We start from the raw sequence: 115343 nt of genomic DNA on the forward strand, positions 1-115343 counted from the left end.
GCTTTCGCGAGCGTCCGAGATTCGGCTTGGCTCAAGATTACCGTATCTGCTTTCACAAACTTAGGCTCCCTTGAATTTGACTGCATTCATCGGGGAAGTTTCCCTCCGCGATGCCCGAGCGTTCAGGAGGCGCTTGCTCTATCCAACTGAGCCACAGCCCCTTGGTCGGCAATTGACCTCTGATATTTTATCAATAAAATCGAGAAATCGAGTTTCTGGTTTCGAGAGGATCGTTCCCAATCCCACGAATGATATCTTGAAGATCTAGCACCTTCACGTCCTTATAAAGAGCCATGATGAAATTTGGCAGTCCCTCCTCCGATACAGGAGATGACATTTGGAAAGCTCGCCTCGATCGCTTTGTCCTGGAAAATGCTAAAGAACTTGCAGTGTTAGCTTGGGGCTTTCACCTCGAGCGCGGTGACAGCGACGAAATATTGGGGATCGATCTCAAACCTACCCCGCACTTTATCTCGTTTTCTCGCTCGGCAATCGAACGTCTCAATCGGAACGTTAGCAATCAATTGCAGGAAATCCTAGGGATTCTGGACGGACACAATCCCGAAAAAGAAGTTCTTTATATCGCGATCGGCAACGGACAACTGAAACTGCTGAATTTTGCTCCCGAACCGCCGCCCCCAGCTTGCTTTGAGGAAAGCGATCGCGACTTAACGGAGTTAGCTGACGATCTCGAAGCGCGCTTGAGCGAAATTTTTTCCGAGTCAAAATCCCAAGCTTAGCCGCGTCCTTTCAAGGGCTAGCAGAGAACTCAAGCAAACTCCAAACTCGAAACTCTTAAAAGCAGAAATTGACTTCACTCACCGTAAGTTGTCCGTCAAAAGCATAAATACTAATGCGGGCGATATTGTTTCGCGAACTGGTTGCGTACAGTGGGGCGTTCGGAGGAAGGCTCGAGTTGGATTCAGCTAAATTAGCTTGAGGAAGTTCGTCTCGGGCGATGAGGTTGCCTTGGCGATCGTAAGCCGAGAGGATAATCGGCTGAGAACTGGTGACGTGACAGCTAAAGTAGTGAAGCGGACGCTTAAAGACGAGTTCCATCCAGCCGTCGCGGGGCGCGCCCATCAGTAGAGTCGAGCCGGAGTGAGGGGGATAAGCGGCGTTGGAGGGTTGAAGCGCGATCGCGTTTCTCAGGGTAATCCCCCATTCTTTAAACTGTTCTTCAACGACTTCAAAAGATTCCAAGCGCTCCAAATTCAGTCTCGAGCAAACTGGGTTGCTTTTCGAGCGATCTTTGTCTGCAATCGCTACATTTCTCAACGATCTAGCTCCGAGGCGCTTTTCTAACACAGTTTGGCAATGCACCATATGTCAATCCTTTGTGAGTGAGAGCGATTTCCCTGGAATCCTTTCATTCTTACTCAAAAATTTTAGAGGACAAGAATTTATCGGGACACTGGAGAAATTGTCTGAAAGGGGAGAGTCTGTAGATGACTACAACAAGCGCTGGTTGGATTTCTGAATCGATTTTTTTCTGACGCTTGGCAAACCAGAATTGGCTTGTCAATGGGGAGTTCGCTTAAATCGAAGATGCGATACTTCCTAATCCTTGCGCTTATCACCCTGACTTGGCACAGAAGGCACTGCCTCCATTGCTCATCGCTCGACCATCATTTAGCGAGCGATGTCGCTACAACTCAACTTAAGTATCGATAAGATTAACCTTAAATTGTGAAAAAGTTAGGAAGGCAGGGAGAATGATACTTTTCTTAAATATACGCATAAACCTTGTCCTGCAAAGCTTTTAGCGATTCCGGCGGCTTCGCACCTGCAAGATTTTACGGAATCTTTAGCCCTCGCCATCAAACCAACTTTCAATGCCAAAACCGACAGCGCGGTGAGGGTTGCCGAGTTCGGCGGCGAGGTGTAAAGCCGCTTGTCTGCCGATCGCGGTTTCAAAGACAGAAGAAAAAACAGCATCGAGGGGATGGTGCTGACAAAATTGGCGCAGGCGTTGAGGAGAACCGGCGATCGCAGCTTTGATAACGAAGATACCGCGCCAGCCGCGATTGTGACAATCTTGAAGTTGGACTAAACTCGCCACGGATTCATCCAAAGCCAAAGGAATAGCGCTGCTATCGCTCAAGCGCAACATCGTCTCGAACTCGTCCGGCGATAGGGGTTGCTCGATAAACTCAACGCATCCCGCTCGCTCTGAGGAACTCAGCCATTGTTTAGCAGTGGCTAAGGTTAAGCCGCCATTCGCATCCAAGCGAAGTTTAACCCCTGGGGGCAATTCTTCAACCAAGCGATCGAATAATTGAAGTTCTACTGCGATTGGCTCAACGCCAATTTTCCATTTAAACGTGCGCCCTCCTGCCTCCCACAGCGGTTGCCAAGCTTGTAACGCTCTCGCTCCGGCGGGCAGTAAATAACTGTAGTGTTGCGGTGGAAGCTCGCGAGCCGAATGCGGATGCAAGCATTGCTCCAAAGCCGATTCTAAGGCAAATTGACAGGCGGGAAGATGGGCGGGAATGGCGGCAATCTCAGCGCTTGTTACTACCGAGCCATAGTTTTTGCACCACGCGATCGCGTCTTCGAGGGTTTCCGAGCCAAACCACGGTAACGGCGCAATTTCGCCCCAACCTTCGCGTCCCTTATCGTCGCTCAAACGCACGAGCGCTCCTTCGCGTACCGTCCATACCCCATGATAAGTCTTTAAAGGTTGGCGAAAGCGGTATTGGTAGGGGCGAAGTTCGAGGCGATAGGTTAGGGACGTTTCGACTTGTGAGACTTCCATTGCGATAAGTTAACGATCTTTTTTTGACCGTTACGGTGGGTTTGCCATTCTTCGACGGTGGGAACGGGATCGTAGCCGCCGGGATGGAAGGGATGGCAGCGAGCAATGCGCTGGGCGGCTAATTTCGTACCGAGAAGGGGCCCAAAACGCGCGATCGCATCCATCGCATATTCCGAACAAGTCGGGGTAAAGCGACAAGCAGGCGGGAGCAGCGGCGAAATAAATCGTTTGTAGCCTTTTAACAACAAAAGGAGTAAGCTTTTCATATCTTTCAGATTGATGTTGAAGGATGAGTTATCATTGCCTACCCGTTATGAGTTTCTCATTATCAAGTATTAATTACCAATTATTAACGATTAACGAGCTATTTCCGATTGGCTTAACAACGATATATCTCATTCTTGTTATTGTTATCGCTGAGGCGTTAAATCGTTTAACTCATTTTGGAGCAGAATTCACGCGCAAAATCGTGCATATTGGAGCGGGGCAGGTGATGCTTTTCGCTTGGATTTTTAACATCCCGGCTTGGGTGGGCATAGGGGCGGCAGCGATCGCGGCGCTTGTTGCTATTGTCTCTTATTTTTTGCCGATTCTGCCTAGTATTAACAGCGTCGGGCGCAAGAGTTTGGGAACTTTTTTTTATGCCCTCAGTATTGGCTTATTGGTGGCTTGGTTTTGGCCCTTGCAATTGCCGCAGTACGCCGCGATCGGCATTTTGGTGATGGCGTGGGGCGATGGACTTGCTGCGGTTGTCGGGCAACGTTTTGGCAGACATCCCTATACACTCTGGGGCAGTCGCAAAAGTTGGGAAGGAACGCTAGTGATGGCGGGAGTTAGCAGTTTGGTGACGTTTTTGATTTTAGGTGCGGTGCAGGGCGCAAGTTGGCAAACGGCTGGTATTTCGGCGGCGGTGGGCAGTTTTGCGGCGTTACTAGAAGCGTTTTCTCGCGTTGGGATCGATAATTTAACCGTACCGCTCGGAAGCGCTGCTTTGAGCTTTTTCTTGAACTCGAGATAGTGATGATTTCCGGCGGTGGCAGCGCCCACTTTCATTAAGTCAGTGCCATTCGACTGTACACTAGAGAACTGTTTGCTTATAACTGAATAACGGATTAATTATTCACTGCTCACTAATAACTGATTATGGATTCGGTATTTGCGATCGCGATCGAGCAAGACCAATACAAAAGCTACATCCTGACCGACCAAGAACACCAAAGCCGCTTGGAAATCGTACCGGAACGCGGCGGTATTGCTACAAAATGGCGCATCCAAGGTCAAGACATTCTTTATTTGGATGAAGAACGGTTTGCAGATCCGCGCGCAAGCGTTCGCGGCGGGATTCCGATTTTATTTCCCATCTGCGGCAATTTGCCCGGAGATACTTACACGCGCAACGGCAAGTCCTATCAACTCAAACAGCACGGTTTTGCGCGCGATTTACCTTGGGAAGTGCGATCGCGCCTAACGGATGATTGCGCGGGAATTATCCTCGCGCTTGATAGCAATGCTCGGACTCGCGCCCTCTATCCGTTTGATTTTCAACTGGAATTTACCTATCGCCTCAAAGGAATGACGCTGGCGATCGAGCAACGCTATACCAATCGTTCCAAGGATATCATGCCTTTCTCGACGGGTTTGCACCCCTATTTTTGGTGCGCGGATAAAACTCAGCTTGAATTTGAGATTCCCGCTACCCACGTCGAGGGTAAAGGAGTCCCCGAAGGGAAGAGCTTTAATGGAACTTTTGATTTTGATGTCGATGAGATCGATGTTGCCTTGCGTCCGGTGACGGGAAGTACCGCGATCGTGCGCGATCGCCGTCGCAAGCTCCAAATCGACATCTCCTACTCCAAAATCTACTCCACCCTCGTTTTTTGGACGCTGAAGGGCAAAAATTACGTTTGTTTGGAGCCGTGGAGCGCGCCGCGCAATGCCCTCAATACCGGCGAAAATTTGACGTACCTGGAACCGGGGCAGACTTGCGAAGCTCGTGTCGAGTTGCGCGTCAGTTATTTGTAAGCAGCGCTGAAAAAAAAATCGAGATTTTCCTTGACAATTTCCGAACGACTTGTGCTATAGTTGTAAACCGTGCGAGCTAATAAAAAGCACGCAATGGGTCGCTAGCTCAATGGTAGAGTACTCGGCTTTTAACCGATTGGTTCTGGGTTCGAGCCCCAGGCGACCCATTTTGATAGAAATCAATTTTTAGGCTGCTAGGTTTCGGGTTCCAGACGGCTAAACCTCCCGTCTCCCGCCCGCTCCTACGCCCGATATTCTCGAACATTACAATGGTGGCAATGGGTTTGGTATTAATAGCACCGATAGCCAAACGCGGCACTCAATTTTCTCTGTAGGGGCAGAGCATTGCTCTGCCCTAACTCTGGGAAATAGTGCAAAACCTATGGGAGTTAGTATGAGTCAATCTTGCCTGCGTGGGGATTATCAAAATCTCCATTTTGAATTTCGATGGAGAAGCTTTGAGCCTGATTGACTAGAGATTAGGTTACTAGCTATTAACCCCTTACTCGCCCTCAACTAGCGCGCGATATTCGTTCGCAGTCAGAACATCCTCGAGATCGCTATCGGGATTATCGAGGCGAACTTTCAACAACCACCCCTCCCCGTAGGGATCCACCACAATGTCTTCCGGGGCGGAGATCGCGCCTTCGTTGCGTTCGATTACCGTTCCCGTAACCGGCGCTTTCAACTCTTCAACCGCTTTCACCGACTCCACCGTTCCAAAAGTTTCGCCCGCTTCGATATTATCCCCTTCCGCAGGCAATTCGATAAAGACGATATCGCCAAGCTGGTCGATTGCATAGGCGCTAATCCCAATGGTGGCAATCTCGCCATCCAAACGCACGTATTCGTGAGTATCTAGATACTTTAAATCGTCCGGATATTCAAGTTCCATCTTTTCGTTTTCCTAATCCTCTATATGCTGTATCGATGATTTTGACTGGCTCCCCAATCGGCGCGGCGACGGACACCTTACTGAGGATTATTATTGTTGCGCTCCCCAATTTACCAGAAATTGCCCCGATCGCGGTACACTGGTAAGGTTTACGAATTTTTAAATTCGAGATAGCGTACACGAGAGAGAAGACTAGCTCTATGAAAGTTGGCGATCGCGTTCGAGTGATTCAATCGGTTGTTGTCTACCATCATCCCGAGCATAAGAAGGGAGCATTCGATCTTAAAGGGATGGAAGGAGAAATTAAGGAGATCGTAACCGAATGGCAAGGCAGACCTGTTAGTGCAAATCTTCCTGTTTTCGTACAATTTATGCCTAAATTTAAAGCACATTTCCGAGAAGACGAGTTAGAAATTATTTGACTCAAGGGGAAAAACGCGGTAATTGCCTCCGGCAACCGAAACCTTAATTCTCGCGCCGACGGGCAGCACTTTTAGGGCATCCATACGGGCAATTAATTCTCGTCCCGATGGCGTTTCCAAGCGATAGCGATGCTCGCGACCGAGAAATTGGCGATCGCGCACGACCGCTTCCCCCGCTTCATCCTCTTGCAATATTAAGTCTTCCTGCCGAACCATCAATTCGCCGCGCTCGATATTATCGTTGTTATCGTTCTTATTATCCTGAAAATAACCAATTTCCGTAACCCAACCCTTCCCCTCTCGTCGAGCCGGGATTGAGTTCGATTGAGCGACAAATTCCGCCACAAAGTGTGTTGCTGGTTCCTGATAAATCGTCTCCGGGCTACCAAATTGCTCTAATTGTCCCTGCCGCATCACGGCTATCCAGTCGGAAATTGAGAGTGCTTCTTCTTGGTCGTGGGTCACAAAAATCGCTGAAGTTCCCGCCGCTTTGAGAATTTCTCGCAACTCCTGCCGCAGGCGCAAGCGCACTTGTGCGTCTAAATTGCTTAACGGTTCGTCGAGCAGCACCAGTTGCGGGCGCGGTGCGAGGGCGCGGGCGAGGGCGACACGCTGCTGCTGTCCGCCTGAGAGTTGGTGCGGGTAGCGCTTTTCCAGTCCTTGCAGCCCGACCAAGGCTAAGACTTCGCCCGCACGTTGTTGGGCGGCTGCCGAGAGTTTTCCGCTCGAATTCGATAACCCAAAAGTAACATTTTGGCTGACGTTAAGATGGGGAAACAGGGCGTAGTCCTGAAACACCATCCCCACGCCGCGCTTTTCTGGAGGCAACCAATGTCCCAACCCAGCAACTTTACGACTGGCAATTTCAATTGTGCCTCCATCCGGTCGCTCAAAACCAGCAATCAGTCGCAGTAAGGTTGTTTTGCCACAACCGGAGGGACCTAGGAAGCTGAGGATGTCGCCGGAATGGAGGGTTAGGGTAACGGCATTGACTGCGGGCGGTGCTTGAGAAGAATACTGTCGGGTTGCTTCTTGGAGGTGGAGAATAACGGCAGGGTAGGAGTCAGTCATTAGTTATCAATAGATTGCTTAACAGTGGATCGTTAATAATGAAGCTTAGAACTTCTAGCTTAGAATTCTTCGTTGTCAATTCTTGCGGGCTAATTGTCAATTACCCTGTAGCAATCATTTACGTTTTTGAGATTAATTTGCATTAAAGTGGATTTTAGTATTTTAGGAGGTCGCGCGCAGGTGTCAATGCTTTCCTGGCAACAGTCAAAATTCTTGCGTTCTGAGTTTAACGGTTGGACGGTTGCAGTCGGTGCGATCGCGCTTCTGATTGCCGCGCCCGTTCTCTGCGTCCTCAGTAGTGTTTTCACCGATGCGACAGAGATTTGGCGGCACTTAGCGACTACGGTACTTTGGGATTATATCGCTAATTCTCTGTGGCTCGCGATCGGGGTTGGATTGGGCGTATTAGTCATCGGTACGGGAACGGCTTGGTTAGCAACGATGTGCCGCTTTCCGGGGCGTGGGGTTTGGGAGTGGGCGCTGTTGATGCCCTTAGCGGCTCCTGCTTACATTCTCGCCTACGTTTACACCGATCTCCTCGATTATTATGGGCCGGTACAAGCCGCTCTGAGGAATATCTTTGGGTGGGAAAGCGTTCGCGACTATTGGTTTCCTAACATTCGTTCCCTCAGTGGCGCGATCGCAATGTTCGTTCTGGTTCTGTACCCTTATGTTTATCTTCTCGCTCGCGTCGCGTTTCTCGAACAGTCGCGCTGTACCTTAGAAGCGAGTCGCTGTTTGGGCTGCAATCCCTGGCGTAGTTTTTTTCGCGTCGCGCTGCCCCTCGCCCGTCCTTCGATTGTGGCCGGTTTAGCCCTCGTCCTCATGGAAGTTCTCAACGACTTCGGAACCGTACAATTTTTCGGCGTATCCACCTTTACCACGGGAATTTATCGCACTTGGTTGGGGATGGGACAGCGCGTTGCTGCGGCACAACTCGCTGCTTTTTTACTGCTGTTCGTCCTACTCCTTATTGTTTTAGAACGCTACGGTCGCCGCCAAGCGAAATACTACCAATTTGGTAATGCTACGCCGCTCGTCCAACAGTTCGAGCTAGGCGGATGGCGGGCTATTTTAGCGAGTTTGGCTTGTTTTCTGCCCGTGTTTCTCGGTTTTCTGCTGCCGGTGGGATTTTTACTGCAAATGACGCTGACAAACCTTCAGAAAACGCTAAAGCCTCAATTTTGGGAGTTTGCCAGTCATAGCTTGATTTTGTCGTCGCTGACCGCAGTTTTAGCGGTTGCGATCGCGTTAATTTTAGCCTACGGACAGCGCTTGCAACCCTCCTTTTTCAATCGCCTCGCCGCGCGTATCGCTTCGATGGGTTACGCCATCCCCGGTTCTGTGATTGCTGTCGGCGTACTGATTCCCGTCGGCAATATCGATAACGCGATCGATCGTTTTGCTCGTGCTACCTTTAATGTTTCCACCGGACTTCTCTTCAGCGGTACGATTACCGTTCTCATCTTTGCCTATCTCGTGCGTTTTCTCGCCGTTTCCTTTAACACCGTCGAATCCAGCCTCGCTAAAATTAAACCCAGTTTGGACGATGCCGCTCGCAGTTTAGGACGCGCGCCCGCTGAAGCTTTAGTAGAAATTCATACCCCCCTGATGGCGGGCGGATTGTTGACGGCGGCTATGTTAGTTTTTGTCGATGCGATGAAAGAATTACCGGCAACATTAGTCATTCGTCCCTTTAATTTCGATACACTAGCGGTACAGGTCTATAATTATGCTTCCGACGAACGTTTAGTTGAAGCTTCTGCTCCTTCGTTAGCTATCATTTTGGCAGGTTTAATCCCGACAATCTTCCTAAGTTGGCAAATCGCGAGGTCGAAAATCAAAAATAAAGTTCAGTCTTAAAAATGGCTTGGGAGCAGGTCAAACTTGCGCCGCGATCTCCCTCATCCCCCGGCCCCTTCTCCCAACCTTGGGCGAAGGGGAGTAGCCTCAAAGTCCCTCTCCCAACTTTGGGAGAGGGATTTAGGGAGAGGGCGACAAAAGTAACTTGCTCCCAATGGCTTTGCTGAGTCGTTTCTCTTTAATCGCTGAAGAATTAAATTCCTGTTTTCCCTTTACAAATAACCGTTAATATGCAACAAGTTTCTTTAAATCTGATTGCGATCGCCATTTTTTTGATGACGGTTTCCGTCCTCCTCGGGCCGCTCGTTCATCTCTCGCCTGCGATTCCTGCCGCCGCTACCCTAGCTGTTTTGGGATTAGCAACTATTGATACTTTAGGATTGGGCGGGCGCGGCGTAACCCTACTGCTCGATAGCGTAGCGAGACTTTCAGGGAAATATCGCGATCGCGTTCTCCATCACGAAGCCGGACATTTTCTGACCGCTTATTTTCTCGGAATTCCGATTAAAAGTTATACTTTAAATGCCTGGGAAAGTTTCAGAGCCGGGAATCCGGGAGTCGGGGGCGTTGTTGTCGATACCGAGCAACTGAGAAAGAGCGTTCCGCCTCAAGAAATTCGCCTTTTTGTCGATCGCTTTTCTACCGTTTGGATGGCGGGAATTGCCGCAGAAGAACTGTTGTATGAAACAGTAGAAGGTGGCGAAGATGACCGCAAGAAAGTCACCGATACGCTGCTATTTTTCGGGCAGGAGCGATCGCAATCTCAACTCAAACAACAGTGGGGAAAACTTCAGGCTAAAGCCTTAATTGAAAAGCATCGCGAAGCCTACGACGCTTTAGTTGAAGCGATGCGAAAACGAGCCGATATTGCCGACTGCTATCAAGCGATTCAAGAACGCGCTGCGGAGAATTGATTGAAGTTTTTTAAGATTGGTGAAATTTTGCTGATGACTGAGTTAATGAATAGAGTAACGACTTTAACGAACCCCAGTTCCGCTTTAGCAGCGATTGAAGCTGCTTTACCCATTGACCCTCAACCCTATACTATAGGCGATCGCCCCACCGGATTAGTTATCGTTGATGTGGTCAATGGCTTCTGCACGGTCGGCTATAGCCCTTTAGCGCCAACAGAACCCGACCGACAAATTGCTACAATGGTATCGGAGAGCGATCGCTTAGCCAAAGCTTTTGCAGCCAAAAATTTACCGATTTTAGCTTTTCTAGATGCCCACGAACCGGGCAAACCCGAACCTCCCTATCCGATTCATTGCGAAAAAGGATCTGGAGAAGAAGAATTAGTGCCGGAACTCAAGTGGTTAGAAACTTATCCCCTCACTACCCTTATTGAAAAAGACTGCATCAACGGCTTCATTGGTTCTATTGACATTAATACGGGAAATAATGCCTTAATTGATTGGGTTAATCAACACCGTTTGGAAGCTTTAGCAGTCGTTGGTATCTGCACGGATATCTGTGTGATGGATTTCGTTATCACCCTGCTTTCGGCTCGCAATCATGACATGACGCAGACTTTAAAAGATATTATTGTTTATACCGAAGGTTGCTCTACCTACGACCTTTCCGCTGAGGTAGCAGCCCAGCAAGGACTGCCTAAAACAGCCATTCATCCCCAAAGCATTGCACACCATATCGGACTCTATACGATGGCAGAACGAGGAGCTTTTATTGCCTCGCAAGTTTTCGTATAAAGTTGTTCGATTCTGGCATGGAGTTAATCTTTGTAAAAGCTAATTTAACCTTCAAGATTACTATAATGACATTCATAAAATTCAAGAGAAATGGGAGCGTCAGACGGGAGTATCCCTAGGGTATATCTTTAGTGAATAATTGACAATGGATGAATGGCACTGACTTAAGGCTGGTGGGCGTTGCCCACTCTACGAAATATCTGAAATAAGAGTTGAAAAGAGGTACAAAAATTGAAATTAGATGGGTAGGGGCGAATGGCATTCGCCCGCGCGGTGTACCTCACTCTAAACAGAGTTAATGCTGTCGTCATAAGCTGAAAATACGTTCCCGTTTTGCTGGAGTTAAGAGGCAAGACGACTTGACAACTCTATCGCAAAGAATGGAGTTGTCCTTTAGAGTGATACGTTTGTGCTATCCTCAATAAGATTGACTCCAAAATGCGATTATGTCCTCGACAATTCTATTCTGGCATCGCAACGACCTGCGTTTATCCGATAACATCGGACTTGCCGCCGCCCGCCAAATAACGCCCAAAGTTATCGGTGTTTTCTGTCTCGATCCCAACATCTTACAACGGGATGACATTGCGCCCGCTCGCGTTGCCTACATGATAGGTTGTCTGGAGGAGTTGCAAGAATCTTATCAAAAAGCGGGCAGCGAATTGCTTATTCTCCACGATACTCCCGAGGTTGCCCTACCCAAGCTCGCGATCGCGTTGCAAGCTAAAAGCGTATTCTGGAACTTAGATGTCGAACCCTATGCCCGCACTCGCGACGAAACCGTGCAGCAAAACCTCGAAGCGGAAGGGATTACCGTAGAAACCGGCTGGGATAAACTGCTGCATTCTCCCGGCGAAGTCCTCGCCAAGGCTACCGGAAACCCTTACACGGTTTATACGCCCTTCTGGAAGAATTGGAGTAAGCAGTCCAAAGCAGCGCCCGCAGCAACGCTAGCAGGGGCGGAAGGATTAACCGAAAGCGAACGAAAAAGCGCGATAGAAGCGGGGGCGCAAAGCTTACCTTCGGCTAAAGATTTGGGTTACAACTGGGAAAATGGCTTTGTTTTAACGCCGGGAGAAACCGCCGCGCGGGAGCAATTGGAGGCCTTTTGCGATCGCGCCCTGCTCGATTACCGAGAGCAACGCAACTTTCCCAGTATTGATAGTACCTCGAAACTGAGCGCCGCACTCAAATTCGGCGCGATCGGCATTCGTACCGTCTGGAACGCAACGACAGAAGCGTATCAAAATGCTCGCAGCGAAGAAACCCAAGCCAACATCGAAACCTGGCAAAAAGAACTGGCATGGCGAGAATTTTATCAACACGCGATGTACTTTTTTCCCGAACTCGAAAACGGCCCCTATCGCCCCTTATTTAAAGATTTTCCTTGGAATAATAACGAGAAACATTTCAAAGCATGGTGCCAGGGAAAAACCGGCTATCCTATCGTTGATGCTGCGATGCGCCAACTTAATGAAATCGGCTGGATGCACAATCGCTGCCGCATGATTGTTGCCAGTTTTTTAACTAAAGATTTGATTATTAATTGGCAGTGGGGAGAAAAATATTTTATGCAAAACTTGTACGACGGCGATCTTGCGGCTAATAACGGCGGTTGGCAATGGAGCGCTTCTAGCGGTATGGATCCGCAGCCGTTGAGAATTTTCAATCCTAGCAGTCAAGCCCAAAAATTCGACCCTGAAGGCGAGTATATTCGTCAGTGGATTCCCGAATTAAGTTCCCTCGATTCCGAATATTTAGTAACGGGAAAAATACCGACATCGGAACGAAGATCTTGCGGCTATCCCCAACCGATTGTAGACCACAACAAACAGCAACGCGAATTCAAACGGCGCTACAGCGAGCAACAAGCGGAAACTTCTTTAAAGAATTGAAAAAGACGGAGCCGAAAGCTGGAAAAATTTAAAAAGGTATGGCATTCTAAAGGTAAGTTCATCTACCCGAAGGCTCTAGCACGGCAATTAAAGCAAAAAGCTGTTGTTTCTTCTCAAAGCTAGAGGAAGACTGGGGGCAGGAGATACTCTGCAAGCTCGGTAGGCACTGCACCCGGTTATGAATTGGGGTTCCTCGTGCTTCGATGACTAACAAAGTCTAGAGCAGACGTTAGTACAGAGCAACTTTTAGCTCGCACACCTTCAAAATTAGCAAAATGCTCCCAGGGTGGGTATTTTAATACTAAAATTCCGCCTCGGACGGTGGGAACGAGTTGCATCTAGTTCTGTTGCTCTGATATTTATAGAGCTAGTGGGTTACAAACAAGAGGTTGCAATCTGCCATTTTTTATCGACCACCCGCAGGCATTCCGAAGTGTTGGCTTGACTTGTATCAAACCTTAAACTGTCCGCTTTTTCGCCCGAGCTTGGCGATTGTAACTTTAGATAAAGTTAGTCCCTCAAAAATTGTTCGTCTAGCGTTAACCCTGAAGACGCTACCCGTAATTTTAATCTGATTCTTTTTCAATCGCGACTTACTTAAATGCCTAAAATGTTTAGTCAAGCTTTATCCCGTTCGACCATCCTCCCTCCCACTCAAGTCCTCAGTCAGTTGCACAGCGGGCAACTGTTGCGAGTCGATGCGACGCGAGGCAATGCGATTATTGTCTGCCATCGCCACCACGCCGAAATTGCAGGGCCCGGTTCGGCAGTGGGGGGGTTACTCGATATTGATTGTCGCCGCGCGATTCCCATCGGGCAAATTGCTTTAACGCACCCAGAGTCTCATGAAGAACGCCGCAAAGCTTTTCAAATGCGGCAGCGCTGGATTAAAAGCACCCAAAAGGTGGCAGAGAATCCGGTGCCGTTGCAGCGAGGGGAGTTAATTTTAAGAATGTTGGAACGGTATTGTGGGGTGGAAGCGATCGCGCAGTTACCCGATGATGTTATCGCACAATTGGTCGGCGTGCTACCAGAAACCATCGTCATGGCGAGGAAAGTTTTAGTTTCGCCTCCAGAAATGTCCGTCCAACCTCCTCAAATCGTTACCGCCGGTTAGAGTGAAGTCAAGTACAAATGACCTGAATTTTTAAGGGTACGGCAAACGCGGGCGCACCCCGTAGTGACGATAGTACCAATAATCCTTCAGAATTTGAGCGTGGTCGAAACAGAGATTCGACGGTTGATTCCAACTCTCAAAGATGCCAATATTTTTCGCATCGTCCGCCGCTGCTGGTTCCCCCGTTGCTGCCGCTAAAAAGACAACGCTGAGTGTATGCTGGCGAGGGTCGCGCTTCGGGTCGGAATAGACGTAAAATTGTTCGAGCAGTTCGACTTTTAAACACACTTCTTCCTCGGCTTCCCGCTGCGCTGCAACTTCGACGGGTTCGCCATAATCGACAAATCCTCCCGGAATTGCCCAACCGTAGGGCGGATTTTTGCGTTCGATTAAGACAATGGGACGGTGAGGGCGATCGATAAGTTCGATGATAATATCAACAGTCGGGGTGGGATTGCGATAAGTCATCCTGAAACAGGAAATGATATGAATGATGAGTTGGATCGTAGCACTTTGAAGCCTCAACCGCAGATCGTCGCGATTTTGGGGTCGGGGGTTTGGGGAACGGCGTTAGGGACACTAGCGGCGCGCAATCGGCATGAAGTTCGCTTTCACTCTCGCCGCAGCGAAGGCTCTTGGGAAGATGCGCTCGCCTCTGCTAATCTAGCAGTATCGGCAGTTTCCATGTCCGGCGTTCGCCCCACCATCGAACAGCTACAGCGCCTCGTCCTGCCGCCGGATTTGATTATTGTCAGCGCCACGAAAGGATTAGATGCCCTGTCGCTGCAAACGCCCTCTCGAATTTGGCAGGCAGCTTTTCCCCAACATCCCATTGTCGTGCTTTCGGGGCCGAATTTATCGAAAGAAATCGATCGCGGTTTGCCCGCAGCAACGGCAGTCGCAAGCGAGGATTTAGAAGCTGCAAAAAGGGTTCAAACCATTTTCGCATCGGAAAGTTTTCGCGTCTATGTGAATGCTGACCCTATCGGCACGGAATTGGGAGGAACCCTGAAAAATATTATGGCGATCGCGGCCGGGGTGTGCGATGGTTTAAACTTAGGAACCAATGCCAAAGCCGCGCTTCTCACCCGCGCCCTACCCGAAATCATCCGCGTCAGCGCTCATTTTGGCGCAACGCCTAGTACCTTTTACGGATTATCCGGCATCGGCGACCTGCTCGCAACCTGTAACAGTCCCCTCTCGCGCAACTATCAAGTTGGCTATCAACTCGCGCAGGGTAAAACATTAGCAGAAATCCTAGAGTGCCTGGAAGGAACCGCAGAAGGGATTAATACCACCGAAGTGTTAGTGCGATTGGCAAAAGCAGAAAAGATTGAAGTACCCATTGCAGAACAAGTTCGCCGCTTGTTAGAAGGCGAAATTACGCCCCAACAAGCCGTTCACTCATTAATGGAACGAGAATTAAAGGCAGAGTAGGGAGAAAATTTTATAGCGTTTTTCGTTTACGTGAGGTACAGTTCCAAAAATCAAATCGGTAGGCTGGTGGGCGCTGCCCACCCTACCCAATATGCTAACTTAACTCAATTCTCCGTATTGTTCGGCAAGCTCAAAGTAGTGCCGTGACACACCTTAAATGAGGCTTTAGAAAAACTCTTGAAACCCGATCGAGTAAGCAATAGAACGAGAAACCTATCGCACAGTTTTAGCTGTGTCACGGCACTACTTTTTCCTTGCTATTTGGGGGAATAATGTAGCGCTATCTCTTGTTAAAATTTCTCTCACTCCCTCTCCCCGTCCCCCCATCTCCCCGTCCCCCCATCTCCCCGTCCCCCCGTCTCCCCGTCCCCCAGTCCCCCCGTCAGCCTTAACTTAGGTCATTCAACCGGATTTTATATGATGGGCTTGTCTGCGTTTTTCGATCTCAAACCTGAATCCGAAAATAAAGCTTTAATAGAAATTGATAAGCTAGACAAAGAGTTAAACCAGCACTTTCAAGATCGTTTTTTTATTCACCCCTCTTTGACTCGGCTTTTAGTTAGCTTTCAGGCGAATAAAAGTAGACCTCTTTATAGATGGTATAAATATAAAGAAGCTTTTTCAGCCGCTCTTGTCGAGTTTCTGTTTAACGACTATCAGTTAAAGCGGGGCAAAATTTTAGACCCTTTTGCAGGAAGTGGTACTGCTTTATTTGCTGCTAGCAATCTTGGCATTAATGCTGATGGGATTGAACTTTTACCGATCGGTCAAGAAATTATTAAAACCAGAAAGCTTTTAGAACTTGAATTCAACCAAAATGACTTCGAGCGGCTGACGAAATGGATTGAGTTAAAGCCTTGGAAAATAGCAGAAAAAAAGATAGATTTGCCAGAATTTAAAATTACCAAAGGCGCGTATTCTCCAGCAACCCAATACGCAATTGAGCGATATCTCAGCGTTTGCGAAGGGGAAAAAGAAAGCGTTAGCTCGGTTTTACGTTTTGCCTTACTTTGTATCTTAGAATCCATTAGCTACACTCGCAAAGACGGACAATATCTTCGTTGGGATTATCGGGCTAGTCGCAAAAAGACTTCTTTTAATAAAGGCGAGATTGCTGATTTCGACCGCGCGATCGCGAATAAGCTTGGTGAAATTATCCAAGATTTAAACGCTTCTACCAATAGCCTCGAAATTCCAGTCAATCTTAACAAACGAGGAGGGATTGAACTATATCAAGATTCTTGTCTTCAAGTTATGTCCTCTTTCCCCGACGCAATTTACGAGGGAATTATGACTTCTCCTCCTTACTGCAATCGCTACGATTATACTCGCACTTATGCTTTAGAACTCGCTTTATTAGGTGTTTCTGAAAAGTCTTTAGCGAGCTTACGTCAGGAGATGTTAAGCTGTACGGTAGAAAATCGCTCAAAAGATTTATTAGCAATTAATTCTAGTTGGAAATTAGCGATAGATGCGGCGGACTCTCAACCCTTACTGCAATCAATTTTGTGTTTCTTAGAAAATCAAAAGTTAGAGGGCGCATTAAATAATAATGGTATTCCCCGGATGATACGAGGCTATTTTTATGAAATGGCTTGCGTTATACAAGAATGCCACCGAGTTCTTAAACCTGGAGCTTTTTTGTTTATGGTGAATGATAATGTCCGCTACGCAGGAGTTAGTATTTCTGTCGATACCATCCTATCATCGATCGCAGAAAAATTAGGGTTTATCGTGGATAAGATTTTAGTGCTTCCAGGCAATAAGGGGAACAGCAGCCAACAAATGGGCAATCATGGCAGAGTTCCCTTGAGAAAATGCGTTTATGTTTGGAAGAAAGAATAAATCGATCGGTTTATTCTTCATCTAAAATTGCACTGCGATCCAACAATAGCAAGTTTCTCAACTGTTCTGTATCTAATTTTGTTAGCCATTGTTCCCCCGCATCAACCGTTTGCTCTGCCAATTGTTTTTTACTATTAATAATCTCTTCAATGCGTTCTTCCAAAGTTCCCGTACAGACGAATTTATGCACCTGGACATTGCGCTGCTGTCCGATGCGGAAGGCGCGATCGGTGGCTTGATTTTCGACAGCGGGATTCCACCAGCGATCGACATGAAAAACATGGTTGGCACGGGTTAAATTTAACCCGGTTCCGCCCGCTTTTAAAGATAGAATTAAGATGCGAGGGCCTTCGGGATCGTGTTGGAAGCGATCGACCATTTCTTGACGGCGATCGCGCGACGTGGAACCATACAAAAATAAGACCTCCGTTTTTAATTGCCGTTCTAAGTAAGGTTGCAGCAGCTTGCCCCATTCAGCAAATTGAGTGAAAATGAGGGCGCGATCTTGTAAAGAACCGCGCAGTCCTTCGCCTTCCGCTAGCACCTCTTCCAACATTTCCTGCAAGCGCAACAATTTACCCGATCGCGCCCCCCGTTCCAAGCGCGGTTCTTTGAGATAATGAGCGGGATGATTGCACAATTGTTTGAGTTTCAACAACAACGTTAAAATTAAACCGTGACGCTCGATTCCCTCCGCTGCATCGATTTTTTGTAGCGATTCTTCGGTTAATTGTTGATAAAGCGTTGCCTGTTCTACCGATAAACCGCAATAAACGCTCATTTCTTGCTTTTCCGGCAAATCGCGCACGATCTCTTTATCGGTTTTTAAGCGCCGGAGAATGAAAGGGCGAACGAGCGATCGCAACTGATACAATGAATCGCGATCGCCGTATTTTTCGATCGGAATTGCAAAGCGACGTTGAAAAAACTGCTGTCCGCCCAAAAATCCCGGATTTAAAAACTCTAAAATCGACCACAATTCAGAAAGGCGATTTTCAACTGGCGTTCCCGTTAAAGCAATCCGAAAACCTGCTTTTAAACTGCGTGCCGCTTGAGCTTGTTTTGCTTGAGGATTTTTGATATTTTGCGCCTCATCTAATACCACGCCTTCCCAATCAATCGTCTCCAAGCTTTTAATATCTCGATACAGCAACGAATAACTGGTAATCACTAAATCTTTATTGCGGATATTTTTAGCGAATGTCGTTCCTTTATCGCGCTTATCGCCGTGATGAACGGAAGCGGTTAGCGTCGGCGAGAACTTTTTAATTTCTCGTTCCCAGTTGCCAATCACAGAAGTCGGACATACCACTAAGCAAGGTTTTTGTAAAGTATTTTTTTCTTTTAAATGTAATAAAAATGCTAAGAATTGTGGCGTTTTTCCGAGTCCCATATCGTCCGCCAAACAAGCACCAAAACTCCATTGTTCCAAAAATGCCAACCAACTGACACCGAACGATTGATAAGGACGCAATTCGCCGCGAAAATCCTCCGGCGTTTCAACAATTTGAATCGGTTTATTATCAATTAAATTATCGATCAGTTCTTTTAAAACGCCCGTTGCCGTGAAGCCCGTAACGGGTAATTTTGCCAGCGTTTTTGTCTCGCCGGTACTCAACCGCAGCGCATCTTCAACGAGTAGCGGTAGGGGTTCGGTATTTGGGGCGAGAACGGCTTGGGCGGCGCGCACGTCGGCGGGCTGCAAGGCTAACCATTCGCCGTCAACTTCAACCAAGGGCGATTGTTGGGCGAGGAGGCGATCGAAATCTTCCCGAGAAATAGAAGTATCGCCCACCGCGAGTTCGAGTTGATAGTTTAAAGGCGTTTTTAAGCCGAGACGCTCGCCTTTTTTTCGGGAAACTTTAGCTTTAATTTTGAGTCCTAAGCGCTTTTCGCCTCGCCCCGAAGCCAATCCCGGCGGCAGAATGATTCCGAAGCCATTATCTTGTAATTGCCAAGCACTAGAGCGGACAAACTCGTAAACTTCGATGGGATTTAATAAGCATTGCGTCGGCTGTCGCTGCTCCAAACTCGCTAAAATGGGAGCGTACAATCGACCGGCTAAGCCCAATCCTTGGAGCAAAGATTCTTGGGGGTTGGCGATGACGCGATCGCAGTAACGCAATTCATCTACCGGATACTGCCAAATTGTTGCCGCATCGAGGGAAATATCCGGATCGCTCGCCGATTGCAAGCAATAATTTAACTTCCAATCCAACTTGCCCCATCGAACCTCGCCTTCGCTGGGCGGTTGGAGTACAAAACAGGCTTGGAAGCGATCGCCGCCCAACTTTTTCGCCTCGGGCGTAACCACAAAATCTTCAATCGGGCGCGTCCAAGTTTCAATCGCCGCAAGGGCGCGGTGTAACTGTTCCGGTTCGGCAGCTAACTGTCCGGAAGACTTCGCCAGCGATTGCAACCATTGCTGCACGAAAGAGGGTTTCGTGACCTTCAAACTGCCCTCTAACCACGTTCGCACCTGCACGTTAACCATCGCCCCCAAAAAGCTCAATAGCAGCCCTTGCGGTTCGATTTCTCCATCGGCATGGGCGCGACAAACCGCAGGCATCAAACGGGACATTTGCGCCAACCGCGCGCGATCGATCGCGCTATCGAGCAGCGGATACCACGCACTGCGCGCCCTTCCCTCTTCCTCTTGCGCCAATCCCGGTAAAAACTTGCACCTCGCCACCAAATCCAAACTCCAGCGATAAACCTGCGCCCAAAAGCGCAAAGAACCGCCCGGATAAGCGCGCTCGCCTTCCAACGAGCCTAACGGCACAGCCTGCAAAAATTGTGCGGCTTCCTGCGGCTCCAGCGCAATTCCCTCGACTTGCCACCTCTGCAATGGTAACTGACCCAATTCTGCAACGCGATCGCGACTTTCCGACAGCAGCGGCAAAAACGGCGCGTCCTCCTCTTCCCGATAGCTCGGTAAATATAGCGATCGCGTTTGCAAGCGTTCTTCGAGGTTAATCGGCAGTACCAACGGGCGTTCCGCGCAAAACGCCAGCAACTCCGATAACTTCATCGCAAAAGGATGCACCGGAATTTCTCCCGCCGTCGGTTGGACATCCCGAGCGGCGCGTCCGCGCCAAGTCTCGCACCAAATCCAGAAAGAACTGTGGGTTTCGTTGGATAGCCAACTACCGTGTAGAATTGCCATGACGCTATGGAACAACGATCGGTAAACAGTAATCAGTCAACAGCGATCGGCGAACAGCAAACGGTTTGTTAAACATCTGCTGCCGGGATGCGTGCATTGTTTGAGGGATGCCCCTACCCTACCCGTAGGTTGGCTTCATTACCTCCCGCTTCCAGCATACCGAAAGGAAGGACGGTACGGACAAACATTCCGCAGTCTGCATTTTACCAAGAGGGAGAGGGAGGCAGATGGATCTCGCGATCGCCACAATTGCAGCCTCCTAATTTTTAATTTTTAATTTTTAATTTTTAATTTCCAAGCCAACACCCGATCCTCGCAGCGCCAGTCTAGAAGTGCTACGATTTTCCAAGAGAAGAAGATAGATTGAAAATAGAAAGGAAAAGCACGCAGATGCTAGAGATTGCTAAGTCGATATCCTTTGTAGAAGGACGGGATATTCGACTCGAAACAGGTTTACTCGCGCCCCAGGCGGGCGGTTCGGTTTTAATCCAATCCGGAGATACGGCAGTTTTGGTAACGGCGACTCGCTCTCCCGGTCGCGAAGGCATGGATTTTTTGCCGCTGTTGGTAGATTACGAAGAAAGACTCTACGCAGCCGGTCGCATTCCGGGAGGATTTTTACGACGCGAAGGTCGTCCGCCCGAAAAAGTGACGCTCACCAGCCGTTTAATCGACCGCCCGCTGCGTCCTTTGTTCCCGCAGTGGCTTAGAGACGACATTCAAGTCATCGCGACAACCCTGTCGATGGACGAGCAAGTGCCTCCAGATGTCTTAGCCGTAACGGGAGCTTCCGTGGCCGTGTTGCTGGCGCAAATTCCCTTCCAGGGGCCGATGGCAGCCGTGCGGGTGGGTTTAGTCGGAGATGACTTTATCATTAACCCCACCTACAAGGAAATCGAAGAAGGCGATTTGGATTTAGTCGTGGCGGGCAGTCCCGATGGCGTGGTGATGGTAGAAGCAGGAGCCAACCAACTGCCAGAACAGGATGTTATCGAAGCGATTGAGTTTGGCTACGAAGCCGTACAAACGCTGATTGCCGCCCAACAGGAGTTGATGGAAGAGTTGGGGATTACTTTGGTGGTGGAAGAACCGCCCGTCGTCGATAATACCCTCGAGAATTTTATCGGCGATCGCGCCGTCGATAAAATTAAAGCCGTTCTTTCGCAATTTACCCTTGACAAAAAGGGCCGCGATACCCTTCTCGATGAGATTCGCGATACCGAAATTATCGCGGCCATCGCCGAACTGCCCGAAGACGACCCCTTGCGCGTCGCCGCTGAAGGTCAAGCGGTTCCCAATACTTTCAAAAAACTGACCAAAAAGTTAATGCGCCGCCAGATTATTGAAGACGGCGTGCGCGTGGACGGGCGCAAACTCGATGAAGTGCGTCCGGTTTCCGCCCAAGTCGGAATTCTGCCGCCGCGCGTTCACGGTTGCGGGTTGTTCCAGCGCGGACTGACGCAAGTTCTATCGATTGCGACCCTCGGGACTCCTGGCGACGCACAAGAGTTGGACGATTTGCATCCCGAAGGCGAGAAGCGCTATCTGCATCATTATAATTTTCCGCCCTTCTCCGTCGGCGAAACCAAACCGATGCGTTCCCCCGGTCGTCGGGAAATCGGTCATGGCGCGCTAGCAGAACGCGCGTTGGTTCCCGTCCTTCCGCCGAAAGAAGAGTTTCCCTACGTCCTGCGCGTCGTCTCTGAAGTGCTGTCTTCCAACGGTTCCACCTCGATGGGTTCGGTGTGCGGTTCCACTTTGGCGCTGATGGATGCGGGCGTGCCGATTATTAAACCCGTCAGCGGTGCGGCGATGGGATTGATTAAGGATGGCGATGAAGTTCGCGTTCTGACTGATATTCAAGGGATTGAAGATTTTCTCGGGGATATGGACTTTAAGGTTGCAGGGACGGATACCGGGATTACCGCCTTGCAAATGGATATGAAGATTACGGGATTGTCGATGGAGGTTATAGAACGCGCCATTCAACAAGCACGACCCGCTCGCCTTCATATTTTAGAGAAAATGTTGAGCGCGATCGACAAACCGCGCGCTAATCTCTCGGCTTACGCGCCGCGCCTATTAACGATTAAGATCGATCCGGACTTAATTGGATTGGTTATTGGCCCTGGCGGGAAGACGATTAAGGGAATTACCGAACAAACCGGCGCGAAAGTCGATATCGAAGACGACGGTACGGTGATTATTTCTTCGACGGACGGCGAGAAAGCCACGCAAGCGAAGAAGATTATCGAAGGAATGACGCGCAAGGTTTCCGAAGGCGATGTTTTCGTCGGTCAAGTCGTGCGTATCATTACGATTGGCGCGTTTGTAGAAATTCTGCCTGGAAAGGAAGGAATGATTCACATTTCGCAACTGGCTGAAGGGCGCGTCGGTAAGGTGGAAGATGAAGTCGCTGTCGGCGATGAAGTCGTGGTGAAAGTGCGCGAAATTGACTCGCGCGGACGGATTAATTTGACGCGCTTGGGGATTCATCCGGAACAAGCGGCGGCGGCTCGGGCTGCGGCGGCGCAGGGATAATAGAGAGTGAGTAGCGAACGATTAAAAGTTCGCTATTCGCTGAATTATGTCTAAAGTCAAAAAACGCGATCGCGTCATACTTTTAAGCACGTCGTAACGCACCATTTAATACCAATATCTCATGGATTTTGAGCGATTCCCGAAGAGTGCATAACAATGTGGCTGCCCCTACGACGAAAAATTTAGTGCATTGTAACTGAGAATTGGTATAACGCAAAATTGAAGGGAGTTAATCGGAAGATTCAGGCTTCGCGAAAAAGAAGATTAAAACTTTATTCGCTCAACAATGCAGCCACAAATTCATAACTCGAAAATGGGCGCAAATCTTCAATTCCTTCCCCCGCACCGATAAAACGAATCGGTAAGTTTAACTCCCGCGCGACGGCCAGAGCAACGCCACCTTTAGCACTTCCGTCCAATTTTGTCAAGACTGCACCGCTTAATTTTGCGGCTTCCGAGAAGACTTCGGCTTGTCGCAGGCCATTTTGTCCGAGGGTAGCATCGAGGACGAGTAGGGATTCAACGTTAGCATCGGGCGCTTTTTTCTCAATGATGCGGCGAATTTTTGCCAACTCTTCCATCAAGTTTTTCTTGTTTTGCAAGCGTCCGGCGGTATCGATAAGCAGGAGTTCGGTATTGCGGGATTGAGCGGCCGCGATCGCATCGTACACCACGGCAGCCGGATCGGTATTCTTTCCCGGATTGGCAATGACAGGCGTATTCGAGCGATCGCCCCATACCTTCACCTGTTCGACGGCGGCCGCGCGGAAAGTATCGGCTGCTGCAATCAAACAGCGATAGCCGGATTTTTGGGCGAGGTGGGCGAGTTTGCCGAGGGTGGTGGTTTTTCCCGCGCCGTTAACGCCCGTCAGCAACCAAATATTGAGCTTATCTTTCTCGGGAACGAGGATATAATTTTCCTGGTCTTGCAGGGGTGCATCGAGCAAGTTGGAAAGAATATCTTTGAGAAACGCGATCGCTTGTTCTGGGGGTAACGCTTCTTGCCGCAGCCTGCCTTGCAAGGTTTCGATAATGTAATCCGTCGCCTCAACGCCCACATCCGCCTGCAACAGCAGCGTTTCAATCTCCGTTACTGCATCGGCATTGAGTGGCCCTTGCCCCACCACGGCTTTAAGCTGGTTAATCAAACCGCGCCGCGTTTTGCCCAACCCCTGGCGCAAGCGCTTCAGCCAGCTAATCTCTTCGATATCGATGTCTTCCGGTTTGCGTCCTTGCGCTGCCAAAACTTGCGCCGACCAGATAAACTCTTCATCGAAGTCCATGCCCGGAATTGCGGGTCTTTCGGCTGGTTTTGTGGTTTTCGGGGCTGCTTTTTGAGGAACTTCGGGTTCGGGCAGGTCTATGGCGGTTTCTTTCAACCGTTCGAGCGCGTCCGATTTTCGCATCCAAGCGGGCATTGGGGCGCTTTCCGTCTCCGAGGTCGCTGCGGTTGTCGTTTCGGCAACTTCTTCAGTCAGTTCGCTTTCAGGGGTTTGGGGTTCCTCTTCAACTTCGGTTGTCGTTTCGGCAACTGCTTCTATAAGTTCGCTTTCAGGGGTTTGGGGTTCTTCTTCAACTTCGGTTGCAGTTTCGGCAACTGCTTCTATAAGTTCGCTTTCAGGGGTTTGGGGTTCTTCTTCAACTTCGGTTGTCGTTTCGGCAACTGCTTCTATAAGTTCGCTTTCGGAGGTTTCCGGAGTGGGTTCGGTTGCTGCAATCGCTTCTACAGCTTCGGTTGCAGCTTCAGCAACTTCAGTAGCGAGTTCGCTATCGGTGGCTTGGGGTGCTTCTTCAACTTCGGTTGTAGTTACGGCAACTGCTTCAACGAGTTCGCTTTCAGGGGTTTCGGTTTCCTCTGCCGGGACTTCTTCACTTTCTGCGGCTGCTGACGATTCCTCCTGCAATTGTCCCTGACGCTGCTGAATGCTTTGATAAGCGGCTTTTGCCCACTTCAGGTAATCTTCTTGCGGCGTTGACTCGGCAGCGGCTTCGGCAACTTCGGGTTCCGATTCCGCCTCGGTCACAGCGGGCGCTTCTGGTAGATTTTGGTCTTGTTCTTGTTTGTCGCGATCGTTGAACTGACGGCGGAACCAATTAAACACGAGTAACCCCTATCCCAAACTCAGTATTAGTTATTGCTATATGGGTTAACTATAGCGGTTTTCTGGTTCGCGAGGTAGACCGATTCGTAATTCGTAATTCGTAATTCGTAATTCGTAGTTCGTAATTCGTAGTTCGTAGTTCGTGATTTCAGGTCACAAATTTCTAACTTCAATGAATGGATTAACGCTTAAAGAGTAGGATTAGTGGGGATTGTGCGATAAGCTGGCTTCAGAATAGCTAAAATTGAATGTAAGCGGAAAAGTAGATATGATGAGTCCATGAATTACTCAATGAATTGTCGTGTTGTTTAAGTTTAGTATTCGATTGAAACAGTTGTTTCAGAATCGCACTCTGCGATCGCGCCGTCGGTGGAGGGTCTCGAAAACCCGCTGGGTGTTAGTAGTAGGATGCAGCCTCCTTCTCTTCGTTTCTCCCGTCGTCCAAGCCCAACCCAGCGCGACTCCCTCCAGTAACGAGTCTGATGCGTCCTCTGTTAGCAGCGACGGGCTTTATTTTGCCGACATACTGGTGCGGGGCAGACCCGTGTTTCAGGTGGGCAGTTTAGCTGATGTGAATGCGAGCGATCGCGCTAAGATTATCAATCGTCGTATTGCCAGTCTCCTTAGTCGGGGTAACAAAATCGAACCCGTCACGGTCAATATCGACGCAACCCGAAATATTGCCACCCTCAAAGCCAACAATCGCGTCTTAATGACCATCAACGAACAAGACGCACAGGATTTTGGTGTGGAAGTGAAAGCCCTAGGAGACCTGTGGGCGGATAAACTCAATCGCGCTTTCAACCGACCGCCCCTCGCGATCGATGTCGGACAGCGATTGTATGGTACTACCCGCGATTTATTAAGCGATGCGATCGGCAATCTTCCCGCCCTCCTCGGCGCAATTGTGGTTGTGTTGCTAACCTTCATCGTTGCGAAAATCGTGCGCTACCTTGCTTACAAGTGGGCTAAGCAAACCGAAGGCGACCCCAGTACGGAAATTTTAATCGGGCGTTTGAGCTATGGTGGAGTTTGGGTTGGCGGTAGTGTCATCGCATTAGGCGTTTTAGGACTCGATTTTGGTGCTTTACTCGGCGCGTTAGGCTTGACCAGTGTTGCTATCGGTTTCAGTCTCAAAGATGTTCTCAGCAACTATATTTCCGGCGTAATCCTTTTGGCGGCGCGTCCTTTTCGCATTAACGACCAAGTGATTATCGGTGACTACGAAGGCACTATTGCTCAAATTCAACTGCGTGCCACAACCCTAAAAACTTACGACGGTCGTTTGGTTTATATTCCCAACCAAAAAGTTTTTGCCGCCAGCATTATTAACAATACGGCTTCTCCGCGCCGTCGCAGTTCGGTAACGGTAGGAATTGATTACGGCGAAGATATTGCCCTGGCAAAACAAACGATTTATGCTGCAATTAAGACAATCTCAGCAGTGGAGCAAGAGCCGCATCCCAGTATTATTGTGACAGAACTCGCCGCAAGTACGGTCAATCTTGACGTTCGCTTTTGGGTCGATTCGCGACGTTCCGGGTTTTTAAGTACCACCTCAGAAGTGATTCAGGCAATTAAGGAAGGGTTAGACGCTGCGAACATTGAAATGCCCACCGATATTTATACCCTCGTTTTCCGAAATTTATCCGAACAAATTCAAGACTCCGGCGACGGTTTGCAACGTCGGGGCGTTCTCCCCAAAAACCGTCTAGCTGGCAAAACCGCTGACTCGGACTCCATCGAACCGCCGCCCGATGTTGATGATTTCAACGAGTCCGGTCAAGTTTGATTGTTTTACTCTCTTTACCTCTCGACCCCAAAAACTCGAAAATTTTTACTATTTTAGTACAGAGGTTCTAAAAGTACGGTAAAGTTGGATCGAAGCTAACATCTTTCCGAGCTTTTTCTGAGAAAGATGCAGCCGACTGTAACTAGACCCATGATGGATGTCTATGGAAACTTTAACCGCACCGCAACAGGAACTTTACGATTGGTTGGTGGAATATATTCACAGCCAACAACATCCGCCCTCGATTCGTCAGATGATGAAGGCGATGAATCTGAAATCTCCCGCCCCGATTCAAAGTCGTTTGGAACGATTGAGAAATAAAGGGTACATCGACTGGACAGCGGGAAAAGCGCGCACGATCCGGATTTTACATCCCCAACAAGGGTTGCGCGTCTTGGGTTCAATAGCAGCGGGGGGCTTAGTCGAACCGTTCACCGATACCCAAGAACAACTCGATTTAACCGATATCTTCCGGCAACCCAACTGCTTTGCCTTGCGGGTGACGGGGGATAGCATGATCGAGGATTTTATTACGGATGGGGATATGGCGATCGTGCGATCGCTGCCCGAACGCGAACAGCCGAAAAATGGCACGATTGTTGCCGCCCGCGTCGAAGGACATGGAACCACCCTCAAACGCTTTTATTGCGACGCAGGAACCGTTACCCTCCAACCCTCCAACCCCCAGTATTCTCCCATTGAAGTTGCCGCCGACTTGGTGCAAATTCAAGGGGTGCTGGTGGGCGTGTGGCGCGGCTATCAGCCCGCAGCGCATTAGCTGAGGGAATCATCGAACGGAAAAATAGAAACCGGGTTTCTGTCGCGAAGCCCGGTTTTTCCTAAAAAAATTGTAAAAAATACAGAGTTTTTAAGATTTGCGCTCCCCGATTCGAGCAATTATAGGAATAATTAAGTGTTGGATTTCCCCGATTGGCACCTTCTCCCTCCAAACATTCAAACGCCAAAGACTCCAAGTAGAAGCCAGAAAACACACAATTATTCAGAATTTCTCATGTCGCAACTGATTGAAGCCGTTATCCACTCCGAACAAAAAATTGCCCTGCAAGAGTTTATCAACGCCTTACGCGCTTTGGATAAACAATATCTCCTGCGGAACGACATTGAAACCGTATTCGAGCAATTTTGCCAACAGCAACAGTCAGGAGAAGCCGTTGACCGGACTTCTGCCCTCGGAAAACTGATCGAACGCACTCAAGAGATTATTCTTGAATTGGAAAGTGCGTGCTGGGTTCTACGCCCCGGGATTGCCAAAGAAGAAGTTTATCGCGTGTATTTGGCGGATTTAAGCGTCGAATCGATGAGCGTTCCTCAAGTTCTCGATTTACGCGATCGCCTCGTCAACCGTTATAATCCCGACGAAGGCGATATCTTTGAAATCGACCTGCAACCCTTCTACGACTACTCTCCCACCCTACGCGACCCCAAAAACATCGGTAAGGGCGTACAATTTCTTAACCGCTACCTTTCCAGCAAACTCTTTCAAGATTCCAAAGAATGGTTGTCGGCGCTCTACACTTTTCTCAGCTTACACAGCTATAAAGGCATTCCCCTACTGATTAACGGGCGCATCAAAAACCAAGCACAACTCTCTGCCCAACTGAAGCAAGCGATCGATTTAGTGTCGGGATTGCCGCGCGATCGCGCCTACGCCGATTTTCGCTTCGATCTCCAAAATCTCGGCTTTGAACCGGGATGGGGGAACACCGCCGCCAGAGTCCGCGAAACCCTAGAACTCCTCGACGATCTGATCGATTCTCCCGACGATAGCAACCTCGAAACCTTCCTCTCCCGCCTGCCTATCATTTTTAACATTGTCCTCGTCTCCGTCCACGGATGGTTCGGACAAGAAGGCGTACTCGGTCGCCCCGATACCGGCGGACAAGTCGTTTACGTTCTCGACCAAGCCCGCAGTCTCGAACTGCAACTCGAAGAACAGGTCGAACTCGCCGGTTTGAGTGTTTTAAACGTTGAAACCAAAGTTATTATCCTCTCTCGCCTGATCCCCAACAGCGACGGGACTCGCTGTAACGAACGCCTCGAAAAAGTCCACGGGACGAAGAATGCTTGGATTTTGCGGGTTCCCTTCCGGGAATTCAACCCCGACTATACCCAAAACTGGGTTTCTCGCTTCGAGATTTGGCCTTATCTTGAAACTTACGCGATCGATGCCGAAAAAGAACTCTATCGCGAATTCCAGGGCAAACCCGACCTCATTATCGGGAACTACTCCGACGGCAACCTCGTTGCATTCTTACTCGCCCGTCGCTTAGGCGTGACCCAATTCATCATCGCCCACGCCCTCGAAAAATCGAAATATCTCTTCAGTAACCTCTACTGGCAGGAAATGGAGGATAACTATCACTTCTCCCTGCAATTCACCGCCGATTTAATCGCGATGAATTCTGCCAATTGCGTCATCAGCAGCACCTACCAAGAAATTATCGGTCGTCCCGATAGCGTCGGACAGTACGAATCCTATCAAAGCTTCACCATGCCCGATTTGTACCACGTCGTCCACGGGATCGAACTCTTCTCGCCGAAATTCAACGTCGTACCGCCGGGAGTCAATGAAACCGTCTTTTTCCCCTACGATCGCCCCGAAGAACGCCTGCACAGCTTGCACGAATCCCTCCAAGACTTACTCTTTACCCTCGACGACCCCGCCCAAACCTTCGGAAAACTTGCCGACCCCAGCAAGCGTCCGATCTTTTCAATGGCACGCCTCGATCGCATCAAAAACTTAACCGGACTTGCCGAATGTTTCGGACGTTCCCCAGAACTGCAAGAACATTGCAACCTAATTTTAGTCGCCGGAAAATTGCGTGCTGACGAATCCGGCGATGCTGAAGAACGCGACGAAATCGAACGCCTTTATCGCGTTATCGAGCAATATAACTTATACGATAAAATCCGCTGGTTGGGCGTGCGCTTGCCAAAAGCCGATTCGGGGGAAATCTATCGCGTTATCGCCGATCGCCAAGGCATCTTCGTACAGCCCGCCCTCTTTGAAGCCTTCGGTTTAACCATTCTCGAATCGATGATTACCGGATTGCCCACTTTTGGAACCCAATTTGGCGGCCCCTTGGAAATCATTGAAGACGGGAAAAACGGATTTTACATCAATCCAACTAACCTAGAAGAAATGGCTCAAAAAATTCTTGACTTTGTGAAAGAATGCGAAACCAATCCAAATCGCTGGGCTGAAATTTCTCAAGGCGGAATCGATCGCGTCTACAGTACCTACACCTGGAAAATCCATACCACCAAATTACTCTCTTTAGCGCGAGTTTACGGCTTCTGGAACTTCACCGCAAAAGAAAACCGGGAAGACTTACTGCGCTACCTCGAATCGCTGTTCCACTTAATCTATAAACCCCGCGCCAAAGCCTTGCTCGACAAACACCTTAATAATGGATAATTGACAATGGATAATGGATAATTAATGAAGTAGGGTGGGCAAAACTTGCGGAAGATTTATAGCGCAACTTGAAACGCGAACATCCGTTTCTCAATGCACAAAAGTCTTTGCTGGTGGGCGCTGCCTGCCCTAAGCTGTGCTGTATTTAAATTGTGATTTGAGTCTGAGGGGGTGACGGGGAGATCGAGGATATCCAATTTAGAACCGTCGCAATTTAATAATTACGAACTACGAATTATCAATTACGAATTATGTTGACCTTTTTTCCTCAACTCATTGTCGGCTTAGGCAATCCCGAACCGAGATACGATAAAACACGGCATAATATTGGTTTTGAAGCTGTTGATGCCTTAGCTAAACGCTGGCAACTATCCTGGCAAGAAAATCGCCGTTTTAAAGGAAAAATTGCGGAAGGACGCGCGCCAAAAGGCGATAAAATTTACCTCCTCAAACCGCTAACTTATATGAATCGTTCCGGCGAATCAATTCGCGCCGTTCTCGATTGGTACAAACTGCAACCCGAATCCTTATTAGTGATTTACGACGATATGGATTTACCCATCGGACGCATTCGGATGCGCTTATCCGGTTCGGCGGGCGGACATAACGGTATGAAATCAATTATTGCCCATGTCGGAGGGCAAGACTTCCCGCGCTTGCGAATTGGGATTGGTAAATCGAGCGCAGACAAAGAAACAATTTCTCACGTTTTAGGACGTTTTTCTCCGCAAGAACAACCCGTAATTACGGAAGTTTTGTACCTGGCTAGCGATGCGGTGGAAATGAGTTTAAGGGAAGGGGTCGAAAAAGCGATGAGTCTTTATAATGCGAAAAGTATTTAGGAGGATACGTGGGAGAATTGTTCGTTTCATTTGGTCAAAAAAATAAGATTTAAGCCGCTCCACAATATGAGTTATTTCCTAACTTTAATCCCCTCAGTATTCGCTTTATTGACTCAAACCGTTGTCGCCTTGGATGCTCCCACTTTTCCCGATCGCAATGGCATTTACCGCTTTACCGCGCGATCGGGAGAAACTCTGGCGTTAGAACGAGAAATCAGTCCCGGAAACCCCAAGCTTTGCTACCCCGAATTGATTTCGGGCGGACAGGTAAAACCTTTTACAAATTCAGTGAAGCAAACGCCTTATCACGAAAGTTTGCTGGTGAAGATTGAAGAATCGGGAACTTATGAATATCAGATTTTTTCGGTTCCGTCAATCGATCTTTCTGCCCCCGAAAGAGAGATAGCACAGCGTTATATTCCGCCCGACGGTCATTGGTGTAAGGTGACGGTAAGGCTGGCTGAAGAATACGAAAAAGTATGGGCTGAGGCAGATCTGGCTTACAAGGAAGGCGACTTAGAGCGATCTCTATTTCTCTATCGCCGCGCGATCGCTCTGGAACCGAATTATCCCGAACCTTATAAACGAGCGGCTAGTATTAGCTTAGCAATTTATCGGAAAAATTCTAACCTTAAGAGTACCGCAAACTTGGACGATATCGGACAGTTTTATTTGTCGATGCCAGAGTCTCTCAAACAGCCAGTTCTGGATTATATCGAGCAGCTAGCGCGCATTTATGAAGCCTCTCCGAATTGGCAGATAGAGGCGATCGATCGCCCGGATTTTCTGCGCGATTGGGCAAGCTATATCCGCACTGGAATTCCCTCCGAGCGGGTTAAGGAAATTCTCGCACCCTAAAAATTCGTCACCCCGTCCCCCAGTCACCCCGTCTCCCCGTCACCGCATCCAAAGAGCTAAATCCTCCAGCGTTATCTCGAGCAAATCGCACAATGCTTTCATCTGTAATGGGTAAAGCTTGGGAAGGTGTCTGTCGGTTTCCCAGTTGATGACGGTGGACTCAACCACGTCGCACGCCCTCGCCACTTGTATTCGCGTTAAACTCAATTTATCTCGTTGCGCCCTCAATTTTTGCCCAAAGGTCATTAATTGCACCCCGTCATTGCGTATAAACCATTAAATCTCCCGGCTGACAATTCAATGCTTCGCAAAGGAGATTCAGCGTGTGTTCGTCTATTCGGGTGAGACGGCGACGGGTTTTTAGTTTGGAAATCGAAGTTGGGTGCATTCCCGTTCTTTTGGCTAATTCTTTATTGCTGATATTGCGTTCTGCCATCACTACAGCCAATCTCCAATCAATCACTGCTAACGCCCGACTCCTCGCCCGTTCCTGCAAGGAAATGCTAGCACTCTGGGACTTTAACTCGAAGCAAAAATTGCCGCTACGACAAAATAAATTGTCGTATCGCTTGATTCTGAGGGAGGAATCTCTTATACTCTGCTCGTACAAACTCAAACGCGATCGCTCCTACGTCAGTCAAACTTGAGAGCGATCGCGCCGAATCTCTATTGCGATTGAAACTGAGGTTGGGGAGTGGAGTCCGCCGTTACCGTCGCCCGTGCAAGGAGAAGTGATGCGGATTTTGACGCGCTACTGCATCGCGGAAGGGTAGGATAAAGAGCGATCGCGATCTTTAGAGTAGACGCGATCGCTTTTAGTATTGACTTAAAACGACTCCATTCTCCCTTCAATGTCCCCCAACCCCTCCTCTCCCCTCTCCCAACACACCGCAGACGTTCTCGTTGTCGGCGGCAGTACGGGAGGCACTGCTGCTGCCATCCAAGCTGCCCGTCGCGGCGCGCAAACCATCCTCGTTAGCGAGTTCCCCTGGTTGGGCGGAATGCTAACCTGTGCGGGCGTTTCTGCCCCCGACGGGAACGAACTCGCAGCCCTGCAAACCGGACTTTGGGGCGCATACCTCCGAGAACTCCAGCAACGACAACCGGGAGGACTCGATCGCAGTTGGGTGAGTTTGTTTACTTACAATCCCCGCATCGGTGCAGAAATTTTTGCCGAATGGGTGGAAAGTCTCCCCAATCTTCAATGGATTCGCGGCGAAAGCCCCCGCGCCGTTCTCAAAGACGGCAAGCGCATCACCGGCGTTCGCTTTGACACCTGCGAAGTTCGCGCCAAGATTACCCTCGACGGAACCGAACTCGGCGATTTGCTGAGTTTAGCGGAAGTGCCGCATCGCTGGGGCTGGGAGTTGCAGGAAGAATTCGACGAACCCAGCGCCCCGCCTGCATTTAACGAATTAACTGCCCGCTATCCCGTACAAGCGCCAACATGGGTAGTTTTCTTGCAAGATTGCGGTAAAAGAGAGCGCGCGCCAGAAATTCCCGCCCCGCCGGGGTACAATCCCAAGTTATTTTCCGAGGCTTGGGAAGGGTACGGGAAAGAGAAATTTTTGAACTACGGGCGCATCAGCGGCGGCTTGTTGATGATGAATTGGCCAAAATTCGGCAACGATTACGGGGAAAAGTTAAACCGTTTAGTGGAGTCGGAAGCAGCGCGGCGAGAATTCCATCAGGAGGCGTTTTGGCATTCCCAAGGGTTTGTGCGCTTCGTGCAGCAGCACTGCGGGCGACAGTACGGTTTGGCGACGGGGGTATTCCCAGAGAGTCCGCGCTTGCTGGTGGCGGCGGAGGAAGCGTTACAGACGGCTTTTGCGCTGCATCCTTACTACCGAGAAAGTCGCCGCTTGCGAGGAAAAGTTACCGTAACCGAGGGCGATATTTTACCGATTCCGGGCGGTTGCGTTGCGCCGCTGCCGCGTAATGGGGCGGGGGAAGTTCGCAGCATTGCAGTAGGAAATTATGCTAACGATCATCATTATCCGGGGGTAAAGTTCCCGTTGCAGCCGAAATCGATGCGTTGGGGCGGACGCTGGACGGGAACTCCGTTTAGCTTGCCCTACGATGCGCTGGTTCCGGCGGAAGTGGAAGGGTTGTTGGTTTGCGAGAAAAATATTTCGGTGTCGCATATTGCGAACGGCGCGACGCGCTTGCAACCGACGGTGATGAATATCGGGCAGGCGGCGGGGATGGCGGCGGCGCTGTGCGTAGAGTTGGGCTGTTCGCCGCAGGGTTTGCCGGTGCGAGAGTTGCAGGCGGCGCTGCTCGAGGATGCGCTTGCTCCGGCGGCGGTGGTTCCGTTACTCAATTTACCACCCAACCATCCGGATTGGTGGAAGTGGCAGCGTTATTATTTGGACGAACCGGAGGCGTATCCGGCGGCGGGTTGCTGTGCGGTGGGGGATGAGTTTTCGAGTGAGGTGGAAGCGGGGGATTTTTATCGGGGGAGTTTTCGACAGTTGGAGGGTTCTGGTTATCGGATTCGGTTGTTGAATTCGAGGCAGGAGAAGAAGATTTGGTCGTTGATTTCGGTGCGTCCGGAGGTGAATGAGAAGTTAGCGAGGTGTCGGAATAATTCTGAAATTTCGGTTTGGGGGCGTTGCAATGAGTCGGGGGGGTGGTTGTTGGTGGAGAAGTTGAGTGAGTAGGGACTGGGGGACTGGGAGAGGGGGAGAGGGGGAGAGGGGGAGACTGGGGAGCGGGATTTTGTTTGTGCTGCGATCGCGAGAAGATAGACTGTAGGGGTGGTATTGAGCTAATCGAGCCGATTGGATTTTTGGGTCGGATTGCCGGGAGAGTGGGGGTGTACAAATTGGCTCCCTATTTTTAGAGGCTAGAATCGAGGTGCTGTAAGCGTTTGAGGCACTTTTTACTTTTTTGAGTCTCCCGCGATCGCTAGGATGCTTATTCTGTAAGGGTTTTGGGCTTTATTGCTCCCCCCGCAATTGACAAGCTGGAGTCTGAAATGGTACTTTGGGTAAAGTCTCCCGGAATCGAACCTCGAAAACTAAATACAGTAAGGGTTTCAGATGCAGCGGTTGCAACTTCAATTAATCCCTATCAGGGATTGAAACGGGAGATGCGGGTACAGGGCCGCATCTTCACTTTGAGGTTGCAACTTCAATTAATCCCTATCAGGGATTGAAACCTCTCCAATGATGCGATCGCATCTGCTGGCAGCGTTGCAACTTCAATTAATCCCTATCAGGGATTGAAACGACAAGGATGAGGAAGTAATTTTTACTGATGCAGTTGCAACTTCAATTAATCCCTATCAGGGATTGAAACATCAACTGAAAAATCATTTACCTCTAAGCCAAGGGTTGCAACTTCAATTAATCCCTATCAGGGATTGAAACTCAATTTCGCGATTGATGGGCTTCGCTTTGCCGATGTTGCAACTTCAATTAATCCCTATCAGGGATTGAAACTTGGCTCTCGAACGCGAACGGGAGCAGATCGGCGCGGTTGCAACTTCAATTAATCCCTATCAGGGATTGAAACTCAGTTGACCACGGCAGAACGCGACGGCGACGATGTTGCAACTTCAATTAATCCCTATCAGGGATTGAAACGCTTTTTTTGGCTTCGGTCTTGTGGTTCGCAGTATGTTGCAACTTCAATTAATCCCTATCAGGGATTGAAACGAAATCGCGATCGCAACACCTGCGGGGAGGCTTAAGTTGCAACTTCAATTAATCCCTATCAGGGATTGAAACATATACCAGAATACCGTTACTGCGATCGCGAGCGAGTTGCAACTTCAATTAATCCCTATCAGGGATTGAAACAGGGGTATAAGTGGCGATATCTCCATCTTTCGTATATTGTTGCAACTTCAATTAATCCCTATCAGGGATTGAAACGCGGGGAAACCCTTTCCCACGCCCTTGGAAGCATCGTTGCAACTTCAATTAATCCCTATCAGGGATTGAAACACCGAAAGAATGTTTCCTCCCCTGATGTGATATAGCGCTACTTGAAACGTGAATTTACGTTGCTAAATGTACCAAAATCTTGGCTGGTGGGCGCTGCCCACCCTACTAGACCGGCAAGCTTAAAACTATCTAGGTTTCTTCATTTTTAATTTTTAATTTTTAATTGGTATTACCCTCCCTGATGTGGCAGTAAGGACAGTCGCTTTAAAACGGTAGCCCATCATCTTCAACTTTTTGCAATTGAACGGGAGGATTAAAGGGAATCGGTTGAACGCTCTCGCGTTGCTTATCGCTATTTTGTAAACTTTCCGTCCATTGTTTAGCCAAAGAAATGAAATCAGACGGCATCATGATTAAGGTTGTCGTATTATTTTCTGCGCCAATTTCAGTGAGCATTTGCAGCCGTCGCAATTCCAAAGCTACTGGATTTTCCATGATCTTTTGCGAAGCTTCGGAGAGTTTTAAAGATGCTTCTTGTTCGGCGGCGGCTTTGATGATACGAGCGCGTTTTTCGCGGACGGCTTCGGCTTCTTTTGCCATTGCGCGTTGCATGGCGATGGGAATTTCTACGTCTTTAATTTCGACGCGCTCGATGTCAATTCCCCAGGGTTCGGTAATTTCATCGACGATGGTTTGAACGGCATGGTTGACTTTATCGCGGTTTTGCAAAACTTCATCGAGAATATTTTGACCGACAACATTTCTTAATGTTGTCATGGCGGCTTGATAGACTGCCATTTGGTAGTTTTCGACGCGGTTGATGGCTTTGCCCGGATCGAGGATGCGATAGTAGAGGACGGCGTTGACTTTAATGGTGACGCTATCGGCGGTAACGGCTTCTTGGGGTGCGACATCGACGGTTTTGGTGCGAATATCGACTTGCTCTTTGCGATCGACAAAGGGGACAATCCAATAGAGTCCCGGCCCTTTTATATTACTGAAGCGTCCGAGACGATAGATTACGCCGCGTTGGTACTCGCGATCGAGTTTTAAACCGTTAAAGAGAACGATCGCGGCTGCTAGAATGACGATAGAAACAGGATTCATAGCTCGTTTTATAAGGAAAAAGTTTTATATCTCTACTCTAACTGTTTTCATTGGCTTCGAGCTTGGGGGCTGAAGCGGGTAGGAATTGAACGGCGCTTCTCGCCTAGTTTGTCTGGAATTTTAAAAATAATCTTAAATTGCGGAAATTAAGGGACAACTGCTGTAGCTCGCTTCAGTTATCCCTATTGAAGACGATCTTGCACAGAATCGACTCCCCTCTATTTTGGGTTAGGATTATGGTGCGTTACGCTTCGCTAACACACCCTACTTTTAGATTCTATGCAGTTTCGTATCGATCGGGGATGACATTCTAATTTTGCCCTGAAGATTGGAAAAAAGTGCTATCGGGGCAAGCTAGAGATAGTCACCTATACTGCAAAAGAACGCACAATTTTATGTCAGAGCCTAAAAAATCGTCTGGTGGATGTGGATGTAGTCGTATTCCGCTATCTCTAATCGTGCTTTTACTGGGCGGCGGCTATTGGCTATTTACCCAAAGAAATAGTTTTAATCTCGGACAGTTATTGCCGAGCGAAGTGAGAAATAATGTTCCTTTTTTGAATGCTCCGGCTACCGAAGTTTCTGCCATTCCTGGGCAAACAAATGCACCAGCGGGCGCTCCTTCTACTGCCGCTCCTGTTTCATTGCCGCGCCTTTCGCCGATTCCTCCTCAGTCTTCTCCTACGCCGGGAGCGGTAGCTTCAGCACAAACACCTTGGCAGAAAAAGGCGATTCGCGGGATTTATTTCAGTCGCTATCAAATTACGAATAATGCCAGCGAGGAGGCGATTCGAGAGAGCGTTCGCTACTATCGTTCTAAGGGATTTAATACGATTATTCACGGCGTTTTTGGCAATGCTTGTCCGATGTACAAAAGCGAGGTGATGCAGCAAACTTTTGGGATGGAAAGCTGTCCGAATGAGTTTGAGGAGGAATGGTTAAATTGGCTGATTGATGAGGCGCACAAGCAAGGAATGCAGGTGCAGGCTTATTTTGAGAAGGGGATTAAGATCGATAAAAATAGTCCGATTTTCGATCGCGCGATCGCGAAAAATTGGCTGGTTGCAGGAGTCGATCGCACGCATCCGGGGGTCGAACATTATGTTCTCGATGTCGGTATTCCGGAAGTTGCGACTTTTTACACCCAAATTTTAGCAGAATTCGTCAAAAAATATCCCAAGGTAGATGGCGTGCAGTGGGACGACTATTTAGGGTACTATGCGGAGTTACCGGGAAAAGTCGATCGCACGGCAAGCTTAACGCAGTTTGTCAAAGGCGCGATCGCGGCGATGAAACAAGCCAATCCTGCGGTAAAATTCAATCTTTGCCATCACAATCCCTACTGGGCGAAACGTTACTTTGCGGCAGATTGGGCAAATTGGGGAGTCGATCGCGCTTTTATTCAAGTTTACACGGAAGCAAATTTCCAAGATGAAATGAAGTATATCAAAACCATCGATGGAATTGCGATTTCGGAGCGGCAATTAAACCGTTTGCCCGATTTAGCGAAGAATCCAGACATTAAAGGAATTTTGATTTTTCCGCTGTCGGGAAATCCGAAAGCGTTGGCGGCACAGGTTGACGATTTGATGCGCCAGCAGCAGTAAAACTGCTCGAAAGTAGGGTGCGTTAGCGAAGCGTAACGCACCATTAAAACTTAATTCAAAATTGAACGGAGTCGATTCTGTGCAATGTCATATTCAATGGATATTGCCACGAATTTTGGATTTATTTAAAGTTAAGATAATGGTGCTTTATTTCAACACCAATTCTTATTAATTTAGCAGGATTCCCTAAGAGGGCATAACAGTGTTATGCCCCTACAGAGTGACGTTTGATTTTGAGGCATCCTCTCGCTCGAAGAGAGAAAGTAGGGTGTGTTAGCAAAGCGTAACGCACCATTAATCTATGGAGATGTTGCAAGTTAAGATAAGGGTGTTTTGTTTCAACACCAATTCTTATTAATTTAGCAGGATTCCCTAAGAGGGCATAACAGTGTTATGCCCCTACAGAGTGACGTTTGATTTTGAGGCAGCCTCTCGCTCGAAGAGAGAAAGTAGGGTGTGGAGCGCGAAGCGTAACGCACCATTAATCTATGGAGATGTTGCAAGTTAAGATAAGGGTGTTTTGTTTCAACACCAATTCTTATTGATTTGGCAGGATTCCTTAAGAGGGCATAACAGTGTTATGCCCCTACGGAGCGGCGTTTGATTTCGAGGCATCCTCGGAGGTGGTGCGTTACGAGGAGCGCTAACGCACCCTACTTTTTGGGGGCGGCATTCTGCAAATTTTGGGATTACATATTAAAGGAAAAAAATCATTATTTAGAGAGAAGCTAAGAAATGAGTTTTGGGTGGAAAGGTCAAACCCCTAGAAACGAGTTTAAGTTAGATGGGTTAGAGTATAGAAACGCATATCTTTCGCGGCACTGAACTGCAACAATGGTTTTTGATTCTGTTATTCGTACTTTGGCGCGATCGCCGCTCACCCAGGAACTCCGCTCTAAGCTCCAAGCGCAAAAATCCCTGCATCTGAGCGGTATCGCTCGCCTTCCCAAAGGACTTATCGCTTCTACCTTCGCACAAACCGAGCAACAGAATCTTTTTGTCGTTTGCGCTACCCTCGAAGAAGCCGGACGTTGGGCGATGCAATTGGAGGCGATGGGGTGGAAACAGGTGTTGTTCTATCCGACTTCGGAAGCGTCGCCCTACGAACCTTTCGATCCCGAATCGGAGACGATTTGGGGGCAGATGCAGGTTTTGGCGCAGTTGTCTAGCGATCGCGCGGCGGGGGAAATCGCGATTGTCGCCACAGAACGCGCGCTGCAACACCACCTCCCGCCGCCGGAGGTTTTTCAAAGTTATTGTCTCCAACTCGAAGTCGGAATGAGTTTGGATTCAAAAACACTGGATCTGCAACTCGCCCAACTCGGTTACGATCGCGTTTCGTTGGTGGAAACGGAGGGACAATGGGCAAGACGGGGCGATCTCGTCGATATTTTTCCGGTTTCCTCGGAATTGCCGTTGCGTTTGGAATGGTTCGGCGACGAACTCGAAAAAATTCGCGAGTTCGATCCGAGTACCCAACGTTCTCTCGATCGTATCGAGCGAATTCTCCTGTCGCCGACTAATTTTTCAACGATTATCGCCGCCGCCCTCAAAACGGCGAATATAACCCTAGAAACTGCCGATGATGAGATTGCTAATACTTCAGAAGGATTGCGGCGCTATCTGGGAATTGCCTTTGAACAACCGGCATCCTTACTCGACTATTTAGCGAACAATACGTTAATCGCGATCGACGAACCGGAGCAATGCGAAGCGCATAGCGATCGCTGGGTAGAACGTGCGGAAGAACAGTGGGAATTTTACACTCAAATCGCTGCGAACAATTCAACAAGCGCCCCAACTTTACCCAAAATTCACCGTTCTTTCAATGATGCTTTAACAAGCGCAGAATCTTTCTTAAAACTGCAACTGTCTGAACTTGCTGACGAAAGTACCGGCAGTTTAAACCTGTCCTCTCGCGCCATTCCCACCACGCCCCATCAATTCGCCAAACTTGCCGAAATCTTGCGCGGAAAACGCGAAATTTATAGCGCGCTCAAACTCGATAAATTCAATACCTGGTTAATCTCCGCCCAACCCTCTCGCTCCGTCGCACTGCTGCAAGAACACGACTGTCCCGCTCAATTTGTCGCCAATCCCCGCGCTTTTCCCGCGATCGATAAATTGCAAACCCAGCATATTCCCGTCGCCCTTAAATATTCGGGATTAGCAGAACTAGAAGGTTTTATTTTACCCACCTTTCGCCTCGTTGTGGTTAGCGATCGCGAATTTTTTGGGCAGCACGTTCTCGCTACTGCCGGATACATTCGCAAGCGTCGCCGCGCCGTTTCCAAACAAGTCGATCTCGAAAAACTTCACCCCGGCGATTATGTCGTGCATAAAAGTCACGGAATTGGCAAATTTCTGAAGCTCGAACGCTTGGAACAGCGCGAATATATTGTCATTCAATATGCAGACGGCGTGCTGCGCGTCCCTGCCGATAGTTTCGATACGCTCTCCCGCTTCCGCCAAACCGGGAAAACGCCGCCCGAACTCCATAAAATGTCCGGGAAAGCGTGGGAAAATACTAAAAATAAGGTTCGTAAAGCCGTCAAAAAAGTCGCGATCGATCTTCTCGATTTATATGCGAAACGCGCCCAACAAATTGGCTTTGCTTATCCCGCCGATGTCCCCTGGCAAGAAGAACTCGAAGATTCTTTTCCTTACCAACCCACGCCCGATCAATTAAAAGCCGTTCAAGATGTCAAGCGCGACTTAGAAAACGAACGCCCGATGGATCGATTGGTGTGCGGCGATGTCGGTTTCGGTAAAACCGAAGTTGCCGTTCGCGCTATCTTTAAAGCGATTACAACCGCTCATAAACAAGTCGCCGTTCTCGCGCCCACCACTATCTTAACCCAGCAACACTATCACACCCTAAAAGAACGGTTTGCGCCCTATCCCATCAACGTCGGATTGCTCAATCGTTTTCGCACGCCCAGCGAGCGTAAAGATATTTTAAATCGCCTTGCAACGGGCGAACTTGATGTAGTAGTGGGGACGCAACAACTGCTTGGAAAAGGCGTTCAATTTAAAGATTTAGGGTTATTAGTGGTCGATGAAGAACAGCGATTTGGGGTCAATCAGAAGGAAAAAATCAAGGCGATAAAAACTCACCTCGATGTCCTGACTTTAAGCGCAACGCCAATTCCGCGCACGCTATATATGTCCTTATCCGGCATTCGGGAGATGAGTTTAATTACTACGCCGCCCCCGTCTCGCCGCCCGATTAAAACTCATCTTTCCTCTTATAATCCCGAAGCGATTCGGACGGCAATTCGCAACGAACTCGATCGCGGCGGACAAATCTTTTACGTCGTGCCGCGCGTGGAGGGAATTGAGGAAGTCGCGGCGCAATTGCGGGAGATGGTTCCGGGGTTGAGAATCGCGATCGCGCACGGACAACTGGATCCGGCGGATTTAGAAGCAACGATGCTCGCCTTTAATAACAACGAAGCCGATTTATTGGTGTGTACGACCATTATTGAATCGGGCTTAGATATCCCTCGCGTGAATACGATTATCGTTGAAGATTCCCAAAAATTCGGGCTGTCGCAACTCTATCAATTGCGAGGAAGAGTCGGACGGGCGGGAATTCAAGCTCATGCTTGGTTATTTTATCCCAAACAAAGTAAACTCACCGAAACGGCAAGACAGCGATTGCGCGCCCTGCAAGAATTTACTCAGTTAGGATCGGGGTATCAGTTGGCAATGCGGGATATGGAAATTCGCGGCGTTGGCAATCTTTTAGGCGCGGAACAATCGGGACAAATGGACGCGATCGGCTTCGATTTGTATATGGAAATGTTGCAAGAAGCAATTAAAGAAGTTCAAGGTCAAGAAATCCCGAAAGTCGAAGATACGCAAATAGATTTGAAGTTGACCGCCTTTATTCCGGCGGATTATATGACCGATTTAGAGCAAAAAATGGATGCTTATCGCATCGTGGCGCGCACGAGTTCTAAAAAAGAATTGCAGCAAATCGAGGAAGATTGGCGCGATCGCTACGGCGAAATCCCTGCCCCCGCGAGGCAACTGCTGCAAGTCGTCGAACTCAAACAAGTCGCGAAGTCCCTCGCTTTTTCTCGCATTAAACCCGAAGGCGCACAGCACGTTGTCCTAGAAACGCCAATGGAGGAACCCGCTTGGAGATTAATTCAAGAAAAGCTGCCCAAGCATTTACATTCCCGCTTCGTTTATAGCCCCAAAAAAGTGACGGTGCGCGGATTGGGAACCCTAAAGCCAGAAAAGCAATTAGAAAGCTTAATCGACTGGTTGGGAGCCGTAGAAAAGGCGCTTCCGGTGTTGAATTAATACTAATTCTCAGTTACGATGCACCAAATTTTTCGTCGTAGGGGCAGCCACATTGTTATGCCCTCTTCTGGAATCGTGCAAAATCAATGAGAATTGGTATAACCCCTGTTCGAGGGCATTTCTTGCCTTAGCGGGTTGCAGGGTGCGCTGGGCTGCGTTTCGCGATCGCAGCACAACCCATCGATTAAATGCTAAGGTCAAGATCGAGACTCTATCGATACATTCTTGCCAGTTCGTTAATGCTATATCTGAAAAATCTGGTTTACCATCCTCCAGCTACCCCAACGCCCATTCTCAAAAGTCTAAACTTAGAACTCCCGCCCCAACAGTTGGGATTAGTCGTCGGCCCGAGCGGTTCGGGTAAATCAACCCTCCTCGAAATTTTATCGGGATTAGCAGAACCAACGGGCGGCAGTATCTATTGGGGCAGTAGCGAATTAACGTTCCTCGAGTTGCAAATGCTCGGCGGTTTAGTCTTTCAGTTTCCCGAACGTCATTTTTGCGGCGGAACCCTGCTCGAAGAACTGCGCCTCGGACATCCGGAAATCGGCTCCGAGCAACTCAAAACCGCCCTTAAAGAAGTCGGCTTAGATCATCTGCCCTTTAGCACCGCTCCCACCACCTTAAGCGGCGGACAGCAACGCCGTCTCGCTTTAGCCGTGCAACTCGTGCGCCAGCCCAACCTGTTGATGTTAGACGAACCCACCGCCGGACTCGATTGGTCGATGCGCCGTCAGTTGGTGAAGTTGCTGGCTAAACTGAAGGAACACTGGACGTTGTTAGTCGTCACCCACGAAGCAGGGGAGTTAGTGGAAATTGCCGATCGCTGTTGGCAGTTAACCCACGGCGTTCTGACAGCCGTAGAACCGCGCGATCTCGCAGCCAGAACAGGCGTTCCCCTTTCCGCGCGCGCCCTGGGATAATACTAAAAATAACCGCCCTCCGTTGCAGGAGGAAATCAAATCAAGCCCGATGAGTGAGGAGAGAGCGAATATATTGAGTCAAACATCCAGCGAACCCCAACAGTCAGAGGAGCATCCGTTACTGCCCAAAATGTCGGAACTCTGGCTCAAAACGTTAAAATGGCAGCCCGACGAGCAGCAACAAGATCGGTTTCAACACTTATATGCTGAAGTTTTAGAAGGAAATTGCCGTTTAAATTTGACGCGCATTACCGAACCGACGGAATTTTGGGAGAAGCATATTTGGGACTCAATCGCGGGAGTCGTTCACTTGGAACGCTGCGAAACCGGAACAGAAGCGCGCGCGATCGATATTGGGACTGGGGGCGGGTTTCCGGGTTTGCCGCTCGCGATCGCGTTTCCCTCGCTGCACCTCACCCTACTCGATTCTACCCGCAAAAAAACCCTCTTCCTCGATGGCGCGATCGCCGATATCGGTTTGACGAACGCCGTTACCCTCACCGGACGCGCCGAAACCCTCGGACGGGAGTCGCCCCACGCGGGGAGTTACGACTTAGCCACGATTCGCGCGGTCGGAACGGCGGGGTTGTGCGCTCAGTATGCCTTACCTTTCCTCCGTTCTGGGGGGATGGCGGTTTTGTATCGCGGACAGTGGACGCAAAACGATCTGGCCGAACTCGAAGCGATTTTGCCTGCGTATGGGGGTACGATTGCCGCGATCGAACGCTTTTTTTCTCCCCTTTCTAATAGCGTGCGTCATTGTATTTACTTGAATGTTGCCAAAACCGACCCATCCAAGCCAAAAGTTTAAACCCAAACTTTAAGAATCTTTATTGAAATTCAGATATTGATTGGCATCTCCCTGCCAAGTTTTCACTTCCGGAGCCTTGCCTGCATCGTTCTGGCGGCAGGTTTTCCAATACTTCAATGCTTCTCTATCTTCTCCCTCTGCCTGCAATACCTTAGCCATCAAACAATAAGGAGCAGCCGAGTCGCTCTTCTCTAAAGAGAGGGCTTCCTGTAAAGCCGCTTTTGCTTCTGCATACCGCCCTTGCTGTAAGTAAGCCCAACCAATATTTTGATAAGTTGTCGCGACAACTTTCTCTGTATCGCCTGCCGATTCCTCCTCCAATCCCTTAGCGGCTACTAACACTTCTTTCAAGAGCTTAATCGCAACTTCTGCTTCCCCATACTGCCAAATCTTCAGATGGGCATAACTATTTTTTGACTGAATACCGTACACATTGGGAAACTTCATTGAGATTTCATAAGCATTGAGGGCAACCTCAAACTCTTGACGTTCTTCATAAAGCTGACCTAATTTGTAATACGTTATCGATAATTGTTCGGGAGTTTTATCCAACATCAAAGATTTTTGATAGTTTTTTTTTGCACATTCAAAATCTTTCTGGATCGTGCAAATTAATGCTAAATTGTTATAAAATGTAGATTGATTGGGGTCGATTTGAACCGCCCGTTCAAAATTATGACGTGCTACGGCTAATTGATTATCCGTGTCCTGCGCGAGGGCTGTTTGACCTCGATCCGCATAGGCTTTTGCTTGCATCGGTGCAAATACCGTTCGATAAATTATTAAACTCGCGATCGCTAACCCTGTGGTTAAGAAAACTGAGGCAGTGGCGATCGGCTTGAAGCGCGATGAATTAGCGAACCGCTCAATCCCTCTCCACCACAAATTATCGAGATATTTTAAAGCCGTTTCGCTATCTTTGGGACGATCTTTTGGCGAAGGAGCCATTAAGTCATCGATTAGCTCTGCAAATAACTTCGGAACTCTTGAAGCTCGCTTTCTCCAGATGAGCTTTCCAGTTTTAGGGTCTATAGGAAACTCATTTGGCGGCGTACCTGAGAGTAGATAAACTAAAGTTCGACCTAATGCAAAAAAATCCGATTGAAGCGTCGCTTTACTATAAATTTGTTCGGGTGCAGTATACCCTCGAGACACAATACTGGTGACGCTAGATGGCTGACTCTTAGGAGCGCCCCGGAAAGAAAAGCCATTATTAGCAGTAATTTTTTTTACCGAACCAAAGTCAACAATCGCGAGCCGACCGTCCGGCTGAATCATTAGGTTAGAAGGTTTAAGATCGCGATGCAAAAAACCGCATTTGTGAATGTAATCTAGCAGGTTTAACAAATCGACTGTCCAACGTCGCGCCGTTTGATAGGGAATTTTTCCTCGCCTTTCGAGGTACTGCTCTAAATTTTCACCCTCAATCTTTGACATTATTAAACAATAAATAACCTTTCCTGTTTTAAACGTTATTTTAAATTCTCCGTTAAGCTCGATCGCGGGAATATCGGGATGGTCTAAACTTTCTAAGGCTAGGGCTTCTCTCTGAAAAAGCTCTATCAGCTTTGGGCTGCTTTTCTTCAAAATTTTCATCACTTTTCGCTTCCCTTTCACCTCAACCTCAAAAATTTCGGTCGAGCGTTCCGAGTCGAGAGCGCGGAGGGGATGAAGCAAGCGATATTTTTTGCGAATCAGTAGGGGAGTTTCGCAAGCTTGACAAAACTCTAAATGGGCGGGGTTCTGGCGGCGATTGCAGTCGGGGTTAATACAGTAGACTGCATGAATACTGTCATTCAAGATGATTTTGGCTCGATAAGTTTTTTGAAAATTGGGTTGAGTGCGAACGCGGTTTCCGGTTGTTCGCTAACCTCTAAAAAACCGTCTCTGCTTTTTAAGTATTGAATCGACTCCGTAAGTTGAGAGATTGAATATTTTTTCGAGAAATCTCGCAGAATCTTTTGGTAAGAGGTGAGCTTATTTTGCTGTTTCAAATATTGCAGAATACTTTGCTCGCATTGAGGCAGCCGCTCGTACTGTTGTTCGAGGAGTTCGCGATCGAGATGGTCGAGAACAATGCTATGGCGCGTTGCCTCGAGGAAAAGTTCAACATCGTTATTAAAGAGTTCTTTAATTAAGAGGGCGATGCGCTTCAGCTTTAAAGGTGTTTGATTATAAGTTTGGATCAACTCGTCCCAAGCTTGAGATTTTTTGAGTTGTTCGCCGCTTAAAAGTTGTCGCGCTTCTTCGTCGGTGATTTTTTCTAATTCTAAATCGCGGACGGCGGGGACTCTTCGTTTTAAAAGTTGAAAGCTTTTAGGAACTTCCTGAGAGGTGAAGATCGAACAGCTTTGATGTTGTTCCGAACCGATTTCGTTAAAAAAGTATTTATAGAGAGCGTAGGGTTCTTGGTAATTGCGATCGGGATCGCTCGGTTTGAGTAACGTTTCAATCCCATCGAGAACGAGCAAGCAGCGATATTGTCCGAAATAGTGAATGACGCGCTCGATTTTTTCTTCTTCGTTTTCGTTGGCGGGAATAGTCTCAGTTTCAGAGAAATGGCTGAGAATCGTGTTGAGAAGCTCTCCGAGTTCGGGAGCATTGGCGATCGCGCACCAAATGATAAACTCAAATTGGTCTTGAACGCGATCGATAAAGTAGCGGATGAGAGCGGTTTTTCCCATCGCAGCCATCCCGAACACCGCTACGAGGCGGCAGCGATCGTGTAGGATCGATTCTTTCAGGACTTCAAGTTCTCGCGATCGCCCGTAAAACGCTTCTGGAACCGCCGGTGCTTCTCGCAACGTCTGAAATTCTCGGTTTCCGTGCTTGTAGCGTTGATACTCGGCGATGAGAATCTGTTTTAACTCGCCCAGTTTTCCCGGACCGCGACCTTCAATCTCAAACTTACGGTAGACTTCGCCGAGTCGTTTGCGAATGGCAATATCGGTAATCCCGATTTCGCTGGCAATCTGGGCGTTGGGTTTGCCGCTCAACGCCATTGAGAGCGCCTCAAACTCATTGTCGCTTACGCCGCGTTTTTTGACTATTTGATACAAATCTTCTGAAGGAATTTCGGTAAACAAGCGTCCTCGCTTTCTTTTTCAAACAAGCTAGGATTTTATTATAGGTCGTGAGAAGCAACGATTGCGTCGCCTGACCGAATTAATTATTCAAAAGGAAAAATTAAAATCCGGAACAAATTGGGAACAAAGGGACATAAGACAAGTTTTACCCCATTTTATGGGCTTTTAGTTCTATTTTCAATCTTTTACCTAGGAATCGAGCGGAAACGCGCCACTACAGAGGCAGTTGTAATAAATCTTTACTTTGCGTATCGTAAAACAGCGGCAATTTTGCACAGAAAAGAATATACGTTCGAGAAGGGGGCTGTAGAACAGGCTTTCAGGCTCGATCCTGCTAGAGTGACTCCGATTGTTCGCTCAAACCCTCCTGAAAGCAAAATCGTCAATCTCTAAGCACCCAATTGATTGCTTGTATACTTAGTGAGTAAAAAAAGAGGGATAAAGAAGCAAAGATGACAGCGAATCGAGCGGGGTGCGATCGCACAGGTCTTCACTCATCGCAGCCGAAGAAATCCTGCCACTCTTGCAGAGATACCAGATGTTACCCAAATGATTGGGCGTGCTGCTGGCGATCCTCATCGCGTACCTCAAAAAAATTATCCTCGCCCCACTCGATGCAACGATGCAACCGAGTAGCAAGTTTGTCAAAACCCGAACGCTACCTTCGCTAGAGGAACGACATTTTTACTTCCCCGTCGTCTCAGCATCCTTAAAAATAGCGATCGCATTCTGTGTGTCGATCGCGATTCAGTCTTCCAACGGGGAACCCCGATCGATTAATGACCTTGAAAAGTCAATCTTACGGCCTCTATCGCTGACCAGAAAACAATAGTAAAAAACATCTCTATCCCGTAAGAGATAATTCCGCGCGTTAATTTAACAAAAATTTACAGAATGTTTCGTAAAATCAAAAACGTTTAACAGAGACAACAATAAATAAATGATGCTAAACCGCTTGGAAAGACGATAAAAATTGAGCTTAACGAGAAAAGACCATGTAATAAGCAAAATGCTAGCTGGCTAGCCCCATTGAGACGTATTTTTACGAATCTCTTGACTTTTAAAAAAAATGAGCTAGCCTGTAGTAATACGCAAGTCAAGCGTTATAAAAAGTTCGTTCATCAGAGGGTTGCTCTAGCCTTCAACCCTAAATCTGCTGGGTTGAAAACTAGCTTAAAGCTTCCCCGCATCTACGTCAGGAATTGAAACTCGCTTGTAACGAATCGGGAGTATTCTACGACTAACCGAGCCGGAAATAGGAGTTTTAGAACGTCCCAATTTGACACAGAACAAAGCGATATCGAGAAAAATACGAGCGCTTCAAGAGGCTAAAAGTGCGATGTGCTGCGGTGCTTCACCTCGAAATCTTCTTCTCCCGGAAAGGATAAGCTATCGGAAATTCCGTTCGACGAATTCAGTATCTTGCCCGCCCTCAGAGAGCGAGAAGGAAATTTTATCGGGGTATTTATCCGGATTTTAGGGTAAATCTCTTGAAGTGTTATGTAGTCAAACAAACTTGGTACAGGGCGGCACAGTTTAACCCACTGCAACCCTGATGCCAAAAAGCATTTTTACCTAGCGCATTTTAAAACCAGGAGCCAACAATGGAACCCATCTCGTTAATTGCAATTGGAATTCTTTCTACCCTATTTTTCACCCGCGAAGAGAAGAAACCTCCGCCCCCGCCCAAGGATGAAGTCTACGAAGTGACGGGAGCTTCCTTAACCCTGAAGAAGAAGAAGTAAAGGCAGACTTTTAAGTCAGGAGTGCGATAAATGCACTTCGTAACGGGCTAACTCAACAGTACGGTTAATCAGCTTAACAACTTACCACCGTACAATCACTTACTCCACTTGTTTCAAAACTAAGAGCCAACAATGGAACCTATCTCGTTAATTGCAATTGGAATCCTGTCCACTCTATTTTTCACTCGCGAAGAAAAGAAACCCCCGCCACCCCCGCCCAAGGATGAAGTCTACGAAGTAACCGGAGCTTCCTTAACCCTGAAGAAGAAGTAAAGACTGAGTTAAAATTCGGGGTTCAAAACGCGCGATCGCATTATCGGCTAAAAATCGAGAGATTAGCCGGTAATGCGATCGTTTTTATTCTTATTTCTATGGGTGTTGTGTGAGGCGCGAGTCAGTTTTTCAGATAAACAAACAGATTTCGCTCTGCGCTGTAACTTACCGCAGAAATTTTTGTAACCTCCTGCCGCAGATTGGTTTTATCGGACAGAGCAGAGCTATGTCTTTACACTTAGATTCGGGATGTCGTATATAATACTCTGCTTCTTCAACACGATGTAACTAAAAGCAAAGCGAACGATTTTAACAAAACTTTACATTACGTTGCGTAAAACCTAGGTCATTTTGCAGAGAAGTATATAGAACCGTTTGTCCCAAATTAATGGAAACTAACGATGTTTAACTTTGCCTTATTGACTCAAAACCCCTATTCGTCGGGGAAAGCGCGCGCATTGCCCGCTCTCAGTCCCACCCTTTGTAACGTAATTTTACCGATCGCTTGACTTCTCACGCAGAACGAATAATATAAAACTTGTGCTAAATAAAGTGAGAAAGACAAAACTAAGCACTTTTGCTTAAAGGGGAGATTGCGCGTGCGATCGCGGACTTCGCTCTCTCACAATGCACCCTAACGGGACAGTCATACCGACTGCGAACCCAGAATTTTCAACATTGACATAACTTTCAGGAGGACATCATGGATCCGATTTCTTTGCTTGCAATTGGAGTTCTTTCGACGCTGTTTTTCACCCATAAGGAAAAGAAACCCGATCCGCCGAAAAAACCGGATGAAGTTTTTGAGGTGACGGGCGCTTCTTTGACATTGAAGAAGAAGAACTGAGTTTATACAAGTCCCCAATTTTTAGTAGGGACATCATTGGTGTCAACTTAAGCTTAAACCTGTTCGCATAGCCCGCCTTGGGTTCAAACCCAAGGCTAATAACTCAAGTCCTATAAATAGGACTGGGAAATTCAAATGTATCCAACCCGTTTCAACGGGTTTCAGCTAATCGCTGTGGAACTTGAGTTCCACCGCTGGCTAAGTGTTTCACCTTAAGTTGACGCTAATGAGCACTGCTATGCCCTTGCCCTGGGGAACTCAGAAAGTCAGTCCAACATTCCGCGATCGAAGGTTGGAAAAAATACTTGATGGCAACCAGAAGTTTTTTGAGTTGTGAGGATTGCGGGTAATTGCCCACTCTAGCGGCTGGGTTTTCAGAGTATTGCCAAGCCAGCATTTGAATAAAAGATTTTTAGTTAAGGAGCATAATCAAAATGGCAAGTCCTAATAATGTACCGAATACGAGCGCCTTAGAACAAGGTGACTGGTGGCAAAATAAAACTATCACTTACAGTTTTGTTGTCGATCCAGAAGCTGCTAGTCTATATTCAGATAACTCGGTATCACCTATTACTGATGCAGGGATAATTACTAATGTCAAAAATATTCTTGACAATGTTTTTGCAAAAACATTAGGTTTAAACTTCCAATTTGTAACAGAGCGTATTGAAGATAGTTACTATCCTTGGGATATCTTAAAACTATTTCCCTACCGCGAGTTGAAAGATGCTGGGCAACTTCGCTTTATGATGAATAATAGTAATACGGCTAGTGCCTACCTTCCAAATTCTAATCAAAATGATATCAAAGATGTCGGAGGAGATATCTATTTTGGTACTCAAAGCAATCAAGTGTTTTCTTCTCCTCCCGGAACTTGGGCTTATACAGCTATACTTCATGAGATCGGTCATGCTTTAGGTCTTAAACATCCTCATGAAGGTGGAACTATTTTGCCCGAACGAGAGGACAATAATTCGACTACAGTAATGACTTATAACTTTAGTGGAGCATGGCCTGTTTCTTTAATGCCTTACGATATTTATGCGTTGCAAAAACATTACGGAGAGGGCAAAACAAACAATTTAAATACCACTTATGTATTCAATCAATATGTTGATGAATATACAGTTGATGGCAACTATTATTACGACAGTTTTGGCAAAGTTGTGGAACCTCTAAAAAGCACAATATGGGATAGTGGAGGTGAGGATACTTTAGACTTTTCCAATCTTGGTTATTTGCACAGTGGCAAGACAGATTTCAGATTTGAAATGAAACAAGGTGGTATTTTAACTGAAATGTCTGCTTATAATCCTCTGAGCTATGAAAAAGTTTACTTATCCGGAAATGACGAGCAAATATCTTTGTTGGACTGGCTTTTTCCGATTCCTGTCAGTGGAATGACTCAGCAAGGAATCACGCATAATTTCGGAACATTTCTTGCTTACAGTTCACCCAATGGAATAGATGCAACAATTGAAAATTTAATTGGTTCGCAAGGAAATGACTGGGTTACTGGGAATGAGAGTGATAATCAGATATGGGCAAATACCGGGGAGGATTTGGTAGAAGGCGATTTAGGCAATGACTATATTTATGGTGAGGGTGGCGATGATATTTTGTATGGCGGAAAAATTTTTGACATTGAGGATGATAGCGATTTAGCTCGACAAAGTATTGAAAATTCAAACGCTATCCATAATGAAAACTATGCACCTTCCGACTACCAGAGTGGGGTTAAAGTCGAGCCTCCAAAACTAAAGCTTTATACTAGCAACCAATTTGATGGTAATGATTACTTAGATGGAGGGGATGGCAACGATAAACTCTATGGACAAACGGGTAAGGATACTCTAGCGGGGGGCGCGGGTGATGACAAACTGTATGGTGGCGATGACCGAGATACCCTCTATGGTCAATCGGGTAACGATATCTTATGGGGCGAAGCGGGCGACGACGAATTGCACGGTGGTACAGACGATGATTATCTAGATGGCGGTCTTGATGATGACTCTCTCTACGGTGGCGATAACCAAGATGTCATCTACGGTCAATCTGGCAGCGATACTTTGCGAGGCGAACAAGGCAGCGACGAACTTTTTGGCGGTACGGGTACAGATATCTTAGAAGGCGGTCAAGGTAGCGATCGCCTCGACGGAGGAGACGATCGCGACTATCTCTATGGCGGTACGGAAGACGACTATCTTGACGGTGCTGCGGGAGATGACTACCTCGAAGGGAACGAAGGAAACGACGAGATGTACGGTAACGCTGGCGACGACCAGATGTACGGTAATACCGGCGATGACTACATGGAAGGTGGAGACGGTCTCGACACCATGACGGGCGGCGACGGACACGACGAGATGTACGGTAACGCTGGCGACGATACAATGTACGGCAATACTGGCGAGGATACCCTGTACGGCGGCGATGGTATCGATACCATCAGCGGTGGCGATGGTGCCGACACCCTCTACGGGAATGCTGGCAGCGATACCATGTATGGCAACGCTGGCGATGACTACATGGAAGGCGGCGACGGTATTGACTACATGGAAGGGAATGACGGCGATGATGTCATCCTCGGTCAATTCGGTAACGATACCCTGCACGGGAACAATGGCTACGATTGGCTTGAAGGCGGTAGCGGTGAAGACCTGATGATGGGGGATGCAGGAGATGATACCCTCTACGGCGACGCGGGCGACGATACGATGTACGGCGGTTCTGGCGACGACGAACTTTATGCCGGTACTGGCGACGACCTCCTAATTGGTAACATTGGCGACGACCTCCTCAGTGGCGGTAGCGGCGAAGATACCATCGACTATCAAGCATCCCCCAACGGTGTGACCGTTAATATCGATGAATCGCACGATTACGACAACTACGGCGATCCTAACGCCGTCAGTCCCGTCAATCCTCCCCATTACCATCTCGACCTCGAATCGCAGTTTGAAATTGCAGCGGGCAAAGCCTACGATGGTCACGAGACGACCGATACGCTCGAAGATATCGAAAATATCATCGGTACGCCGTTTAAGGATATCCTCATCGGTAACGAAAAAGATAACCAGATTTGGGCATTAGAAGGGGACGATCTCGTTATCGGCAATGGTGGCAGCGATCGCATCAATGGCGGAGAAGGGAATGATACCATCAGCTATCGCCGCGATCCCAATGGCGTTAATGTTAACTTAGAGCGCAACCGAGCTAACGACGGCTTTGGCGGCTTCGATCGCCTCTACGGATTTGAAAATATCGTCGGCTCCCAGCATAACGATACCCTAACCGGCGACACGCAAGATAACATTATTACCGCAGGCTACGGCGACGATCGCGTCAACGGTGGCGATGGCAATGACCGCCTCTACGGAGAATTCGGCGACGATACCGTCTATGGCGGTGCTGGAAACGACCAAATCTACGGCAACCAAGGCGAAGATACCCTTTATGGGAACGATGGCGACGATCGCATCTATGGCGGTGATGGGGACGACCTCATCTATGCAGGCGCGGGGCGCGACCTCGTGTTAGGGGATGAAGGCAACGATCGCATCTATGGCGAAGAGGGAGAAGACGAACTGCACGGACGCGCGGGCAACGACTTCATCAGCGGCGGTGCGGATGCCGACCTGATCTACGGCGAAGAAGATAACGACCAACTCTACGGCGATGGCGGCACCGATACTATCTATGGTGGCACTGGCGATGACCTCCTCGATGGCGGCGACGATGCGGACGTTCTCTATGGTAACGAAGGCAGCGATACCCTCTACGGGCGCGATGGAGAAGACAACCTCGAAGGCGGTGACGGCGACGATCTCCTGGAAGGGGAAGCGGGCGATGATACCCTCGAAGGCGGCGATGGGCGCGATCGCCTGTTCGGGGGCAGCGGGATCGACCTCCTCCAAGGACAAGCCGGAGACGACTATCTCGATGGCGGTGCGGACGAGGATAAACTCTACGGCGGTGCCGATAACGATACCCTGTTGGGACAATCCGGCGATGACTTGCTTGAAGGCGAAAGCGGCGATGATACTTTGTATGGCGGCAGTGGTGCAGACGTACTGAATGGTAGCGAAGGACGCGATCGCCTCGAAGGAAACGACGGCGACGATATCCTCGACGGCGGTGCAGACGATGACCTCCTATTCGGACAAGCAGGCGAAGATACCCTTTCCGGCGGTACGGGGGACGACCAATTATACGGCGGTACGGGACGCGATAAACTCTACGGCAACGCAGGGCGCGACGTTCTCTATGGCGAACAAGGCGACGACCTCCTCGAAGGCGGTGCGGATGACGACCATCTCCTCGGCGGCGATGGCGACGACCAACTCGACGGTGAAAGCGGCAACGACCTCCTCGAAGGCGGTGCGGGGCGCGACTCCCTCTTCGGTGGCGACGATAACGACCTCCTCTACGGTCAAACCGGAAGCGATACCCTTGATGGCGGTGCGGGAGACGACCGACTGTACGGCGGCGAAGGCGACGACGACCTCTACGGTAGCGATGGCAACGACTATCTTGAAGGGAACGAAGGGCGCGACACCCTGGATGGCGGTGCGGGAGACGACCATCTGTTAGGCGGCGAAAGTAGCGATACCCTGTACGGTCAAGCGGGGAACGACCTTCTCGAAGGAAACGACGGTAACGACGACCTTTACGGCGGCGATGGCGATGACCTCCTCCTCGGTCAAGCGGGGAACGACTTCCTCAATGGCGGTTCTGGTAAAGACCGCTTAGAAGGCGGCGACGGTAGCGATACCCTCGAAGGCGAAGCAGGCGAAGACCTCCTCTATGGCGGTGCGGGTAAGGACGAACTGTACGGCGGCGACGATAGCGATGAACTTTACGGCGGCGACGACAGCGACCAATTGTACGGCAATGCCGGTAACGACCTCCTCCTAGGTGAAGGCGCTAACGACTACCTTTACGGCGGTTCGGGCGACGATCGCCTGTACGGTAACGAAGGACACGACCAACTTTGGGGCGGTGAAGGCAACGACCTGCTGGAAGGGAACGAAGGCAATGACGACCTTTGGGGCGAAGACGGCAGCGATCGCATTTTCGGACAAACGGGGCGCGACTTCCTCGATGGCGGTGCGGGGAACGACTTCCTCGACGGCGGCGAAGATGGTGACGAACTCTACGGACAGGCGGGCGATGACGAACTCTTCGGCGGTACGGGCCGCGATTTCCTCTACGGCGGCGCGGATAATGACACCCTGGATGGCGGTGACGACATCGACTATCTCGAAGGCGGTACGGGCAACGACAACCTAGAAGGCGGCGAAGGCAACGACCTGCTTTACGGGAATGAAGACGACGATTCCTTGTACGGAAATGCCGGTAACGACCAACTTTACGGCGGTTTGGGAGACGACCTCCTCAACGGTGGCGAAGGCAACGACCAATTGTACGGGAATGAAGGACGCGATCGCATCTTTGGCGAAGCGGGCAACGACTACCTCGAAGGTGGCGACGGCGACGACCTCCTCGAAGGCGGGTTGGACAACGACCAACTGTACGGTCAAGCCGGAGATGATACCTTAACTGGTGGCGCGGGTAACGATTACCTCGAAGGCGGGGAAGGCAACGACCAACTCGCGGGTGATGAAGGTCGCGACCATATGTACGGCGGTGCGGGAGACGACACCTTAAACGGCGGCATTGGCGACGATTGGTTGTTTGGCGAGGCGGGAAGCGATCGCATTTTCGGCGAAGATGGCGACGACCTCCTCGAAGGGGGAACGGGCGATGATACCCTTGATGCAGGTGAAGGTGACGATTGGCTTTACGGTCAAATCGGCAACGATACCCTCAGCGGCGGTGCGGGCGACGATTTCCTCGAAGGCGGCGAAGGCAACGATAAACTCGCAGGAGATGCCGGTCAAGATCGACTCTACGGTCAAGCCGGAGACGACGACTTGCAAGGCGGTGCGGGGAATGACTTCCTCAATGGCGGTACGGGGAACGATACCCTCGCAGGCGGGCAGGGCTACGACGAACTCTACGGACAAGCCGGGAACGATAAGCTTTTTGGCGATGCGGGCGACGATTTGCTCTATGGTGGCACTGAGAGTGACGAACTCTACGGCGGCGCAGGGAACGATAAGCTGGAAGGCGAATCCGGGTTTGACTTGCTTGAAGGCGGTGCGGGGAATGACTTCCTCGATGGGGGTGCGGACAACGACCGACTCCTCGGCGGGACGGGCGACGACCAACTCTACGGTCAAACCGGCAACGATATTCTCGATGGCGGTGCGGGGAACGACAACCTAGAAGGCGGCGCGGGAATGGATCGACTCGCGGGCGGTACGGGGAACGACTTCCTCGACGGCGGCGAAGGTAGCGATACGCTAATGGGGGATGCTGGTACGGACGAACTCTTGGGCGGTGCTGGCGGCGACCTATTATATGGCGGTTCGGGAGATGATTTGCTCGATGGCGGTGCAGATGGCGATCGCGTTTACGGGGATGATGGCAATGATACTCTCTACGGGCGCGCCGGTGCGGACTTCCTCTACGGCGGAATCGGTCGCGATGCGCTTTGGGGCGGCGACGATGCCGACCAACTCTTTGGCGGAGAGGGCAACGATACGCTCGATGGCGGTTCGGGCGGCGATCGCCTCGAAGGTGGGGAGGGGTACGACGACCTCTACGGACAGTGTGGCAGCGACATTCTCGATGGCGGTGCGGGCAACGATAATCTGTGGGGTGGCGAGGATGCCGACGAACTCTACGGGCAGGATGGCAACGACGTTCTCAACGGCGGCGATGGCGATGACATCCTCTTCGGTGGTGCGGGCAACGATACGCTTCTGGGCGGTTGGGGCAACGACCAACTCTATGCTGTTGCAGGAGACAACCTCCTCAACGGCGGCGAGGGCAGCGATTTCTTGTACGGCGGAAGCGGTGTCGATACCTTCGTGCTAGCTAGCGGACAGGGGTTAGATAGCATCTTTGACTTTACCCTCAATGCCGATTTCATTGGTTTATCGGGCGGTCTCACTTTTGAGGCGCTTACGATTACACAAGGTTCCGGGGCTGCTGCTAACGATACTTTAATTGGGTTGCAAGATAGCAGTGAATATCTGGCGACGTTGAGCGGGGTGCAAGCTGACACGCTAACTCGTTCGCATTTTACGATTGTTTAGCAATCTAGTAACTCTGTATAAATAAATGGGGTTTTGGTATACAATGCCCCATTTTTCCTTTGAAGGGATTGAGGAAAAGGCGCGATCGCAATACCTTAAGAATCACCAAGGCTCCCGTTCTGCCATCATTGAGACGGTTCAAAACTCGTAACTCTAGTTAGAAAATTTGCTAGAGTCCGGTAAAACGTTGAACCTGGAACGATGTTTGTTTTCTTGTCCAAACTTTTACCCATCTTTCTGTTTCCCCTCGGTTTTGCTTGTTTATTGTTAATCATTGCCCTAATTTTGCTCTGGTTTCGATCGCGCTGGGCAACCTTTCCCGTTGCTTTCGCCCTCATCGCCCTGTTACTCTCCAGCAACGGTTGGACGAGTAATGCAGTAGTGCGATCGCTCGAAACCCAAAATCTCCCCGCCGAAATTCCCACCGCCGATGCGATTATCGTCCTCGGCGGTGCGCTTCGTCCGATTTCGCCCCCGCGCACCACCGTTGAAGTCAGCGAACAAGGCGATCGCGCCCTCTACGCTGCCTATCTCTACAAACAGCAAAAAGCCCCTTACATTATCGCTTCCGGCGGGCGCGTGCAGTGGCGCGGCGGCGGCCCTTCCGAAGCCTCCGATATGGCTGATTTTTTAAACGCAGTTGGGGTTCCTCGCAGCGCCATCCTGCTAGAACCCGACTCCCTCAACACCTACGAAAACGCCGCCAATACGCGCAAAATCATCGAACAACGCGGCTTCAAGCAGATTTTATTAGTGACTTCCGCCCTACATATGCCGCGATCGCTTGCTATCTTCAAAAAGCAGGGAATTCAAGCCCTCCCCGCCCCCACCGACTTCCTCGTCACCCAACTCCTTCTCGAAGAACCCAGCGCCGGTATCGAAGGTTTTATCCTCAACCTTCTACCCGAAGTCGATCGCTTGCAGCGTACTACTCAGGCGATTAAAGAATACGTCGGTTTCGGGATTTATCGCCTCAAAGGATGGCTTTAATAATAGCCTGTTGGGGGTAACGCTAAAGCCGCCTCTTTCCCTTCTCGATCGTTTTTGTTCCTTCGTCAAATTGGGGGGTAAAAATAGTTTTGCTAAGGTTATCCTTCTCGGAACAATTTTAAAGATTTTTAGGAATGTACTCATCCCAAATTGATGTGAAGCTCCATAGAATGAAAAGTAGGGTGTGGAGCGCGAAGCGTAACGCACCGTTATCCTGAGAATTTAGGAGAGTTTATTCTAGGGAACGCAATCTTAAATTGGTATCAGACAATAAAATCTCTTTAGCCGAACAAAATTTTATTGAGGATGAATTTCTTTTAGAAGTTCAGAGCGCAATGGGTATTTAAGAGTATTGTACCCGCCTGAGTCCGGATTTCAAGCTTCGTTTTGCTGCCGCAGTCGATAAGCAGCCCAGCGAGAGACGCTAGCATTCTTATCATTTTGCAACTGTGCGAGCAACTCCACGGACGCATTAGGATTTTTAGCAACGGCGCAGCGAACCTGCCCATCGCTATCTTTCGCTAAAATTTCTAAACTAGGGAGCGGTGTTTGGGGATGTGCGGCGACGGGCCAACGAATTTCGCGATCGCTCTCTAGCGCTAACCGTTCTAAAATCGGAACGGGAAGGGAAGGATGCGGGGCGACAGCGCGGCGAACTTCTCGTTCTGTATCCTTGGCTAAAGCTTCTAAAACCGGGATGGGCGTTTGGCGGCGACTTGCAACCGTCGCGCGCACCCAGATACTCTCATCTTTAGCCAGTTGCTCCAAAATCGCGATCGCAACTTGAGGATGCTCTGCGAGTTGTATCCGGATATCCTCGTAAGTATTATTAACGAGAGCGGGCAAAGATTCAACAGGAATTTTCGCGATCGCGCGTTCTCGGATTCGCCGTTCCGGATGATTGGTTGCCTGTTCGAGCAGAAACAGCGGTACGGCTTTACACTCAATCAGCTTCGCTAGCGTGCTTTCTGGCATTACCCGCACTAAATCCGGCTGTTCGAGCCAAATTAAAGTAAAAACTGGGTTATTCAGTAATTCTTTGGGAAACTCTGCACCCAAATCGAGTAAAACTTCTGTCGGCGTATTGGGATTGGCGGCGACCAGTTGGCGAGTCTGTTTATCGCTGCTGTAACTGAGTTCTCGGAGTTGTTGGGGCGAAGTGTCGGAGTTACGAGCGGTATCGAGTTGTTGCGATCGCAATTGCATGGAAGCTTTGAGGAGGGAACAAATCTATTATGAGATCCCGCCGAGGCGATCGCGACTCCTGCTAAAGTAGCATTAACCTCTAAACATTAAAATTAATGCGCCGATGCCTGAAGTATCCTGCTTAGAAATTTGCGCTGGGGCTGGCGGTCAAGCTTTAGGACTCGAATGGGCAGGGTTTACGCCACAAGCGCTTGTTGAGATCGATAAAGCTTGTTGTAACACTCTACGATTTAATCGTCCCCAATGGAATGTTATTGAAGGAGATTTAAGACAGTTTGAAGGCACAGCATTATTGCAAACGAAGCCCCTAGAAATTTTCAACTGTTTGACTAACCCCACAATATTTGCAGTTGCTCGTTAAATTCTTACGTCTATCTCAGAGAAAAAAGGAGGGCGATCGCTGACAAGAGTTTGGGATAACTGCAAAATTAAGAGCGCTAACCGAGGAGTTGAAAGAAGCGAAGAAAAGAGGGAACTGAGAAAACCCTCCATCCAATGTAAAGCTTTGAAGAACTGTTCGTAGAGAACCGATCGCAAAGAAAGGTTGTGGTATTGCTGCGAGCGTTTGGAGAAGCCCCAGAAAAATAAGTCGGGCGATCGCGCCCAAAATTGCCCCTAAAGCAATTATTTCCGGTAAACTGAAAAGTCAAACCCTAAGAAAACAATTCCCGATTCTAACCTTGAAAAAAGAACCATCGCTTATATCTTCTGAACTTTTGTTAAGTTTGGCAGCCGCTCCCTTTCTATTGAGTGTGGTGACAATCAAAACCCTGACTCAAAGGTTACAAGAAATAGGTCAAGCGAGCGAAGAGATCTTTCGCGGCGATCGCCTGCCCGTCCTTAACTTTCCCGAATCAGGCAGCGATCGCTAAACCCTAGCATCTCTCAAGATTCCCAGCGCTGCGAACTTCGGGATAGCTCTAACCCGAACCGTACCGCGTGCAGTTGCCAGCGGCGGCATTCAACTCTTATATCCTTCATGCGAGTACAACCCTCCAAATTTAGAGCATCGACCCCTAAAATTGAGTCATTACCTACCCATTGCGAGAAAGGCCTTATGAGTTCGCTTCTCCGACCGTCAGAGCAGGAATTGAGAATCCCATCGAGTGCGACGCTATTATTGCGGCATCGCCTCAAAATGGTCGAAGAGTTGTGGGAATCCGTATTGCGATCGGAATGCGGCGAAGAGTTAGTCTCTCTGCTAGCCCAGTTGCGATCGATGTGTTCTCCGGAAGGACAAACGACGGAACTCTCGGAACCCTCCGTTCATCAACTCATCGAAAAACTGGATCTCAACGCCGCCATTCGCGCCAGTCGTGCCTTCGCCCTCTACTTTCAATTAATTAATATTGTCGAACAACACTGCGAACAGCGAGAACAACAACTCGCGCGCAGCGCCACCTTTAAAGAACCCAACTTTGCTGGCGAAAGCGCTCGAGAAGATTCGGCTTTAGCGCAAGTCAGAAGCTATTTTAGCGACGAAGAAAACAGCAGTCATCCGGGAAGCAGCCAACTCGAAAAAAACTGGCAGGGAAGCGAACTGCAAAGTCGCAAAACGGGAACCTTTCAATGGCTATTCCCGCACCTCTGGCAGCAAAATATGCCGCCGCAAAAAATTCAACAACTCCTCGATCGCCTCGAACTGCGCCTCGTTTTCACCGCGCACCCTACCGAAATCGTCCGCCATACGATTCGTAAAAAACAGCAGCGCATCTCTCGCATTCTACGGCAACTTGACAGCGCCGAAGAAGCTTCGCGCAGTCTGGGATTAGTCAACTCCTGGGAAGTTGATGCAGCAATCCAGCAACTCATGGAAGAAATTCGCCTGTGGTGGCGCACCGACGAGTTGCACCAATTTAAACCCGCTGTCATTGATGAAGTCGAATACGCCCTGCACTACTTCCAAGAAGTCTTGTTCGATGCGATTCCGCAGCTATCGGCGCGCCTCAAACAAGCACTCTCTAATTCTTTCCCTTGGTTGAGTCCGCCCAAGCACGCCTTCTGTCGCTTTGGTTCTTGGGTGGGGTCCGATCGCGACGGCAACCCTTCGGTTACGCCCGCCGTCACTTGGGAAACCGCCTGCTACCAACGGGGCGTAGTCCTGGGCAAATACATGAAATCCGTGCAAGGGCTAACAGAGTTGTTGAGCTTATCTCTGCACTGGAGCAACGTTCTGCCAGAACTGCTCGACTCCCTGGAGCAGGATAGCATTCATATGGGCGATATCTACAGCGCCTTTGCGATTCGCTACCGCCAGGAACCCTACCGCCTCAAACTCGCCTACATTCAAAAGCGACTGGAAAATACTCGCGATCGCAACGGCCGCCTCGCCAACCCCGACGAACGCAAAGAACTCGAACGGCGCGATATGAACCCAAAGACTTATTATCGCTCCGGGGATGAGTTTTTAAAAGAGTTGCATCTGATTCAGTGGAATTTAGCCTCAACGGGTTTGAGTTGCGGCGAATTAGACGATCTGATCGCTCAGGTAGAAGTCTACGGCTTTGTGCTAGCAGAATTAGACATTCGTCAAGAATCCTCCCGCCATTCCGATACGATTGACGAGGTTACTGAATACTTGCAAATCCTCCCCACGCCATACAAACAACTCGGCGAAGCCGAACGTGTTGAATGGCTGGTGAAGGAATTGAGTACGCGCCGTCCCATCGTTCCTAGCGAACTGCCCTTCAGCGAAAAAACCGCTGAAACTATCGAAACTTTTCGGATGCTGCGCCAACTCCAGCAGGAATTCGGGCCGAAAATTTGCCGCACTTACATCATTAGTATGAGCAATGATGTAAGCGATGTCTTAGAAGTGCTGTTACTGGCGCAGGAAGCTGGATTATTCGATCCGATGACGGGCGTGGGTACGATCTCGATCGTGCCATTGTTTGAAACAGTAGAAGATCTCAAGCGCGCGCCCCAAATCATGCGATCGCTATTCGAGCTTCCCCTCTACCGCGCTTGTTTGGCAGGCGGGTACGATGCGCTAGCCAACCTCGAAACCCAAACCCCCCACCCGCACTCAAAACTCACCCAATTCCAACCTCTACAAGAGGTAATGTTGGGTTACTCCGACAGCAACAAAGATTCCGGTTTCCTCAGCAGCAATTGGGAGATTCATAAAGCCCAAAAAGCGCTGCAAAAAGTAGCCGAAGACTACGGGATTGCCCTGAGAATCTTCCACGGACGCGGCGGTTCTGTAGGACGCGGCGGCGGCCCAGCTTACGAAGCCATCTTAGCGCAACCGAGTGCCAGCATTGGCGGGCGGATTAAGATTACCGAACAAGGGGAAGTCTTAGCCTCGAAATATTCCTTACCCGATTTAGCGCTGTATCACTTGGAAACGGCAACCACAGCGGTGATTCAGGCGAGCTTATTGGGGAGTGGGTTCGACGATATCGAACCCTGGAAAGATATTATGGAAGACTTAGCCGCGCGATCGCGGGCCGTCTATCGCGACTTAATCTACGAACAACCCGACTTCCTCGATTTCTTCCTTTCCGTCACCCCCATCCAAGAAATCAGCCAACTGCAAATCAGTTCTCGCCCCGCACGGCGAAAAGGCGGCAGCCAAGACTTAAGCAGTCTGCGCGCCATTCCTTGGGTGTTTAGCTGGACGCAAAGCCGCTTCCTACTTCCCGCTTGGTACGGCGTAGGAACAGCGCTCAAAGAGTTCATCGATCGCGAACCGGAAGAACATCTCAAACTATTGCGCTATTTCTACTTCAAATGGTCGTTCTTTAAGATGGTGATTTCTAAAGTAGAAATGACCTTATCGAAAGTCGATTTACAGATGGCGCACCATTACGTTCGCGAACTCTCCAAACCCGAAGATATCGAACGCTTCGATCGCTTATTCGAGCAAATTTCGGCAGAATATCATCTCACCCGCGAATTAATTTTAAATATTTGCGGTAACGAACACCTGCTCGATGGCGATCCGGACTTACAGCGCTCCGTACAATTAAGAAATGGGACGATTGTTCCCCTTGGCTTCATTCAAGTTTCACTCCTTAAACGATTGCGGCAATATAGCAGTCAAGCCACCAGCGGTTTGATTCACTTCCGCTACTCTAAGGAAGAACTCTTGCGCGGCGCGTTGTTAACGATTAATGGAATTGCTGCCGGAATGCGAAATACGGGTTGATCGATCGATCTCACGAGAGCGTTGGGAGTGAATTTGTCAGGGCGCAAGCGATAGCGTCCTGACATTATATAATGACCCTAAAACAGCGAACGCTTTTTTAGAAGATGAGCCTGGTATTGGGAGGAGTTTTAATTGTGCTTGGACGACACGGTTGAGCCATAATAGTACCGACAAAGCCTCAGCTATTTAGAGTTGCCCAGTACGAAAAATCAATGACCAACGGACTGAACGGACAAAACGGACATAAGAAGAAGCTTGAAACTCAGCTTTGGAACATTGCCGACTCGCTGCGGGGCAAGATGAATGCCGATGAGTTTCGGGATTACTGCTTGGGGTTCATCTTCTATAAATACCTGTCCGAACGGCAACACCTCTATGCCAATGAAGTGTTGGAAGAGGATGGCATCGATTTTATGGAGATTCATGAATCGACCGAGGAAGGGCAAGAGTATTTAGAGGCAATAAAAGAAGAGTCGATCGCCACACTGGGATATTTTCTCAAGCCGTCAGAGTTGTTCAGTTCTTTAGCAGATCGGGCATTAGGGGCGAAAAAAGCCACTGAAGAAAATCTGAGAGATGAAGATTTTGAGTCGTCAAATTTTATTTTGGACGATCTCGCCCAGGTGCTTAACAGTATTGAACGCTCCACAATGGGCAAGGAAAGTGAGGAAGATTTCGATCGCTTGTTTGAGGATCTGGATCTGAATTCAACGAAGTTGGGGCGGACTCCGAAGGCGAAAAATGCTTTGATTGCCAAAATTTTAGTGCATTTGAATAAAATTGATTTTCGCTTAGAAGATACGGAAAGCGATGTTTTGGGGGATGCCTACGAATATTTGATTGGGCAGTTTGCCAGTGGTGCGGGGAAGAAGGCAGGGGAGTTTTACACGCCGCAGCAGGTGTCTAAGGTGTTGGCGAAGATTGTGACGACGGGGAAGAGTCGTCTGAAGTCGGTGTATGACCCCACCTGTGGATCGGGTTCTCTATTGCTGCGAGTAGCGCGGGAGGTGGAATCAGTCGGGGATTTTTACGGGCAGGAGATGAACCGCACGACTTATAACCTGGCGCGGATGAATATGATTTTGCATGGAGTGCATTATCGCAATTTTGATCTGCGCCAGGAGGATACGTTAGAGAACCCCCAGCATGAGGGAATGCGATTTGAGGCGGTAGTGGCAAATCCGCCATTTTCGGCGAATTGGAGTGCAAATAAGCTGTTTGAGTCGGACGATCGCTTTAGTCAGTATGGTAAGTTAGCCCCAGCGTCTAAGGCTGATTTTGCCTTTGTCCAGCATATGCTGCATCACCTGGATGAGAACGGCATTATGGCGGTGGTGTTGCCCCACGGGGTTTTGTTTCGCGGAGGTGCAGAGGGGCATATTCGCCAGTATCTAATCAAGGAGCGGAATTGGTTGGATGCAGTGATTGGGTTGCCTGCGAATATTTTTTATGGGACGAGTATCCCCACTTGTGTTTTGGTGTTTAAGAAGTGTCGGGAAAATCCTGAAGATATTTTATTTATTGATGCGAGTGCCTATTTTGAAAAGGCAAAGAATCAGAATTATTTGCGGGATGAAGATGTTGACAAAATTGTCTCTACCTATCGGCAACGGTTGGCGGAAGATAAGTATAGTTATCGCGCCCCGTTAACGGAAATTGAGGAGAATGATTTTAATTTAAATATTCCCCGTTATGTGGATACCTTCGAGGAGGAGGAGGAAATTGATTTAGACGCAGTGGCGCGGGAAATTCGAGAAATCGATCGGGAGATGGTGGAGACAGATCGGCTGATTCGCGGGTTTTGTGAGGAGTTGGGGATTGAGGCTCCGTTATGAGTAAGAAGTTAAATAAAAAATGTCCTAAACTTCGATTCCCTGAGTTTGATGGGGACTGGGATGAGTTAACGATTTCAGATATTGGTGAAGTCATTCGAGGAGCCAGCCCAAGACCAAAAGGAGACAGAAGATATTATGGAGGGAAAATTCCTCGTTTAATGGTTGAAGATGTCACTCGTGACGGAAAATATGTTACCCCACGTACTGATTTTTTAACTGAAGAAGGTGCAAAACTTAGCCGTCCATGTGAGAAAGGTACTCTAACTATAGTTTGTTCTGGAACTGTAGGAATTCCATCTTTTCTAGCTGTCGATGCTTGTATACATGATGGTTTTCTTGCTATTAGAAAATTAAACAAAGAAGTTGTCAACGAAGATTTTTTGTATCATCAACTAAATACATTAAGAAATACCCTTGAGAGTAGCGCAACACATGGAGGTGTATTCACTAACTTAACAACTGAAGTTTTGAAGAACTTCAAGATTAAAGTAACATCGATCGCGGAACAAGAGAAGATCGCGAGTTTTTTGGGGGCGATCGCCACGCGCCTAACCCAACTCCGCCGCAAACGGGAACTGCTGCAAACCTACAAACGCGGCGTTATGCAGAAACTCTTCTCCCAACAAATCCGCTTCACCCAATCCGATGGCTCCCCCTTCCCAAATTGGGAAGAGAAGAAGTTAGGGAAAGTAATTGAGTTAATATCAGGCAGGCATCTCGCCCCTGATGAATATCAAACGGGGAAGGGCAAAATTCCATACTTCACAGGTCCTTCTGATTTTACAAACAATTTTTTAGAACTCACTAAATGGGCTATTATTCCTGCTCAAACAGGAAAAAGTGGTGATATTTTAATTACAGTTAAGGGAAACGGAGTTGGAGAAATGCTATTTCTGCAATTGAATGAAGTTGCAATTGGTCGCCAACTAATGTCAATACGCCCAACCCGAGTTAATGGTGCGATGCTTTACCAGAAGCTATTTAATTATCGAAAAACATTACAAGCACTTGCAGCAGGAAATATTATTCCAGGATTATCAAGGGGAGACCTTTTAAATCTGAATTTTTTTTTGCCGTCGATCAGTGAACAAGAAAAAATAGCTAATTTTCTAACTACAATCGACCGCAAAATCGAAGCACTCTCCCGCCAAATCGAGCAAACCGAAAAATTCAAAAAAGGCTTACTCCAAAAACTATTTGTGTAGTTATTAAAATCAAGGCTCAATCTATGGAAAAAGTCATTCACAAAACCACAACTAAACAACAAACCAGTGACTTTCACTACTGGCAAAATCAGCCACCCCTTAAACGTCTCGAAGCCCTAGAACAAATTCGCCGAGAATACCACCAATATAAATACAATGCTGAACCCAGACTTCAAAGAATTTATACAATTATTAAACGCCAATCAAGTTAAATATCTGATTATTGGTGGTTATGCCGTCGCCATTCATGGACACCCCCGCTACACCAAAGATATAGATATTTGGGTAGAGATGTCACCAGAAAACGCCGATAAACTCATAACTGCCCTCGATCAATTTGGTTTTGGTAGCCTTGGCTTATCTGCCCAAGACTTTCAAACCCCCAACCAAATCATTAAATGTTTATTTGAAGAAGTGAACAGGGAACAGGGAATAAAATAAAAGTATTACCTATTACCCAAAGAAAATGATCGCAGCCAAAGACAACGCCCCCCGCCTAACCCCCGAAGAATACTTTATTTGGGAAGAACAGCAACTAAAAAAACACGAATATATCAACGGTGAAGTTTACGCCATGACTGGCGGTAGCATCAATCACGGGCGTATCGGTATCCGCTTCACCGCCATGTTCGACAGCCACTTAGAAAATACAGGCTGCATCACTGGTAACTCTGATGTCAAGCTCAATATTTTTGGCAGTAATAATTATACCTACCCAGATGCCAGCGTCACTTGCGACGATCGCGACAAAACCACAACCCAATATATTACCTACCCCTGCTTAATCGTCGAAGTCCTCTCCGCTAGTACCGAAGCCTACGACAGAGGCGGCAAATTCCGAATGTACCGCCAAAACCCAGCCTTAATCGATTACCTCCTAGTCAGTTCCACCAGCATCGAAATCGACCTGTATCACAAAAACGACGCAGGCGATTGGTTGATTATCAACTACAAATCAGGTGACACAATCGAACTCAAAAGCATTAACCTCAATTTTCCCATTGAACAAGTCTATCGCGGTTTAACCCTTGAACCAGGGAATGGGGAATAGAATCAAAGCATTACCTACTATCCATTACTTAACGCCCAATATGCTAACCCTCGAAACCGTAATCCAAAAAATCCAACAACTCCCCCCTGAACAACAAAATAAAGTCATTGAGTTTATTGAATTCTTGGAATTTCAAGCGAGCCGCACCCTTGCGCCGCAAACACCCACTGCACCAGAAACCGCCGAAACATCGTTTGCCGACGCGACTAAAGAATTTATCGGCTGCCTTGATAGCGATCTCGAAGACCTCTCCCATAATCCTAGATATCTAGAAGAATTCGGTAGATGATGACTAGAGCTACCATCCTAGATACAGGAGTCTTAATTGCCTACCTCATGCCCAAAGATAAATTCCACACTTGGGCAGTTTCCCAACTCTCTCAAATCAGCACCCCTGTCTTAACCAATGAAGCTGTAATTACAGAAGCCTGTTTCCTCGCCCAAAGGATTCACAACGGACAAGAAACTATTCTAAAACTTATTAAGCAAGGTCATATCATTATTCCTTTCAACCTCAGTCAAGAAATTGAAGCCATAGAAAACCTAATGAAACGCTATGCTTCAGTGCCAATGTCTCTCGCCGATGCTTGTTTAGTCAGAATGAGCGAAATGTACGAAAATAGCCAAATCCTAACCCTAGATAGCGACTTTACCATTTATCGAAAGCAGCGCAATCAAAGGATTCCCGCGATCGTGCCCAACGAGAATTAAGCTATGACCCAATCTGAAGCCGAACTAGAACAACAGCTAATTGATCGCCTCACGGGATTAGGCTACGAACCTGTCACCCTTCGCAATGCCGAAGACCTGAAAGCCAACCTCAAAACCCAACTAGAGAAACATAACCACATCAAACTCAGCGACACAGAGTTTAAAAGCGTCCTCAATCACCTCGATAAAGGCAATGTGTTCGATCGCGCCAAGCGCCTACGCGATAAAATGGAACTCAGGCGCGACGATGGCAACACCTTTTATCTAGAATTCCTCAACACCGAACATTGGTGCCAAAACCAATATCAAGTCACGAACCAGATTACCCAGCAAGGCAAATACAAAAATCGCTACGACGTAACCCTGCTAATTAACGGCTTGCCCCTCGTGCAAATTGAACTGAAGCGCCGAGGACTGGAACTTAAAGAAGCCTTTAACCAAATCAACCGTTACCAACGCCATTCCTACGGTGCAGACAATGGACTGTTTCAGTATATCCAAATTTTTGTCATCTCCAACGGTGTTAATACCCGCTACTATGCCAACAACCGCAAACAAGAATTTAAACAAACGTTCTATTGGGCAGACCAAGAAAATAACCTCATAACCCAACTGGAAGACTTCGCCGACAGCTTTTTGGAGAAATGCCACGTCTCCAAAATGATCTGCAAATACATTGTCCTGCACGAATCTGACAAAGTGCTGATGGTGCTGCGTCCTTACCAATACTACGCAGTAGAAGCAATTATTGAGCGCGTTAAAAACACCGACAAAAACGGCTATATTTGGCATACCACCGGATCGGGCAAGACCCTCACCAGCTTCAAAGCTGCCCAAATCCTCACTCAATTTCCCAAAGTGCATAAAGTGCTGTTTGTCGTCGATCGCGCTGACCTCGACTACCAAACCAGCAAGGAATTTAATTATTTCAGTCCTAATTGCGTAGACACTACCGACAACACCAAACAACTGGTAGAACAAATGGCTGGGGATAACCCCCTCATTGTCACCACGATTCAGAAACTCAACCGTGCGATAAAATCCCAACGCCATGAAGCCGCTATGGAGAGTTTGAAAGATAAGCGCATTGTGTTTATCTTTGATGAATGCCACCGTTCCCAATTTGGCGAAACTCATAAAAATATCGTTAAATTCTTTCCCCAAGCCCAGATGTTCGGCTTTACCGGAACTCCCATCTTTGCCGATAACGCTGCCGGTAATCAACACGGTAAACGCACCACCAAAGACCTATTCCAAGAATGTCTGCATAAATATGTCATTACTAATGCGATCGCTGATGAAAATGTTCTGAAATTTTCCGTCGAGTATTGGGGCAAACTCAAACGCAAAGATGGAACACTCATTACAGAACCAAAATTAGACCGCGATTTCTTTGAAAATCCCGACCGAATTTCACTGATTGTTGATTGGATTATTGCCAACCATAACCGTAAAACCCACGGCAGAAAATTCTCTGCTATGCTCTGCGTCAGTAACGTAGATACCCTAATCACTTATTACGAAACATTTAAAAATAAACAGAAACAGGGATTACATGACCTACGAGTTATTACTATTTTTACCCCCAGCGATAACGAAGAAGACGAAGACGCAAACGGCTTAATTGGAGAACCTGATTTCAATATCAGCACAGATAAGAGCAGCAGTAGCCATAGCCGCGACAAATTGAATGAATTTATCGCGGACTATAACCAGATGTACCAAACCCAACATTCAGCCAAAGATAGTCAGGCTTTTTATGCCTATTACAAAGATATTTCCAAACGAATGAAGGATAGGGATCGGGAAAACTTTCAGGACGCAGAACGTGCTGATATTCTGTTAGTTGTCAATATGTTTCTGACGGGTTTTGATGTTAAAAAACTCAATACGCTCTACGTCGATAAAAATCTGAAGTATCACGGGTTAATTCAAGCATACTCCCGTACTAATCGCATTTTGAGCGAACTTAAATCTCAGGGAAATATTGTTTGCTTTCGCAATCTTAAGGAAAATACCGATCGAGCCGTTGCCCTCTTTTCCGATCCCAACGCTAACGAACAAATTTTTATTGAACCCTACGAATACTACATTGAGGAATTTAATAAAGGCGTGCAAGAACTGAGAGCGATCGCCACTATTCCTAACGATGTCAATAAATTGATTAGTGAAGACGACCAAGTTGAGTTTGTTAAAGCCTTTCGTAATCTCATTCGCTCATTGAATGTCAGTAAGTCATTCACCCAATTTAGTTTTTCCGATTTAAACCTAGATGAACAAACCTTTGAGGATTACAAGAGCAAGTATCTAGACATCTACGACAGAACAAGAAATCGGAGAGACGATGAGCCGGAATCCCCTGTCGAAGAGGTCGATTTTGAACTGGAACTCATTCAGCGCGACGAAATTAATGTCTCCTATATTCTCAAGCTACTGGCTAACCTCCAGCGCGAGCAGCAAGTGGATGTTGCTTCAGAGGAGTACCAGACCCAAAAAGCTACTATCCTTGAAATCATTAGCCAAGAAGCCCAACTACGGAATAAGCGGGATCTACTGGAGAAATTCATTGAAGAACGGCTTCCTACCCTTGAACCGGAAGAGGAAATCGAAACCGTCTTCCAGAAGTTCTGGAGTCAGGAACGAATTGCTACAATTCAGCACCTCTGCCAGGAGGAGAACCTGAAGATCGATATTGTTCAGCAAATGATTGCTGACTATAAATTCTCTGGGAAAGAGCCGCTCCGAGAAACCGTGCTGAGTGCTTGCAACGAAAAACCCAAATTGTTGGATCGCAAAAAAGTCTTCGATCGAGTCGTGTCGAAATTGCTCGACATCGTTAACAAGTTCGATGACGCGATCGGTGAGATGGAGGAAGAAGATTGACACTCCCCGTCCTAAAGGAGCGGGGATTCCTGATTCAGCGAGACAACTTACCAAGTAGACTTGCATCTACTTGACAGAGGTCGAACTCTCCACAGGCGTTAATTTGGGTATGCCCTACCCTATGCAAGACCGCTTGCTAAGATATTTAATGCTGCATTGTGGTCGCGGTCTAACACAGTGCCGCAATGCTCACAACGATGCGTTCGTTGACTCAGTGTTTTAACAACTTTCTTGCCGCAATTCGAGCAATTTTGACTTGTATATTGTGGTGGCACTGCAATAGTGACCTTACCAAACACCCTACCAAAATACTCAACCCAGTCTCGGAACATTGACCAACTCGCATCACCGATCGACTTAGCTAGCTTGTGATTCTTGACCATGTTCCGCACCTGCAAGTCTTCGTAGGCAATCAGGTCGTTAGACCGAACTACGCACCTTGCCGTCTTAATGGCAAAGTCTTTACGCTGCCTACTTACCTGCAAATGCTTCTTAGCTAACCGCTTTATAGCCTTTCTGCGATTGGCAGACCCTTTCTTCCGCTTAGAAACGTTGCGCTGCAACTTTTTAAGTTGACGCTCTGTTTTTCTAAGGAATTTGGGATTCTCGACAACCTCACCATTACTATCGGTATAGAAATGGTTGAGTCCCACATCTAAGCCGATAGTGGTTTTTGAGGGGTCGATCTTTTCTCTGCGATCTACTTCGACGCAAATTTGAGCATAATAACCGTCGGCACGACGCACCAGTCTGATGCGTTTAATCTGCTCGATCGGGTAGAAGTTCAGATCGCGACTGCCGATTAATTTGAGTCTGCCGATTTTGAAGCCATCGGTCAAAGTTAGGTATTTCCTGTCTTCGCTAAGCTTCCATCCTGTTTGCTTGTATTCAACAGAATGACCGCGCTTTTTGAATCTCGGAAAGCCCTTTTTGCCGGGTACTTTCTTTTTGCAATTTTCAAAAAATCGACGAATGGCAGACCACGCCCTTTCTGCACTGGCTTGTCTTGCTTGAGAGTTGAGCTTTTTAGCAAACTCAAATTCTTTAGCAAGCACGGCGCAGTATTTGTTGAGATCGTATTTATCGCTCCCTTTTACGTCCATCCACAGCCTTAAAGCTTTATTACGCACAAAAAGAGCAGTACGGATTGCCTCATCAATGAGGTTGTACTGCTCTTTTTTGCCTTTTAGTTTTGCTTCGAGGACTAGCATAGAGAAAAGGGAAGCTTATAACGAGAATCCTAGCATAATAGGATAGATTAATGCAAAGCCGCCCTGGAAGCGATGCACTGCGATGTCCTGAGCTTGCCGAAGGGAGCCTGTCGAAGTGGGCGGGGTCTTAGACCCAAGTTTTTTGATAAATAATAAATAATGAATATTGGGCAGGTAGCGCTATATCGCGCGCTGAGAGTGACAGCCAGCTTTAGCTTGCAGGTGTTTATAAGGATTTGAGCGATCGCGTCGGAGGGGAGGCAATTGCTTGTACCATTGAAAGAGACAAGGGACGGGTTGAGTCGATCGCGTTTGTATCGTCGCACCCACCTCAAAGCCGCACCCGCCCCTACTCTTGCTACTGCTATCGGGGCGAAAAGCGCGTTGTCGAAAGGCTTTGAGTAGGTTTTATCTCACGGAACTGCACTAAACCATGAAAGCCAAAGACGTACAAGTATATCCCATTACGACCGATACGCGAGTGTTGCGATCGCGCACCTGGGATCGCCTCAAGTTTGAGATAGAATATGCCCTCCAACGCGGTACAACCGCCAATTCCTATCTGATCCAAGCCGATAAAATCGCGCTGTTTGACCCTCCCGGCGAATCCTTCACAAAGATATTTATCGAAGCCCTCCAAAAACGCATCGACCCGAAAACCATCGATTATATTATCCTCGGTCACGTCAACCCCAACCGAGCGACCACTTTACAAGCCTTACTCGAAATTGCCCCCCAAATTACCTTTGTCACCTCCAACCCCGGGGCGATTTCGCTTAAAAAAATTCTTGAAGATTTAACCCTTCACATCAAAGTCGTTAAAGGCGATGAAACCCTAGATTTAGGGCAAGGACACAACCTCGAATTTATTCTCACACCCAATCCACGCTGGCCGGATCGGATGTGTACCTACGACCCGAAAACGAAAATCCTATTTACCGATAAACTCTTTGGGGCGCACGTTTGCGGCGATCAAGTTTTCGATGAAGGCTGGACGGTATACGACGAAGACCGGCGCTATTATTTCGATTGTCTCATGGCTCCGAGTGCCAGCCAAACTGAAGCCGCATTAGAAAAACTCGGCGAAAAGGAAGCGACGCTGTATGCAACGGGTCACGGGCCTCTAGTACGCTATGGTTTGAGCGAACTCACCCACGCTTACAAACAATGGGTGCAACAGCAGAAAGAAAGTAAGGCGAGAGTGGCAGTGATTTATGCTTCGGCTTATGGAAGTACCGCAACTTTAGCCAACGCGATCGCGCGCGGCATTACTAAGGCGGGCGTGGCGGTAGAATCGATCAACTGCGAGTTTGCCGAACCCGAGGAAATCAAAAACGCCGTCGAAGTTGCCGATGGTTTTATTATGGGATCTCCGACGCTGGGCGGTCATGCCCCAACTCCGATTCAAACCGCTTTGGGGATCGTGCTGGCTACCGCCGATAAAAATAAATTGTATGGCGTATTTGGTTCTTACGGCTGGAGCGGCGAAGCGATCGACTTGCTCGAGCAAAAGTTTACTGATGCGGGCTACCGTCAGGGATTCGACCCGATCCGCGTTAAATTTAAACCCAATGAAGTGACGCTGCAATATTGCGAGGAAGCGGGGACGGACTTCGCCCAAGTCCTCAAGCGCAAGCAGAAAAAACGTGCGATTAAACAGCCCGTCGGCGATTCCCAAGCCGACAGAACCGAACAAGCGGCGGGGCGCATCGTGGGTTCGCTGTGCGTGGTGACGACGCACCAAGGCGATCTCAGCAATGCGATGCTGGCTTCTTGGGTATCGCAGGCGACGTTTTCGCCGCCCGGATTGACTGTTGCTGTGGCTAAGGAACGCGCGATCGAATCAATGCTGCATTCCGGCGCGCCTTTCGTTCTGAATATTCTGCCGGAAGGAAACGCGCAATTGAAAAAACAGTTTGCAAAAAATTATGCCCCCGGACAAGATCGCTTTGATACCATTGAGACGGAAACGGCTGAGAATGGCTGTCCGGTGCTGAAAGGAACGCTCGCTTACTTGGAATGCGAAGTGAGTAACCGCATGGAGTGCGGCGATCATTGGTTGCTGTACGCGATCGCTTCAAAAGGTCAAGTCTTCGATAATGATGGCTTAACCGCCGTCCACCACCGCAAGTCGGGGAGTTATTATTAGAGCGAGTTTGCTCAATCGGCGAGCAATAACGATTGACAATAGGAGCGTTAAATGCTATAGGGGGTTGTTGATTAAAGCATTAAACCCATAAATTTCTCGCGTTCCCGCGATCGCGACGAGTTCGATTTCTTTCTCGTCGCCCGGTTCAAAGCGAATCGCCGTACCCGAAGGAATATTAAGGCGCATTCCTTTCGTTGCGTCGCGATCGAATTCTAAAGCAGGATTGACTTCATAAAAGTGAAAATGAGAGCCAACTTGAATGGGGCGATCGCCAGTATTCGCAACGGTTATTTTTCTCGTTTCGCGTCCGGCGTTAAGTTCGATTGCGCCTTCTTGAGGGAAAATTTCTCCAGGAATCATGTTGAGTTAATAGGGGAGAGGGGTTACAAAAAGTTAGAAAATAAAACTATTGAATCGGATTGTGAACGGTGACGAGTTTAGTTCCGTCGGGAAAAGTCGCCTCAACTTGTACTTCGTGAATCATTTCTGCGATTCCATCCATCACATCATCGCGAGTTAATAAAGTTGCGCCATCCGCCATTAATTCTGCAACGGTTTTTCCCTCTCTCGCTCCTTCTAAAATAGCAGCACTGATATAAGCCATCGCTTCGGGATAGTTAAGTTTCAATCCTTTAGCTTTGCGTCTTTCGGCTAACAGAGCAGCCGTGAAAACGAGCAGTTTATCTTTTTCTTGAGGAGTGAGTTGCATAAAAGAATTTGTGGCTAGTAATTCGTAATTTTTGGTGCGTAATTGGTAATGGAAAATTGGGAAGACGAAATAGAGAATCAATTAAGAGCTATTGCCAAACGCGAGGTAAGATCGGAGAACTTTGGGCATTGGCAAGGCGCAAGAGTCGCCAAACTTCTATAAACCATTTCCTAACTTCGGCGGTTGAATCGCCTCGGTATCGACAGAGCAATCCGCCTGCTTGAGTGCGGGTTGCGCCAAACTGTCCGGCTTGAGATTTCTTTTGGATAATACCAGAGTCGATGAGATTTCTCACGCGCGCTAGCAATTCTTCAGAGACGGGTTTGCCGATGTAAATCAAGCTGCCGACGAGGGGATATCCGGCGAGGGCGTTAGCGCTGGTGCAGTTTTCTTCGCTCCCTTGAAGGCGCTGGCGATCGATCCAGAGAGGTTTTCCTTGCTGCCAAATTTCAAAACGCGATCGCCATTCGCCGTGCAAAAATCGCTCGTTGCGGGCGCTGCGTCCAAAGCGGGCGATCTCCCAACCCAGAAAACTCGCTCCCGGCGCGAGTTCGACGCGCGTCTGCTGTTGGTAATCTGCCCCCTCAAAAAGAATGGTTTCCGGTGGCAACCATTCCAAACTCGCTTCGGGTTCGAGGTTAAACGCTGTGGTGTAGCGGGCGAGTTGACCGTTGCTGCGATAGACTTTGGTAGCAGCGGGCGCAGTGATGAGGGCGCGGCTGTGGGGGAGGAGGTGGATAGTCGCAGAAAGGCGATCGCCCCCGACAATGCCCCCCGCTGTGTGTAACATAACCGTATGGCACACTTGCGGCCCTTCGGGGTAAAAAGGACGCTGCACTTTTAAGGGCGCTCGAGCGTAGGCGCGGGCGATGCGCGTTGCATCGTCGCAATGGCGGTAAACCAGATCGAGACAACCTTGCCAGCCTGATAGCTCGTCACTCATAATTTATTTACGATTTATTTATAGAATTGGAGAATTTCCAATTTATCACCCAAAACTCGCTCATTTATAATTCATTTTGTAGTGGAATCTCAAACTGAAAAAACGATCCTTCCCGTCATTGGTTGGCGGGAGTTTTTATCGCTTCCCGAACTGGGAATCGACAAAATAAAAGCCAAAATCGACACGGGGGCGCGTTCTTCAGCTTTACACGCCTTTGATATCGAACATTTTGAACGAGATGGAGTTCCGAGCGTGCGTTTTAAAGTCCATCCCGAGCAGCGCAATGGTAACGTTACCGCGATCGCGGAAGCCCCGCTTTTAGACGAGCGCCACGTTCGCAATTCGGGCGGACAGACGCAAATGCGCCCGGTGATTCAAACGACGATTGGACTGGGGGAAAGACGTTGGGCGATCGAATTGACGCTTACCAATCGAGATGCAATGGGTTTTAGAATGCTCTTAGGACGGCAAGGAATACGTCGGCAGTTTTGGGTCGATGCGGGACGTTCCTTCCTCTGGAGCAGTGGGAAAGAAGTTTAACTTTATTAAAAAAGTACGATGAAAATTGCCATCTTATCTCAAGATGCGTCTCTCTACTCGACTAAGCGGCTTTTAGATGCCGGAGAGAAGCAGGGACACGAAATGCGCGCGATTAACTATTTGCGCTGTTATATGAATATAACGTCCCACAAGCCGACGATTATGTATCAAGGCAAACCGTTAGAAGATTTTGATGCAGTTATCCCGCGTATTGGAGCCTCGAGAACGTTTTACGGGACGGCAGTGGTGAGACAGTTTGAGGTGATGGGGGTATTCAGTACGAATGACTCGCAGGCAATTTCGCGATCGCGCGATAAGTTGCGCTGCCTGCAAATCCTTGCTCGTAAAGGCATCGGACTGCCGGTTACGGGTTTTGCCCACGCCACAGAAGATATCGACGGTTTAATCGAAACAGTGGGCGGTGCGCCTTTGGTGATTAAATTGTTAGAAGGAACTCAAGGAATTGGGGTGGTTTTAGCGGAAACGCAGCAAGCAGCAAAGTCAGTGATCGAAGCCTTTCGCGGTTTGGATGCCAATATTTTGGTGCAAGAATATATCAAGGAAGCGGGAGGGGCAGATTTGCGCTGTTTCGTTGTCGGTGATAAGGTTGTAGCGGCAATGAAACGCCAGGGCGCGCCGGGAGAATTTCGCTCGAACTTGCATCGCGGCGGCAAAGCGGAGAAAGTCAAGCTAACGCCAGAGGAACGCAGTACGGCCGTGCGATCGGCTAAAGCAATGGGACTGCGCGTGGCGGGAGTAGACTTGTTGCGCTCCAATCACGGTCCAGTGGTTATGGAAGTGAACTCTTCCCCCGGACTGGAGGGAATTGAAAAGGCGACGGGGGTTGATGTGGCAGGGAAGACGATCGAGTTTGTGGCAAAAAGTGCAGCCGAGGCGAAAAACCGCGCGCCGCTCGATCGCGTTCAATATTAGCGATAAGGAGATAGCAAGCGACGAGTGACGGGAGAAAAAGTAGGGGAGAATCGCTCCGAAGAGGGAGGCAATAGGCTCGTTATTGCGGGTCGCGCGATCGCCCCCGGACGGCGCTACCGCTTAGAAATTCCCGTCGCTTCCCTGCCGACGCAAACTTTACTCTCTCTACCCGTTATCGTCATCAACGGTTGCGAACCCGGGCCGAGGTTATGGTTGAGCGCTGCGATTCACGGCGATGAAATTAACGGCGTAGAAATTATTCACCAAGTTTTGCAGCACGTCCGACCGGAAAATCTGCGCGGTACGCTGATTGCCGTTCCCATCGTTAATGTTTTTGGTTTTATCGCTCAATCTCGCTATCTCCCCGATCGCCGGGATCTCAATCGTTGCTTTCCCGGTTCGCCGACGGGTTCCCTCGCTTCCCGTCTCGCTCACCTGTTTATGACAGAAGTTGTCCGCCACAGTACCCACGGGATCGATCTGCATACAGCCTCCGATCGCCGCACGAATTTACCTCAGATTCGCGCCAATATTGAAGATGAGGAAACCCATCGCTGTGCGAGGGCCTTCAGCGCGCCCGTAACGCTACACGCCACCATTCGCGATGGTTCCTTGCGCCAAGCCGCCGCCCAGCGCAATATTCCGACCCTCCTCTACGAAGCGGGCGAAATTCTCCGCTTCGATCCCGAATCGATTCGCATTGGGGTTGAAGGCATTTTGCGCGTGATGGCTCACCTGCAAATGCACGATTCTTTTATTTTGTCAACCCCCGTATCGACGGTGGAAATCGTCGCCTCGAAATGGATTCGCGCTTCTCGTAGCGGTATTTTGCACGTCAAAGTCGCGTTAGGCGAACGAGTCCAGAAAAAGCAACTGCTGGGGAAGATTACCGATGCGTTTAGCGAACGCACGACTCATGTACGCGCGCCCTTCGTTGGAATTGTCATCGGGTTTTGCCATAATCCCCTCGTCAATCAGGGAGACGGCGTTTTTCACCTCGGCGCGATCGGCTCGACCGAGAAAGCGATGGAGTGACGCTATAATTAAAGATTCACGCTCTCGCGAGTTTTAAAATCGAATCCTGGGATTGAGATGGGCGAAAAAGACGACGGGTTTAAAATTATTAGCGATAATCGTCAAGCGCGTTACCTCTACGAAATTCTCGAAACCTACGAGGCGGGAATTGAGTTGGTGGGAACGGAAGTGAAATCGATTCGCGCCGGACGGGTGAATTTGCGGGATGCTTACGGATTAATTCGCAATGGCGAAGCATGGCTGTTGAACGGGCATATTTCCCCCTATCAAGCCAGTGGCGATTATTTTAACCACGATCCGCGCCGCACGCGCAAGTTATTGTTAAAGCGCAAGGAAATTAGCAAGTTAGTCGGACAGTTGGAACAGCAAGGTTTAACGCTGGTTCCGTTGAAGATGTATTTTAAGCGCGGTTGGGTGAAGGTGAGTTTGGGCTTAGGGCGCGGCAAGAAATTGCACGATAAGCGCGAGGCGATTAAGGAACGCGATGATAAGCGACAAATGCAGCGCGCGCTCAAACAGTTTTAACTTTTGAGGGGATTTTGGGAATTAAATCACTCTGAAAAAAGTAAAATCGCTGTCGAATTCCGAAAGGTAGGCTTACACTCGGATGGCTCAATCTGGCTTTGTAAATAGCTTGCTAACAACTACAGCTATTTACGGCTTTTCCAGTATCCAGGTTTTCGGCTACAATGCATCACTGCCAAAATCAGAATGTAGTCTTGCTCGATTGTATAGAGAATCCCATAGGGAAATTTGCGCGTCATACATCGCCGAATATCCTCATCAATCGCGATATAACGAGTAGGCGATTCTCTAATCCGATAAACTGCATCCTCAATAGCATTGATAAATGCCTGCGCCAACTCAACCCGCTGTTCTAAATAGTATTGAACAGCCTCAGCATATTCTGTGAGAGCTTCAGTGTGAAAGACATACCTCATTGCTCGAGCAACCGCCTAACTCGAGCTAAACCTTCTTCTCCTGGAATGGGCTGCACAGAACCGTTACGAATCCGATCTCGTCGTTTCTTGGCTTCAGTAACCCAAGTTGCCTGAACGGTTGGATCGGTCTCAAACTCTAGGCTTTCGACTAGCTTGTCTGCTAGAAGCGCCCTAGAAACACTAGGGAGAGCTAAGAGTTCTTCTGTTAACTGCTCAATTGACCGCATAGATCCTCACAGGATAGAAAATCTTGTTTACAATTTTAGCAAAATTCCACCTATCAACGTATTTGCCTTTCCCCTTATCCCGCTTAAATCACTCTGGGGAAAGTAAAATCGTTAGCGAATTCCGAAAGTCTCACTGAAACTAGAATTTCGCGATGCAGCTTTGTAAATAACGGTGAAGTCGATCGGCAATAGGCACTTTTAAGGCGCAGCAGAGTATTTTGATTGCCGCTCCAACGAAGCTTAGAGTAAAAAATTTAGCACCTCAATAAATTTGAAAATAGTCTGACATAGAATCGAGATTTTCTAATGGATAGTAGAGAAGCTATATGCCGAGATTTTATCATTCACAATTTATACCTCATCATTCATAATTTCCCAACCAGCCAATAAGTATCCATTTTGCCTTTCCCTTTAATTGGAATTTGACCGCGATACTCAAATTTGTAGTGCGATCGCAAACTATCCCGAACCGCTTGCGTCACCTGAATGCGTCCGGGAACGCCATGAGATTCCATACGGCTGGCAATATTCACCGTATCGCCCCAAAGATCGTAGATGAATTTTTTAAGGCCGATCACGCCAGCAACGACCGGGCCGGTGTGAATGCCAACGCGAATGCTTAAATTGAAGTTGCGATCGCCGTTAAACTGCGCGATCGCATCCTGAACGTCGAGGGCGAAATCAGCCACCGCTGCAATATTATTAGGATGGTGTTCGGGAATGCCGCTTACAAGCATATAAGCATCGCCAATCGTCTTAATCTTCTCGAGTTTGTGCAATTCCGTCAGGCGATCGAACTGGGAAAAAATATCGTTCAATAAGTTCACCAACTCCAGCGGCGATAATTCGCCCGCAATCCCCGTAAACCCTACGATATCGGCAAATAAAACGGTAGCTCTATCGAATTTTTCGGCAATGGTTCGATCGTTGAGCTTTAGTTTCGCCGCGATTTTAGCCGGAAGAATATTTAACAATAACCGTTCTGCCCGCTGCTGTTGGTCTCGCAAAGCAAGTTCGGTAGCAAGGCGTTGGGTGATATCGCGAAACATCGCCTGAATCGCAATCTCTTCCCCTTTGCCCTGCTTGCTACTAATACTCCCTTCAATCTCGATCCGTCGATTGGCAATAGTCAGGAGCGTCGTTCGCATTTGTTCGATTCTTTCGCCGTACAAAGCTCGGCGGAAGTTCTTAGCAAACTCAATCCTTTGCCCGAGCGGCAGCAGATCGAACATCGATCTTTGTTTGAGTTCTTGCCAACTGTAACCGAGGGCTTGCTGACAAGCGCGATTGGCATACAGAAATCGACCGCGAACGTCAAACGACCAAATTAAATCGCTCGCGTTTTCAAACAAATCGCGATAGCGTTCCTCGCTTTCTGCTAAAGCTGCTTCTGCTCGCTTGCGCTGAAAAAATTGTGCTAAGTTCGTTCCGATCGTATCCAGAATTTGCAGCAGATTTTCATCGGGGGATTTAGCTTCGGAATTGAGAAAGAGCATGACCCCATACTTATCTTGTCCGCTTTTAATCGGAATCGCTAGCATCAAGGAATGTTGCGATCCCGCAGGGCTTCGCGAAGCGGCACGCGCGTTGAGAGGCATCTCCTGCGAACCTCCATCGAGGATCGAGAGAATGCACCATTGGGGCTGACCGGACTGCCAAGCATAACGGGCTAAATTTTCGCGCTCGGTGTTCGTTTGCGCTTGTAGTTGCCAAGTGCGGACTTCCTCCGACGGTTTCTGCCAAGTTGCAACGGGTTTTAAGTCGAGCGAAATTTCGGATTCGACCAACCACATTTCTCCAGTCAGCCAATCTAAATTTTCGCAGAGCGTTTCGAGAATGGGCTGTAGAGCGAGTTCGACGCTAGCAGAGGTGGATAGGATTTGAGCGACTCGATACTGGGCGGCAACTCGTCGCTGAGCCTGCCGAGTGGCGGTAATATCGCGACCGATGTAGAGAAATTCGCTGCCGCTGTGGGGATCCGCAGCGATGGAAGAGCAAGAAAAGGCGACCAAAAGTTGTTTGCCGGTTTTGGTCGAACAGTGCATCTCCAGTTCTCGAATGGATTCCGAGCGCGTTGTTAGCGACTGATGCAGTTCCTCAAAAACGAAGCGTTCGTCAGTAATAATGCGGGTAATCGGCTGACCGATCGATTCGGAGCGAGCGTAGCCGAACCACTCTAAGGCGGAGCGATTGACGGTTTTGATGATGCCATCGGCTCGCACGACGAAAAGCGCATCGGCGATCGATTCGATGACTTTATGTATATATTCGTGAGAAGCCTCGAGGGAGGCCATCATCAAGCTCATTTCGTTCGTGCTTTGCACGAGAGTTTGCTCGAGGTTCATGCGATCGCTGACGTTCTCGAGGGTTGCGAGCAGTTTGGGGGGCGACTCGCAGTGCGCTCGCAAACACACGATTTGTAAGTCTAAGTAGGCAACTGTCCCCTGTACGGACGGTTCATGAAACGTCCCGAGCGATCGCGCGATCGCTCTAATCTCAAATCGCTCGCTTTCGCCTCGAACGATCGCTTCAAGGCAATCTTCAGCACCGAACAGTTCCGGAAAGCCCGAGCGGATATCTTCCCCCGCTCGTAACAGTTCCGGGGACTCGACAAAGCTACAAGCGCGTGCTGATGTTCTAACAACTCGCAGTTCGGGATCCAGTAAGACGTACTCAATCCCTCGGGCGGATAAGAGTTCCTCTATAGCTTCGTGCATAATTGCTCGTAGGGATAGATGCAGTTCGGGTTCGCTAACTGAAAAATACTACTTCTATTTTTCCCTAAAATTTGCATTTTTTAGCTTCAAAAACTAGAAAAAATACAGAAAAGTTGAGAAATTTTGATAAAAGCTCTCCTGTATTTTTAGAGATCGATCTCCGTAATTACACGGCAGATTCGGGTTCAGACTCGATAATAGTTTTTCTCGGTTCAGAGAAATTAAGGATTAACCATCCATTGGATTATCCGCATTCTTCAAGATTTACCCGTTTCAGGAGGCGGATAAAGGCTGGAGCATTTTGCGAGCGAGAGTATCAAAAATTCCTTGGACGTTTTCTCCCGTTTTAGCTGAAGTCTTGTAAAGGGCTAAAACCTGCTCCGTTTGTTGGTTGCGCGCCAGTTCTGCAAGCTTCTCTAACTTTTGAGGTTCGACCAAATCGGTCTTATTCAACGTGAGGATAATGATTCCCTTCGGATTAACCGAGAGAAAAAGTTTAATATGGTCGCAGAAGCGTTCGATTGTTTCCGGGCGAGTGACATCGCCTACGATTAATGCTCCTTTTGCACCTTGTAGGTAACTCGGCGCGATCGACTTAAATTTTGTGTGACCTTCGAGATCCCAAATTAACAACTTAACGTTCTTAGGAGTTCCAGAGCGATCGCCGATCGCTTCCACAACTTTATGAGAAATCTTCACGCCAACCGTAGAGAGATACTGATCGCTAAACTGCCCATCAACAAAGCGGCGAATCAGACTGGTTTTGCCCACGCCAAAGTCGCCGATCGTACACATTTTTTGAGAAATTATTGTCATTAAAGTTTAATTAACTGCATTAGGGTCGAGAGTGGGCGCGAGCACTTCAAAACGAACGCATTGTCTCAGCCAATCCGGAGCGCTTGTCCCGACATCCGAAGGCCCGCCCGTCAAACCTCGGACTTGCAAGCGATCGCTAGTAATTCCTCGTTCGAGCAGAGCGGTGCGAACCGCAGTTGCTCGCCGAAACCCGAGTTGGGACGAAATTTCTCCTTCTGAAGGCGGACTGTAACCAATAATCTCGATTTGTAAGTCGGGATACTGGTTCAAGATACGAACGACTGACTCAATTTTAACTTTAAGGTCGATCGATTGGATTTGAGTGCTGTCTTTCGCAAAGTAAATTCTTGTGGAAATATTGATGCTGGGGAGGCCGAAGGCCGTGCTGACATTGCTAATGCCCGGAATTTGCTCGAAGGCTCGCGTCGCTTTTTGGATCGCTGCCGTACTTTTTACCATCCCTGAAAGAATTACTTTACCGCGAGTTGGCAGTTCGCCGGTATTCGGTAAGGTTTCGTAACGAGCGTTAATCGCCATACCGGATTCTTGGTTGAGGAGCGCTTCGACTCGCTTGACTTCGGCACGAACGCGATCGGGATCGGGGGGGATATCGACGGCTAAGATGCGATTGTTGAGTTGCTGCTTGGAAGCGAGGAAGGGAGTAACAAGGGTAGTGGCTTTGTCGCGCAGAGTCGGGCTGGGAACTCGCCCTTGTAGGGTTAATTGCTCGCGGTTGGCTCTGACGTTAAAGCGATAGACGGAGAGTTCGGGGTTGTCGTAAAGCGCCGAGAGGACGCTTCTTTCGAGTTGGTGGTTGAAGGCTTGCTGGCGTTGGTGCAAGTGCCAAGGGATGCCAATCGCGAGGGCAATCGCTCCAGCAACTCCGAGGAGCATCCAAGGAATCGCTTTCGGTTTTACCGATTTGTCCTCAATTTCCATTAAGCCTTCGATTAAGGGCGGAACGGCTTCGGGGAGGGTATCGGGATCGCCGTCAAAATCTTCGATCGCGTCGCCGTATTTCTGGATAATATAGCCCAGCGTGCCGCGAACTTTTTCAATGAAATCCGATGGCGGAGTTCCTTGGATGACAACGGCGAGATAGCAGTAGCCTGCGACTTCCAACAAAATTTTGGAATCGCCGTATTCAATTTCGTTGAGTTCGGATTCGCCGGACGGGGCGATACATTCTTTGACAAAACTCCGAATCGCCGTGAGCATTCCGCCGATCATTTCGGCATCCAGGGTAAGCGCGTCGGAGAGGTGAGTTTGGGCAATGACGAGTCCAGAACTCTTGTGAATCAGGAAGACGGCTTTGATGCGCGCGGGCATCGATTCGGTGAAGATTAGTTCGGCTTCGGATACGCCCTGAAGCCGAGCGCGAACTTTGCGTTTGACGCTTTCGGAGGTAAGAGTTTCGGAGAGTTTGCGATTGATCTCTTGAATCGCTTCGGCGATGTAGCGCTTGATGATACCGCCGATGATGGGGTAGAGGGCATCAACCATTGCATCGCGTTCGAGTTCGACTTGCTGCTTGATGGCGCGTCCCATTTCCGGGGCGAGGACTTGAGCGATGGAGTTGCGATCGAGTCGGACTTGTTCGCGGATTGCCGCTCCCATTGCCGGCGCGATCGCTTTCACGATTTCATGAGGTGCATCTCTGATTTCTTGGGAGATGGCTGCCGGGATGATTTTGGCCAGAACGCCACTCATGGCATCTCGATCTTGTCGGGCGCGCTGGTCGATGATGCCGTCGGCAATGGGATATAAGGCCTGACAAACGTCTTCCCGGGATTGCTGGACTTTGCGATCGAGCAGTTCGGCAACCACCGGCATTAGCAGTTCGATTAAAGCATCGGAATCGGAGATTTGATGGTGGAGAGTGCGGATTTGGTGGCTGAGTTGCTTGACTTGTTCTTCTGACTCATTGTCGGAGCCGACAATGAGTTCGCGCAACTGCGCGAAAATTTCCGATTCGGGATCGCCGTCCGCGTTAGGAGCGGGCGGGTTAGTGGATTCGGGCGCGAGGGTGCTTTGAGGTGCGATCGCGCTTTCCGGTTCGACGGTAGGGAGGGCGGCTTCGACCTCAACCCAATTGACAACGAGATCGTCTGCCGCTTGCGATCGCGATTCCGAGGTTGGATCGGAGGTCGGGGAACTGTCAGCCGCTTCTGGGAGGGTTGAGGGTTTTGGGGACGAGTTTCCTTCAATTAAATTAAACAGAAGCGAGAGTTGATCTTCTAGCTCCTCGGCTGACTCGTCCCTTGAGGAGCGAGGTGGTTCGGAAAAGCGATCTGATAAAGTCATCGCGGCTTATCCCCTCGGGCAACGACACCACTGGCTCGCATTTGAAGGCTTAAAGTTTCTCAGTTCGAGCTATTCTGACATAATCTCTGCGGAAAGTTCGGGATCGACTGCCGCCTTGAGTGCCGGAACGAAGTCTTCTCCCCTCAAACGCATTCCCAATTCAAATAAGATGGAAGCCATATCTTCTCTGGCTAGTTTACCATCCCGCAGCATTCCGAAACGGCTGTCGAGTTCTTCAAAGACTTGGACTCGCAGGGCGCGGATGTCATCTTGAAGCTTTTCGCGATTATCGGAGAATTGGGTGCGGAGCGTATCGGTTTTTTGGTCGAGGGCTTCGTCGATCGCAGCTAGCTGGTTGCTGAACTTTTGGTCGAGCCGTTCTACTTGTTGGCGGCGTTCGGAGAGTTCTTCTTGAGTATGGGTGGCTAAGGATTTGAGGCGTTTTTCTAAGGCGTTCGTTGCCGATTGAATTTCGAGGCGAAGCGAGCTTTTGATATCGTCAAGACGAGCGCTGAGGTCTTGGTGCAAAAGGGAGAGTTCGGATTCAATTTGCGAGAAGCGACCTTCGTAGTCTCGCAGTTGGGAGCCTACCAAAATTTCTCTGATTTTATCGAGATTGCCGAGGCGATCGCGCATTTCTTCTCTGCTCATATCACTCATATTGATAGATAGCTCCGAAAACTGATTGTAATGTTAAATTGCTGTAATTCTTGAATCCTATCATTAAGGCTTAGGTTTCCACGGCGCGAACCCAAGGAATCGCGCTGTGGAAACTGGGAAGGGATATTAACGCCCCTAAAACTGTTTGTCTCCCTGTCAAGCGCTCTTGAGAAGGCAAACGGCTCAGCTTTTCGCGCGCAACTCCTCGATCGCGTCGCGTTCTGGGGGTTCTCGGTGGGGCGGAATTTGCCGCGCGTCGGTAATTAGCCAATCGAGGGCGGCAGCTTGCAAATCGATGGAAGCTCCGCTTTTATCGACGCAGTAGCGACCGAAGACCAGTTTATCGACCAGTCTAACCCCCGCTCCCAAACGCGAGTATTCAAAAATGACACTGTTATCCACTGTGGCATCTTTACAAATCCAGCAGTTGGGACCGATCATCGTTGGGCCGACAATGGTCGCCCCATCTTCAATCCGAGTCATGCCGCCAATATAAACCGGCCCTTGAATCGAAATTTTATCCCAGTTGGCTGCAACGTTAAGACCGGTGTAAATTCCGGGCGCGATTTCGGTTCCGGGAATGGACACATTTTTAATCTCGCCGGTTAAAACGCCGCGAACCGCCTGCCAGTAGTCGGGGACTTTTCCGATATCGACCCATTCAAAGTCCATTGGGATGCCGTAGAAGGGGGCTTCCATCTCGACCAGTTTGGGAAAGAGTTCGCTACCGAGGTCGTATTCTTGGTTGGGGGGAATGTAGTCGATGATTTCCGGCTCGAAGATATAAATCCCGGTATTGATCTCGGTACTGAGCGCTTCTTCAATGCTGGGTTTTTCTTGGAAGGCTGTAATGCGCCCGTCCTCGTTAGTGACGACAACACCGTAGCTAGAAACCTGGTCTTTGGGGACGGTTTTTGTAACAATACTCGCGATCGCACCTTTTTCTTTATGAGCTTTAACCGCCGCCGTTAAATCTAAATCGATCAACGCATCGCCGCAGAGGACAATAAAGGTATCGTCGAAGAAAGGGTTGAAATCTTGAACGCGTCTCAGACCGCCCGCAGACCCCAAAGCCTCCCCAATCAATCGACCGTCTTCAATGCGTCCTTCAAACGAATAAGCAATGTGAACCCCAAAGCGCTGCCCGTCGCGGAAATAACTTTCAAGTTCTTCAGCGAGATGGCTGACATTGACCATCACTTCGTTGAAGCCATGCGCGCGCAGTAACTCCAGCAAAAACTCCATCACGGGTTTTTGTAAAATCGGAATCAAAGGCTTGGGAATCGTATAAGTAATCGGACGAACGCGCGTTCCCTTCCCAGCCGCCAAAATCATGGCCTTCATGTCTTTTCCACTCCTTGACCCTACCTACACCACAACATTATGCGTGATGGAGCGCGATTACCGCCACTGGGTTAATCGCAAAGCGGCAAAGAGCGATCTGGCCTATGAATCTTGAATTGTAGGTTTTATTACTGGGTTTTATTAAATCATGCCCGGGCAATTCCTCAACAGCGACGCAACCCCAAGCGCGGGCTACTGCTTTCGGTCGGTTCTGGAACCTTATACCAGTTCCCAATCCCGATCGCTAAATTTTATAGCCATCGTCAAGGCAGTTAGGACAAAATTGGGTAGGGGCGAATGGCATTCGCCATTGGTGTCAACTTAAGCACGAGTGTTTGTTATAGCGTCATCCCAGCCCTCACCCCCCCGACCCCCCTCTCCCAATTTTGGGCGAGGGGGGAGAAGAATTCTCTGTTGCTCCCCTCTCCCAGAGTTGGGAGAGGGGCTGGGGGTGAGGGCGATTCCGCTTTATGAGTGGGTTTCACCCTAAGTTGACACCAATGGGCATTCGCCCGGTTTTCCACCCATCGAATTGTCCTCATCGATGTGTCTATTGCTATATCTGTAGGGGCGCGCAGAACCGTAAAAAACCAATGAGAACTGGTATTAGTGCAATTCTCCCCCATCCTCCTCTCGCGTTGAGACCCGGATCGAGCTATCATCTATACCTAAATGTCAATACGTCCTCTCGTTGGTCGGGGTTCGGGTTCTGATTCTGGAGTTTTGATGGAGAATAACGAAAGCTATCTGAATCATCCAACATTCGGTCTGCTTTACAAAATTTGCTCGGTGGAAGCGAATCAAGAACTGTTTACGACGCTCTACGCTCAGCGTCTTTTTTTCTTAGTGACTAGCAGTACGAACGGCGTATCTTTTGCGCCGATTGGTCGCTCGGACGCTCGCCTCTTGGTAGAAAATCGGATGCGCCAACTTCGCCGCCTCGGTTCCTTGTCCGAGTATGCAGAGCTTCAAGGCATTCATCGAAAAACCTGGATTTGAAATCAATAAACCCTAACCTGAACGGCACTGAAATAAGAGTTGAAAATTTCCCAAAGCATTGATATAGTGTTTTTCGTTTGCGTGAGGTACAGTTCTAAAAATCAAATCGTTAGGGGCGAATACCATTCGCCCGCTGGGTGTACCTCATCCATGTGAAAACTGCTATATTTCGTAGGGTAGGCAGCGCCCATCAGCCTTAAGTCAGTGCCGTTCAACCCTAACCTCAGTAGCAATATTTACCGCTATCATTCGCTTTCGGCTGCTCCCGAGCTAGGCGCATCGCTCCAATAACTGTCGAAACGATCACGCAGCGCTTGAGCTTGCCGCCCTTTTCCGGTTGTAACGCGATTCGTCCCAAAGCTTGCAGCGAAGTCGAACCGCACTCATCGTCAATATCGTAAACCGGACAACCATGACGGTTAAAAAGAACTCGTCCTTGTTCGTTGACTGTTCTAATCGTCGTTTCTGGGTCGATGCGAACGCCACGCTCTAAATTTTGCCAATATGCCTCATTATTGAGAACCGTCGCTGGAATAAACTCACCGTTGCTCGCCAGATGAATCGCCCACTGAACGCGGTTGTTCTTTTCCCGGAGACTGAACTGCCAAGTCAGCTTATCGCGCGTCGCATTGCTCTTCGCCGCCATCAGCGCTTGAAAAACCTCACTGCGCGACTTATTAAGTTGGTGGCGCTGCACGAAAGCCAGCCAACCCGGAACCGCAATCCCCGCTACGATCCCGATGATAACAACGACCACTAACAATTCGATTAACGTGATGCCGATCGCATCTGCCGATCTCACTTTAGCCGCATGACTCGCCGCCGCTAGCAAGCGTAACTTCAAGGTAGGTTGCATTATCCCCTGACTCTGATACAACGGGTTATACAACCTATCATTCCCACCGCCGTTAAAAAATCAACTATCTTACGGACAGCCCTCTGCATTGCTGTTCGCATCGTACTGGCGACGGCCGGGAGTCAGCCCGCCCAGGAGCGTCCGCACCATTACGCAACGTTTCGAGCCTGGAACTGCTTCGGTGGATCCTGTGCCTTTCGGCTGCGCGAGAACGATACTCAAAGTGCTTTTGAGAGGATCGGGATCGTCGGTTCCTAAACTCACAGGTTCTTTAAGTACCCCCATCTCATCAAACGTAATACTCCGAATTTCATCATTTTGCTCTTTAATGACCTCGATCTTTGCATTTTCAATCGTATTACTCCCTTTTTTCAGATTTGTTAAAACCAAAACTTGACCGCTCTTTAATCCAATATCTTTCCCCAATCTTCCTGAACTCCAATAAGAGTTCATCGCTGCATCAGGTGAAGACTTTAATGACCCCGAACTTTCGTAAAGAAGTCTAGTCGGGTGAATTGCCGCTTGAGGTAGTTTTGTGTCGGGATCGATGCGAAAACTAAGACTATAATCCAACTTTTTCTTTTTCGCTTCGCTTTGAGCTTCTCTGACTTTTTGAAGAACTTCATTATAAGTAGCATTAACACGGCGTTGTTGCATAAAGCCAAGCCACCCTGGAGCAGCAATAGCAGCAATAACGCCGATAATAACAACAACAACTAATAACTCAATTAGAGTAAATCCACTCTTTTCTTTCGATTCAGGAGCGGCACGAGTTGAAAGCAAGAGTTGTTTAAAAAGTTTATGCTTGAGCAAGCGCATTGTTTTTCTCTCTGTAGCTTAACGTAACATTCAAGGATTTTAAATTAATAAAAGGGGTAACGATAAATATCCAACTAAACTCAATTCATCTAGGCGACTCTTAATTTACTCTCTCAATCCACCTATCCCTCGAACTTCTGCTGTTGCAGTCGGAAAGTAAGACGAGAGTTTTTTCAAAGCGTCATTGCTATAATCTGGATTGCCGGAACGGATCGGTGTAATTCTTGCCCAAGCATTGCCTCTGAGGAAAACTCGAGCGATATTCTTTTCCGTGTTGACGCAAACATAGAAACCAGGAGAGGGTTTGGGTGTTGTATCTGGTTTTGTTATCGTCCATCTATTTACTTGATTGGAATCCAAATCTACTGGGCAAGTCTGAAATTTTTTCTCGGACTGCCCATTGTCAACCTCGGTGCGATCGATGTAATCAACTACAATTTGCATATCATTGGCTGAATAGGTCTCGTTTGCTCGCTCCCACTGATTCATTTTTTCAGCAACAGTTGCCCCGCCCAAATTAAGATCGAACATCTTAAATCCCGGTCTTCTTTCTTTGCGAGAGCGCCCTGATGCCTCGTAATCGCCCTTAAGATTTTTGACCCCATCAGTAATTTCAAAGCGTCCGATACGAGCAGCCGATGACCAAGGATCTGTAGAACTATCGTCTTTGATTAGATAATAGGTGACTAAGGAATACACAAAAGTATCGTCACAGTTTGCCGCATTACTAGGCTCATTACAATTAACCCCACCCCCACTAGCAGAATCTCTCGCTATAGCATCTGTAACCCTACGTCGCTTCCAAAATGCTAAAACTGGAACGCAGTTTGAAGATTTACAACCGCTTATGTCGCCTGTATTTGGAGGAATTTGATCTTTGATTCCAGAATCAGCAGAAGTCGTACTGCGATTCCTTGTCAACCCCTTCACTGGGTCGTAGATGAACACTGCTTGCTGCAAATCTCTAGCAATGAAATCGGCAGCAGCTTGAATTTCTTGTTCTGAAGTTGCTTTTGCCTGTTCTCGGCGGTCTGTATCGAGTAAATTCACAGCTAAGCCCAGCAAAGGAGTAATTACAAAAAACGCAATTAGCAAAGCAACGAGGATTTCAATTAAGGTAAAACCGTCGCTCGATTGAGAAACTTTGACCTGTTTGAGGCGAGTTGCAATTAAAAATTTAAGAGTTTCCATAGTTTTATCTACGCTGGTGGGGAGAGAAGTTACATTTATTCACTGCCAAAGTATTAAATATAAAATTTTGTCAACTTGCCGGAATTTCTGTTGTCAATTCTACGACTGGAGCAACACGATTGCCACTTCCACCAGCAAGAATACTAGCTTTGCTTTCAGGTTTGTTAGGGCTTTTTTTGAGCAGAGTTAATCCAGCCCCAAACGAGTCGGCGCGATAAACTCGTATACTTAGTAAGTAACTACTTCCATTAGAAGTTAAAGCTCTAGCTGCTTGGATTACAAAGTCTTTGCGATCGTCTGCTGTGGTACACTCGCCATTATTATTGCGATCTACGCAATATAAAATGGATGCCTGACCGACTTCAGGATTTGCACAATAACCCCCATATGTACTTATATCAGCTTTGTTACAACTAAGACTTGTGGCTGGAGCATCAAGCTTACTAAGGGTTTCAGCAGGAGTTCCGTTTGGAGAAACTATTGGAGGGGGCTTAAGCGAGGTAGAGCGTACTGAGTCGAGGTAAGCAGTGGCAGCTTGCGAGGCAAGTTCGACGCGCCGCGCTTGGATGCGAGTCGCAGCAGCAAAAGCAAGCACGGGACCAATCGCTACAATCAACAGAGTAACAATGACAATAGCAAGCAAACCCTCGATAATGGTCAGACCTTGGGTATTATCTTTGAGCAGGTGTCGGAGGAGTTTGAGTTTAAAGTTCATGGTCGGTACTCGGTCAGTGATGGATGCTCGACTTAGAGACTGGGGTTTGAAGTTCCACCAAGCGCTTAGCTTGGTGAAGAACTTCACATTGTTAATCTCTACATTTATTTGCCTTTAAGGAGAAACACAATTTTGAGGGCGTTGGTCGTTATTGACGGCTGGTCTTGTATTTCCTCTTGGGTCTCCTGCGTTTGTGAACTGAGTTGCACATAACAGCGTTTTCGTCCATGCGTCATCGCGGCTGGTTTCTCGGTAATATTCGCTGGGTGCTTCACTGGAGTTGCGATTCAGTTTCTTAGCCAAAGCATCTGGAAGCTGCGAGAGTAAGCCGACATCAAAACCCCATTGACGCGATGGTGCTTCGTAAGTCTGGTTGCGTTGACCGTTTGCTTTGTAGAACTGAGGATAGCGGAAGAGAAAGTCGTTAGTAGCATTAGCTGCTGCAATCGTCGTCGTAAAGGTTCCATTAACATTGGCTACAGGGTCTAAAAGATGCCAATAGGGACCCGTTGCATAAGCGCTACGTTTAAGCTGAATGAACGAGCCTTCAATTCTGGCGCGATATGATACCGTGCTGCCGCTAACCTGACGGTCTCTTGCCCAGTTTTCCGTAAAGTGAGGAAAGTTAGCCAGAGCGCCATTAAATTCTTGCGTCCGTCCGGGGCTATCACCAGCGATTAAGATTGCGTTAAAGCTGGGTGCTATAGAGTCCGTACTATTTGCCCAGGGCAACCAATGATTCTGATACTGATTACCTCGGTTAATAGCACCTATCATTGTTGAATCGTCAGTTTTTTCAGTGACGTGAATCTGAAGAATAGGAACTAAGAGGGGTTGTGCCTTGGTTGCATCTTCTTCTGGCTCAATCGTTCCATTACTATTCAAATCCTTCGTTTGTCCGGCACGAACCTTTCTGTTTAAGTCATCCGCAAAGTACAGCTTTTTATCAGACTTGTAAATTTCGTTGTCAGGGAATTTATAGCGATCGTCACCATCTACAGTTCGGAACAGTAGAGTATTGTCTGTTGATGTCTGGGGAGGAGAGCCTGCATCGCACGTAATCGTTCCTCCGGCGGCTGTTGTCAATTCAACATTATCCTTAGAAGTGTAACATTTGATTGTATTGCTATCGATTCCTAAAGGGATAGGAGCTTTCGTGTTGTCTAAAATGAGGCTCCCCTCAGAGGGTAAAGGAGAAACGGCTACTCCATTTACTTTGATACCTGTGATATCTGGAGTTTGGCGTAAGAATGCAACGCGACGAGCGTATTTTTGATAATCTGGCTGGGGCGGTCGAGCAGTTGTACCCGCTTTATAAGTAGAACTGAGTTTGGTATTGATTGTACCGTCGCCAATTTTGTTGGAAGCTTTTATCGTCCCATCAACCGACCAATCTTTTCCGGAGTCGCACTCAGATATTAGGAGCTTTGTACAAGTTTCCATCAAATATTCTGAGAATTTATTCCGACGCTGAATCGGTGTAACAAAGTTGTTGAAGTAGGAGCTATACAGCCGTGGATTAGAGTCTTTCTCTGCGTAATTTTTATCCTTATATTTGTCTGATATCCCTGCCACCGTCATTTCGCTGGAGAGACCGTTCGTGACAAAGTTATTGTCAAAGAAGCCATTATCGAGGCGCTTCTCCTCGATTGAGTCTATAGCTGGGGTGGAATTTTTTGCCTCTACTACAAATTTTGTTAGATCGTCGGTCGTTCGAGGGACTTTGATATTGCGGAAGCCGTTATCCACCTGATTATTTCTCAGATCGAAATCGCCTTCATTACGGAAACCAAAGCGGAAACTATCGGAGAGGAGAGAGATGGTATCGGCAAGAATAGATACAGAGCGCCATTGATCTCCCGGATTGCAATTAAGTCGAGGGTCATCCTTGCGGCAAGCAAAGGAGGTATCGAGCGTCGTTCGGTCATAGAATTGAGACCAGGAGGGATCGCTTTGCAATTTAATGTCCGAAAATTCCTCTCTGTCGTGAACATTAAAGCCTGGAGTATTCGTTACCGAGTCGCCAGCAGCGGACTGGGCTTTAATGTAAACTGGGAGATTTGAAGCAAGAATCAGACCTTTTTCTTCGGCTCTGAATTTATTGTCAGGCGCTCGCGCAATGCGTCGGCCGTTAATGAGCAAAACGCCGCTGGAACGCCGGGTGGGGTCTAGCCAGAAATCTGTGGCGCTGAGGCGATCTTTAGGACGAGGTTTGCCGGGTTCGCTCGTATCTAATTCGTGTTTGGCGAGTTCCAGACTAGTCTGGTCTGCTGCTGGTGCCGAACCGCTTCCCCACGGTAATGCTTGTTTGTTGCTGGCATCGGGCAGTGCATCATCGCGGGAAACATAAACGATGCCACTGTTCGGTATTAAATATTCATCAACATTACCGAAGACTTGACCTACAGTTTGCTTGCGCAGTACGTCGAGATCGAGAACAGTCGCTCTGATTTCCATCGGTTGGCGCAGTTCGATTGGACGGTCGTATTCAGAGCGCTTACTACTGTTATTATTAACAGTTTTCTCATTGATAAACTTCGTTTGCGACTTGTCGGTTGGTTGAAAAGAGTAACTTGTATCGTCGTAGCTATTTTCACTCGGCTTGTTTTCCGTTCCTCGGTCGTATTCAAGTTGTTTAACTTCCCGAGCGTCTAGAAACGCAATTTCTTGAATAGCGCCGTGGGGCAATCTCCCAATCGGCGTGCTTTCGTTGGGAGTAATTGTACTTCCTGCCAATCCGAGAATGTTTAAAGCACAGAGGGTAGAGTCAATCGCTGTTTTTTCAGAACGCGTGCGGTCTCCATGAGACTTCGATAGCGCTTGGCGTAATAAGGGGTTGACTAAGCGACCGTTGGGGTAGACCAATTCGGCTTGTTGAAGTAAATCTGCATCGTTTTGACCCGTACCGGATGAAGTTCTACCAACCCCATAAGTAATACCGTTGTTGGATTGACCGTCTGCGGTACCATCCACGTTGTATTTGTTGACGGTATCACTGGCGGAGATGGGGAAATAGGCTAACCCTCCACTGACATTTGCATCGGCACGATTTTGGGCTGTATTGCTGTCGGTCGGGTCGTAGTAACTGCTAACGCAGGCAATAGGTTCTTCGCCGTTCCTATAGGTATAGTGGTATACTGCGCTGGCTCGCATCCGCAGGAAAGGACGGTTTTTACTGCCTGCCGGATCTCGATCTTTAAGCGTATCTGCTGTGAGCCACGGGATCGCAGTCGGTGATATATCGATGTCTCCAGGTTTAGCAGCGTTAGGAATTGCTGGCATCCAGTCCGGCCACACTATCTTTGAGGCTGAATTCATATCATTGGGTTTGGCAGGTAAATAAACCCCAGCCCCAGTGACGATTCGCAATCCTCCTTTATCATCAAGGGAATTGTCAGGGTATGTAGCACTATCTTTTTCCCAGCTACCGTTGCGATCGGTTTGACCGATATCGACACCCTGTGAGACTTGAGATTTGCGATAGCGAATTGCATCGCTACCTTTCCATTTGGTTGCTTCGATTGACTGCTGACCTGCCTCGTTAGTAAATTCACCCCTGTTGGTTTCAAAATTCTTTGTCTTTTCGTTATAGAAAGAAGCAGGTAGACCGTTGCCGACTAGGATACGATCGCCAATCTCTTTCTCATTGATCCGAGTTTTCGGATCGAGGGCGGGCAATTGTTCTGGCAACAAGTTTAACTTCGTTGTCGTGGCAGTTTTTCTGCTTTTCTTTGCGTCGTTATCAATAAGTTCAGTCGGAAATATCCAATTTTTGTTTCTGGGACGAAGCCAATCAGTCCCTTCTCCATCAATTGCATCGGCGGTAGACAAGTTCTCCTCAACTCCAAAAGGTACTTCGGCGTAAGGAACTCGGCGAGTCAAGTCTCTAAACCATTGATTCAATGCTTTTTCTCTTGCTTCACTCTCTGTCATTTTATCTTCAGTCACAAATCGAGTTGTATTGTTTCTGACTGATTCTGGATCTGATGAAGAATTTGCATTTTTTTCGAGGGCTGCCTTAACTAACAAAGCGATTCTGTCTTCATAAGCCTTATTGTTGTAAGCAAGAACATCTGCATCGTCATTTACTGATGATTCTGATTTTTGAGAAATATAATTTGTATTAACAGTTGGTTTATTTCCTTTACCTGGAAAAAGATGAATATTGGTAGGCTTGAGATTTCCGGTTGTACCAATAATTCCGAAGCCAACGTTCCCACCCACTAAGATTTTGCCGTTTTCTTCCTCGTAAAAACAAGAGTTAGGGCTACTAACCTGATAAATTCTTAAGTTTTCAGAGTTACTATTAGCCGAAATTACAAGATTACTGCTTGTGAGAACCCGTCCGTTGAGTTTGAGCGGCGCACCAGAGTAGAGATTTAAGTCATCTTCATAGACAACGGCATTATTCCCAAAAGGAATTTTTACTCGGTCTTGCTGATACTCTAAACCCGTAAAACCCCTATTTCCACTGTAATTTTCATATTTATCATTATTGGCTCCTAGGTCAGCCTGATCTTTGTTAGTAATGGGTACGGTTACGGTATAAACATAAAAACTCTTTTTCAAATTGCCGCTGACTCGGAACCAACCATCTGCCCCGACTAAACTAGCACTTGTTCCTGCGGCAGCGCAGTTAGCGGTAAGCTTGACGTTATCTTGGGGAGGCGTTCTCGCTTCAAGGGGCGATCTCTCACGAGAAAAACCCTTCGCATCTTTAGGCGGTGTCCGGAAGTAAATCCCGTACAGCGTGAAGCTATCAAACTTACCATTATTGTCAGTATCTACAGGATAGCGCCATGCTGTCGTTGAAACTTTATCATTAGGCAGTCCATTATTCTGGGGCGTGCCGTTAGGTATATCTACGGCAAGCTGAACGCGAATTTCGTCGCTTAGATTGTACTGAGTGGATTTAAGTACGCTGTAAAAGGATAAATCGGAGGGCGCACCTTGAGGCAGGTTGGGATCGGTGAAGAGTTTGTCGATTTTCTTTTTAGCGCGCTCGATCGCGGGTAACGAAGCATTCAACGTTACCTGGTTCACCCGATAGTTACTAGCATTCTTAGCGCGATCGGTGGAGCGAATGACGATCGCGGTGGTCAACAGCGTCACCACCAAAATTACCATCACGGCAGTGGGCAGGACAAAACCGGCTGTCGCGCGATCGCGATTCCGCCCGTTCGCCCGCAGTCTCCGAAGCGTCCAGTCCTTCAAACTGTCGAGCAAAAGACTTATTTTTCGCAGGATTTCGCTGGAGATGCGGCGAAAGGCTTTGATAAAGGGCTTGGGTTTGCGTCTGGAATTAGACATGATCGTTCGGTTAAGATTGGTCCCTGACTTGCAAAGGATTGAAGTGCGTTGGGTTGAAGCGCGGTGTCGTTCGGGAGCGCTCGACTTGAAAACCCTCGGTTAATCCGTTCTCGCTCGTGCTTCTATATTGCAGAGGATACCCACCTACACCCAAAAAGCGATCGCGCTCTTGGCTCGATGATAGAAAAGGCGATCGGTAATTTAAACCATGTCAGTTCGATGACCTCAGATCGCGCGAGCGAACCCGCGACGCGCTCCCGCAGGTATCCACGTATATATTGTAAAACTTGGGGATGTGGCGCTATCAGCTTTCTTTGTTTTTCTCGTTTGAGTTATGAATTCCGAAGCACAACTTGCAGAATACTTTCAACGCAATCCCGCAGGGATCCGCTTCGCGGGGCGCGTCCAGTGGTTTCGCCGCCAACTGACGGCTTGGGGAAAGGTGAATCTGCGCGATTTTCCTTGGCGCAACACGCGCGATGCTTATGCCATTTTCGTGGCTGAATGTTTGCTACAAAAAACCGATGCAGCAACCGTGTTGCCTTTTTACAAAACGTTTCTAGAACGCTATCCAACTTTATCGGATTTAGCCGCCGCTTCCGTTGCAGAGGTGGGGGAGTTGCTGCAACCATTAGGCTTGTTTTTTCGCGCAGAACGCTTGGTTGAGGCGGCAAAATTACTGCAAACTCAATACGATGGCAAAATTCCGCAAACGGAAGCTGAGTTGCTGAAACTGCCGGGAGTGGGGAAATATACGGCGCGATCGCTCCTTGCCCACGCCTTCGCCCAGCCCGCCAGCATTCTCGATACTAACGTTGCGCGCATTTTCGAGCGTTTTTTTGGGCTGCAAGGCGATCGCGTTAAATCTCGCTGTCCTATTCTTTGGAAAGCTACCGAAATCGCACTTCCCGCCAGCAATGTCAGCCGTTGGAACTTAATTTTACTTGACTTTGGGGCAGCAGTATGTACCGCTCGCAATCCCCGTTGCGGCGAATGTCCATTGCGATCGCGCTGTCAATTCCTCAACCATTAGTACAAAAATACAAAGCATCGCTTAAACTAGAAAACAAAGCTTCTCGAGGCAATAACGCTATGACTCTTTCCCTCGATCGCGAAATTATCTACCCCGACAGCGACGGACAACCAATGGCTGACAATACCCTACAATATCGCTGGATTGTCTTAATCAAAGAAAATCTCGAACTTCTGTTCGCTGAGAATCCCGAAGTTTTTGTCGCGGGGGACTTGCTTTGGTATGCAGTGGAAGGTTCGCCCAAAATACGCCTCGCTCCTGATGTTATGGTAGCCTTCGGGCGACCCAAAGGCGATCGGGGTTCTTACCAACAGTGGAAAGAAGGCAACATCGCCCCGCAAGTTGTTTTTGAGATTCTTTCCCCTGGAAATCGCCTCAAAGAGATGGTAAAAAAGTTCCATTTCTACGAGCAATATGGGGTAGAAGAATATTACATTTACGACCCCGACGATAACGAACTCACTGGATTACTTCGCGAAGAAGATAAGTTGAATGTTATCGAAGAAATGGATGGTTTTACGAGTCCGAGATTGGGCATTCGTTTCGCTTTAACGCCGGAAACGCTGGAAATTTATCGTCCCGATGGGCGAAAGTTTTTGACAATGCTCGAACTCGAACAAAGAGTCGAACAAGCAACTCAACGCGCAGAACAAGAAGCTCAACGCGCGGAACAAGCAACTCAACGCGCCGAACAAGAAGCTCAACGCGCTGAACAAGCAACTCAACGCGCCGAACGATTAGCCGCTCAACTGAGAGCATTAGGAATCGATCCCGATAGCGAGAGTTGATAGCGAACAAATTGCCGTGTAATCGGAATCAATTAATTCCTAAAGGTAAGGGCATAGCACTGCTATTTCCTTACCTATCTTGTTGTTATGCCCCAACAAACTATTCAACTTTCCCGAACGTATTAACCCCCCGCAACCGCCGGGACAATACTGACTTCATCCCCATCTTTCAATACTGTTTCCATTCCTTGCAGGAAGCGAATATCTTCGCTATCGACGTACACATTTAAAAAGCGGCGAAGTTTGCCTTCTTCATCGCAAATTCGCGCTTTAATTCCCGGAAAATCACTTTCAAGAGCCTCGATTAATTCAGTGATATTACTCCCCGAAACTTCAATCGTCGCTTGCTCTTTAGTATATTTTTGTAATGCAGTCGGTACTAAAACTTTTACAGCCATTTTTTCAGCGAACAGTTATTCAGTGAACAGTTATCAGTAGAGAGAGAACAGCGGACAATTGAATTGGAGAAATGCGATCGCGATCGGCGAACAACTATCAATTGTCCATTGTCCGTTATTCATTAAACCAGAACGGGCTGCCAATCCAAGCGCTCTAATGCTTGCGCCCGCTCCCAAGCCCGCTCGAAGCTGTCGAGTTTGGCATCAATCGTGAAAGTTTCGCCAATCGAACCTTGGACGGCTTCTTGGGTTTTTAAGCCGTTGCCGGTGATGTAAACAACGGTGGTTTCTTCGGGATCGATTTTACCGGCTTCGACTAATTTTTTCAGCACGGCAATCGTCGTTCCGCCCGCTGTTTCGGTGAAAATGCCTTCGGTTTCGGCGAGCAATTTAATCCCTTCAATGATTTCGGCATCGTTAGCAGATTCAATTGTGCCGTTCGTCTTCCGAGCTAATTCTAAAGCATAAACGCCGTCGGCGGGATTGCCGATCGCGATCGATTTTGCAATGGTATTCGGTTTCACTGGAGCGACAAAATCGCGTCCTTCTTTAAAGGCTTGCGCGACGGGCGAACATCCTTCTGCTTGCGCGCCGCTGAACCGCACGGCTTTATCTTCGACTAAACCAACCTTGACGAACTCTTGGAAGCCTTTATGGATTTTATTGTAAAGAGAACCGGACGCGATCGGAGCAACGATATGGTCGGGAAGCTTCCAACCCAATTGTTCTGCTACTTCAAAGCCTAACGTTTTCGAGCCTTCGGAATAATAAGGACGCAAGTTAATATTGACAAATCCCCAGCCGTATGTATTGGCAATTTCCGAGCAGAGGCGGTTCACTTGGTCGTAGTTGCCCTTAACCGCCATCACCGTGGGATTGTAGATTAGCGTACCCAGGACTTTCCCGGCTTCCAAATCGGCGGGAATAAACACGCAGCAGTCTAAACCGGCATGGGCTGCGATCGCGGCGGTAGAATTGGCTAAATTCCCCGTACTCGCGCAGGAAACCGTCGTGAAACCTAACTCTCTAGCGCGACTCAGCGCCACTGACACCACCCGATCCTTAAAGCTTAAGGTGGGCATATTCACCGCGTCATTCTTAATGTAGAGATTTTTTAAACCCAAGCGACGAGCGAGACGCTGCGACTTCACCAGCGGAGTCATCCCCGTTCCCACGTCGATATAGTTATCCGTGACGACGGGGAGAAAGTCGCGGTAGCGCCAAATGGAGTTTGGACCGGCGGCGATGCTTTCGCGAGTGACGCGAGAGCGGATTAAATCGTAATCGTAAGCGACTTCGAGCGGGGAGAACGTTTCCTCGCAAACATACAGCGCGCCCGGTTCGTACTCAATCCCGCCTTCTTTGGAGACGAGTTTATTAAAGGTTGCGGTTGAAGCGGTTTTGTCAGTTGCGATCGCCTGGGTCATCTTCGGGTTCTCTCCATTTCCATCAGTTAGTGGCAGATAGTAGCACGCCCCAAAAACCCCGTCAAACAATCCCGACAAAAAAAGTCGGGATTAAAAGTTGAGGGTTGAAACCTTTGCTAGAGTGTCGCTTTTACCCATTTGACCTCTAATCCCCAATGCCGTAATACCATCAGGGTAATTGTTAAGATTTTTAAAGCAAGGAATGTAGAAACTGTCTCCAACTTTCTCCAACCCATCCTCACAAGTTCCCCAAAATCTTCTCCTATAACTAGAGGTATAGGACGTTATACTCATTCCCGATCGCGATGTTTCCCGCCCGATTCAGCTTAGGAAATGATGCTTATCCCCAATCGTCGCGCTACCGGGAGGAGTGACAAGACCTCTACACACAATGGGAGATGCAACGATGACAGTCGAACAATGGAATGAATTCAACCCCGGCAATTGGACAAAAGAGGTGGATGTCCGCGATTTCATTCAAAAGAATTACACCCCTTTTGAAGGCGATGAATCGTTTTTAGTGGGGGCAACTTCTCGTACTGAAGAACTTTGGCAACAAGTCGCTCAGTTAATGATTAAAGAACGAGAAAAAGGCATTCTCGATGCCGATACCGCGATCGCATCTACCATTGTCTCCCACGCTCCGGGCTACATTGATAAAGATATAGAACAAATTGTCGGTTTGCAAACCGATAAACCCCTCAAACGTGCCATCATGCCTTTAGGCGGCATTCGCGTCGTGAAAGCTTCCCTCGAAGCTTACGGTTACAAACTCGATCCCGCCACTGAAGAAATTTTTACGAAATATCGCAAAACCCACAACGATGGTGTTTTCGATGCTTATACCAAAGAAATGCGTTTAGCGCGGCATTCTGGCATTATTACCGGGCTGCCCGATGCTTACGGACGCGGGCGAATTATTGGCGATTATCGCCGCGTTGCTTTGTATGGAGTCAACCGCTTAATTGACGATAAAAAAACGCAATTAGAATCGCTAGAAGTTGACGCGATCGATGAACCCATTATTCAACTGCGCGAAGAGATTAACGAACAAATCAAAGCTTTGTTTGAACTCATCGCAATGGGACAAAGTTATGGTTTCGATCTCTCGCGTCCGGCTGCCAATGCAAAAGAAGCCGTTCAATGGCTTTATTTAGCTTATTTAGCCGCTGTGAAAGAACAAAATGGCGCGGCAATGTCTCTCGGTCGCGTTTCCACTTTCCTTGATATTTACTTCGATCGCGACCTGAAAGCGGGTACGATGACCGAATCGGAATTGCAAGAACTTATCGACCATTTCGTCATGAAATTGCGGATGGTTCGTTTCCTCCGCACTCCCGATTACAATCAACTATTTTCCGGCGATCCAACTTGGGTAACAGAAGCAATTGGCGGGATGGGTGAAGATGGTCGTTCGTTAGTTACGCGCACCAGTTTTCGCGTCCTTAATACCCTTTATACATTAGGCCCTGCCCCCGAACCCAACTTAACCGTATTGTGGTCGGAACGCTTGCCCAAAGCCTTTAAGCGTTTCTGTGCGAAAGTATCCACAGAAACCAGTTCGATTCAGTACGAAAACGACGACTTACAACGTCCGTACTGGGGGGATGATTACGCGATCGCGTGCTGCGTTTCCGCCATGCGCGTCGGCAAACAAATGCAATTTTTCGGCGCGCGAGTCAACCTTGCAAAATGCCTGTTGTATGCGATTAATGGCGGCAAAGATGAAAAATCTGGCGAACAAATCGCCCCTGCTTATGCACCGATTACCGCAGAATATTTGGATTATAACGAAGTAATGCAGCGCTTCGATCGCATGATGGACTGGTTGGCGAAGGCGTATATTAATACCCTCAATGTCATCCATCGGATGCACGATAAATATTGCTACGAACGGATCGAAATGGCACTGCACGATCGCGACGTTTTCCGGACGATGGCTTGCGGAATTGCCGGACTATCCGTAGTAGCCGATTCGCTTTCCGCGATTCAGTATGCAAAGGTGAAAGTTATCCGCGATGACAAGGGTTTAGCGGTTGATTACGAAATCGAAGACGACTTCCCGAAATATGGTAACAACGACGATCGCGCCGATAGTATTGCGGTTGATTTGGTGAAAGGTTTCATGAATAAACTCAAGAAGCATAAAACTTATCGCAATGCAATCCCCACGCAATCTGTTTTAACAATTACCTCGAACGTCGTTTACGGGAAGAAAACCGGCAGTACGCCCGACGGACGCAAAGCGGGCGAACCCTTCGCACCTGGTGCAAACCCGATGCACGGACGCGATCGCAACGGCGCGATCGCATCCCTTGCTTCCGTGGCAAAACTGCCTTATGCTTACGCCCAAGACGGCATTTCTAACACCTTCTCCGTCGTCCCAGCGGCCCTCGGAAAGACAGAACGCGATCGCTTAAATAACCTCGTCGGAATGCTGGATGGATACTTCCACGATGGCGGACATCACATCAATGTGAATGTCTTAAATCGCGACACATTATTAGATGCGATGGAGCATCCCGAACTGTATCCGCAACTCACAATTCGCGTTTCCGGTTATGCGGTGAACTTCATTAAATTAACCCGCGAACAACAGTTAGATGTGATTAAACGAACCTTCCACGAACGGTTTTAAATAATGGATAATTGATAATGGACGAATGGCACTGAAATAAGAGTCAAAAAATCGCCTGTAGAGACGTTGTATACAACGTCTCTACAGATAATTTCGTAGGGTGGGCAGCGCCCACCAGCCTTAAGTCAGTTCCATTCGACAACCCCTCTCCCGCCCCCCCTCATTCCCCCCCAATTCTGGGCTACTGTGTACACACATCTCGATCGCGGAACCGTTTCGGAACATTCCGATGTCTCAAGAGCCGATGGCTCGTTTCTCTTTCTCAATAAGCTTGAGTTGTTAAGAATCAACTCTGAATTGTGAAAGCCTTGCCTAGCAAGGCTTATACAGATTGGGGGTCTCAATTTTCTACTTGTGTGTACACAGTAGCCAATTCTGGGGGGGAAGACAGAGGATGCTTCGCTGTTTGTCGAACGGCGAGGGGGGAGAAGAATTCTCTCTTGCTCCCCTCTCCCAGGGTTGGGAGAGGGGATGGGGGTGAGGGCGATTCCACTTTCTGAGTGGGGTTTCACCTTAAGTTGACGCTAATGAGCATTGCTATGTCCTCTCTATTCAGCCTTCACTTTTTCCAAGGCCATTTCGTCCCCATTTCAGTTAAAGCAGAGAAGACCAAATAGAGGATGAGAACGGCAATACCAGCTAAAAAAGTAACGAAGTCTTGATTCACGATCGATTGTCAATTATCTATTCAGAGTAGGGCGAGTATTGCCGCCATTCTTGAAAAATTCAAACTTGCTACCTTGCCCACCCTACTAGCTATAGCAATTATTCATTATAAATTATCCATTATCCATTATCCATTATCCATTAACTTGTGTTATGCTGAGTAGCGGCACTGTACTACACGCTGAGCTATCGTTCGGGTTCATTAAGCCCGACGGGTGCGGCAACCGCTGGATTGAGCGCATACCGCTACAGCGAAATGGGGCAGTTCCACTGTTTGATTAGCTCATGAGGAAGAGTATTCGACGAATCGTCGAAGCGAGTAGGTTCGACTCCTACATCAAACTCCGGGAAATTAGCTCATTTGGTAGAGCGATCGGCTCATAATCGATTGGTAGCAGGTTCGATTCTTGCATTTTCCACCAAGCAATACCCTCGCCGGGGTTACAGGCACCTTGTTTGGGACAAGGCTAATGTTTTGTTAATAAGTTCTGCGATGGAGGTGTTTGTTCTGTTTCATCGCTACGGCGGCGGAATAGGGCAGCAGTGAGGAAGCTTGCGCTGATGTCGTTCTCCTTCTCTCGAGTCTATCCCTTCGTGCGTTTCCGGTTAAACGCAGCGAACGGTAGATTTGGCGGCAGCCGGTTAGGTTGACGGTTTCCTGTTTTGCAGGAGGCTGCAACTTCACCGCTGCTCGCCTTAATCCAGATTAGGAGAGGCATTCAGCCCGCAACCGAACTGAAAACCACCTCTGTTGGCAGGACTTGAAATATTTATGTAATATATAAATGTACAAGCTGTATTGCTTATGAATCTTCTTCGTCGCCTGCAATGGCCGAAACTATCCTTTAAGTTACCGAATCTTTCCATGTGGAAAACGTTTTATATCAAACCCAACGAAATTGGATTGTTATACCATCGCAGCGATTTCCAAAAAATCCTGCGATCGGGGACTTATACTTATTGGGGTCGCCATTATTCGGTGCGAACGAACGATTTAAACTATCCGCAGGCGAATATTGAAAATTTAGAGCTTTTACTCCGTACCAATGCAGCGGAATTAAACGAACATCTCCTGGTAGTAAGGACAGAGTTCAACCAAGCCGCGTTAGTGCGTTTGGGACAAAATTGGATTACCGTCCCGCCCGATCGCGTTATTGCCTTCTGGCGCGGTTTCATTGACGTTGAGGCGCACCTGTTCAACCTGGAAGAAGATTTGCAACTGCCCGCGAATTTCGTTCAAAAAATTCGCCGCACTGCTTCTTTAAGCGGGGTTAAAAAGGTTCAGATTTCTGAGGCTGAAATTGGCTTGCTGTACGTGCAAAATAACTTCGTGCGTCCGTTAGAGCCGGGAGAATATGCGTTTTGGTGTTTCGAGAACGAAGTTTACGTTCAAACCTTAAGTCGCCTGATTCCAAATCCCAATTTTCCGCTAGAAAAAGTGTTGATTGAAAATCATCCCGATTTTGTCAACGCTTACTGTACTGCGGTCGAATTGTCAAGCAATTCAGTGGCAATTGTGCGCGATCGCGGTAAAGCGATCGCGATTCTTCCCCCATGCAGCCAAAAACTCTTTTGGCAAGGCGTTGAAGTCGAAACCATCGACATTAGCAACAATCCCAAACTGCCCCAAAGTTTAGTTGCGGAATTAGTTTCCGGCTCGCAAGAAACGGTTGCGTTAAGTCACAATTTCTTGCATATTTGTCACGTTAATGCCCAGCACGTCGGCTTGCTGTATATCGATCGCGAATTTCGCGAACAACTTCCCGCTGGAATTCATGCTTGGTGGATGTTCGGACGCTCGTTTCAAACAGAAGTTTTCGATCTGCGCCAGCAAACATTGGAAGTGTCGGGACAAGATATTTTGTCGCAAGATAAAGTGCCTTTGCGCGTTAACTTGACGGCGGGCTATCGCATTGTCGATCCGCTAACGGCGCGCAATACGTTGTCGGACATTACGCAGTATTTGTACAAAGAACTTCAGTTTGCGCTGCGGGCTGCGGTGGGCGAAAAAAGCTTAGATGCGTTACTTGAAGATAAAGGCGGGATCGATCGCGGAATTTCCGACTACATCCGCACTAAAACCGCCGATTATGGCATTGCGATCGACTCGGTAGGCGTGAAAGATATCATCCTTCCCGGCGAAATCAAAACTATCTTAAGCAAAGTCGTCGAAGCCGAAAAATCTGCCGAAGCAAATACCATTCGCCGCCGCGAAGAAACGGCAGCAACTCGCAGTATGTTAAATACCGCGAAAGTGATGGAAAATAACCCCGTTGCTCTGCGTTTGAAAGAGTTAGAAATTCTGGAACGAATTGCTGACAAAATCGACAAAATTCAAGTCAATGGTAGCTTGGATAGCATCTTAACGGAGTTGATTCAGATCGAACGCCGGAATAATGGATGAATGGCACTGAAATAAGAAGGAACAAATTGCCCGTAGAGACGTTGTATACAACGTCTCTACGATAATTTTTTAGGGTGGGCAGCGCCCATCAGCCTTAAGTCAGTGCCATTTGAATAATGGATGAATTGCACTCCCTGAGAGGCGATAGGACTGCTTCAAGTTCTACTATGAATTTCCTAAATCGGCGATAACATCGACTAAACTGGTGACGACGCGAGTAAAGCGATCGAAATCAATTTTATCGACGGTATCGTCGATTGTATGATAATAAGGGTAGCGATAAGGAGCCGTATCGGTAATCATAATTCCGGGGTATCCAACCTGCCAAAACGACCAATGATCCGACCAACCCACGCCGGGAACTTTGTTGGGGAGGGAAGCACCTTCTGAGGGGAAAGACGCATGGCGGCGAAAGGAAGCGATTGCACCTCTCACTAACGATCCCGATTCGAGATTGCCGATAAAAGCTAGAAAATTGCCGCGACTGGGATAAAATAAACCAATCGGAAATGGATATTTTTGAGAGCCGATCGCGTCGGAAAAATAACCGATGGTTTCCAAACTCAGCATCGCTACGATCTTTTCATTCTTCTGCTTCAAAGCGCGCGCATAGACCAAACTCCCCATATCTTCCGTCCAGTTAAACGGCGGTTCTTCGTTAGTAAATTCAACAAAACGAAGCGTGCGTTTTGGGGCGCGATCGGCAAAAATTTTAGCTAATTCTAAGGTTGCGACAGCCCCCGTTCCGTTATCATTAGCGCCCGGACTTGTAAAGGCGGAATCGTAATGTCCGCCAATAACAACAATTTCATCTGGTTTCTCACTTCCGAGTTTTTCGGCTTCGAGGTTGTAGTAAGATTGACCGTCAATTTTATAGTCTTGTTGCTTGACTTGATATCCAGCTTTAGTTAACTCTTGCTGCAAAAAAGTTTTGGCTTCATTGAGCTTTTCATAACGCCCTTCGTTGCGGCTGCCAATTTCACCGGCAAGTTTTTGTAAGTCTTGCTGAAGTAACTCTTTAAGCACAATCTCATCTTTTTGTAAAGGCTTGAAATCGCCTTGGTAGCTTGTTCCCGGCATCCAAATTAAGACGAAATACGCCCAAATTGTAGCCAGCGCGAAAGTCGATAGCAAGATCGCGATACGAATTAAAGCAGGGCGCGTAACAAGCTTTAATTTGAATGAATTTCTCCTTGAAGGTTTGGGCATAACCAATAGATTGCTAAGTTAACGTCCGATCGCGACGGGTTCGGGGATCAGACGTTGCAAAACTTGCTGGAGTACCATCGCCGTCCAGTCGATATCGGCAACCGTTGTTTCCCTACCAAAAGTCAGACGAATCCCCGATCGCGCCCTCAGTTCCGAATAGCCCATCGCTGTCAACGCCAAGCTAGGATTGAGTTTGCCGCTCTGACAGGCAGAACCGGAACTAATCCCAATCCCCGCTAAATTAAGTTGGCGCACCAGGGTTCTCCCTGTCATATTACTGAGTTTCGCGACATCCTCCGTCAGACAAAAGCTGGTGTGGTGGGGAAGGCGTTCGGCGAGATCCCCCGTGGGGACGAGGTAAGGCGAATCGGCAAGTAAACCGAAGAGGCGATCGCGCAACGCCATCAAACGCTGCGTTTCTGCTGCCAGTTCCTCCGCCGCCAACTCCGCCGCCACCCCAAAAGCCGCGATCGCGGGAACCGCCTGCGTCCCCGATCGCCATCTTCCCTCCTGTCCTCCCCCCGCCAACAGCGGCACCAGGGACAGCCCCGGACGCAGGTACAGCGCCCCAACCCCTTGCGGGCCGTACAGTTTGTGGCTCGAAAGCGAGAGCATATCTACGCCCAACTGCTCGACATTCAGCGGCAAACGACCGGCCACTTGTACCGCATCGGTATGAAACAGTACGCCGCGATCGCGACAAATTTGCGCCAACTCCGCGATCGGTTGGAGGGTTCCCACCTCGCTTTGCCCGTAAACAATTGAAACTAAAACCGTATTTTCACGCAGTGCCGCCGCTAAATCCGCCGGTTCGACTCGCCCGCAACGATTGACGGGCAGTTCTGTTACTTCCCATCCCCATTGTTCCAGCAACTTCGCCGGTTCTGCGATCGCAGAATGTTCTACGCTCGAAATAATCAAATGTTGGGGGCTGCGAAACTGGCGCGCTACGCCCATCACCGCTAAATTATCCGCCTCCGTACCGCCGGAGGTAAAAATAATCGAATCCGGAACTGAAGCCCGAATTAGGGCAGCAACTTGACTCCGGGCAGCTTCAATAATCGTCGCTGCTCGTTCGCCCCAAGCGTGTAAGCTGGAGGGATTGCCCCACTGCTGGCTAGAAATTTCCTGCCAACAAGCGATCGCTTCCGGACGCGGGGGAGTGGTTGCACTGTAATCGAGATAGATTTGCATATGATGCTTAATGAGTGCTGGTGAGATGGTATTTCAACTAAGGAACTATCCCCGCTTGGCGGAATTTAAAGTTCAATGATTTTCTTAATCTATTGTCCATTATTGATGAGACTCTAGTAACGGAGAGCGCGAACGGTCAGCAAGTTCGCACTTTTTGAAATCGAGCGGGGGAACCAATTTTTAACGTTTAATGTTTAGTTTTGAGTGCTAGGAAGTCCGAGCTTTCCTCGGATTGCCCGATCGCGCTGTTTGATGTTTAATTCCGCAAAGCACCCTTAACCGCCCGGTTTGCAAACGTTGTAATCTTCGTGGGAAACGACCTCTTGGGGAACCAGATTGCTCCCACAATCGCGACAGATTAAGCGGTAGTTGCGCGTCACGGGAATGCTGATAATAAAGCGATCGTGGCGAAGGCGCTTGCCCCTAAACTCCCGATAATCCCGTTGTGTAGCAATCCCTACCAGAATTTGACGCGCTTTGAGAACTACATTCCTAGGAAGAGCGCTCAAATCGATAGGATCCTCGGCAAAAGTCGCTTCCCATTGCTGTCTTTCTTCTCTTTTCTTTGCCAAGTTGTCTTGCTTCTGAGCGCAACGATGGCAGATTTGACCGTATCCTTTATGACCGCAGGGAAAACTCTTTTTTCGTCTAGCCATATCCATCGTGCGGCTTGAACCCGCATCCTTTAACGCTACGAACGATAGTCTGTCGGTCGGGAGCGTTAAGAAAATTCCAAATCCCCCGCCAACATCTCCCAATTTCCTTATCCAACTATTATAGGAGACGACGAGCGACGGGAGTATTGTATACAAAGTCTCTACGATTGCCTACAAGATCTTCGGGTTCTGAGTTTAACGATCGCACCTCGCCGTTTTTCTTAACGCCATCAATTTTGCTCTCAGTAATCAGCGAATAAAGATGACTTTTCCGGATCGATCGGCCAATCTTCATTCTGACCGCCAACAATTAAATTTTCGATCCGAACGTATTCTTTGCTTAATTGCCGCAACGCATTAATTAATAAATCTAAGGCGAGAGGATCGCTCGTTCCTAAATCCAGCCAACACCGCCCCCAATCGCGATAATATTCAAAATCGCTCATATTGTGCATGGGAGCCATCATTATGCTTTCAGGAACTGCGTTATTGTAATCGAAATAGCTTAAGTCGTCTCCCATTTCTGCAATTTGTAAGTTTTCGCCATTAAAAGCGCCGAGTTTTCCTAAGTAATACCAGGAATTAAAAACTTCTTCGACATACTGCTGTTCCATCGGAGAAGGAGTATTTTCAAACTGCAACCAAATCCATACATCGAACGGATCGACTTCTCTAAATTGAACGTTCATCGTCATTAATAAAGTTAGCTCTGTCTCTAGAGTAGAGGGGAACAGTGATTAATGATTCCCCCTACCTAACTATCTTATCGCTAAAGTTTGCTTGCGCTTAGGGGGAGGGAAGATTCGATCGAGTTGCTGAATATCTGCTGGTGTTAATTGAAGTTCTAAAGCGCTGTAGTTCTCTAAGAGGCGATCGCGGTTGCTACTTTTGGGGATCGAAATAACGTTATCTTGGTGCAGCAGCCAACTGAGAGCGATTTGAGTGGGGGTTGCATTATACTTTGTCGCGATCGCTTGCAAGCCAGAATGCCTCACAAACGCCCCTTGTTCCAAAGGACAATAAGCCATAATCGGGATCTTTCGCTGCCGACACCAAGGCAATAAATCCCATTCGATTCCTCGCCGCATCAGATTGTAGAGAACTTGATCGGTGGCTAAAGCCGAGCCTCCGGCTAAAGCTAGAGCTTCTTCCATATCGTCCGTATCGAAATTACTCACGCCATAATCGAGGATTTTGCCACTTTGTTGTAAGTATTGTAAAGCTTCAAGGGTTTCGGATAAAGGGGTGGAACCTCGCCAGTGCAGTAGATATAAATCTAAATAATCGGTTTCGAGGCGGGATAACGAGCGATCGCAAGCTCGAAGAACCCCTTGGTAACTCGCATTGTGGGGATAAAACTTACTGACTAAATAGATGCGATCGCGGCAACCGGCGATCGCTTTAGCGACAATCTTTTCTGCCCCTCCTTCCCCATACATTTCTGCCGTATCGATCAGCGTCATCCCCAAATCGATGCCGAAACGCAACGCCTCAATCTCAGTTTGTTGCTGGCTGGCTTTTTCGCCCATCCGCCAAGTTCCCTGTCCCAAAATAGGTATTTTTCTACCGGAGGGGAGTGATAATGTTTTCATGAATTGGGGGTGCTTTTCTAGCGAGAGTTTAAGATTCGATGAGATTTTTTTGCAAAGCAATAACAGCCGCTTGAGTGCGATCGCGCGCGTCCAGTTTTTTCAAAATCGCGCGGACGTGAACTCGTACCGTTCCGGGAGCGATATATAAAATTTGAGAAATTTCGCGATCGGTTTTACCATCAATAATTAAAGCAAGAATTTCCTGTTCTCGCCCCGTTAAAACAGGATGCGATCGCTCCGAATTCTCATTTTCGCTGCCATAACCTTCAAAAGCGGCTCGAATTTCCATCGTTGCTGCCGCATCCCACCACGAAGCCCCCGCCGCCACCGACTGAAGCGCGAGAATCAACGTTTGCGACGGCGCGCCCTTAAGACAATAGCCCCGCGCCCCGGCTTGAATGAGGCGATCGATCGAGGCTTTTTGCGTCTGGGACGTTAAAACTAAGATCGGTAAATCGGGGCATAATTGGCGAATTTGTCGGCAAGCTTCCGCCCCCCCCAGTCCCGGCAAACCAATATCCAAAATCACGATATCCAGCGCGCGACTCTTCACAATTTCGAGGGCAGTTTCCCCATCTTCCGCCTCTGCCACCACTTCCAGCCCCGGTTCTCTTTCCAGGCGGACGCGCAAACCGAGACGAAACAGTTCGTCGTCCTCCACGACCAAAATTTTCATTGATAATTCGCAATTTGTAATTCGTAATTCGTAATTCGCAATTTGTAATTCGTAATTCGTAATTCGTAATTCGTAATTCATAACTCATAACTTCCCCTTCATCACTCATCACTCATCACTCATCACTCATCACTCATTATTCATTATTCATTATTCATCACTCCAAGGGAGAGTTGGCAGTCTGAAAGCAAAAATTGCTCCTCTCGGATGGCGATTCTCTGCCCAAATTGTACCGCCGTGCGCGTCGATAATCTGACGGGATAAATAAAGCCCCAGTCCCGAACCTTTTGCTTGACGATCGCTCTGTCCCCGATAAAATCGTTCAAATAAGTGAGGAAGTTCTTCGGGTTCGATACCGCCGCCATTATCCAACACTTTGAGGCTGTGGTAAGAGGTTCCCGCCTCCAAAATTACCTCGACTCGTTCGCCGCGCGGGGAATGATCGATCGCGTTTGTCAATAAATTCGCGATCGCGCGCTGAAGTTGTTCTGCATCGCCCTTAACCCACAAAAACTGGCGAAAATTCGACGGACTATAGCGAACGGTAATACAGACTCGACGACTCGCTGCTAATTCCGTCACCATCGTTACCACTTCTTCGACAATCGCGCCCAAATCCACGGCTTCGAGAGTGAGTTTCAAGCCCTCATTATCGTTGCGATAGACATCGAGTAAGGTTTCAACCAGTTTTAAGGTGGCTTGATGGCTGCGAACCATCATCGCTAACACGGGTTGCTGGCGGGATTCTACCGCCCCAAAACTGCCCCGTTGAAAGGCTTTGAGCGTTTCAATTGCGCCGAGGAGTGGGGTTTTGAGATCGTGGGCTAAAGTCGAGGCAAAGTCTTCGCGGACGCTGGCGAGTTTTTCTTGGGATTCTAAGCGCGCTTGTTGCTGGAGAAGGGTTTGTTGGTAAGTGCGGTTGCGATCGCTCAATAAACCCGTGACAATCAGGGCTAAAGTTGCGATCGCGCGGCTGGCGATCGTTGGGGTTTTAACCATATCCAGCCCCGGCAGCCAAATATTGAGCAAGGTGACAATACAAGCCGCTAGCGTTACCCAAAACGTCGTTTTTCGACTGGCATGAGTGCTAGCAAGCAAAATCGGGCCGATATAGAGATAACTGAAAACATAGTCGGGGGGCGTGGAAAACTCGAGGGATAGCACGATGGCAAACAGCCCGGTTTCCAACCAAATCATTTTCATACGATTAACTAATCAAGGTTAACTAATCACTTTTAACAATTGCCTATTTCATTCGACTAAAAATTACCATAAACGCCAATCTATCCCTTGTAATCCTTACCAAATTATTACACCATCTAATTTACAGTTATCAGTTGTTCGGGGCAAGCTTTCAAATTTCAACCTTTTTGTCGGAACAAAGATGTGTGAATTTCTCACCCCCTAACAAGGTTAAATTTTAACAATCGCTCGTAATTGCTATGTTACAAGGATGGATTCAAATTTTCCTAACGATCGCGATCGTTGTGGCAATTTCGCCGTTTTTCGGTCGCTATATGGCGCGCGTCTTTTTGGGCGAACGAACGCTTCTCGATCCAGTTCTGACACCGTTAGAACGGCTTCTGTATTCGCTTAGTGGCGTGCGCGCGCGTGAAGAAATGACCGGGTGGCAGTATGCCCGCGCTATTTTAATGAGTAATGCTGTCATGCTGGTGTTTATCTTCGCAATCTTCTTGCTTCAGGGCGCGTTACCGTTTAATCCCACTGGATTGGGCGCGCCTTCTTGGGATTTAGCGCTGCACACTGCGATCTCTTTTCTCACCAATACCAATCAACAACATTATTCCGGCGAAACCACTTACAGTTACTTCACTCAATTTGCAGCTTTGGGTTTCATGATGTTTGTTTCCGCTGCAACGGGTTTAGCGGTTGGGATTGCTTTTATTCGCGGCTTAACGGGGCGAGCGTTGGGCAATTTCTATGTCGATTTAATTCGCTCGATTACCCGCATTTTACTGCCAATTAGTCTTGTTGGCGCGATCGCGTTTATCGCCGCCGGAATGCCCGAAACGCTAGCAGGGGCGCTGGTGGTTCCCACCTTAGAAAATCCTGAAATCAGTCAAGCGATCGCGCGCGGGCCGGTTGCCCATTTTGAAATCATTAAAGAATTAGGCGAAAATGGCGGCGGTTTCTTCGGTATTAATTCCGCTCATCCCTTTGAAAATCCCAACGGTTTCACCAATCTCATTCAACTGATTGCTATTCTCTCAATTCCTTCCTCGCTGATTATTACCTACGGTATTTTTGCGAATAATTTAAAGCAAGCGTGGATGGTTTATAGCATTCCTCTGGCGCTTTTAGTCCTGTTTGTCGTTATTACTGCGATCGGCGAATATCGCGGCAATCCAGAAGTTAACACTGTTTTAGGCAGCAATCTTGCCCCCAACCTCGAAGGAAAAGAAGTTCGCTTCGGCTGGGCAAACTCTGCCCTTTATGCCGTCATTACAACCGCGACGATGTGCGGTGCGGTGAACGCAATGCACGATTCTTTAATGCCGAATGGCGGCTTTGTTACTTTGGCGAATATGTTCTTACAAATCGTCTTCGGCGGACAGGGAACCGGCACGGCTTATCTGTTTGCCTACTTAATTTTAGCTGTCTTCGTTACGGGGTTAATGGTTGGAAGAACGCCGGAATTTTTAGGG

At 48.4% G+C, this 115343-nt stretch carries 89 protein-coding genes, 2 tRNA genes, 1 pseudogene and 1 CRISPR repeat array (1 of these 93 running past the window's edge); of the genes and pseudogenes, 51 read left to right on the forward strand and 41 right to left on the reverse strand.

The features are described 5' to 3' along the window. Positions 1-293: 293 nt before the first annotated feature. A complete protein-coding gene (locus H6G50_RS04975) occupies positions 294-740 on the forward strand; it encodes a hypothetical protein (protein WP_190713856.1) in 447 nt (148 codons plus the stop codon). A gap of 55 nt (positions 741-795) precedes the next feature. Here the strand turns inward: H6G50_RS04975 and H6G50_RS04980 are convergent, their stop codons facing one another. The 3 genes from H6G50_RS04980 to yidD all read right to left on the reverse strand — a co-directional run bounded on the left by H6G50_RS04980 (position 796) and on the right by yidD (position 3024). Further along, complete coding sequence (locus H6G50_RS04980; RefSeq protein WP_190713858.1) at positions 796-1326, reverse strand: hypothetical protein; 531 nt, start codon at positions 1324-1326, stop codon at positions 796-798. A gap of 481 nt (positions 1327-1807) precedes the next feature. Beyond that, positions 1808-2758, reverse strand: a complete 951-nt coding sequence (locus tag H6G50_RS04985) for an o-succinylbenzoate synthase (RefSeq protein WP_190713860.1) — start codon at positions 2756-2758, stop codon at positions 1808-1810. Next, entirely contained in the window at positions 2728-3024 is a 297-nt protein-coding gene (yidD, locus tag H6G50_RS04990) for a membrane protein insertion efficiency factor YidD (RefSeq protein ID WP_190713862.1), read from the reverse strand. Before yidD ends, H6G50_RS04985 begins: the two co-directional genes overlap by 31 nt. A 47-nt stretch (positions 3025-3071) precedes the next feature. Between yidD and H6G50_RS04995 the strand changes: the two genes are divergently transcribed. The 3 genes from H6G50_RS04995 (at position 3072) to H6G50_RS05005 (ending at position 4947) form a co-directional block, all read left to right on the forward strand. Then, on the forward strand, positions 3072-3776 hold the full coding sequence (locus H6G50_RS04995) for a diacylglycerol/polyprenol kinase family protein (RefSeq protein WP_190713864.1): 705 nt from the start codon (positions 3072-3074) through the stop codon (positions 3774-3776). 125 nt (positions 3777-3901) lie between these two features. Further along, entirely contained in the window at positions 3902-4780 is an 879-nt protein-coding gene (locus H6G50_RS05000) for an aldose epimerase (protein ID WP_190713866.1), read from the forward strand. 95 nt (positions 4781-4875) lie between these two features. Continuing rightward, positions 4876-4947: transfer RNA gene (locus tag H6G50_RS05005), tRNA-Lys, on the forward strand. A gap of 335 nt (positions 4948-5282) precedes the next feature. Here the strand turns inward: H6G50_RS05005 and gcvH are convergent. Beyond that, positions 5283-5675, reverse strand: a complete 393-nt coding sequence (gene gcvH, locus H6G50_RS05010; RefSeq protein ID WP_190713868.1) for a glycine cleavage system protein GcvH — start codon at positions 5673-5675, stop codon at positions 5283-5285. 200 nt (positions 5676-5875) lie between these two features. Here gcvH and H6G50_RS05015 point away from each other — a divergent pair, with 200 nt between their 5' ends. Next, on the forward strand, positions 5876-6097 hold the full coding sequence (locus H6G50_RS05015) for a ferredoxin-thioredoxin reductase variable chain (RefSeq protein ID WP_190713871.1): 222 nt from the start codon (positions 5876-5878) through the stop codon (positions 6095-6097). Here H6G50_RS05015 and H6G50_RS05020 read toward each other — a convergent pair. Next, positions 6083-7168 (reverse strand): ABC transporter ATP-binding protein, encoded by a 1086-nt coding sequence (locus tag H6G50_RS05020; RefSeq protein ID WP_190713873.1) that lies wholly within the window; start codon positions 7166-7168, stop codon positions 6083-6085. The genes H6G50_RS05015 and H6G50_RS05020 overlap by 15 nt on opposite strands. Before the next feature lie 186 nt (positions 7169-7354). On the opposite strand from H6G50_RS05020, the gene H6G50_RS05025 reads away from it, so the two are divergent. From H6G50_RS05025 to H6G50_RS05045, 5 genes are all read left to right on the forward strand, one after another. Next, positions 7355-9031, forward strand: a complete 1677-nt coding sequence (locus H6G50_RS05025) for an iron ABC transporter permease (RefSeq protein WP_190714139.1) — start codon at positions 7355-7357, stop codon at positions 9029-9031. 230 nt (positions 9032-9261) lie between these two features. Then, positions 9262-9945 (forward strand): ATP-dependent Zn protease, encoded by a 684-nt coding sequence (locus tag H6G50_RS05030; RefSeq protein WP_190713875.1) that lies wholly within the window; start codon positions 9262-9264, stop codon positions 9943-9945. A gap of 45 nt (positions 9946-9990) precedes the next feature. Then, on the forward strand, positions 9991-10740 hold the full coding sequence (locus H6G50_RS05035; protein ID WP_190714141.1) for an isochorismatase family protein: 750 nt from the start codon (positions 9991-9993) through the stop codon (positions 10738-10740). Between the two features lie 446 nt (positions 10741-11186). Beyond that, positions 11187-12635, forward strand: a complete 1449-nt coding sequence (locus H6G50_RS05040) for an FAD-binding domain-containing protein (protein ID WP_190713877.1) — start codon at positions 11187-11189, stop codon at positions 12633-12635. Positions 12636-13236: 601 nt separating this feature from the next. Next, positions 13237-13752, forward strand: a complete 516-nt coding sequence (locus H6G50_RS05045) for a hypothetical protein (RefSeq protein WP_242032713.1) — start codon at positions 13237-13239, stop codon at positions 13750-13752. A gap of 30 nt (positions 13753-13782) precedes the next feature. Here H6G50_RS05045 and H6G50_RS05050 read toward each other — a convergent pair whose 3' ends face one another. After that, complete coding sequence (locus H6G50_RS05050; RefSeq protein WP_190713879.1) at positions 13783-14220, reverse strand: NUDIX hydrolase; 438 nt, start codon at positions 14218-14220, stop codon at positions 13783-13785. 18 nt (positions 14221-14238) lie between these two features. Between H6G50_RS05050 and H6G50_RS05055 the strand changes: the two genes are divergently transcribed. Beyond that, on the forward strand, positions 14239-15189 hold the full coding sequence (locus tag H6G50_RS05055) for an NAD(P)H-dependent glycerol-3-phosphate dehydrogenase (protein ID WP_190713881.1): 951 nt from the start codon (positions 14239-14241) through the stop codon (positions 15187-15189). A gap of 417 nt (positions 15190-15606) precedes the next feature. Then, entirely contained in the window at positions 15607-17034 is a 1428-nt protein-coding gene (locus H6G50_RS05060; protein ID WP_190713883.1) for a DNA methyltransferase, read from the forward strand. A 10-nt stretch (positions 17035-17044) separates the two neighbouring features. Here the strand turns inward: H6G50_RS05060 and H6G50_RS05065 are convergent, their stop codons facing one another. Continuing rightward, the gene (locus H6G50_RS05065; protein WP_190713885.1) at positions 17045-20200 is read right to left on the reverse strand and encodes a DEAD/DEAH box helicase; all 3156 of its coding nucleotides are present in this window, start codon (positions 20198-20200) and stop codon (positions 17045-17047) included. 390 nt (positions 20201-20590) lie between these two features. Between H6G50_RS05065 and H6G50_RS05070 the strand changes: the two genes are divergently transcribed. Then, a complete protein-coding gene (locus H6G50_RS05070) occupies positions 20591-22741 on the forward strand; it encodes a polyribonucleotide nucleotidyltransferase (protein ID WP_190713887.1) in 2151 nt (716 codons plus the stop codon). Between the two features lie 272 nt (positions 22742-23013). Here the strand turns inward: H6G50_RS05070 and ftsY are convergent, their stop codons facing one another. Next, positions 23014-24843, reverse strand: coding sequence for a signal recognition particle-docking protein FtsY (gene ftsY, locus H6G50_RS05075; RefSeq protein ID WP_190713889.1), 1830 nt, complete (start codon positions 24841-24843; stop codon positions 23014-23016). Between the two features lie 325 nt (positions 24844-25168). Between ftsY and H6G50_RS05080 the strand changes: the two genes are divergently transcribed. The 5 genes from H6G50_RS05080 to H6G50_RS05100 all read left to right on the forward strand — a co-directional run bounded on the left by H6G50_RS05080 (position 25169) and on the right by H6G50_RS05100 (position 31774). After that, positions 25169-26635 carry a mechanosensitive ion channel family protein gene (locus H6G50_RS05080; protein WP_242032714.1) on the forward strand — a complete coding sequence of 489 codons (1467 nt, stop codon included), beginning with the start codon at positions 25169-25171 and terminating at the stop codon, positions 26633-26635. Positions 26636-26792: 157 nt separating this feature from the next. Next, positions 26793-27413 (forward strand): transcriptional repressor LexA, encoded by a 621-nt coding sequence (gene lexA / locus H6G50_RS05085; protein ID WP_347239877.1) that lies wholly within the window; start codon positions 26793-26795, stop codon positions 27411-27413. Between the two features lie 234 nt (positions 27414-27647). Beyond that, positions 27648-30074, forward strand: a complete 2427-nt coding sequence (locus H6G50_RS05090) for a sucrose synthase (RefSeq protein ID WP_190713890.1) — start codon at positions 27648-27650, stop codon at positions 30072-30074. A gap of 251 nt (positions 30075-30325) precedes the next feature. Further along, the gene (gene pth / locus H6G50_RS05095) at positions 30326-30916 is read left to right on the forward strand and encodes an aminoacyl-tRNA hydrolase (RefSeq protein WP_190713891.1); all 591 of its coding nucleotides are present in this window, start codon (positions 30326-30328) and stop codon (positions 30914-30916) included. A 66-nt stretch (positions 30917-30982) separates the two neighbouring features. Further along, positions 30983-31774, forward strand: a complete 792-nt coding sequence (locus tag H6G50_RS05100; RefSeq protein ID WP_190713892.1) for a hypothetical protein — start codon at positions 30983-30985, stop codon at positions 31772-31774. Positions 31775-31813: 39 nt separating this feature from the next. Here the strand turns inward: H6G50_RS05100 and H6G50_RS05105 are convergent, their stop codons facing one another. Then, complete coding sequence (locus tag H6G50_RS05105) at positions 31814-32020, reverse strand: helix-turn-helix transcriptional regulator (RefSeq protein ID WP_190713893.1); 207 nt, start codon at positions 32018-32020, stop codon at positions 31814-31816. A 13-nt stretch (positions 32021-32033) separates the two neighbouring features. After that, positions 32034-32237, reverse strand: a complete 204-nt coding sequence (locus tag H6G50_RS05110) for a helix-turn-helix domain-containing protein (RefSeq protein WP_190713894.1) — start codon at positions 32235-32237, stop codon at positions 32034-32036. Positions 32238-32625: 388 nt separating this feature from the next. Here H6G50_RS05110 and H6G50_RS05115 point away from each other — a divergent pair, with 388 nt between their 5' ends. Beyond that, entirely contained in the window at positions 32626-34437 is a 1812-nt protein-coding gene (locus H6G50_RS05115; RefSeq protein ID WP_190713895.1) for an FAD-dependent oxidoreductase, read from the forward strand. A 389-nt stretch (positions 34438-34826) separates the two neighbouring features. Beyond that, positions 34827-35727: a CRISPR direct-repeat array (repeat unit 37 nt; unit sequence GTTGCAACTTCAATTAATCCCTATCAGGGATTGAAAC). Between the two features lie 204 nt (positions 35728-35931). Here the strand turns inward: H6G50_RS05115 and H6G50_RS05120 are convergent. Continuing rightward, positions 35932-36774: a slipin family protein gene (locus tag H6G50_RS05120; protein ID WP_190713897.1), complete on the reverse strand. Its 843-nt coding sequence runs from the start codon at positions 36772-36774 to the stop codon at positions 35932-35934. A gap of 395 nt (positions 36775-37169) precedes the next feature. Between H6G50_RS05120 and H6G50_RS05125 the strand changes: the two genes are divergently transcribed. The 4 genes from H6G50_RS05125 to rsmG all read left to right on the forward strand — a co-directional run bounded on the left by H6G50_RS05125 (position 37170) and on the right by rsmG (position 44429). Then, on the forward strand, positions 37170-38381 hold the full coding sequence (locus tag H6G50_RS05125) for a family 10 glycosylhydrolase (protein ID WP_190713899.1): 1212 nt from the start codon (positions 37170-37172) through the stop codon (positions 38379-38381). Positions 38382-39215: 834 nt separating this feature from the next. Next, positions 39216-42695 carry a transcription-repair coupling factor gene (mfd, locus tag H6G50_RS05130; RefSeq protein WP_190713901.1) on the forward strand — a complete coding sequence of 1160 codons (3480 nt, stop codon included), beginning with the start codon at positions 39216-39218 and terminating at the stop codon, positions 42693-42695. Between the two features lie 239 nt (positions 42696-42934). Then, complete coding sequence (locus H6G50_RS05135; RefSeq protein ID WP_190713903.1) at positions 42935-43618, forward strand: energy-coupling factor ABC transporter ATP-binding protein; 684 nt, start codon at positions 42935-42937, stop codon at positions 43616-43618. 73 nt (positions 43619-43691) lie between these two features. Beyond that, positions 43692-44429 (forward strand): 16S rRNA (guanine(527)-N(7))-methyltransferase RsmG, encoded by a 738-nt coding sequence (gene rsmG / locus H6G50_RS05140; RefSeq protein WP_242032716.1) that lies wholly within the window; start codon positions 43692-43694, stop codon positions 44427-44429. A 9-nt stretch (positions 44430-44438) separates the two neighbouring features. On the opposite strand, the gene H6G50_RS05145 is transcribed toward rsmG, so the two are convergent. Next, positions 44439-46229 carry a serine/threonine-protein kinase gene (locus H6G50_RS05145; RefSeq protein WP_199302709.1) on the reverse strand — a complete coding sequence of 597 codons (1791 nt, stop codon included), beginning with the start codon at positions 46227-46229 and terminating at the stop codon, positions 44439-44441. Continuing rightward, positions 46226-47515, reverse strand: a complete 1290-nt coding sequence (locus H6G50_RS05150; protein ID WP_190713907.1) for an NB-ARC domain-containing protein — start codon at positions 47513-47515, stop codon at positions 46226-46228. The genes H6G50_RS05145 and H6G50_RS05150 overlap by 4 nt, the downstream gene beginning before the upstream one ends. A 559-nt stretch (positions 47516-48074) precedes the next feature. Between H6G50_RS05150 and H6G50_RS05155 the strand changes: the two genes are divergently transcribed. The 6 genes from H6G50_RS05155 to H6G50_RS05175 all read left to right on the forward strand — a co-directional run bounded on the left by H6G50_RS05155 (position 48075) and on the right by H6G50_RS05175 (position 58536). Continuing rightward, positions 48075-48347 (forward strand): hypothetical protein, encoded by a 273-nt coding sequence (locus H6G50_RS05155; RefSeq protein ID WP_190713909.1) that lies wholly within the window; start codon positions 48075-48077, stop codon positions 48345-48347. A gap of 772 nt (positions 48348-49119) precedes the next feature. Further along, positions 49120-49260 (forward strand): hypothetical protein, encoded by a 141-nt coding sequence (locus H6G50_RS05160; protein WP_190713911.1) that lies wholly within the window; start codon positions 49120-49122, stop codon positions 49258-49260. 132 nt (positions 49261-49392) lie between these two features. Beyond that, on the forward strand, positions 49393-49533 hold the full coding sequence (locus tag H6G50_RS23960; protein WP_206756560.1) for a hypothetical protein: 141 nt from the start codon (positions 49393-49395) through the stop codon (positions 49531-49533). 703 nt (positions 49534-50236) lie between these two features. Further along, on the forward strand, positions 50237-50380 hold the full coding sequence (locus H6G50_RS05165; RefSeq protein WP_190713913.1) for a hypothetical protein: 144 nt from the start codon (positions 50237-50239) through the stop codon (positions 50378-50380). A 434-nt stretch (positions 50381-50814) separates the two neighbouring features. After that, complete coding sequence (locus H6G50_RS05170) at positions 50815-57546, forward strand: hypothetical protein (protein ID WP_190713915.1); 6732 nt, start codon at positions 50815-50817, stop codon at positions 57544-57546. 201 nt (positions 57547-57747) lie between these two features. Continuing rightward, the gene (locus H6G50_RS05175; protein ID WP_190713917.1) at positions 57748-58536 is read left to right on the forward strand and encodes a YdcF family protein; all 789 of its coding nucleotides are present in this window, start codon (positions 57748-57750) and stop codon (positions 58534-58536) included. A 375-nt stretch (positions 58537-58911) separates the two neighbouring features. On the opposite strand, the gene H6G50_RS05180 is transcribed toward H6G50_RS05175, so the two are convergent. After that, positions 58912-59742, reverse strand: a complete 831-nt coding sequence (locus H6G50_RS05180; RefSeq protein WP_190713919.1) for a HEAT repeat domain-containing protein — start codon at positions 59740-59742, stop codon at positions 58912-58914. 103 nt (positions 59743-59845) lie between these two features. Here H6G50_RS05180 and H6G50_RS05185 point away from each other — a divergent pair, with 103 nt between their 5' ends. The 10 genes from H6G50_RS05185 (at position 59846) to H6G50_RS05230 (ending at position 71577) form a co-directional block, all read left to right on the forward strand. Further along, positions 59846-60103 (forward strand): DNA cytosine methyltransferase, encoded by a 258-nt coding sequence (locus H6G50_RS05185; protein ID WP_190713921.1) that lies wholly within the window; start codon positions 59846-59848, stop codon positions 60101-60103. Positions 60104-60422: 319 nt separating this feature from the next. After that, the gene (locus tag H6G50_RS05190; protein WP_199302710.1) at positions 60423-60614 is read left to right on the forward strand and encodes a hypothetical protein; all 192 of its coding nucleotides are present in this window, start codon (positions 60423-60425) and stop codon (positions 60612-60614) included. Positions 60615-60799: 185 nt separating this feature from the next. Then, the gene (ppc, locus tag H6G50_RS05195; RefSeq protein ID WP_190713923.1) at positions 60800-63892 is read left to right on the forward strand and encodes a phosphoenolpyruvate carboxylase; all 3093 of its coding nucleotides are present in this window, start codon (positions 60800-60802) and stop codon (positions 63890-63892) included. 212 nt (positions 63893-64104) lie between these two features. Next, positions 64105-65727, forward strand: a complete 1623-nt coding sequence (locus H6G50_RS05200) for a type I restriction-modification system subunit M (protein WP_190713925.1) — start codon at positions 64105-64107, stop codon at positions 65725-65727. Continuing rightward, positions 65724-66932 (forward strand): restriction endonuclease subunit S, encoded by a 1209-nt coding sequence (locus tag H6G50_RS05205; RefSeq protein ID WP_190713927.1) that lies wholly within the window; start codon positions 65724-65726, stop codon positions 66930-66932. Before H6G50_RS05200 ends, H6G50_RS05205 begins: the two co-directional genes overlap by 4 nt. Positions 66933-67088: 156 nt before the next feature. Beyond that, a complete protein-coding gene (locus tag H6G50_RS05210; protein WP_199302711.1) occupies positions 67089-67373 on the forward strand; it encodes a hypothetical protein in 285 nt (94 codons plus the stop codon). Positions 67374-67398: 25 nt separating this feature from the next. Next, a complete protein-coding gene (locus H6G50_RS05215; protein ID WP_190713929.1) occupies positions 67399-67983 on the forward strand; it encodes a Uma2 family endonuclease in 585 nt (194 codons plus the stop codon). Further along, on the forward strand, positions 67973-68272 hold the full coding sequence (locus H6G50_RS05220) for a DUF2281 domain-containing protein (protein WP_242032717.1): 300 nt from the start codon (positions 67973-67975) through the stop codon (positions 68270-68272). The genes H6G50_RS05215 and H6G50_RS05220 overlap by 11 nt, the downstream gene beginning before the upstream one ends. Next, a complete protein-coding gene (locus tag H6G50_RS05225; RefSeq protein ID WP_347239879.1) occupies positions 68269-68694 on the forward strand; it encodes a PIN domain-containing protein in 426 nt (141 codons plus the stop codon). Before H6G50_RS05220 ends, H6G50_RS05225 begins: the two co-directional genes overlap by 4 nt. Positions 68695-68697: 3 nt before the next feature. Beyond that, on the forward strand, positions 68698-71577 hold the full coding sequence (locus H6G50_RS05230; protein WP_190713932.1) for a type I restriction endonuclease subunit R: 2880 nt from the start codon (positions 68698-68700) through the stop codon (positions 71575-71577). Between the two features lie 34 nt (positions 71578-71611). Here the strand turns inward: H6G50_RS05230 and H6G50_RS05235 are convergent. Then, a pseudogene (locus H6G50_RS05235) lies at positions 71612-72788 on the reverse strand (RNA-guided endonuclease TnpB family protein). Positions 72789-72968: 180 nt separating this feature from the next. Then, positions 72969-73118, reverse strand: a complete 150-nt coding sequence (locus H6G50_RS05240) for a hypothetical protein (RefSeq protein ID WP_190713934.1) — start codon at positions 73116-73118, stop codon at positions 72969-72971. Between the two features lie 103 nt (positions 73119-73221). Between H6G50_RS05240 and H6G50_RS05245 the strand changes: the two genes are divergently transcribed. Next, on the forward strand, positions 73222-74937 hold the full coding sequence (locus H6G50_RS05245; RefSeq protein WP_190713935.1) for a diflavin flavoprotein: 1716 nt from the start codon (positions 73222-73224) through the stop codon (positions 74935-74937). 54 nt (positions 74938-74991) lie between these two features. Here H6G50_RS05245 and H6G50_RS05250 read toward each other — a convergent pair whose 3' ends face one another. The 3 genes from H6G50_RS05250 to H6G50_RS05260 all read right to left on the reverse strand — a co-directional run bounded on the left by H6G50_RS05250 (position 74992) and on the right by H6G50_RS05260 (position 76589). Next, the gene (locus tag H6G50_RS05250; RefSeq protein ID WP_190713938.1) at positions 74992-75297 is read right to left on the reverse strand and encodes an urease subunit beta; all 306 of its coding nucleotides are present in this window, start codon (positions 75295-75297) and stop codon (positions 74992-74994) included. A 46-nt stretch (positions 75298-75343) separates the two neighbouring features. Continuing rightward, the gene (gene ureA, locus H6G50_RS05255; protein WP_190713941.1) at positions 75344-75646 is read right to left on the reverse strand and encodes an urease subunit gamma; all 303 of its coding nucleotides are present in this window, start codon (positions 75644-75646) and stop codon (positions 75344-75346) included. Positions 75647-75734: 88 nt separating this feature from the next. After that, the gene (locus tag H6G50_RS05260; protein WP_190713943.1) at positions 75735-76589 is read right to left on the reverse strand and encodes an urease accessory protein UreD; all 855 of its coding nucleotides are present in this window, start codon (positions 76587-76589) and stop codon (positions 75735-75737) included. Between the two features lie 81 nt (positions 76590-76670). On the opposite strand from H6G50_RS05260, the gene H6G50_RS05265 reads away from it, so the two are divergent. The 4 genes from H6G50_RS05265 to smpB are packed head-to-tail and all read left to right on the forward strand — an operon-like array spanning position 76671 to position 79622. Further along, entirely contained in the window at positions 76671-77129 is a 459-nt protein-coding gene (locus tag H6G50_RS05265) for a RimK/LysX family protein (protein ID WP_190713945.1), read from the forward strand. Positions 77130-77147: 18 nt separating this feature from the next. Then, a complete protein-coding gene (rimK, locus tag H6G50_RS05270; protein WP_190713947.1) occupies positions 77148-78062 on the forward strand; it encodes a 30S ribosomal protein S6--L-glutamate ligase in 915 nt (304 codons plus the stop codon). 24 nt (positions 78063-78086) lie between these two features. Then, positions 78087-79097 (forward strand): succinylglutamate desuccinylase/aspartoacylase family protein, encoded by a 1011-nt coding sequence (locus H6G50_RS05275; protein WP_190713949.1) that lies wholly within the window; start codon positions 78087-78089, stop codon positions 79095-79097. A gap of 57 nt (positions 79098-79154) precedes the next feature. Further along, complete coding sequence (gene smpB, locus H6G50_RS05280) at positions 79155-79622, forward strand: SsrA-binding protein SmpB (RefSeq protein WP_190713951.1); 468 nt, start codon at positions 79155-79157, stop codon at positions 79620-79622. Between the two features lie 125 nt (positions 79623-79747). Here the strand turns inward: smpB and H6G50_RS05285 are convergent, their stop codons facing one another. The 7 genes from H6G50_RS05285 to H6G50_RS05315 all read right to left on the reverse strand — a co-directional run bounded on the left by H6G50_RS05285 (position 79748) and on the right by H6G50_RS05315 (position 88106). Further along, positions 79748-80038: a type II toxin-antitoxin system RelE/ParE family toxin gene (locus H6G50_RS05285; protein WP_190713953.1), complete on the reverse strand. Its 291-nt coding sequence runs from the start codon at positions 80036-80038 to the stop codon at positions 79748-79750. Beyond that, complete coding sequence (locus tag H6G50_RS05290) at positions 80035-80265, reverse strand: addiction module protein (protein WP_190713956.1); 231 nt, start codon at positions 80263-80265, stop codon at positions 80035-80037. The genes H6G50_RS05285 and H6G50_RS05290 overlap by 4 nt, the downstream gene beginning before the upstream one ends. Positions 80266-80630: 365 nt before the next feature. Further along, positions 80631-82982 (reverse strand): adenylate/guanylate cyclase domain-containing protein, encoded by a 2352-nt coding sequence (locus H6G50_RS05295; RefSeq protein WP_190713958.1) that lies wholly within the window; start codon positions 82980-82982, stop codon positions 80631-80633. A gap of 273 nt (positions 82983-83255) precedes the next feature. Further along, complete coding sequence (locus H6G50_RS05300; RefSeq protein WP_190713960.1) at positions 83256-83798, reverse strand: Rab family GTPase; 543 nt, start codon at positions 83796-83798, stop codon at positions 83256-83258. A gap of 6 nt (positions 83799-83804) precedes the next feature. Further along, entirely contained in the window at positions 83805-86102 is a 2298-nt protein-coding gene (locus H6G50_RS05305; RefSeq protein WP_190713962.1) for a BON domain-containing protein, read from the reverse strand. 69 nt (positions 86103-86171) lie between these two features. Then, positions 86172-86753, reverse strand: a complete 582-nt coding sequence (locus H6G50_RS05310) for a hypothetical protein (protein ID WP_242032719.1) — start codon at positions 86751-86753, stop codon at positions 86172-86174. Between the two features lie 192 nt (positions 86754-86945). Continuing rightward, positions 86946-88106, reverse strand: a complete 1161-nt coding sequence (locus H6G50_RS05315) for an NDP-sugar synthase (RefSeq protein ID WP_190713967.1) — start codon at positions 88104-88106, stop codon at positions 86946-86948. A gap of 726 nt (positions 88107-88832) precedes the next feature. Between H6G50_RS05315 and pipX the strand changes: the two genes are divergently transcribed. Continuing rightward, positions 88833-89105 (forward strand): transcriptional coactivator PipX, encoded by a 273-nt coding sequence (gene pipX, locus H6G50_RS05320; RefSeq protein ID WP_190714157.1) that lies wholly within the window; start codon positions 88833-88835, stop codon positions 89103-89105. A 223-nt stretch (positions 89106-89328) separates the two neighbouring features. Here the strand turns inward: pipX and H6G50_RS05325 are convergent, their stop codons facing one another. From H6G50_RS05325 to hpsA, 5 genes are all read right to left on the reverse strand, one after another. After that, the gene (locus H6G50_RS05325; protein ID WP_242032720.1) at positions 89329-89961 is read right to left on the reverse strand and encodes a prepilin-type N-terminal cleavage/methylation domain-containing protein; all 633 of its coding nucleotides are present in this window, start codon (positions 89959-89961) and stop codon (positions 89329-89331) included. Between the two features lie 69 nt (positions 89962-90030). Then, a complete protein-coding gene (locus H6G50_RS05330) occupies positions 90031-90780 on the reverse strand; it encodes a prepilin-type N-terminal cleavage/methylation domain-containing protein (RefSeq protein WP_190713968.1) in 750 nt (249 codons plus the stop codon). Positions 90781-90885: 105 nt separating this feature from the next. Then, positions 90886-91971 (reverse strand): hormogonium polysaccharide secretion pseudopilin HpsC, encoded by a 1086-nt coding sequence (gene hpsC / locus H6G50_RS05335; protein WP_190713971.1) that lies wholly within the window; start codon positions 91969-91971, stop codon positions 90886-90888. A 70-nt stretch (positions 91972-92041) separates the two neighbouring features. Next, positions 92042-92686, reverse strand: a complete 645-nt coding sequence (hpsB, locus tag H6G50_RS05340) for a hormogonium polysaccharide secretion pseudopilin HpsB (RefSeq protein WP_190713973.1) — start codon at positions 92684-92686, stop codon at positions 92042-92044. A gap of 114 nt (positions 92687-92800) precedes the next feature. Continuing rightward, on the reverse strand, positions 92801-97996 hold the full coding sequence (gene hpsA, locus H6G50_RS05345) for a hormogonium polysaccharide biosynthesis protein HpsA (protein WP_190713975.1): 5196 nt from the start codon (positions 97994-97996) through the stop codon (positions 92801-92803). A gap of 334 nt (positions 97997-98330) precedes the next feature. On the opposite strand from hpsA, the gene H6G50_RS05350 reads away from it, so the two are divergent. Then, on the forward strand, positions 98331-99029 hold the full coding sequence (locus tag H6G50_RS05350; RefSeq protein ID WP_190713977.1) for an A/G-specific adenine glycosylase: 699 nt from the start codon (positions 98331-98333) through the stop codon (positions 99027-99029). Positions 99030-99088: 59 nt separating this feature from the next. Next, a complete protein-coding gene (locus H6G50_RS05355; RefSeq protein WP_190713979.1) occupies positions 99089-99817 on the forward strand; it encodes a Uma2 family endonuclease in 729 nt (242 codons plus the stop codon). 122 nt (positions 99818-99939) lie between these two features. Here H6G50_RS05355 and H6G50_RS05360 read toward each other — a convergent pair whose 3' ends face one another. Then, positions 99940-100215, reverse strand: a complete 276-nt coding sequence (locus tag H6G50_RS05360) for a MoaD/ThiS family protein (protein ID WP_190713981.1) — start codon at positions 100213-100215, stop codon at positions 99940-99942. 122 nt (positions 100216-100337) lie between these two features. Next, complete coding sequence (thrC, locus tag H6G50_RS05365; protein WP_190713983.1) at positions 100338-101642, reverse strand: threonine synthase; 1305 nt, start codon at positions 101640-101642, stop codon at positions 100338-100340. A 406-nt stretch (positions 101643-102048) separates the two neighbouring features. On the opposite strand from thrC, the gene pflB reads away from it, so the two are divergent. Together pflB and H6G50_RS05375 are read left to right on the forward strand one after the other, a co-directional pair. Further along, positions 102049-104280 (forward strand): formate C-acetyltransferase, encoded by a 2232-nt coding sequence (gene pflB / locus H6G50_RS05370; protein WP_190713985.1) that lies wholly within the window; start codon positions 102049-102051, stop codon positions 104278-104280. A 1012-nt stretch (positions 104281-105292) separates the two neighbouring features. Next, a tRNA-Met gene (locus tag H6G50_RS05375) sits at positions 105293-105368 on the forward strand. Between the two features lie 56 nt (positions 105369-105424). On the opposite strand, the gene H6G50_RS05380 is transcribed toward H6G50_RS05375, so the two are convergent. Further along, positions 105425-105631 (reverse strand): hypothetical protein, encoded by a 207-nt coding sequence (locus H6G50_RS05380; protein WP_190713987.1) that lies wholly within the window; start codon positions 105629-105631, stop codon positions 105425-105427. Between the two features lie 120 nt (positions 105632-105751). Between H6G50_RS05380 and H6G50_RS05385 the strand changes: the two genes are divergently transcribed. Continuing rightward, the gene (locus H6G50_RS05385; RefSeq protein WP_199302712.1) at positions 105752-107350 is read left to right on the forward strand and encodes a slipin family protein; all 1599 of its coding nucleotides are present in this window, start codon (positions 105752-105754) and stop codon (positions 107348-107350) included. Positions 107351-107515: 165 nt separating this feature from the next. On the opposite strand, the gene H6G50_RS05390 is transcribed toward H6G50_RS05385, so the two are convergent. From H6G50_RS05390 to H6G50_RS05420, 7 genes are all read right to left on the reverse strand, one after another. After that, the gene (locus tag H6G50_RS05390; protein ID WP_347239881.1) at positions 107516-108484 is read right to left on the reverse strand and encodes a M28 family peptidase; all 969 of its coding nucleotides are present in this window, start codon (positions 108482-108484) and stop codon (positions 107516-107518) included. A gap of 93 nt (positions 108485-108577) precedes the next feature. Beyond that, on the reverse strand, positions 108578-109753 hold the full coding sequence (locus H6G50_RS05395) for a cysteine desulfurase family protein (RefSeq protein WP_190713991.1): 1176 nt from the start codon (positions 109751-109753) through the stop codon (positions 108578-108580). A 275-nt stretch (positions 109754-110028) separates the two neighbouring features. Beyond that, a complete protein-coding gene (locus H6G50_RS05400) occupies positions 110029-110409 on the reverse strand; it encodes a hypothetical protein (protein ID WP_190713992.1) in 381 nt (126 codons plus the stop codon). A gap of 242 nt (positions 110410-110651) precedes the next feature. Further along, positions 110652-111098 (reverse strand): DUF3531 family protein, encoded by a 447-nt coding sequence (locus H6G50_RS05405; protein WP_190713994.1) that lies wholly within the window; start codon positions 111096-111098, stop codon positions 110652-110654. A gap of 69 nt (positions 111099-111167) precedes the next feature. Continuing rightward, positions 111168-112001 (reverse strand): aldo/keto reductase, encoded by an 834-nt coding sequence (locus tag H6G50_RS05410; RefSeq protein WP_190713996.1) that lies wholly within the window; start codon positions 111999-112001, stop codon positions 111168-111170. A 28-nt stretch (positions 112002-112029) separates the two neighbouring features. After that, a complete protein-coding gene (locus H6G50_RS05415) occupies positions 112030-112677 on the reverse strand; it encodes a response regulator transcription factor (protein ID WP_199302713.1) in 648 nt (215 codons plus the stop codon). A 150-nt stretch (positions 112678-112827) separates the two neighbouring features. After that, positions 112828-113880: a HAMP domain-containing sensor histidine kinase gene (locus tag H6G50_RS05420; RefSeq protein ID WP_190713999.1), complete on the reverse strand. Its 1053-nt coding sequence runs from the start codon at positions 113878-113880 to the stop codon at positions 112828-112830. Positions 113881-114119: 239 nt separating this feature from the next. Between H6G50_RS05420 and kdpA the strand changes: the two genes are divergently transcribed. Next, on the forward strand, positions 114120-115343 hold the 5' portion of the coding sequence (kdpA, locus tag H6G50_RS05425) for a potassium-transporting ATPase subunit KdpA (protein ID WP_190714001.1). It continues 462 nt past the right edge of the window; 1224 of the gene's 1686 nt are visible here — the first part of the coding sequence; the start codon lies at positions 114120-114122; its stop codon lies beyond the right edge, outside the window.

Origin of the sequence: Oscillatoria sp. FACHB-1406 (assembly GCF_014698145.1) — a bacterium.
GTDB lineage: Bacteria > Cyanobacteriota > Cyanobacteriia > Cyanobacteriales > Spirulinaceae > FACHB-1406.

Bases quoted from the DNA above. Each gene is read 5' to 3' on its own strand.
- H6G50_RS04975 (WP_190713856.1), top strand. From the start codon at position 294: ATGATGAAATTTGGCAGTCCCTCCTCCGATACAGGAGATGACATTTGG.
- H6G50_RS04980 (WP_190713858.1), bottom strand. From the start codon at position 1,326: ATGGTGCATTGCCAAACTGTGTTAGAAAAGCGCCTCGGAGCTAGATCG.
- H6G50_RS04985 (WP_190713860.1), bottom strand. From the start codon at position 2,758: ATGGAAGTCTCACAAGTCGAAACGTCCCTAACCTATCGCCTCGAACTT.
- yidD (WP_190713862.1), bottom strand. From the start codon at position 3,024: ATGAAAAGCTTACTCCTTTTGTTGTTAAAAGGCTACAAACGATTTATT.
- H6G50_RS04995 (WP_190713864.1), top strand. From the start codon at position 3,072: ATGAGTTTCTCATTATCAAGTATTAATTACCAATTATTAACGATTAAC.
- H6G50_RS05000 (WP_190713866.1), top strand. From the start codon at position 3,902: ATGGATTCGGTATTTGCGATCGCGATCGAGCAAGACCAATACAAAAGC.
- gcvH (WP_190713868.1), bottom strand. From the start codon at position 5,675: ATGGAACTTGAATATCCGGACGATTTAAAGTATCTAGATACTCACGAA.
- H6G50_RS05015 (WP_190713871.1), top strand. From the start codon at position 5,876: ATGAAAGTTGGCGATCGCGTTCGAGTGATTCAATCGGTTGTTGTCTAC.
- H6G50_RS05020 (WP_190713873.1), bottom strand. From the start codon at position 7,168: ATGACTGACTCCTACCCTGCCGTTATTCTCCACCTCCAAGAAGCAACC.
- H6G50_RS05025 (WP_190714139.1), top strand. From the start codon at position 7,355: ATGCTTTCCTGGCAACAGTCAAAATTCTTGCGTTCTGAGTTTAACGGT.
- H6G50_RS05030 (WP_190713875.1), top strand. From the start codon at position 9,262: ATGCAACAAGTTTCTTTAAATCTGATTGCGATCGCCATTTTTTTGATG.
- H6G50_RS05035 (WP_190714141.1), top strand. From the start codon at position 9,991: ATGAATAGAGTAACGACTTTAACGAACCCCAGTTCCGCTTTAGCAGCG.
- H6G50_RS05040 (WP_190713877.1), top strand. From the start codon at position 11,187: ATGTCCTCGACAATTCTATTCTGGCATCGCAACGACCTGCGTTTATCC.
- H6G50_RS05045 (WP_242032713.1), top strand. From the start codon at position 13,237: ATGCCTAAAATGTTTAGTCAAGCTTTATCCCGTTCGACCATCCTCCCT.
- H6G50_RS05050 (WP_190713879.1), bottom strand. From the start codon at position 14,220: ATGACTTATCGCAATCCCACCCCGACTGTTGATATTATCATCGAACTT.
- H6G50_RS05055 (WP_190713881.1), top strand. From the start codon at position 14,239: ATGAATGATGAGTTGGATCGTAGCACTTTGAAGCCTCAACCGCAGATC.
- H6G50_RS05060 (WP_190713883.1), top strand. From the start codon at position 15,607: ATGATGGGCTTGTCTGCGTTTTTCGATCTCAAACCTGAATCCGAAAAT.
- H6G50_RS05065 (WP_190713885.1), bottom strand. From the start codon at position 20,200: ATGGCAATTCTACACGGTAGTTGGCTATCCAACGAAACCCACAGTTCT.
- H6G50_RS05070 (WP_190713887.1), top strand. From the start codon at position 20,591: ATGCTAGAGATTGCTAAGTCGATATCCTTTGTAGAAGGACGGGATATT.
- lexA (WP_347239877.1), top strand. From the start codon at position 26,793: ATGTCTATGGAAACTTTAACCGCACCGCAACAGGAACTTTACGATTGG.
- H6G50_RS05090 (WP_190713890.1), top strand. From the start codon at position 27,648: ATGTCGCAACTGATTGAAGCCGTTATCCACTCCGAACAAAAAATTGCC.
- pth (WP_190713891.1), top strand. From the start codon at position 30,326: ATGTTGACCTTTTTTCCTCAACTCATTGTCGGCTTAGGCAATCCCGAA.
- H6G50_RS05100 (WP_190713892.1), top strand. From the start codon at position 30,983: ATGAGTTATTTCCTAACTTTAATCCCCTCAGTATTCGCTTTATTGACT.
- H6G50_RS05105 (WP_190713893.1), bottom strand. From the start codon at position 32,020: ATGACCTTTGGGCAAAAATTGAGGGCGCAACGAGATAAATTGAGTTTA.
- H6G50_RS05115 (WP_190713895.1), top strand. From the start codon at position 32,626: ATGTCCCCCAACCCCTCCTCTCCCCTCTCCCAACACACCGCAGACGTT.
- H6G50_RS05120 (WP_190713897.1), bottom strand. From the start codon at position 36,774: ATGAATCCTGTTTCTATCGTCATTCTAGCAGCCGCGATCGTTCTCTTT.
- H6G50_RS05125 (WP_190713899.1), top strand. From the start codon at position 37,170: ATGTCAGAGCCTAAAAAATCGTCTGGTGGATGTGGATGTAGTCGTATT.
- mfd (WP_190713901.1), top strand. From the start codon at position 39,216: ATGGTTTTTGATTCTGTTATTCGTACTTTGGCGCGATCGCCGCTCACC.
- H6G50_RS05135 (WP_190713903.1), top strand. From the start codon at position 42,935: ATGCTATATCTGAAAAATCTGGTTTACCATCCTCCAGCTACCCCAACG.
- H6G50_RS05160 (WP_190713911.1), top strand. From the start codon at position 49,120: ATGGAACCCATCTCGTTAATTGCAATTGGAATTCTTTCTACCCTATTT.
- H6G50_RS23960 (WP_206756560.1), top strand. From the start codon at position 49,393: ATGGAACCTATCTCGTTAATTGCAATTGGAATCCTGTCCACTCTATTT.
- H6G50_RS05165 (WP_190713913.1), top strand. From the start codon at position 50,237: ATGGATCCGATTTCTTTGCTTGCAATTGGAGTTCTTTCGACGCTGTTT.
- H6G50_RS05170 (WP_190713915.1), top strand. From the start codon at position 50,815: ATGGCAAGTCCTAATAATGTACCGAATACGAGCGCCTTAGAACAAGGT.
- H6G50_RS05175 (WP_190713917.1), top strand. From the start codon at position 57,748: ATGTTTGTTTTCTTGTCCAAACTTTTACCCATCTTTCTGTTTCCCCTC.
- H6G50_RS05180 (WP_190713919.1), bottom strand. From the start codon at position 59,742: ATGCAATTGCGATCGCAACAACTCGATACCGCTCGTAACTCCGACACT.
- H6G50_RS05185 (WP_190713921.1), top strand. From the start codon at position 59,846: ATGCCTGAAGTATCCTGCTTAGAAATTTGCGCTGGGGCTGGCGGTCAA.
- ppc (WP_190713923.1), top strand. From the start codon at position 60,800: ATGAGTTCGCTTCTCCGACCGTCAGAGCAGGAATTGAGAATCCCATCG.
- H6G50_RS05200 (WP_190713925.1), top strand. From the start codon at position 64,105: ATGACCAACGGACTGAACGGACAAAACGGACATAAGAAGAAGCTTGAA.
- H6G50_RS05205 (WP_190713927.1), top strand. From the start codon at position 65,724: ATGAGTAAGAAGTTAAATAAAAAATGTCCTAAACTTCGATTCCCTGAG.
- H6G50_RS05210 (WP_199302711.1), top strand. From the start codon at position 67,089: ATGCTGAACCCAGACTTCAAAGAATTTATACAATTATTAAACGCCAAT.
- H6G50_RS05215 (WP_190713929.1), top strand. From the start codon at position 67,399: ATGATCGCAGCCAAAGACAACGCCCCCCGCCTAACCCCCGAAGAATAC.
- H6G50_RS05220 (WP_242032717.1), top strand. From the start codon at position 67,973: ATGGGGAATAGAATCAAAGCATTACCTACTATCCATTACTTAACGCCC.
- H6G50_RS05225 (WP_347239879.1), top strand. From the start codon at position 68,269: ATGATGACTAGAGCTACCATCCTAGATACAGGAGTCTTAATTGCCTAC.
- H6G50_RS05230 (WP_190713932.1), top strand. From the start codon at position 68,698: ATGACCCAATCTGAAGCCGAACTAGAACAACAGCTAATTGATCGCCTC.
- H6G50_RS05245 (WP_190713935.1), top strand. From the start codon at position 73,222: ATGAAAGCCAAAGACGTACAAGTATATCCCATTACGACCGATACGCGA.
- H6G50_RS05250 (WP_190713938.1), bottom strand. From the start codon at position 75,297: ATGATTCCTGGAGAAATTTTCCCTCAAGAAGGCGCAATCGAACTTAAC.
- ureA (WP_190713941.1), bottom strand. From the start codon at position 75,646: ATGCAACTCACTCCTCAAGAAAAAGATAAACTGCTCGTTTTCACGGCT.
- H6G50_RS05260 (WP_190713943.1), bottom strand. From the start codon at position 76,589: ATGAGTGACGAGCTATCAGGCTGGCAAGGTTGTCTCGATCTGGTTTAC.
- rimK (WP_190713947.1), top strand. From the start codon at position 77,148: ATGAAAATTGCCATCTTATCTCAAGATGCGTCTCTCTACTCGACTAAG.
- smpB (WP_190713951.1), top strand. From the start codon at position 79,155: ATGGGCGAAAAAGACGACGGGTTTAAAATTATTAGCGATAATCGTCAA.
- H6G50_RS05285 (WP_190713953.1), bottom strand. From the start codon at position 80,038: ATGAGGTATGTCTTTCACACTGAAGCTCTCACAGAATATGCTGAGGCT.
- H6G50_RS05290 (WP_190713956.1), bottom strand. From the start codon at position 80,265: ATGCGGTCAATTGAGCAGTTAACAGAAGAACTCTTAGCTCTCCCTAGT.
- H6G50_RS05295 (WP_190713958.1), bottom strand. From the start codon at position 82,982: ATGCACGAAGCTATAGAGGAACTCTTATCCGCCCGAGGGATTGAGTAC.
- H6G50_RS05300 (WP_190713960.1), bottom strand. From the start codon at position 83,798: ATGACAATAATTTCTCAAAAAATGTGTACGATCGGCGACTTTGGCGTG.
- H6G50_RS05305 (WP_190713962.1), bottom strand. From the start codon at position 86,102: ATGACTTTATCAGATCGCTTTTCCGAACCACCTCGCTCCTCAAGGGAC.
- H6G50_RS05310 (WP_242032719.1), bottom strand. From the start codon at position 86,753: ATGAGCAGAGAAGAAATGCGCGATCGCCTCGGCAATCTCGATAAAATC.
- H6G50_RS05315 (WP_190713967.1), bottom strand. From the start codon at position 88,106: ATGAAGGCCATGATTTTGGCGGCTGGGAAGGGAACGCGCGTTCGTCCG.
- pipX (WP_190714157.1), top strand. From the start codon at position 88,833: ATGGAGAATAACGAAAGCTATCTGAATCATCCAACATTCGGTCTGCTT.
- H6G50_RS05325 (WP_242032720.1), bottom strand. From the start codon at position 89,961: ATGCAACCTACCTTGAAGTTACGCTTGCTAGCGGCGGCGAGTCATGCG.
- H6G50_RS05330 (WP_190713968.1), bottom strand. From the start codon at position 90,780: ATGCGCTTGCTCAAGCATAAACTTTTTAAACAACTCTTGCTTTCAACT.
- hpsC (WP_190713971.1), bottom strand. From the start codon at position 91,971: ATGGAAACTCTTAAATTTTTAATTGCAACTCGCCTCAAACAGGTCAAA.
- hpsB (WP_190713973.1), bottom strand. From the start codon at position 92,686: ATGAACTTTAAACTCAAACTCCTCCGACACCTGCTCAAAGATAATACC.
- hpsA (WP_190713975.1), bottom strand. From the start codon at position 97,996: ATGTCTAATTCCAGACGCAAACCCAAGCCCTTTATCAAAGCCTTTCGC.
- H6G50_RS05350 (WP_190713977.1), top strand. From the start codon at position 98,331: ATGAATTCCGAAGCACAACTTGCAGAATACTTTCAACGCAATCCCGCA.
- H6G50_RS05355 (WP_190713979.1), top strand. From the start codon at position 99,089: ATGACTCTTTCCCTCGATCGCGAAATTATCTACCCCGACAGCGACGGA.
- H6G50_RS05360 (WP_190713981.1), bottom strand. From the start codon at position 100,215: ATGGCTGTAAAAGTTTTAGTACCGACTGCATTACAAAAATATACTAAA.
- thrC (WP_190713983.1), bottom strand. From the start codon at position 101,642: ATGACCCAGGCGATCGCAACTGACAAAACCGCTTCAACCGCAACCTTT.
- pflB (WP_190713985.1), top strand. From the start codon at position 102,049: ATGACAGTCGAACAATGGAATGAATTCAACCCCGGCAATTGGACAAAA.
- H6G50_RS05385 (WP_199302712.1), top strand. From the start codon at position 105,752: ATGAATCTTCTTCGTCGCCTGCAATGGCCGAAACTATCCTTTAAGTTA.
- H6G50_RS05395 (WP_190713991.1), bottom strand. From the start codon at position 109,753: ATGCAAATCTATCTCGATTACAGTGCAACCACTCCCCCGCGTCCGGAA.
- H6G50_RS05400 (WP_190713992.1), bottom strand. From the start codon at position 110,409: ATGGCTAGACGAAAAAAGAGTTTTCCCTGCGGTCATAAAGGATACGGT.
- H6G50_RS05405 (WP_190713994.1), bottom strand. From the start codon at position 111,098: ATGAACGTTCAATTTAGAGAAGTCGATCCGTTCGATGTATGGATTTGG.
- H6G50_RS05410 (WP_190713996.1), bottom strand. From the start codon at position 112,001: ATGAAAACATTATCACTCCCCTCCGGTAGAAAAATACCTATTTTGGGA.
- H6G50_RS05415 (WP_199302713.1), bottom strand. From the start codon at position 112,677: ATGAAAATTTTGGTCGTGGAGGACGACGAACTGTTTCGTCTCGGTTTG.
- H6G50_RS05420 (WP_190713999.1), bottom strand. From the start codon at position 113,880: ATGAAAATGATTTGGTTGGAAACCGGGCTGTTTGCCATCGTGCTATCC.